At 50.7% G+C, this 115,343-nt stretch carries 96 protein-coding genes and 3 tRNA genes (2 of these 99 running past the window's edge); 83 read left to right on the forward strand and 16 right to left on the reverse strand.

Going from position 1 to position 115,343, the window contains the following annotated elements:
- The 3 genes from ACZ481_RS04605 to ACZ481_RS04615 all read left to right on the forward strand — a co-directional run.
- A protein-coding gene (locus tag ACZ481_RS04605; protein WP_464768989.1) for a hypothetical protein crosses the window boundary here: on the forward strand, positions 1-576 show its 3' portion. It extends 846 nt beyond the left edge of the window; 576 of the gene's 1,422 nt are visible here — the last part of the coding sequence; the start codon falls outside the window, past its left edge; the stop codon is at positions 574-576.
- A 147-nt stretch (positions 577-723) separates the two neighbouring features.
- Positions 724-1,686 (forward strand): 6-phosphofructokinase, encoded by a 963-nt coding sequence (pfkA, locus tag ACZ481_RS04610; RefSeq protein ID WP_464770577.1) that lies wholly within the window; start codon positions 724-726, stop codon positions 1,684-1,686.
- 270 nt (positions 1,687-1,956) lie between these two features.
- A complete protein-coding gene (locus ACZ481_RS04615) occupies positions 1,957-3,438 on the forward strand; it encodes a methyl-accepting chemotaxis protein (protein ID WP_464768990.1) in 1,482 nt (493 codons plus the stop codon).
- A 1-nt stretch (position 3,439) separates the two neighbouring features.
- Here ACZ481_RS04615 and ACZ481_RS04620 read toward each other — a convergent pair whose 3' ends face one another.
- On the reverse strand, positions 3,440-3,775 hold the full coding sequence (locus ACZ481_RS04620; protein ID WP_464768991.1) for a cupin domain-containing protein: 336 nt from the start codon (positions 3,773-3,775) through the stop codon (positions 3,440-3,442).
- A gap of 115 nt (positions 3,776-3,890) precedes the next feature.
- The gene (locus ACZ481_RS04625) at positions 3,891-4,178 is read right to left on the reverse strand and encodes a hypothetical protein (RefSeq protein ID WP_464768992.1); all 288 of its coding nucleotides are present in this window, start codon (positions 4,176-4,178) and stop codon (positions 3,891-3,893) included.
- Between the two features lie 214 nt (positions 4,179-4,392).
- Between ACZ481_RS04625 and asnB the strand changes: the two genes are divergently transcribed.
- From asnB to ACZ481_RS04660, 7 genes are all read left to right on the forward strand, one after another.
- Positions 4,393-6,237 (forward strand): asparagine synthase (glutamine-hydrolyzing), encoded by a 1,845-nt coding sequence (asnB, locus tag ACZ481_RS04630; RefSeq protein ID WP_464768993.1) that lies wholly within the window; start codon positions 4,393-4,395, stop codon positions 6,235-6,237.
- A gap of 332 nt (positions 6,238-6,569) precedes the next feature.
- Positions 6,570-7,493: a hypothetical protein gene (locus ACZ481_RS04635; protein WP_464768994.1), complete on the forward strand. Its 924-nt coding sequence runs from the start codon at positions 6,570-6,572 to the stop codon at positions 7,491-7,493.
- Positions 7,494-7,897: 404 nt separating this feature from the next.
- Positions 7,898-8,734 (forward strand): 3-methyl-2-oxobutanoate hydroxymethyltransferase, encoded by an 837-nt coding sequence (gene panB / locus ACZ481_RS04640; protein ID WP_464768995.1) that lies wholly within the window; start codon positions 7,898-7,900, stop codon positions 8,732-8,734.
- Positions 8,735-8,817: 83 nt separating this feature from the next.
- The gene (locus tag ACZ481_RS04645) at positions 8,818-9,765 is read left to right on the forward strand and encodes a bile acid:sodium symporter family protein (protein ID WP_464768996.1); all 948 of its coding nucleotides are present in this window, start codon (positions 8,818-8,820) and stop codon (positions 9,763-9,765) included.
- 83 nt (positions 9,766-9,848) lie between these two features.
- Entirely contained in the window at positions 9,849-10,781 is a 933-nt protein-coding gene (locus ACZ481_RS04650; protein ID WP_464768997.1) for a ketopantoate reductase family protein, read from the forward strand.
- Positions 10,782-10,791: 10 nt separating this feature from the next.
- Complete coding sequence (locus ACZ481_RS04655) at positions 10,792-11,568, forward strand: IclR family transcriptional regulator (RefSeq protein ID WP_464768998.1); 777 nt, start codon at positions 10,792-10,794, stop codon at positions 11,566-11,568.
- A 145-nt stretch (positions 11,569-11,713) separates the two neighbouring features.
- On the forward strand, positions 11,714-11,914 hold the full coding sequence (locus ACZ481_RS04660) for a small, acid-soluble spore protein, alpha/beta type (protein WP_464768999.1): 201 nt from the start codon (positions 11,714-11,716) through the stop codon (positions 11,912-11,914).
- A 365-nt stretch (positions 11,915-12,279) separates the two neighbouring features.
- Here ACZ481_RS04660 and ACZ481_RS04665 read toward each other — a convergent pair whose 3' ends face one another.
- The 6 genes from ACZ481_RS04665 to ACZ481_RS04690 all read right to left on the reverse strand — a co-directional run bounded on the left by ACZ481_RS04665 (position 12,280) and on the right by ACZ481_RS04690 (position 16,697).
- Positions 12,280-12,948, reverse strand: a complete 669-nt coding sequence (locus ACZ481_RS04665) for an ATP-binding protein (RefSeq protein ID WP_464769000.1) — start codon at positions 12,946-12,948, stop codon at positions 12,280-12,282.
- A gap of 56 nt (positions 12,949-13,004) precedes the next feature.
- Entirely contained in the window at positions 13,005-13,226 is a 222-nt protein-coding gene (locus tag ACZ481_RS04670) for an anti-sigma factor family protein (protein ID WP_464769001.1), read from the reverse strand.
- Entirely contained in the window at positions 13,207-13,503 is a 297-nt protein-coding gene (locus ACZ481_RS04675) for an RNA polymerase sigma factor (RefSeq protein WP_464769002.1), read from the reverse strand. Before ACZ481_RS04675 ends, ACZ481_RS04670 begins: the two co-directional genes overlap by 20 nt.
- Complete coding sequence (locus tag ACZ481_RS04680) at positions 13,418-13,783, reverse strand: RNA polymerase sigma factor (protein ID WP_464769003.1); 366 nt, start codon at positions 13,781-13,783, stop codon at positions 13,418-13,420. Before ACZ481_RS04680 ends, ACZ481_RS04675 begins: the two co-directional genes overlap by 86 nt.
- A 535-nt stretch (positions 13,784-14,318) precedes the next feature.
- On the reverse strand, positions 14,319-15,110 hold the full coding sequence (locus ACZ481_RS04685) for a hypothetical protein (RefSeq protein WP_464769004.1): 792 nt from the start codon (positions 15,108-15,110) through the stop codon (positions 14,319-14,321).
- Between the two features lie 204 nt (positions 15,111-15,314).
- The gene (locus tag ACZ481_RS04690) at positions 15,315-16,697 is read right to left on the reverse strand and encodes a hypothetical protein (protein ID WP_464769005.1); all 1,383 of its coding nucleotides are present in this window, start codon (positions 16,695-16,697) and stop codon (positions 15,315-15,317) included.
- Positions 16,698-16,965: 268 nt separating this feature from the next.
- Between ACZ481_RS04690 and gcvT the strand changes: the two genes are divergently transcribed.
- The 4 genes from gcvT (at position 16,966) to ACZ481_RS04710 (ending at position 22,019) form a co-directional block, all read left to right on the forward strand.
- Positions 16,966-19,608 carry a glycine cleavage system aminomethyltransferase GcvT gene (gcvT, locus tag ACZ481_RS04695; RefSeq protein ID WP_464769006.1) on the forward strand — a complete coding sequence of 881 codons (2,643 nt, stop codon included), beginning with the start codon at positions 16,966-16,968 and terminating at the stop codon, positions 19,606-19,608.
- A 566-nt stretch (positions 19,609-20,174) separates the two neighbouring features.
- On the forward strand, positions 20,175-20,606 hold the full coding sequence (locus tag ACZ481_RS04700) for a hypothetical protein (RefSeq protein ID WP_464769007.1): 432 nt from the start codon (positions 20,175-20,177) through the stop codon (positions 20,604-20,606).
- Positions 20,607-20,950: 344 nt separating this feature from the next.
- Positions 20,951-21,361: a DUF2000 domain-containing protein gene (locus tag ACZ481_RS04705; RefSeq protein ID WP_464769008.1), complete on the forward strand. Its 411-nt coding sequence runs from the start codon at positions 20,951-20,953 to the stop codon at positions 21,359-21,361.
- 298 nt (positions 21,362-21,659) lie between these two features.
- Entirely contained in the window at positions 21,660-22,019 is a 360-nt protein-coding gene (locus ACZ481_RS04710; protein ID WP_464769009.1) for a hypothetical protein, read from the forward strand.
- 36 nt (positions 22,020-22,055) lie between these two features.
- On the opposite strand, the gene ACZ481_RS04715 is transcribed toward ACZ481_RS04710, so the two are convergent.
- The gene (locus ACZ481_RS04715; protein ID WP_464769010.1) at positions 22,056-23,639 is read right to left on the reverse strand and encodes a PucR family transcriptional regulator; all 1,584 of its coding nucleotides are present in this window, start codon (positions 23,637-23,639) and stop codon (positions 22,056-22,058) included.
- Between the two features lie 239 nt (positions 23,640-23,878).
- On the opposite strand from ACZ481_RS04715, the gene ACZ481_RS04720 reads away from it, so the two are divergent.
- The 5 genes from ACZ481_RS04720 (at position 23,879) to ACZ481_RS04740 (ending at position 30,623) form a co-directional block, all read left to right on the forward strand.
- Positions 23,879-25,117 (forward strand): Bcr/CflA family efflux MFS transporter, encoded by a 1,239-nt coding sequence (locus ACZ481_RS04720; protein ID WP_464769011.1) that lies wholly within the window; start codon positions 23,879-23,881, stop codon positions 25,115-25,117.
- A 202-nt stretch (positions 25,118-25,319) separates the two neighbouring features.
- Positions 25,320-26,261, forward strand: a complete 942-nt coding sequence (locus tag ACZ481_RS04725) for an alpha/beta fold hydrolase (RefSeq protein ID WP_464769012.1) — start codon at positions 25,320-25,322, stop codon at positions 26,259-26,261.
- 224 nt (positions 26,262-26,485) lie between these two features.
- Entirely contained in the window at positions 26,486-26,998 is a 513-nt protein-coding gene (locus ACZ481_RS04730) for a MarR family winged helix-turn-helix transcriptional regulator (RefSeq protein ID WP_464769013.1), read from the forward strand.
- A gap of 75 nt (positions 26,999-27,073) precedes the next feature.
- Positions 27,074-28,801, forward strand: coding sequence for an ABC transporter ATP-binding protein (locus tag ACZ481_RS04735; protein WP_464769014.1), 1,728 nt, complete (start codon positions 27,074-27,076; stop codon positions 28,799-28,801).
- Positions 28,794-30,623 (forward strand): ABC transporter ATP-binding protein, encoded by a 1,830-nt coding sequence (locus ACZ481_RS04740; RefSeq protein ID WP_464769015.1) that lies wholly within the window; start codon positions 28,794-28,796, stop codon positions 30,621-30,623. The genes ACZ481_RS04735 and ACZ481_RS04740 overlap by 8 nt, the downstream gene beginning before the upstream one ends.
- Positions 30,624-30,659: 36 nt before the next feature.
- Here ACZ481_RS04740 and ACZ481_RS04745 read toward each other — a convergent pair whose 3' ends face one another.
- Both ACZ481_RS04745 and ACZ481_RS04750 read right to left on the reverse strand, forming a co-directional pair.
- The gene (locus ACZ481_RS04745) at positions 30,660-32,912 is read right to left on the reverse strand and encodes a TonB-dependent receptor (RefSeq protein WP_464769016.1); all 2,253 of its coding nucleotides are present in this window, start codon (positions 32,910-32,912) and stop codon (positions 30,660-30,662) included.
- A 432-nt stretch (positions 32,913-33,344) separates the two neighbouring features.
- Positions 33,345-34,169, reverse strand: a complete 825-nt coding sequence (locus ACZ481_RS04750; RefSeq protein ID WP_464769017.1) for a helix-turn-helix domain-containing protein — start codon at positions 34,167-34,169, stop codon at positions 33,345-33,347.
- Between the two features lie 429 nt (positions 34,170-34,598).
- Between ACZ481_RS04750 and ACZ481_RS04755 the strand changes: the two genes are divergently transcribed.
- The 11 genes from ACZ481_RS04755 (at position 34,599) to ACZ481_RS04805 (ending at position 52,152) form a co-directional block, all read left to right on the forward strand.
- Positions 34,599-36,830, forward strand: coding sequence for a TonB-dependent receptor (locus ACZ481_RS04755; protein WP_464769018.1), 2,232 nt, complete (start codon positions 34,599-34,601; stop codon positions 36,828-36,830).
- A gap of 146 nt (positions 36,831-36,976) precedes the next feature.
- On the forward strand, positions 36,977-38,602 hold the full coding sequence (locus tag ACZ481_RS04760) for a (2,3-dihydroxybenzoyl)adenylate synthase (RefSeq protein WP_464769019.1): 1,626 nt from the start codon (positions 36,977-36,979) through the stop codon (positions 38,600-38,602).
- A gap of 5 nt (positions 38,603-38,607) precedes the next feature.
- Positions 38,608-38,883, forward strand: a complete 276-nt coding sequence (locus tag ACZ481_RS04765) for a phosphopantetheine-binding protein (protein ID WP_464769020.1) — start codon at positions 38,608-38,610, stop codon at positions 38,881-38,883.
- Between the two features lie 40 nt (positions 38,884-38,923).
- The gene (locus ACZ481_RS04770) at positions 38,924-39,094 is read left to right on the forward strand and encodes an MbtH family NRPS accessory protein (protein ID WP_464769021.1); all 171 of its coding nucleotides are present in this window, start codon (positions 38,924-38,926) and stop codon (positions 39,092-39,094) included.
- Positions 39,091-40,515 carry a DHA2 family efflux MFS transporter permease subunit gene (locus tag ACZ481_RS04775; RefSeq protein ID WP_464769022.1) on the forward strand — a complete coding sequence of 475 codons (1,425 nt, stop codon included), beginning with the start codon at positions 39,091-39,093 and terminating at the stop codon, positions 40,513-40,515. Before ACZ481_RS04770 ends, ACZ481_RS04775 begins: the two co-directional genes overlap by 4 nt.
- 34 nt (positions 40,516-40,549) lie before the next feature.
- Positions 40,550-41,257, forward strand: coding sequence for a thioesterase II family protein (locus ACZ481_RS04780; protein ID WP_464769023.1), 708 nt, complete (start codon positions 40,550-40,552; stop codon positions 41,255-41,257).
- A 134-nt stretch (positions 41,258-41,391) separates the two neighbouring features.
- Entirely contained in the window at positions 41,392-42,378 is a 987-nt protein-coding gene (locus ACZ481_RS04785) for an amidohydrolase family protein (RefSeq protein WP_464769024.1), read from the forward strand.
- A 113-nt stretch (positions 42,379-42,491) separates the two neighbouring features.
- Complete coding sequence (locus tag ACZ481_RS04790) at positions 42,492-43,247, forward strand: 4'-phosphopantetheinyl transferase family protein (RefSeq protein WP_464769025.1); 756 nt, start codon at positions 42,492-42,494, stop codon at positions 43,245-43,247.
- Positions 43,248-43,306: 59 nt separating this feature from the next.
- A complete protein-coding gene (locus tag ACZ481_RS04795) occupies positions 43,307-50,485 on the forward strand; it encodes an amino acid adenylation domain-containing protein (RefSeq protein WP_464769026.1) in 7,179 nt (2,392 codons plus the stop codon).
- Positions 50,469-50,681 (forward strand): MbtH family protein, encoded by a 213-nt coding sequence (locus tag ACZ481_RS04800; protein WP_464769027.1) that lies wholly within the window; start codon positions 50,469-50,471, stop codon positions 50,679-50,681. The genes ACZ481_RS04795 and ACZ481_RS04800 overlap by 17 nt, the downstream gene beginning before the upstream one ends.
- A gap of 484 nt (positions 50,682-51,165) precedes the next feature.
- Complete coding sequence (locus ACZ481_RS04805) at positions 51,166-52,152, forward strand: ABC transporter substrate-binding protein (protein ID WP_464769028.1); 987 nt, start codon at positions 51,166-51,168, stop codon at positions 52,150-52,152.
- A 210-nt stretch (positions 52,153-52,362) separates the two neighbouring features.
- Here the strand turns inward: ACZ481_RS04805 and ACZ481_RS04810 are convergent, their stop codons facing one another.
- On the reverse strand, positions 52,363-53,187 hold the full coding sequence (locus ACZ481_RS04810) for a helix-turn-helix domain-containing protein (RefSeq protein ID WP_464769029.1): 825 nt from the start codon (positions 53,185-53,187) through the stop codon (positions 52,363-52,365).
- A 413-nt stretch (positions 53,188-53,600) separates the two neighbouring features.
- Here ACZ481_RS04810 and ACZ481_RS04815 point away from each other — a divergent pair, with 413 nt between their 5' ends.
- The 11 genes from ACZ481_RS04815 to ACZ481_RS04865 all read left to right on the forward strand — a co-directional run bounded on the left by ACZ481_RS04815 (position 53,601) and on the right by ACZ481_RS04865 (position 70,108).
- Positions 53,601-54,602, forward strand: a complete 1,002-nt coding sequence (locus tag ACZ481_RS04815) for an ABC transporter substrate-binding protein (RefSeq protein WP_464769030.1) — start codon at positions 53,601-53,603, stop codon at positions 54,600-54,602.
- 119 nt (positions 54,603-54,721) lie between these two features.
- On the forward strand, positions 54,722-55,774 hold the full coding sequence (locus ACZ481_RS04820) for a FecCD family ABC transporter permease (protein ID WP_464769031.1): 1,053 nt from the start codon (positions 54,722-54,724) through the stop codon (positions 55,772-55,774).
- Positions 55,774-56,814: a FecCD family ABC transporter permease gene (locus ACZ481_RS04825; RefSeq protein ID WP_464769032.1), complete on the forward strand. Its 1,041-nt coding sequence runs from the start codon at positions 55,774-55,776 to the stop codon at positions 56,812-56,814. The genes ACZ481_RS04820 and ACZ481_RS04825 overlap by 1 nt, the downstream gene beginning before the upstream one ends.
- Before the next feature lie 19 nt (positions 56,815-56,833).
- Positions 56,834-57,634, forward strand: coding sequence for an ABC transporter ATP-binding protein (locus ACZ481_RS04830; RefSeq protein ID WP_464769033.1), 801 nt, complete (start codon positions 56,834-56,836; stop codon positions 57,632-57,634).
- A gap of 14 nt (positions 57,635-57,648) precedes the next feature.
- On the forward strand, positions 57,649-58,422 hold the full coding sequence (locus ACZ481_RS04835) for a nucleotide-binding protein (protein ID WP_464770578.1): 774 nt from the start codon (positions 57,649-57,651) through the stop codon (positions 58,420-58,422).
- Complete coding sequence (locus tag ACZ481_RS04840; protein ID WP_464769034.1) at positions 58,410-59,705, forward strand: nitrogenase component 1; 1,296 nt, start codon at positions 58,410-58,412, stop codon at positions 59,703-59,705. Before ACZ481_RS04835 ends, ACZ481_RS04840 begins: the two co-directional genes overlap by 13 nt.
- On the forward strand, positions 59,692-60,921 hold the full coding sequence (locus ACZ481_RS04845) for a nitrogenase component 1 (RefSeq protein ID WP_464769035.1): 1,230 nt from the start codon (positions 59,692-59,694) through the stop codon (positions 60,919-60,921). Before ACZ481_RS04840 ends, ACZ481_RS04845 begins: the two co-directional genes overlap by 14 nt.
- A gap of 96 nt (positions 60,922-61,017) precedes the next feature.
- On the forward strand, positions 61,018-61,752 hold the full coding sequence (locus ACZ481_RS04850; protein WP_464769036.1) for an alpha/beta hydrolase: 735 nt from the start codon (positions 61,018-61,020) through the stop codon (positions 61,750-61,752).
- A 764-nt stretch (positions 61,753-62,516) separates the two neighbouring features.
- Entirely contained in the window at positions 62,517-63,398 is an 882-nt protein-coding gene (locus ACZ481_RS04855; protein WP_464769037.1) for a LysR family transcriptional regulator, read from the forward strand.
- A gap of 172 nt (positions 63,399-63,570) precedes the next feature.
- Positions 63,571-66,924: a UvrD-helicase domain-containing protein gene (locus tag ACZ481_RS04860; protein ID WP_464769038.1), complete on the forward strand. Its 3,354-nt coding sequence runs from the start codon at positions 63,571-63,573 to the stop codon at positions 66,922-66,924.
- 547 nt (positions 66,925-67,471) lie between these two features.
- Complete coding sequence (locus tag ACZ481_RS04865) at positions 67,472-70,108, forward strand: phosphoenolpyruvate synthase (protein ID WP_464769039.1); 2,637 nt, start codon at positions 67,472-67,474, stop codon at positions 70,106-70,108.
- 42 nt (positions 70,109-70,150) lie between these two features.
- Here ACZ481_RS04865 and ACZ481_RS04870 read toward each other — a convergent pair whose 3' ends face one another.
- The gene (locus ACZ481_RS04870) at positions 70,151-71,023 is read right to left on the reverse strand and encodes a LysR family transcriptional regulator (RefSeq protein WP_464769040.1); all 873 of its coding nucleotides are present in this window, start codon (positions 71,021-71,023) and stop codon (positions 70,151-70,153) included.
- 197 nt (positions 71,024-71,220) lie between these two features.
- Between ACZ481_RS04870 and ACZ481_RS04875 the strand changes: the two genes are divergently transcribed.
- The 8 genes from ACZ481_RS04875 (at position 71,221) to ACZ481_RS04910 (ending at position 77,937) form a co-directional block, all read left to right on the forward strand.
- Complete coding sequence (locus ACZ481_RS04875) at positions 71,221-71,676, forward strand: MarR family winged helix-turn-helix transcriptional regulator (protein ID WP_464769041.1); 456 nt, start codon at positions 71,221-71,223, stop codon at positions 71,674-71,676.
- Positions 71,677-71,730: 54 nt separating this feature from the next.
- Positions 71,731-72,567 carry an MBL fold metallo-hydrolase gene (locus tag ACZ481_RS04880; protein WP_464769042.1) on the forward strand — a complete coding sequence of 279 codons (837 nt, stop codon included), beginning with the start codon at positions 71,731-71,733 and terminating at the stop codon, positions 72,565-72,567.
- Between the two features lie 280 nt (positions 72,568-72,847).
- Complete coding sequence (locus ACZ481_RS04885) at positions 72,848-73,141, forward strand: LysM peptidoglycan-binding domain-containing protein (RefSeq protein WP_464769043.1); 294 nt, start codon at positions 72,848-72,850, stop codon at positions 73,139-73,141.
- Between the two features lie 366 nt (positions 73,142-73,507).
- Positions 73,508-73,666 (forward strand): hypothetical protein, encoded by a 159-nt coding sequence (locus ACZ481_RS04890; RefSeq protein WP_464769044.1) that lies wholly within the window; start codon positions 73,508-73,510, stop codon positions 73,664-73,666.
- 288 nt (positions 73,667-73,954) lie between these two features.
- On the forward strand, positions 73,955-74,161 hold the full coding sequence (gene rpoZ, locus ACZ481_RS04895; RefSeq protein WP_464769045.1) for a DNA-directed RNA polymerase subunit omega: 207 nt from the start codon (positions 73,955-73,957) through the stop codon (positions 74,159-74,161).
- Between the two features lie 29 nt (positions 74,162-74,190).
- Positions 74,191-74,266: transfer RNA gene (locus tag ACZ481_RS04900), tRNA-Met, on the forward strand.
- A gap of 1,220 nt (positions 74,267-75,486) precedes the next feature.
- Positions 75,487-77,190 (forward strand): methyl-accepting chemotaxis protein, encoded by a 1,704-nt coding sequence (locus tag ACZ481_RS04905; protein WP_464769046.1) that lies wholly within the window; start codon positions 75,487-75,489, stop codon positions 77,188-77,190.
- Positions 77,191-77,388: 198 nt separating this feature from the next.
- Complete coding sequence (locus ACZ481_RS04910; protein WP_464769047.1) at positions 77,389-77,937, forward strand: DUF6155 family protein; 549 nt, start codon at positions 77,389-77,391, stop codon at positions 77,935-77,937.
- Positions 77,938-77,948: 11 nt separating this feature from the next.
- Here ACZ481_RS04910 and ACZ481_RS04915 read toward each other — a convergent pair whose 3' ends face one another.
- The gene (locus tag ACZ481_RS04915) at positions 77,949-78,644 is read right to left on the reverse strand and encodes an ArsR/SmtB family transcription factor (RefSeq protein WP_464769048.1); all 696 of its coding nucleotides are present in this window, start codon (positions 78,642-78,644) and stop codon (positions 77,949-77,951) included.
- A gap of 115 nt (positions 78,645-78,759) precedes the next feature.
- Between ACZ481_RS04915 and ACZ481_RS04920 the strand changes: the two genes are divergently transcribed.
- Positions 78,760-79,620, forward strand: a complete 861-nt coding sequence (locus ACZ481_RS04920; protein WP_464769049.1) for a 4Fe-4S binding protein — start codon at positions 78,760-78,762, stop codon at positions 79,618-79,620.
- Between the two features lie 38 nt (positions 79,621-79,658).
- Here ACZ481_RS04920 and ACZ481_RS04925 read toward each other — a convergent pair whose 3' ends face one another.
- Both ACZ481_RS04925 and ACZ481_RS04930 read right to left on the reverse strand, forming a co-directional pair.
- Positions 79,659-80,246, reverse strand: coding sequence for a CBO0543 family protein (locus ACZ481_RS04925; protein WP_464769050.1), 588 nt, complete (start codon positions 80,244-80,246; stop codon positions 79,659-79,661).
- Positions 80,247-80,260: 14 nt separating this feature from the next.
- Positions 80,261-80,830, reverse strand: a complete 570-nt coding sequence (locus tag ACZ481_RS04930) for a CBO0543 family protein (protein WP_464769051.1) — start codon at positions 80,828-80,830, stop codon at positions 80,261-80,263.
- 31 nt (positions 80,831-80,861) lie between these two features.
- Here ACZ481_RS04930 and ACZ481_RS04935 point away from each other — a divergent pair, with 31 nt between their 5' ends.
- From ACZ481_RS04935 to ACZ481_RS05095, 33 genes are all read left to right on the forward strand, one after another.
- A complete protein-coding gene (locus ACZ481_RS04935) occupies positions 80,862-80,996 on the forward strand; it encodes a hypothetical protein (RefSeq protein ID WP_464769052.1) in 135 nt (44 codons plus the stop codon).
- Between the two features lie 72 nt (positions 80,997-81,068).
- Positions 81,069-82,364: an ankyrin repeat domain-containing protein gene (locus ACZ481_RS04940; RefSeq protein ID WP_464769053.1), complete on the forward strand. Its 1,296-nt coding sequence runs from the start codon at positions 81,069-81,071 to the stop codon at positions 82,362-82,364.
- 171 nt (positions 82,365-82,535) lie between these two features.
- Positions 82,536-83,822, forward strand: a complete 1,287-nt coding sequence (locus ACZ481_RS04945) for a homocysteine synthase (RefSeq protein ID WP_464769054.1) — start codon at positions 82,536-82,538, stop codon at positions 83,820-83,822.
- 269 nt (positions 83,823-84,091) lie between these two features.
- Entirely contained in the window at positions 84,092-86,041 is a 1,950-nt protein-coding gene (gene cooS / locus ACZ481_RS04950) for an anaerobic carbon-monoxide dehydrogenase catalytic subunit (protein ID WP_464769055.1), read from the forward strand.
- Entirely contained in the window at positions 86,038-87,042 is a 1,005-nt protein-coding gene (locus ACZ481_RS04955; protein WP_464769056.1) for an ABC transporter substrate-binding protein, read from the forward strand. Before cooS ends, ACZ481_RS04955 begins: the two co-directional genes overlap by 4 nt.
- Positions 87,043-87,048: 6 nt before the next feature.
- Entirely contained in the window at positions 87,049-87,810 is a 762-nt protein-coding gene (locus tag ACZ481_RS04960; protein WP_464769057.1) for an ABC transporter permease, read from the forward strand.
- Between the two features lie 13 nt (positions 87,811-87,823).
- Positions 87,824-88,600, forward strand: a complete 777-nt coding sequence (locus tag ACZ481_RS04965; RefSeq protein ID WP_464769058.1) for an ABC transporter ATP-binding protein — start codon at positions 87,824-87,826, stop codon at positions 88,598-88,600.
- 23 nt (positions 88,601-88,623) lie between these two features.
- Positions 88,624-89,451: an ATP-dependent sacrificial sulfur transferase LarE gene (larE, locus tag ACZ481_RS04970; protein WP_464769059.1), complete on the forward strand. Its 828-nt coding sequence runs from the start codon at positions 88,624-88,626 to the stop codon at positions 89,449-89,451.
- 256 nt (positions 89,452-89,707) lie between these two features.
- Positions 89,708-92,182: a (2S)-3-sulfopropanediol dehydratase gene (gene hpsG, locus ACZ481_RS04975; RefSeq protein ID WP_464769060.1), complete on the forward strand. Its 2,475-nt coding sequence runs from the start codon at positions 89,708-89,710 to the stop codon at positions 92,180-92,182.
- A 12-nt stretch (positions 92,183-92,194) separates the two neighbouring features.
- A complete protein-coding gene (gene hpsH / locus ACZ481_RS04980) occupies positions 92,195-93,124 on the forward strand; it encodes a (2S)-3-sulfopropanediol dehydratase activating enzyme (RefSeq protein WP_464769061.1) in 930 nt (309 codons plus the stop codon).
- Between the two features lie 191 nt (positions 93,125-93,315).
- A complete protein-coding gene (locus ACZ481_RS04985; protein WP_464769062.1) occupies positions 93,316-93,672 on the forward strand; it encodes a Na-translocating system protein MpsC family protein in 357 nt (118 codons plus the stop codon).
- A 199-nt stretch (positions 93,673-93,871) separates the two neighbouring features.
- Positions 93,872-94,987, forward strand: a complete 1,116-nt coding sequence (locus ACZ481_RS04990) for an ABC transporter substrate-binding protein (RefSeq protein WP_464769063.1) — start codon at positions 93,872-93,874, stop codon at positions 94,985-94,987.
- A 12-nt stretch (positions 94,988-94,999) separates the two neighbouring features.
- The gene (locus ACZ481_RS04995; protein WP_464769064.1) at positions 95,000-95,794 is read left to right on the forward strand and encodes an ABC transporter permease; all 795 of its coding nucleotides are present in this window, start codon (positions 95,000-95,002) and stop codon (positions 95,792-95,794) included.
- 177 nt (positions 95,795-95,971) lie between these two features.
- Positions 95,972-97,825 (forward strand): fumarate reductase/succinate dehydrogenase flavoprotein subunit, encoded by a 1,854-nt coding sequence (locus ACZ481_RS05000; protein WP_464769065.1) that lies wholly within the window; start codon positions 95,972-95,974, stop codon positions 97,823-97,825.
- The gene (locus ACZ481_RS05005) at positions 97,822-98,046 is read left to right on the forward strand and encodes a 4Fe-4S dicluster domain-containing protein (protein WP_464769066.1); all 225 of its coding nucleotides are present in this window, start codon (positions 97,822-97,824) and stop codon (positions 98,044-98,046) included. The genes ACZ481_RS05000 and ACZ481_RS05005 overlap by 4 nt, the downstream gene beginning before the upstream one ends.
- A 286-nt stretch (positions 98,047-98,332) precedes the next feature.
- Complete coding sequence (locus ACZ481_RS05010) at positions 98,333-99,112, forward strand: ABC transporter permease (RefSeq protein WP_464769067.1); 780 nt, start codon at positions 98,333-98,335, stop codon at positions 99,110-99,112.
- Positions 99,113-99,124: 12 nt separating this feature from the next.
- A complete protein-coding gene (locus ACZ481_RS05015) occupies positions 99,125-99,916 on the forward strand; it encodes an ABC transporter ATP-binding protein (protein WP_464769068.1) in 792 nt (263 codons plus the stop codon).
- Positions 99,917-100,015: 99 nt separating this feature from the next.
- On the forward strand, positions 100,016-101,017 hold the full coding sequence (locus ACZ481_RS05020; RefSeq protein WP_464769069.1) for an ABC transporter substrate-binding protein: 1,002 nt from the start codon (positions 100,016-100,018) through the stop codon (positions 101,015-101,017).
- Positions 101,018-101,070: 53 nt separating this feature from the next.
- On the forward strand, positions 101,071-101,820 hold the full coding sequence (locus ACZ481_RS05025; RefSeq protein WP_464769070.1) for a carcinine hydrolase/isopenicillin-N N-acyltransferase family protein: 750 nt from the start codon (positions 101,071-101,073) through the stop codon (positions 101,818-101,820).
- An 11-nt stretch (positions 101,821-101,831) separates the two neighbouring features.
- A complete protein-coding gene (locus tag ACZ481_RS05030; RefSeq protein WP_464769071.1) occupies positions 101,832-103,382 on the forward strand; it encodes an AMP-binding protein in 1,551 nt (516 codons plus the stop codon).
- Between the two features lie 39 nt (positions 103,383-103,421).
- Entirely contained in the window at positions 103,422-103,685 is a 264-nt protein-coding gene (locus tag ACZ481_RS05035) for a 4Fe-4S dicluster domain-containing protein (protein WP_464769072.1), read from the forward strand.
- Positions 103,669-104,841 carry a 2-oxoacid:acceptor oxidoreductase subunit alpha gene (locus tag ACZ481_RS05040; protein WP_464769073.1) on the forward strand — a complete coding sequence of 391 codons (1,173 nt, stop codon included), beginning with the start codon at positions 103,669-103,671 and terminating at the stop codon, positions 104,839-104,841. The genes ACZ481_RS05035 and ACZ481_RS05040 overlap by 17 nt, the downstream gene beginning before the upstream one ends.
- Position 104,842: 1 nt before the next feature.
- Positions 104,843-105,682, forward strand: a complete 840-nt coding sequence (locus tag ACZ481_RS05045; protein WP_464769074.1) for a thiamine pyrophosphate-dependent enzyme — start codon at positions 104,843-104,845, stop codon at positions 105,680-105,682.
- Positions 105,679-106,203, forward strand: coding sequence for a 2-oxoacid:acceptor oxidoreductase family protein (locus tag ACZ481_RS05050; protein ID WP_464769075.1), 525 nt, complete (start codon positions 105,679-105,681; stop codon positions 106,201-106,203). Before ACZ481_RS05045 ends, ACZ481_RS05050 begins: the two co-directional genes overlap by 4 nt.
- Positions 106,204-106,402: 199 nt before the next feature.
- Complete coding sequence (locus tag ACZ481_RS05055) at positions 106,403-106,564, forward strand: hypothetical protein (RefSeq protein WP_464769076.1); 162 nt, start codon at positions 106,403-106,405, stop codon at positions 106,562-106,564.
- A gap of 102 nt (positions 106,565-106,666) precedes the next feature.
- Positions 106,667-106,742: transfer RNA gene (locus ACZ481_RS05060), tRNA-Gln, on the forward strand.
- 3 nt (positions 106,743-106,745) lie between these two features.
- Positions 106,746-106,821: transfer RNA gene (locus ACZ481_RS05065), tRNA-Lys, on the forward strand.
- A gap of 446 nt (positions 106,822-107,267) precedes the next feature.
- A complete protein-coding gene (locus ACZ481_RS05070; RefSeq protein ID WP_464769077.1) occupies positions 107,268-108,818 on the forward strand; it encodes an acyl CoA:acetate/3-ketoacid CoA transferase in 1,551 nt (516 codons plus the stop codon).
- Between the two features lie 29 nt (positions 108,819-108,847).
- Positions 108,848-109,657: an enoyl-CoA hydratase-related protein gene (locus ACZ481_RS05075; protein WP_464769078.1), complete on the forward strand. Its 810-nt coding sequence runs from the start codon at positions 108,848-108,850 to the stop codon at positions 109,655-109,657.
- 100 nt (positions 109,658-109,757) lie between these two features.
- A complete protein-coding gene (locus tag ACZ481_RS05080; RefSeq protein WP_464769079.1) occupies positions 109,758-110,570 on the forward strand; it encodes a nitroreductase family protein in 813 nt (270 codons plus the stop codon).
- Positions 110,571-110,654: 84 nt separating this feature from the next.
- Positions 110,655-112,103, forward strand: a complete 1,449-nt coding sequence (locus tag ACZ481_RS05085) for a sigma-54 interaction domain-containing protein (protein ID WP_464769080.1) — start codon at positions 110,655-110,657, stop codon at positions 112,101-112,103.
- A gap of 831 nt (positions 112,104-112,934) precedes the next feature.
- Positions 112,935-114,197 carry a CaiB/BaiF CoA transferase family protein gene (locus ACZ481_RS05090; RefSeq protein WP_464769081.1) on the forward strand — a complete coding sequence of 421 codons (1,263 nt, stop codon included), beginning with the start codon at positions 112,935-112,937 and terminating at the stop codon, positions 114,195-114,197.
- Positions 114,198-114,351: 154 nt separating this feature from the next.
- On the forward strand, positions 114,352-115,343 hold the 5' portion of the coding sequence (locus ACZ481_RS05095; RefSeq protein WP_464769082.1) for an acyl-CoA dehydrogenase family protein. Its footprint extends 151 nt past the window's final position; only the first 992 of its 1,143 coding nucleotides appear in the window; its start codon is at positions 114,352-114,354; the stop codon falls past the right edge of the window.

Raw genomic sequence — 115,343 nt, forward strand, 5'->3', positions numbered from 1 at the left:
ATTGGCGGCACAGCCGTATTTATTCTGGTATTAATCACTTTATTGGTGTACCGGAATCAGAGTCTGGAAAAAATAACGGCATATCTCATTGACGGTTTTACTTTCGGCTTTACTATTTTTGGCCCGGTTATCCCGATTGCCGCTTTTTTTTATTTGGGTGATGCCGGCATCAATCAAATTATGGGCCAGGTGCTGCCGCCCGCTTCCCAGGGGATTGTAAATGATATTGGTCTGGCAATCGCCGGCCTGGTACCGCTTAATCCCGGGGTTGGTGCCGCTACGTTGACCATTGTGGGGGCAATAACAGGTTTGGACGGCTCAGGATTTTCCGGCATAGCCTTGGCCGGATCGATTGCCCATTTATTCGCCACGGCCATTGGTTCCGGCATTGCCACCCTGACCGCGTTAGGACAGATTGCCGCTATCTGGGTAGGCGGCGGAACGCTGGTTCCCTGGGCGCTCATTCCGGCGGCAGCGATCTGTGGTGTCAGCCCCTTTGAGCTTGCCAGGCGCAATTTGCTGCCGGTGCTGGCCGGACTGGCGGTGGCAACGGTCGTGGCCATGTTTTTGATTTAACAAGCTATGATAGAGCAGCGCAGCAGCTTGGATTTTCGGTAAACAAGAAATTTTTGGGTTATTAACATTTTCCGGCAGGCAATCGGGCGCAATTGCCGAATATATAGCATATTTTAACACTGGGGTTAAGTAAAGAAAGGCAGGGTTATTATGAACAAGATTGCAGTGATAACCAGCGGCGGCGATTGTCCGGGCATGAATGCGGCCATCAGGGCGGCAGTCCGTGTTGCCCTGGCCCGCGATACTGAGGTGTGGGGGATTAAAAACGGCTATGCCGGCATGATTGCCGGCGATATGAGAGTGCTGGATTCACGGTCGGTAGGCGATATTATTCAAAAAGGCGGTACTTTTTTGGGCACAGCCCGCAGCGAGGAATTCAAGACCCTGGCCGGCCGGCAAAAAGCAGCCGCCAATTTAAAGGATCGCGGCATCGAAGGTCTGATTGTTATTGGCGGTGACGGCTCGCTGACCGGGGCCAAGCATCTTGGTGAACTGGGCATTAAGTTTGTGGGGTTGCCCGGGACCATTGATAACGATATTTGGGGTACTGATTATACCATTGGTTTTGATACCGCAGTCAATACAGCCCTTGATGCGATCAATAAGCTGCGGGATACAGCCTCAGCCCACGGACGGGTCATGCTGGTTGAGGTAATGGGGCGTGCCTGCGGCTGGATTGCCCTTACGGCCGGACTGGCCGGCGGCGCTGAAATTATCCTTATCCCGGAAGAACCTTTTGCGGAAGAGGAGATTTGCAAACAATTATTAGAATCCAGAAGCAAAGGCAAGCAATATAGTATTGTGGTCGTGGCGGAAGGTGCCGGCAGCGCCATTGACCTGGGCAAGTCCATCCGGGCCAAAACCGGCCTGGAGACGCGGGCCTCCGTCCTTGGACACATCCAGCGGGGCGGAGCACCGACCGTATCCGACCGCTTGCTTGCCAGCCGCCTGGCGGAGACTGCAGTCCAGGCCCTGTTGAATGGCAGGACCAGTATCATGATCGGTTATCAGTGCCGCCAGTGTGTTGAAGTGCCAATTGAGGATGCTGTCGGCAAGAAAAAGACGATTGACCCTGAATTGTTCCGGTTGGCGCAGGTTTTATCCCAATAAAGGCAATCCCGCATTATTTCCTGGGAAATGATGCGGGATTTTGTCTAACTCCGGCATATTGGCAACTTTTAACCACCTGCCAGCGTACATAGTGACAAGCAATGGGGGAAGTTGATAAAAAGTGCACTCAGTGCAGATGAAAAGCGCCAATGTCCAACAAAACGCTAAATTACTTGTATTTACCCTTGCCCTGGCAATCTATTTTATAGTATATTTATTTGGAAAAATAAAGAAATGGCAATTGCAGCTCATAGACAGGAGTGGGAGTTTATGTCATTATGGTTGGGGAAAAATAAAGCGGTTGATAAGCTGAGCAAGCTGACTGCCCAATATGCAGACGGCAATATGTCTGCCAGGATTGAGCCGGCGGAATATCCGGCCCAATTACAGCCTTTGGCGAGGAATATCGCCGCCTTAGCAGACATGCTCAGGACTTTCGGACAGGAAACACAAGTGTCGGCAAGCCAGGTTTCCGCAGCAGTAAGCCAGGTTAATGCTGTCATCGGCCAGGCAGCCGGCCTCGCGGAACAGGCCTGCCAGGAGGCCGGCACAGCCGACCGCCTGACCCAGGATATAGCGGCGGCGACCAAACAGGCAGCCTGCCAAATTGATGATATTATGGCTGCAACGCAAACCATTACCGCCGTAGCCGGTAATATTTATCAGGATAGTTTAGCCTCCAAGAATATGGCGGCCCAGGGGTATGAGGCAGCAGCCAAAGTAACGCTGGCTATGGATTCTATCCGTCAGGCCTCAGCCGAAGTGGGGGAACGGATTACCGCCTTGACGCAAATGGCCAGGGATATCGACAGTTTTCTGACTGCAATCCAGGGTATAGCGGCGCAAACCAACCTGCTGGCGCTTAACGCCAGTATTGAAGCAGCCCGGGCCGGGGAGCACGGGCGTGGGTTTGCCGTAGTGGCACAGGAGATTCAAAAGCTTTCCGATGCCAGTGCCGCTGCCGCCAATTCGGCCAATAAACTGCTGGCCGAAATAGACGGCGGGGTGCTGGCAGCGGCAAAAGCAGCGGCAACCGGAACCAACGCCGTGGCCACAGGGGCGCAGGAAATGCGGGAAGCCGATGCCAGCCTGCAGGCTATTTTAGCAGCCAGCTCCCAGGTGGAGGCAAAAATGGCGGAGGCCGGCGCTGCCCGGCAAAACCAGTTTGCCGCCACCCAGAAAGCAGCCGATTTTCTTGCCCGGATTGCCAGCATGGCTGAAGAAGCGGCCAGCCGTATGACGGCAGTAACCAGCTCCATTGGTCAGCAGGATAAGCATCTGGGCGATACCCGCGGCATGGGGGAGGTTTTGGCTAAAGTAGCCGAGCAGCTTGTGGCCACTACCGGCAAGCTGACCCTTATTGATATTGACAGCCGCCGGCAGGCCGAAATTGACGCCAGAATCGCAAAACTGCGCAGCCTGCTTGAACATACCGTAAAAGATCAACAGGTGACAGGTATGGACAGGGATCGCCATAAAGAAATACTGAGCGGCCTCTTAGCCCAGAATCCTGAGCTTGAGGCCGCCTGGACAAACTTACCCGACGGACAGTTTGTTGTTTCCCTGCCTCCGGCCGGCATTGCCAATGCCGCAACCAGGGAATGGTTTAAACAAGCCAGCCAGGGGAAGGTGTACGTATCGCAGGTATATGTTTCGTCCATATCCCATCAGCCCTGTTTAACTATCTCCCTGCCAATCACTGACAGCACAGGGCAGCAGATCGGCATATTCGGGGCAGATCTAACACTGTAAATTACATAACAAGTACCAACAGCATTTTAAAGTTTTCCACCGCATCCAGGCCGTGGGGGATATCGGCCGGCATAACGACGACCTGACCGGCGGTGGCGGTGACTTTTTCACCGCCAATGGTGATCTCGGCCCGGCCGTCAAGAATATATACCAGGGCGTCGCCGGGCGCCGAGTGTGTGCTGATTGCTTCGCCCTGGGCAAAGGCAAACAGGGTCATACTGAGGGCTTGGTTTTGTGACAAAGTAAGGCTTACTACCTTGCCGGGCTGATAATCGACCAGGTTAACCAGATCGTGCGCTTTGCTGAACTCGATATTTTTTATAAATTGCTTTTTCATAATAAACCTCCTCACATTATGATTGTATCTTTAGGCTTATTTTAACAAATTAAAACAGTCTACGCTGTGACAAAAGTCACTGTTTCTAAAAAACAGGCCGGATTCGGCCTGTTTTTTAACGTACATCATCATTTAAATCCAAGGTTCCATCTTCCGCCACGCGCACATTCAGGCTAACCTTTTCTTCATGGCCCCATAACATTCTGGCGACCAGACTATTGGTTGCATGCTTATTGCCCAGTTTGAGCTCCTCGGTCCGGAGGGAATCCTCCGTGGCATCAAGCCCGCTTTCCTGATATACGGCAGCGGCATTGTCAATATCGGCCCCTTCCTGATAAGCAGGATTTGCCTGGGCCTGGGGCGTGGCCAAGTTTGTTTCGGAAGCCTGTTTGCTTTCAGCCATAATCATTTCCTCCCTGCATAAATCGGATGTGCCTGAATTTAGCGTATCCGTTGAACCCCCGTAGCATACATATTTTCTTTGCCGCCTGTGACAATTGTTCGCTAAGACGCATATCTATAAGCATGCAAATATAGTGGGCAAAGGCGCCTGCGGTACGCCGGCATAGCAACCGGGCGTTCACAGGCTATATTCTTTTATGGGAGATGATTAAAACATGTGCGGAATTACTGGTTGGATTGACTGGCAGGAAGACCTAACAGAAAGCAGCCACATCTTATCAGCTATGATTGAAACCCTGGCGGCACGCGGACCAGACGCGCAGGGAGCCTATATCACACCCCGGGCGGCACTGGGGCATCGCCGCCTTAGTGTTATTGATCCTGTGGGCGGGGCCCAGCCTATGATCCGGTTTCGCGGTGAACAGAAATTTATCATCACTTATAATGGTGAGCTGTATAATACATTGGAAATCAAGCAGCAACTGGAAGACCGGGGCTATATATTCAGTACCCGCTGCGATACGGAGGTACTGCTTGTAGCGTTTATCGAGTGGGGGCCCGCCTGTGTTGAACGGTTTAACGGCATCTATGCCTTTGCCATTTGGGACGAGGCCAATCAGAGCCTGTTTCTGGCCCGGGACCGGATTGGGGTTAAGCCTCTGTTTTATACAGAATGCGGCAGCAGTTTTATTTTTGGCTCAGAACTTAAAACCCTGCTCGCTAATCCGCTGGTGCGGCCTGAGCTTGATGGCGAAGGCTTAGCCGAGGTTTTCATGCTCGGGCCGGCCCGGACCCCCGGCCATGGTGTGTTTCGCAATGTCAAAGAACTGAAGCCGGGCCATTGCCTGACTTATAACCGTCAGGGCAAGCGGGTCAGCCAATATTGGAAACTGCAATCGCAGCCGCACCCGGACAGTTTCGACAATACCAAAGCCAAGGTACGGGAATTGCTCATCGATACGGCCGAGCGCCAGCTGGTATCCGATGTGCCCATATGCACACTGCTTTCCGGCGGGCTGGACTCCAGTGCGCTCACGGCCCTGGCCGCCATGGCGCATAAAAGATCGGGCCTAGGGAGTCTGCATACTTATTCAGTGGATTATGTTGATAATGATTTGTATTTTAAGGCCAACAGCTTTCAGCCTAATCCGGACGGGCCTTTTGTTACCCGGGTAGCAGAGTATTTTGACACAATTCACCACAATATACTCTTAGATACGCCGGAATTGGCCGCAAGCCTCAGACCGGCGGCACTTGTCCGCGATTTGCCGGGCATGGCTGATATTGATACCTCGCTCTATTTATTTTGCCGGGAGATCAAAAAAGGGGCCACTGTCGCCTTGTCCGGCGAGTGTGCCGATGAGGTTTTTGGGGGCTACCCCTGGTTTCAAAGAGAAGATATGATCAATGCCACGACCTTCCCCTGGTCGCCGCGGCCGGAAATCCGTATTCCCTGGTTAAAACCGGAAATCCAGGCCCGGATAAAGCCGGCTGAATATGTGGCCCAGCGTTACAGTGATGCCCTGGCCGAAGTGCCGCGCCTGCCGGGTGAAGACGCCCGTTCCGCCAGGATGCGTGAAATTTTTTACCTCAGTCTTACCCGGTTTATGCCAACCCTGCTTGACCGGAAGGACCGCATGAGCATGGCTTTTGGTTTGGAGGTTAGAGTACCTTTTTGTGATCACCGGCTTGTAGATTATGTCTGGAATGTGCCCTGGAGCATGAAAAATGCACACAACAGGGAAAAAGGCCTGCTGCGCTACGCTTTGGAGGGGATCTTGCCGGAAGATGTGTTATGGCGTAAAAAAAGTCCTTATCCGAAAACCCACAATCCGGCCTATACCAAGGTTGTTGTCCAGGAGGCGCTGGCCATTTTCCAGGATCCGGCATCCCCGCTGCGGGCCCTGCTGGACATTGATAAACTCCAAGAGATTGCCCGGGCTGATTTGTCTGCTGCCAATATTCCCTGGTTTGGCCAGTTGATGAGCGGACCGCAGCTGTTCGCCTATCTGATCCAGGCTGATCACTGGCTGCGCGAATATAAAGTCCGGGTGTTATAGGCGACAAAACTGGCGTGCCGCTTCAGTCCGCGGCCCGTCAGTTTTTTCTATTATACCGCTGCGGCCTGTTTTAATGGTATAAATAGTAAAGGCAATAAATACTAAAGGAAAATAATTATTTGACGAATTTTGTTATATGAATTATAATACGGTGTATGAAAAAACTGCTGATCCTATCAGCTTGCTGCGACTGTTAAGGACAAACCCGGTATAAGGCGCAGGGCTTTAGCGGCAAAAGGTCGCGGTAGTTTCCTTCTCCGGGAAAACAAAGGCATTCATTAATCATCCCCAGTTACGGTCAGGAAAAATTTACATTTAGGGGGTAATCAGAATTGAAGACAGTGAGCTTGCGTTTATTACTGGTTCTGAGTCTGCTGCTGGGGCTGGGCACTGCCGCTCCGGCGTGGGCAGCGGCTGCGGCGGCAACACCGCCGGCAGATATAAAAGTCGAAGAATGGCAAGGCCAGGTCTTTACCTTTCTTGCCTTGCCTGCTGATAAGCAGGCAGCCGGCTATGAGCTTTTTCCCGCCGCCCAGGCTGACAAAGGGTTTGGCGGCGACCGCTCGGTCCGCATTCCCTATGCCGGGCATGCTGGCAAACAGGTAATCATCACGGCAGTCGTACCGTTTGCCGCCGGCGATAATCAGCAGGAGTATATGGTTAGCATGACTGTCAGGGATACCGGCGAAAAACTGCTGGGCCGCACGATGCGCGGACAGCTGGAAGGTCTTGTTCTGGCTTCAGACCTGGAAAATGCCCGGAAGCAGTTTCTGGGAAAAACCATTTATCCGAAATTCAGAGAATTGACAGGGCTATATGTTCCTGGCGGGGATATGGTGCCAAAGTCTGTAGCCACTGATATTGGTGCCCCGGTTACCGTGGTTGATGTATATGCCGGCAATCAGTCGCAGGAACCTGTTTGGCTGATTGTTGACATTAAGGGAGAAAAAGCAGTCTTACCCATCGCCTACAGCTGGACTAATATGCCTGCTCAGGCCTGGACCGAATCCCGGCCCTGGCAGAATGGCCTGTTTATGGAAGATCCCAGGGTAAGTCTGGGCGGGTCGTACGAATTATGGGGCAAGATTCAGAACGGGAGTGTCGAAGCCGGCATGACCAAAGGCCAGGTTGAGCTTAGCTGGGGCCAACCGCTCCGTACGGAAGCCAATGATTCCGTTTGGATCTATGATACGAAAAAACTTAGTTTTGACGGTGATGTGCTGCAGTTGGTCGAAACTCTTGGCGAAATCAAATAAATGCTTTACGGCTGCGGCGATAAAATCTACAAGTCGCATATAGCGTAGCTGTGAGTCTGTTACAGAAACAGTCCGCCCACAAAAAAGTGGCGCGGACTGTTTTGGCGTTGCGGCCAAGGCGCCGGGGCCTGCTTTATCGGCCTTATTGGTAAAGAACCAGTAAAGGCTATTGACAGAATATAGCGAAAGCTATAAAATTTACATAAAAGACAAAATAATACATATTTTAACAAACTGCAATATTCCTTTTTCCACTTGGCTAAGCCAGGTCATTTTATAAATTAAAATATCGAAACGGGTGTTCCGAAATAATGAACACTTATCGGGCATATATATTCTTTTAGCAGCGGTGTTTCGCCTAAGCGAGACAAATAATAAATTTATTTTAAGGAGAGGTTTGTATAATGGGCAAGGTAAAAATGACAATTCCCCAATGCCGGGAAATGAAAGGCAAAACCAAGAAGTTTACCATGATTACGGCCTATGATGTTTTACTGGCTTCGGTAATCGAGAAAACACCGATTGAAATGATCCTGGTAGGTGATTCGCTGGGCATGACCGTGTTGGGGTATGACAGTACCGTGCCGGTCACCATGGATGATATTATTCATCACACCAAGCCGGTAGTCAGGGGGGCGCCCAATACTTTTGTTGTCGGGGATATGCCTTTTGGCTCTTACAACACAGGGGTTGAAGATGCCATCCGCAATGCCAACCGGATTATGAAAGAAGGCGGCGCCGATGCCATTAAGCTGGAAGGCGGCAAGAATGTTGCCCCCATCGTGGCCGCAATGGTCAATGGCGGCATTCCGGTAATGGGCCATATTGGTTTAACGCCGCAAACCGCCGGCCAGTTAGGCGGGTTTAAGGTCCAGGGCAAAGATGCCGAAGCGGCCAAACAACTGCTGGAAGATGCCAAAGCGCTTGAACAGGCCGGTGCGTTCGCTATCGTACTGGAGTGCATCCCTGCTCCTGTAGCCAAACTGATTACTGAACAGCTGGCCATTCCTACAATGGGTATCGGGGCCGGACCGCATTGCGATGCCCAGGTGCTGGTTACTCAGGATCTATTGGGCATGTTTGACCGTTTTGTGCCCAAAATGGTCAAGCAATACGCCCAGCTTAACAAACAGATGGTAGAGGCCCTGAACAGTTTTTATCAGGAAACACAGGACGGAGTATTTCCCGGGCCGGAACATTCTTTTGGCATGAAAGAGGAGGATTTGAAGCGTTTGTATTAATAGACAATGTAACCGCTGTTAGGGCGGACTACAGGTGCTGTAACTCTACTCCAGTTGGGTAATGAAAAACGGAGGGATCTTAAATGGCGCTGTTAGAAAAAATTGCTATGGCAATTACCAAGCTGTTTCCTTTATGGCTTATCCTGTTCTCCGGACTGGCGTTTCTGTTTCCTGATTCATTAAAAACACAGGGGTATCTGGTCACTTATTTACTTGGCACGATCATGCTGGGGATGGGGCTGTCGATGTCGGTTGAAGATTTCAAGCTGGTATTGTCCAGGCCCAAAGACGTCATCATTGGTATTGTGCTCAGATACCTCATTATGCCTTTAGTCGGCTTTGGCGTGGCTAAATTGCTGGGGTTGCCGCCGGCTTTGGCGGCCGGCTTGATCCTGGTCGGCTGCTGTCCCAGCGGCACCGCCTCCAATGTAATGAGTTTTTTGGCCAAAGCAGATACGGCCTTATCGGTTACCGTATCCAGCTTTAATACCATTCTGGCGCCGCTGCTGCTGCCCGCAACATTTTTGCTGCTGGCCGGGGCGGAGGTGCAGGTTAATGCCATGGCCATGTTTCTGGATGTCGTCAAGATTGTTTTGCTGCCGGTGATAATCGGTATGGTGCTGCGCGGGCTGTTTAATTCGTTTGTGAACCGGATAATGAAAATCGTGCCTGTTATTTCGGTCATTGCCATTATCTGGGCCATTGCCATCGTGGTTGCCTTAAGTGCCGCCAAGCTGGCTACCGTAGCGGTTATTGCCTTCATTGCCGTTGCCCTGCACAACGGGCTGGGCCTGGCCCTGGGCTATGGGGCCTCCAAGGCTCTCGGCATGGGCGAGCGGCAGGCCAGAGCGATTACTTTTGAAATTGGCATTGAAATGTCCGGGCTTGCCGTAGTATTGGCGCTAGCCCATTTAGAGCCGCTCGCTGCCGTTCCCGGGGCCATATTCAGCGTCTGGCATAATTTTACCGGCTCAATCCTGGCCGGTTATTGGGCGAATAAGCCTGGGCAAGACGGCAATACCGCCGCCTGATTCAGCGGCGGCTGACCCTGGCCGGGGATTTGGTGTGGCGCAGGGGACACAGCAATGATAAAATTGCCGGGGAGGTGCTTATTATGCAGATTGCCGTGGTTGGTTCCGGTGCAATTGGCGGTTTATTCGGGGCATTGCTGCACAAAAGCGGTGAAGAGGTAACCTTTGTTGATATTAATACAGAACACATTGCGGCTATGCAGGCTAATGGCCTGACAATTGTCCGCCAGGGCGGCGTTGAGGTGTTGCCGGTCAGAGCGGTTAACCGTATTGAGGACGCCGGCACACCGGCGCTGGTGCTGTTCGCCGTTAAGGCTTATGATAACGAACAGGCGGCGCGGGACTGCCTGAAAATTATCGGCCAGGACACAATCATACTCACTGTTCAGAATGGGGTAGGCAATGTGGAAACCATTGCCGCCATTTTGGGGGCTAACCGTATCCTGGCCGGTACGACTGCCTTTGGCTGCACGGTAGTAGGACCGGGCATCATTAAACCCAGCCCAACAGGCTCGATCTCCATCGGCGAACTGAATGGGACGCTAACCCCCCGGCTGCAGCAAGTGGTTGACACCTTTGCTAAAGCCGGCGTGGAAATGCATGTCAGCCGGAATGTTGACAGCCTGATCTGGACGAAGCTGTTAGTCAATGTGGGAATAAACGCCCTGGCCGCCATTACGATGCTGACCAATGGCCAGCTGTTGGAATATGAAGAAACAGAGCGCCTCCAGGCGGCGGTGGTACAGGAAGGTGCTGCCGTGGCCAAGGCGAAAGGGATTACCTTTATGGTGGCTGATATTTTGGAGCATGTCAGGGCCATTTGCCGTTCCACTTATGACAATAAGGCTTCTATGAGGCAGGATGTAGAGCGGGGCTTGAGGACTGAGGTGCTTGCCATCAATGGGGCGATTGTGGCCGAAGGCGCAAAACTGGGTATTTCCACCCCGGTTAATGAAACCCTGACTAACCTGGTCAGGGCAATCGAAAAGCGCGGCAAGCGGCAACCCCAGCGCTGAAGTGGGCCTTATGAGCGAAGCTGTTACCGCAGTACATTCAGTAGAAAAAGCATTGAAAATCTTAGAGACCTTAAGCCAGGCGGAAGCAATGGGGATCAGTGAATTAAGCAGAGAGCTCGGCTGGGGCAAAGGTACGGTCCATCGCATTATTACCACCCTGCGCATTCATGGCTATGTAGAGCAGACCGCCAGCGAAAAATATAAACTGAGTTTTAAGCTGTTTGAACTGGGTAACCGCATGGTGAACCATATCGGCATTCGCAAGACGGCCCGTCCCTATTTGGAGCAGCTGGCCGGGGCCACAAAAGAGACGGTAAATCTGGCGGTATTGGATTTTAATCAGGTGATCTACATTGACCGGATTGAGAGCCGTGAGCCGTTGCGGATGGGCCTGGACATCGGGACACGCTTTCCGGCTTACTGCACCGCGTTGGGGTTAGCTATTCTTGCTTATCTGGATACGGAAACCCTGAATGCCTTACTGGCTGAGTCCGGGCGGCAAGGCCAGTTTCTAAAATATACGGATAAAACGGTAGTTGATTTGTCTGTAATCAGGGACCAGCTGGCAGTGGTCAGGAACCGGGGCTATTCTATTGATGATGAATACTATCTCCCGGGCATCCGCGGTGTGGCGGCGCCGGTATTTAATCACTCCCGCGCTGTAAAAGCGGCTATCAGTGTGGCCGGTCCGTCCCTCAGGCTGTCCGATGCGGTGATGGCTGAATTTGTGCCTTTAATTAAAGCAACAGCCAACAGTATTTCCGTACAACTCGGTTATAGCGGTTGATTTTAAGCTGCGACCATAACCATTATCTACCTGACTGGAACTGTCTGCCTGTACTGATGACAGCCTGATTGCAATTGAATAGGTTTTTCCTAACCGCCAATACTAATTACAGGCTTCCTGAATTTAAACATGGAGGTGGCTGGGTATGGGCAAACTTATGTCAGAAGAAACGAAATATAAATTGGCGCATGATCTTGGTTTTGGTGAGAAAGTGGAGGATCATGACTGGAGCGACGTAACCACCGGTGAAGTCGGTTCGATGGTCAGAGAAGCGATTAAACGCGGTGAGCAGGCCATGGCGGAAGAAGCTAAAGCAAATGGCGCAGCACATCAGAATGCAGAATAAGCCGAATGCCCGGAACAGTGATGTTCCGGGCGTTATTTTAAGCCTTTATAACCATACGTTATAGGCTACAGGACGATTATAAAAATACCGAAGAATACGGCGAATTGAGCCGGTGCCGGTCAGGGCATGCAGTGAATTGGAATCAATATTTATGAAGTTTGCCTCCAACGCGGTAGTCAGATTGTTACCGCCTCACGCAATATGCTTTGGCGACAAACCGTAAGCGACAACTAAACTGCTTTTCCAGCTTCGTATGTTTTTAATAGAAGATCTTTATTATTTGCTGCGGTGCTGGAGTCGCTGCCACCCGTTAATAAAATGGTATTTACAACATTCAGGCCAAACATTAAGACCTTTAAATAGCGTTACTTATTTATGCGAAGCTTCATTTTTAAAGCATTCGTCGGGCAGGTGGTAACACACAGTCCACAACCGTAACATTTGTTTTGGTAAAAAATTACTGTTTTTTCGTCGCTTTCCTGCGCACCGAACATACAGCGTTTGACACACTCGCCACACTGAATACAGGTATCGGAGTCTACTTCTACTACGTAGTCAGCATGCGAGATTAAATCGGGCCGTTGATATTTTTTCATGAATTGAATGTCATGGCAACAGCATTCACAGCAACTACACAAGGCATAGACAAACTGATCGGGTTTATAAAAGGTAAGATGTACTAACCTGTGTTCGTTCGCTAATTTTAGCCGTTCCTTGGCTTCGGCTAAGGTAGCTCTCCGCGCTTTCCCCTCAGCAACCATCGAATCGGCAACATCATTTGTATATAGGCAAACTTCCAGTGGATGATTGCAACGCTTGTAACGCGTCCGACATAAACAGTTCGCCAAAGCAAACGATCTGGAATTTCGTAGTATCTCAAGTACCTGTTGGGTTGGCAGTACCCATTGCTGACCGGACAAAGAAGCTCGTGTGGGAATGACTTTTGACGATGTTGGTATCTTCCCTTCTCTTATCCAGCCATCGAATCGTTCCAAGCGTTCTTCCAACCATTCGTCTTTACCATCGAACTTCATAAAATAGCCTCCCTAAATTTGAATATTACAACCCGAGAGATATTAAGTGAATATATTCAAGCGTTTTCTAAACGGATGCGTACCGCCTCCACATAATCTCTTGGCAGTTCAACATCTTCCATTTTACGGATGATCTGCACCGCCGCAGTTAACCTATCCTTTTCTTTTTGGCATGCAGCGCATGTATGAAGATGCTGAGCTAACCTTTTCCTCCTTTTCTGATCTAATCCTCGTTCGATATAATGACTTAACAACAATCTAGCCCATTTGCAGTGCATACTTCCTCGCCCCTTCGCAATAACATGTATAATCTTTTACAAAGCTTATACAGCCCGACTTAAGTAAGTGATTGTAAAAATACAGTCTGCCTCTATGTAAACGGGATTTGACAGCTCCTGTGGAAATGTGCAAAATCTCGGCTATTTCTTTGTAACTATAACCATAAATATCGCGGAGAACTACGACTACTTTATGCGGTTCCGGAAGGTGATGCAGTAAAACACTGCTGAATACACCATTGCAGTTCTTTCCGAACGATAATCCTTTCAGGATCACCGACAGGACATGGTATTATACCAAGATTAATAGACTCGTGTGGTCTTTCCTTGCGTTTCGAATCGAGGAATTTATTTATGGTAATCCTGCTTAGCCATGTCCGAATATTTGCTTCACCACGAAACTGATCGTAGTTCTCTATAGCCTTTAAGAATGTATCTTGAGTTAAATCATCTGCATCTTCACTATTACTACATAAACGAAAGGCTAAATTAAAAATATATTGTTGATGATTTGCAATAATACTCTCAAATTTAAGCATCCTGGAATTATCAGACATTTTTGTTTCTCCTTTCGACCTATAAATTAGACGAATTTATTTCAAAAAAGTTTCGTATAAATTTCCAACAAAATAATTAAAAAACCTTTATTTCCTAGGTTGTGACTTCAAAAAACACTATTGTCCATATTCTTCGGATGGGAGCCCCTTAGAGAGATTTGCCAAAGGGATTTGGTCCTTGGCAGAGCGTTTATACTCGTTTTTATCTCGGCTACTATTTTCTCTACACCCAGTTCGAGTAATAGTGCCGGAAACAGGCAGGATTTCAATAGCACAAAAAGTTATTCACATTCATCTCATTGGAGCGACGTAACCACCGGTGAAGTCGGTGCGATGGTCAGCGAAGCGATTAGGCGGGGTGAGCAAGCCATGGCCGAAGACGTAAGACCAATGGCGCAGTTCATCAAAATGCGAAATAAATGAAAAGATGTCTTGGAGCTTGTATTAAGCTGCAAGACATCTTAATTTATTATAAATGGTAGTTGGAATATGCTGCTAAGGTAGTTTTTACCTTCTAATTGCTTAGCTTTGACAGTTAACTTGCCTCGCTTGCCACATTCGCAGCCTTTACAACAAGGCCTTTATCATCAAATTCTACCGTAGTACCAGCTTCATAAACCTTAATACCGCCGGCTGACAGCAGCTTGGCATTTTTGTTTAATGTGCCCTTGAGTACTTCGCCTTTCTCATTTAGAATAATTGCTTTGCCGGCCTTAAATTCAACAAGCCCCGAGCAAGCCGAGTTATCCGTATAATTTTCAGTTAAAATTTGCAGCCACCCGACCGGTCGCAGATAGGAATCACTGGCCAAATTACACGTTGCTACCATGCCGTTTTTATGAAACCTTATTTCGCCCTTAGATACAAATATTTGATTTGTTTGATTTAGGGTGATACTCTCTTTAGAACTCTTTATTGTACCATTAATAACTTCACCCTTAGCATTGAATGTAACTGTTGTGCCGCCCTTAAATGGAAGAACCCTGTTTGTTGGTTCCTTGGTTGTATAAGAGTAAATATAGAAGGGAACAGGTGGGGCCGCTGTCCCGACCGCAGCCTGAGATGTCCCGGTTTCATAGGGCAGGCTTACATCTTCGGCTAATGTGCCTTCAAAAACCTCACCATACTCGTTAACCGTAACAATGGTTCCTTTCTTAAACTTAGGGATATTAGACCAGGTTGTCACTATAACCCCAGCCGGCGTTATTCTTGTATTCTCCGTTAAAGCTCTGGTATATAGCGCCGCCTCAACACTGGCACTATAACTGAAAAGTAAAAATGCACTAAGTATAACCCCGATTAAACCCTTTAGTAAATTTTTTTGCATATAGATCCCTCCATCATTTTGTGACCATAAATTCCCTTTCTCTAAATACCCGCATTATCCCTTTCACCTTATGCTATAAAGTGAGAATTGAAAACTTCATGACGTTTTTAATGGTGCAAGTCACCCAAATGCAGAATCAATAAAAGGTGTCTCGGAGCTGTAGTGAGCTTCGGGACACCTTGTTATATAACTGGGCTGAGACCTTTATTTGTTATTTGTCAATATGTCCCCTTCCTCGTATACAGAAATAGTACGATTCCTTTCATGATAAGGATAAAAGGGATTTACGATGCCTGGCTGCTTTTGTGAAACCTCCAGCACATATTGGACTACCTCATCTCCCTGCACCGGCTGGCGGGATATCATTATATATTCCTTACCTTTATGCAGATAGATAAACATTAACGTATTTTTCTGATTCATGGTGGCAATTGACGTATCTATCCATTTCTTCGACTCTTCTTTTGGCCAGTCAGGAAATAAAACTTGCAACAGCATATAAAATAAATTCAATTTTTCCTTAGACGGCAAATTAAACTTCTTTGGTGCTTGCTCATAGTTTGGTCCGGGCAGCGCGAATTGCATATGGGCCATCTTTAAATAATCCTTATCATCTCCCGCTACCGAAAGATGAATTTCTTTTTCAATCATTTGGCCACGGAAGCTATAGGGAGATGTGAAAGCAGTATAGTTACTCCCGTTGAAGGCATTATACGTATGGACCTCATCGGGCTGATTTATTTTATAGCCTCTGGCCTCGATCAGATCAAAAAATCCCTGTTTGGTCACAGGCAGATATTTTTCATTAGGAACGGCAAGGGGCTTAATACGCATTTTTGCTATATATTCCTCGGTCTTTTTACACCATACAGCCATTAGCGTCTGATCCTTAATAGCAAAAATCTTTGTTTCCAGCGGTTGGTAGGTATTAATTAGCCTGCCATTTTGGGTATATGATGTGGAACTGCAGAGCTGGGCTGATTTTTTGCCGGCATCTATAATAAAAATTATGCGATAGATGGTGCGTTTTGCCGGCTCATACTGGTTTGTGATAATATTCAGTTCCTGCATTTCCTGCTTATTTTCAGCCAGTAACCAGGTATTATAATAGATTCGGTTGTTTTCATCTTTGGTCACCGTTAATGTTGCCGTCTCCAGATAATAATCGGTTTTGTCTGTTGCGGCCAAGGCGATAAAGCTAAAATAGTCTCTGGCTGGTTGTTGCTCTGCCTTTGTTGCCGGCGGCGGTGAATCCCCGCCCCGGAGTCTTATGATAGTGTCTCTAACGATGTCGGCAAGTGAGGGGCTGTCATCCGTTCGCGTGTACTGCCGGTAAGCAGTCATGGCTTCCTGATTGCGGCCGGAAATCTCTAAGGCAGCCCCTCTACTACCGGCGGCGTTAGCGTGGTTGGGATCTATCGCCATGATTTGGCTGCAGCCGGCGATAACTTGTTCATATGGACTTAACCGTGATGCGGCACTCACCGTGGAAGCGATAGTCAGGAACAGAAAAGTCGCAGCTAGTACAAAAAGTCTAAACGTCTTAGCTGTAAGCTCTATTCCTGAGCGCTGCGGTCTATTAAACATGGATATCCTCCTGGCAGGTATAGTTTTACTGGATTATTTCCCCTGCTTGGTTTTATTTTCCTGCTAGGTAAAAGGTATTCTGAAAAGAATTGGATAGGCTTGAGATAGTGAAGAATTTTGCTTATCCGGATAAAGGATTTTATTTCTTGGAAGGAGAATATTTTCACCTAATACCCCAATATTTACCATGTTTAGCAGTTGTTTGGGTATAAAAAAAACGCGGAGTTCATCGCCGGATTTCTTCAGGAAAATGATGGAGGTTGATAATATGACAGCGTTAAAAAGGACCGTACTGTATGACAATCACCTAAAAGCAGGGGCCAAGCTGGTGGATTTCGGCGGCTGGGAAATGCCGATCAATTATAAAGCGGGGATCATTGAGGAACACCTTTATACCAGAAAAAAGGCCGGCCTATTTGATGTGTCCCACATGGGCAGATTCGTTATCGCCGGTAGGGAAGCCGTACAATTTCTCCAGTATGTTTTAACAAATAATGTGTTGGCCCTTGACCTTAAGCAGGCGCAGTATACCATAATTGCGAACGAGAACGGCGGCGCGGTGGATGATGCGTATCTTTACCGCTTTTATGAGGATGAGTATTTGCTTGTTGTCAATGCGGCCAACGCGGCGAAGGATTGGGAACACCTGCAGCGGGAAATAGCCAATTTTGACGCAACGATTACCGATAAGTCCGGCGCGCTGGCAATGATCTCCCTGCAGGGACCGGATTCAAAGAATATTCTCAGTAACCTGACCGGCAGCATTTCGCTTATGGAACCGGTAAAGAACGCCCTGGAGATTCTAAAAATCGACAGGCAAGAAGTGCTTGTTGCCAGGACGGGTTATACCGGCGAGCCCTTAGGCTTCGAATTGTTTATTAACGCCTCTGCAGCCGCCGCTGTTTGGGAGAAGTTGCTGGCGTACGGGGCCATGCCTATCGGCCTGGGCGCCAGGGATACACTCAGGCTCGAAGCCGGGCTGCCTCTGTATGGACATGAGCTGGGCCTGGGGCCTGACGGCAGGGAAATCCCGGTCTTCGCCTGCCCCTTGGCTAAATTTGCCGTTAGCTTTGCGGCAGTCAAAGGCGATTATAGCGGCAGGGAAGCTTTGGCCAAGCAATATGAAGGTTATAAAAAAATCATGGTGAGAGATTATGCCGGCTTGGCGGCTTTGGCCAGAATTATAAAACCAATTGCTTTGCTTGAGAAAGGGGTGGCCAGGGCCGGCTGCAAGGTTTTCCGGGGGGATAAGGAAATCGGCTATATAACAAGCGCCACCATGGTGCCTTATTTAAAGACCGAAGGCTATGGGCTGGCAAGCAAAATTACCGGGGAGAAAGCAACAAGAGCCATCGGCCTGGCCCTGCTTAACGGCGATGTGGAAGTGAACGACAAGGTGGCGGTAGAGATCAGAGGCAACAGGGTGCAGGCTGTTGTTACGCCCTATCACCTCAAAAGCGATGCTCCGCCCTTGGCCAGGCCGATTATTTATGGCGTGGAGGCCGGCGGCACCTTCGCCAGTCCGGCCGACTACAAGACCAAAGCGTTGCAGCTGATCGAAAAAAGCTGCCGCAATACCCTCTGGCGGCAGCAGGCAACCATTAACCTGATTCCCTCCGAGCAGACCCCTTCGGCCGCTGTCAGACTGTTGTCGGTGCTGGACCCTGCCTGCCGGTATGCCGAGCACAAGAAAACGAAATCGTTCTATGACTATGATGTTTTCTATTATCAAGGCACCGGTTTCATTAACGAGATCGAACAGCTATTAATGGCAGAACTGAGAAAATACCTCAATTGTACAGTGGTGGAAACAAGGGTTGTCAGCGGTCAGATGGCCAACATGGCCGTGTTTAGTGCCCTTATGGATTTTAAAAACCGGGTAAACAGAAAACAGGACCCTTCCCGTCTGGGCTATGTACTGAACAATCACATCATCAGGGGCGGGCACCTGAGTGCCCAGCCGATGGGCGCTTTGCACGACTACATCGCTGTTGATCCTGTCACCGAGAAAAACGCCGTTGTCAGTTTCCCGGTAGAACAGGATAACAGTTTCAAAATCGATGTGGAGGCAACGAAAAAAGTCATCGACAAATATAAGCCGGAACTGATCATTTTCGGCAAGAGCATGGTGTTGCATAAAGAACCGGTGCGGGAAATCCGACAGTTCATCGATGACCAGAACAGCAATGCCGTAATCATGTATGACATGGCTCACGTCCTTGGCCTGGCCGGCGATTACTTCCAGAATCCCTTTGCCGAAGGCGCGGAAATTGTCACAGGTTCCACCCATAAGACCTTCTTCGGCCCCCAAAGGGGCCTTATTGCCGGCAATTACGATAAGGATGAGTATAAATTCGGCTTATGGGAAACCATCGAAACCAGGGTGTTTCCCGGCAGCGTAAGCAACCACCACCTGGGTACTATGCTGGGGCTGTTGATGGCCGCCTATGAAATGAACAGCTTCAAAGATGAATACCAGCAGCATGTAATCCAAAATGCCAAGTATTTTGCCAAATGCCTGAAGCAGGCCGGCCTGGATGTCGCCGGCGACCCTTCCCTGTCTTACACCGAGACGCATCAGGTCATTGTCAGGGTGGGCTATGGCACCGGGCCGGAAATAGCGAACAGGCTGGAGAACAACAATATCATCGTCAACTATCAGGCGGCGCCCGAAGAAGAAGGCTTCTCGGCTGCCGGCGCCATCCGCCTTGGCGTTGCCGAAATGACCAGATTCGGCTTTGGCTACAGCGAATTTGCCCAGACGGCCGAATATATAGCAGACGTCGTGCTGAAGAATAAAAACGTCAAGGAAGAGGTAGCAAAGCTCAGGGGTAATTTCACCGGCCTGAGATACTGCTTTACCGACGCGGAGATTACGAAAAACCTGGAAAAACTGCTGTCTACTTTCTAAGAGCAAGAAAAGGAACAATTTCCCCCAGGCCCTAAATGTCACTTAGAAACTCCCGGCCGGCCTCTCATCTGTACTTGCATTTTGCTGCAGACAGGCTATAATTAGAAATAGGTGGGAATTAAAAAGAGTCGCCGTGACCTGAAAGTGTTACCAGCACTTCCAGGCCCGCGCAAGGTGCCGTGACACCTACACGTAACAGCCAAGCTGTCCACGACGACATATCTATTATACACCGCGCTTCCGCCGCCGCACAAGCGGGGAGCGTCGGGTTAATAGCCGTTGCCGCCGGCGACGCCGGGCTGTGAGTGCGACCGGACGCAGCAAATGATTCGAACTATCCTCAGCCGCTAAGGAGCAGCAGCGGGGCCAACCGGGAATACCGGTTTGCGACCGCCCTTGTTGTTTCGGCCGGATCTGCCGGCTTATTAGCGTTGAGTATTTTAACAGCTATCGCAACAGAACGCATGTGTAGGGGATAAAACCTTTGCCTGCGTTCTTTTTAATTTCCCCCTGTAAAATAAGCTGACGGCCATACCGGCCGCAGCCTGAATATAGGGGGTATAACTATGTCTGATCAATCAACGGCAGCCGGCGCGGCTTTTTGTCCGGGGCTGGCTTCCTTCCTGCCGGCAGAGCGGAACCGGGCGCCGCAGCCGCCCGGGGCCGAGCCGGATGACCGGCTGATGCTGCAAAGCATCTTAACCGAGGCCTTTAATCGGTATATCTTTGTCCGGGTGGACAATATCCTCAAGCTGGCCGGCACCAACGATGCCGACTACAGCAAGACGGTCAGCCAGGTCGGCGCCACCCTGGACCGGCTGCTGGCCCTGGCCGGGGAACTGGCGGACCAGTATCCGGAATTGCTGGAGCTGGTCATGGATTACGAGTCGTTCACCGCCCTGGAGTCGGGCCAGGCGGCGGAAATCGCCTACAAGCAGGGCTTGCGGGACTGCAGCCAGATCCACCAGGAGTTTATGGCCTTCCTGCAGCAGCGCTAGGCGGAAGGGAAGCGGTGTGATTTCCTCTTAAGCAGCTAAAGTATCCATAGCGGGCAGAATAGCCCGCTATTTTCATTACTTAGATCGGGCATTCGTCTCTTAGCCAAATAGAGGGAGCTACCGGGATAGCACTCAGCGTGATAGGGGAAAAAGCTGCCAAAAAAGGAACGTCCCCAAGTGTCGTCCCTCAGTGTCATGGTGGCGTCAATTTTTTACAATACAGCGCAAGGAGTGGTTTGCTATGCTTGTACAAAGGAGGAACAAAAAGAGTGATCTGCAGACTGAATGTTAATAACCGATAGGGTAAAATTGAACCTTAATCAATGAAATTCCGGGAGGAGAACATGCATAAAACCGTAATGATTGTTAATAAGGAACTTCCGTTAGGCTTAATCGCGAATACGACCGCGGTCCTGGGAATCAGCCTGGGCCGATTGTTGCCTGATATTGTGGGGCCTGATATCCTGGATGGGGATGGGCGAATCCACAGGGGGATCACTAATAAAACCGTTCCCATCTTAAGCGGCAGTAAAGAGCAAATCAAAGCCATTCGCGACCAATTGCTTGCTAACCAGGATCGGGAAATAATTACTATTGATTTCAGCGAAATTGCCCAGAAATGCTTGGCTTATTCCGAGTATGTAAGGTATCTTGCCGCTGTGCCGGCTACTGATCTCTATTATTTGGGCATATGTTTATACGGTCCGGCCAAAAAAGTAAACAAACTGTCAGGGAATTTAGGGTTGTTACGGTAATTATTCCTTGGCTGGCCCCCAATTTATTATCGATATTTCCTGGAGCGACGTGACGGCAGGTGAAGTCAGCCCGGTGGCCAGCGCGGCAGAGGCTTAAGCAAACGGAGCGGTTCACCGGCCTGGGGGAATAATAAACTGTCCTGAAGTGGTATACTTCGGGGCAGTTTTTTAGACACCAATTAGTCTGCAAAATAGTAAGAATATAAACACAATAAACATTGACAAAAATAGGATTATTTACTATATTTGTATTAAAATATAGTAAATAATGTATTACAAAAAACGAGGAGAGGATTAAATGCATATAAAATGGGGATTCTTAACGGTTTGCATGGTAAGTATCTTGTTGATTGCCGGAGTCGCTGCGGCGGCAGCGCTCGATCTCGACTTTTTTCCTTCCAGGGTATACTTTGCCGACGATACTACGTTAGTGGTGGAAGGCAACTTCTATAACCGGGGTCCGTTTATTTCCTGGCTGTCCCAGGCAAGTGTCGAGGTCACGCTTACTACCGACAAGGGTCCGCAAACCATTACCGGGTCATTTGCCGACCTGGAGCTGATGTTAAATCAGCAGAGTGTCCGTTCCTGGCAATTTGCAATCAATGCTGCCAGTAAAGTCGATTTTAATTCCTGGAAGGTGAAAACCCGCTTTTTCTAACAGCAGTTTCTTTATACCCAAAATGGAAGCTTGGGCTTACCAAAACTCCACTTCTCTATTTTCCTGGCGGGCTATATACTCCAGTCCTTTAAAAGAAATAAATAATTGGAAAAAAGTCTCGCCGTCCTCTAAGTCTATATTAGCCAGCTCCTGAATTTTATTAATCCGGTATACGAGCGTATTCCTATGGATGCGAAGAATGTCCTTGGTTTTTAGCAATGCCTTAAGATTAATAATATAGTAGTATAAGGTCCTCATAAGCTCGGTATGATTTTTGCTGTCATAGCTTGCCAGACAAAAAACAGCGGGATGAAAATAATCGACAATTTCCGTCGCCTGGCAGCTCAATTTAAACAGGCGATAGATAGCAAGTTGCTGAAAGAGAAAAATTTTCTCTGTTTTCTTTAAGGACAACCCGATATCCAGCGCATCTACCGCTTGCATATAATGCCTCCTAATCTGGCCAAGGTCATGAAAGCACAGACTAATTCCAGCAGTCAGGTCACCGGCAGCAAGACAATGATTCAAATTTTCCCGGATGGTATCCAGTAATACCTGGTCATCGTGATTACAGTGAATTAATGATACTATATGTTCTTTATAGATGGTTGAGATGCTGTTTCTAAAGCTGTTGCCTATTTCCTGCAAGAGCGGCCTGTATTGAAAATCATCTTCTATTTGTTGTTCTAAGCGGATGACGACTATGTACATATTTTTATGCATGGTAAGACCAAGGGCCTGAATCCGGGCTTCAACAAATGATCTTCTTGCTGATAAATCCTCAAGCATATCCCGCAGAAAATGCTCAAGCAGAACGCCTTTGCTATTTCGGTAAAAATGATCATTTCTCATTTCGATGGCTATGATCTTGCAGATTTCATCAGTCAAAACAAGGTCGCTCTTATCCCAAGTGACATGGCTTGGCATTACCACCACAAACCCCACAAGCATTCCCCTGATAAAGATAGGCGCATGGATAATTATCGTTTTTTCCGGCAATATGGGCCGGTCTCTGCCTTCATAAAAACAAGAAGCCCCGCCTTTCCGCAGCAGATCCAAAACCTTGTTCTCAAAAAAAGCAATCATGGTCTGTTCAATCATGTGCTTATCCTGCGTGACTGTTTTGAGCAGTGTACAATCAGGTTGTACGTTTTGCGAAAATGCCAAAATTTTGAAGCTTAAATCATAGATAATGATTGGATTGCCCAATAATAGATAGGCCATATCGGCAATATTCTGGATACCTCCACGGCATACGGCATCTAACAGCTTTTGCGGAATATATTCATCCCCTTCGCAGGTACGGATAATATGTTGAACCTGCTCGCAAAGAGCTTTGCTATTATGCGGATAGGTCAATAAAATAAGATTAAGCCTGGTGTTTGCTGTCAAATCAGCGGGCAGTTCTTCATCAGAAATACACAAAACATTAAGCGGCCCACAACAGGGCAGCAAGTTGTTAAGAGCAGGGGTTTCTAAAATATACAAGACATCGCTGCTATATTCCGGCGTCAATTCCCTCACGGCCACAACCGCCGTTATTTTTTCATTTTCCCTGCTGTTAATAAATAATAGCGGTTTATATTCATTCAATTCGCACGCAATTCTCCGCATATTCATCGGCATGTCCCTGTCACCTCGCAGGCTTTTCTGTCTGTTGGTATGAAAGTACAAAAGGATGAGTGATTTTAATATATATTCTGTATCATGATACATTGTTTTGTCAATTTACAATATGCTACTATAAGAACAATAGTCATTAATGCAGGCAAGAAGCCGGGTTAGCAAGCCAGAACCGGCCGAAGCCGGGTTGCCGGCGTATTGTACTAAAATATGAAACATAAGGAATTACATTAAAAATGCAAAAGGCAGATGCAACAATTAATCACAGCCTACTATTAAAGCCGCAAAATTATCTGGGCTTAAAAGGATTTGTCCTGTTTATTGCCTTAATGGGGATGTTCATCCCGTTATCCATCGATTTATACCTGCCGGCTATGCCGTCTATGACCGAGTACTTTCATACAACAGTAGCGGCGGTAAATTTAACGTTAATCGCCTTTTATATTTCTTTTGCGGTAGGCATCATCGTATTTGGCCCGTTGAGTGATAAATATGGCCGCAAGCCGATCCTTATTTTCGGGTTGATTCTGTATTTAATCGGCAGCATTGCCTGCGCCCTTGCGGCCTCGGTGTATCAGTTGATTTTATTCCGGATTTTACAGGCTCTGGGGGCCGGATCTGTCATGACCATTTCGACGGCACTGGTTAAAGACTGCTTTGCCGGGGCAATGAAAACCAAAGTTCTTGCGGCAGTCCAAGTCATGGGTGTCCTTGCCCCCATGTTGGCGCCTATTGCCGGCGCAGCGATTTTACAAGTGGCCGGATGGCGGGAAACCTTCTGGGTGCTTGCTGTCATCGGTATGTTGACATTAATCGCCGCCTTGATGTTTCAAGAAACATTATCAAAGGCGGAGCGCTATCAGGGGAGCCTGGGAGGCTCTCTGATACGGCTGGCGGTTGTCGGCAAAAACGTGGGCTTCAGCAGTTTCCTCTTCATTGCCGCCACTTTGTCCGCACCGTATATGGCCTACATTGCCATGTCTTCCTATATCTATGAAAACTATTTTGTTTTGGATGCACAGACCTATAGTTACTTTTTTGCTGCGAACTCGGCCTTTGCGGTTCTTGGTCCGGTCATTTACATTCGCTCGATCGGACGGTTGACGCCCCGGCTCTTTTGCTGGTGCTGTTTTGGTGTAGCCTTGGCCAGCGGGTTGGGCGTGCTCTTGCTGGGGGATCAGTCCCCGTGGGTTTTCCTGATTGCCTATCTGCCGTTCACCTTGATTGGCGGGGCCATTCGTCCCTTTAGTACCAATATTCTGCTGGACCAGCAGAAAGAAGACATTGGCTCAGCCTCCTCCCTAATCAACGCAGTCCAAACTATTTTGGGGAGCATCGGCATGGCCTTAGGCTCTCTTGCCTGGCATAATATGATTCACGGCTTGGGCATCATCATGCTTTTATTCGTTGTCATTGGCGCTTTTGTCTGGCTAATCCTGCTGCATAGTAAAGTAACCGTAAAAGGCTTGACTTAACTGATTGCATGACCTCCTGCCCCTCCGGGTTTGGGAGGTTTTTTGCCGTTAAGCCTTGCTTTTGACAAGGCGTTGCCTGGCCACGGAACGTTTAGCGGTCTCCTGTCATAAACTAATATTACTCAGGCATGATGCCTGCAACCAGTAGCATGAGCGGTGCATGCCTGAATTTTATGGGGTTAATAGGAAAGGAGCCAGTTCTATGGCGGCAAGAGCAAAAAAAATTCCCCGCTGGCTGCTAGTCACCGGGGTTATCATCATTGGCTTGGGTCTTAGCCTGTATTATGCCGTTTCCTTAATCATTCCCTCCCAGGCGGCCCAGCGCGAGGCCATTACTGCAGGCGGCGGCAAGACGGTCAATATTGATGGGTTTGACATATGGTATACGCTGTATAATGAAAAATCCGGGGCAACGCCTATTATCGTGGTGGCCGGCGGCGGCGCACTCTCGGCCGACTATATGGAGGAATCCCTGCAGTTTCTGGCCGAGACGCATCCGGTATTATTTTTTGACAATAAAGGCTGCGGCCGTTCCCAAATCAAGCCTGGGCTTGAGCATTACAGCGTACAGATTTTTGCCGAGAGCATTGAAGCCTTAAGAGAGCATTTTTTCCCGGAGCGGGATATAATTGTTGTGGCCCATTCTTTTGGCGGTCTGATCGCTATGGACTATGCTATGAATTATGCGGAGAAGGTGGAAAAACTTATTCTCATATCCACGGTACACGCCGATTACCAACCGGCCATGACCACCGCCTACTTTAAGGCCGGTTTACCGCCCGGCAGCCAATTGGCCGCCAATGAGTGGTACGCGCAGAATATCGATATATTTCTTGGTCCCTATTTTCAAGACAGTTCAGCCAAAACCATATTTGACAAAACAATGGCTTCCTATGCCGTTATGATGCATGTGGGTAAATCAAAACTGGATTTGACACCCAAGGCCAGCAACCTTACCATGCCTGTCTTGCTGCTGGCCGGCGCTGAAAAGGAACATCCGCTTACCACCATAGAGGACGCCCGGAAACTTAAATCGCTGCTGCCCAATGCCCGGCTGGAACAGTTGATGCACAGCGGACACTTCCTGTTTGCCGAGGAAAACGCCGAATTTCAGCAACGGGTAAATCATTTTTTAATTAACTAAACCTGGCATAAGAAAGGACTTGGCTTGTGCCAAGTCCTTTAGGACAACGGTAGAGGCCGCGACAGCGGCTTATGCCAACGAAGATGTTCAGAGCAATAGCCACCTGCGGCAGCAATGCCTGCAGGTGTGTTTTTTTTATTGACATTTGTTTGGTAAAAAGTATAATAAAATTATATTAGGTTCCTAACTAATTGCCGGATAAGAATAAAGGAGGCAGCATGTAAATGGCTGATAGCAGTTCAAATGAGCTTTATAATGCCTTGAAGCGCCTGAACCGGCAGATGTATCGCTATGCCCATCAGGCAATGCCGCCGAAGGCAGGCCTGCATCGCGGCCAGATTCACCTGTTGTTTCTCATTTCACGCAATGATGGGGTCATGCAGCGGGATTTGGCAGATATTATGGATATCCGTCCCTCTTCCTTGACCGAGATGCTCGTTAAGCTGGAACAGGAGGCATTCGTTGTCCGCAAGCAGGATGAAAAGGATCAAAGGATCATGCATATCCATCTGACCGAGAAGGGAAAAGCTGCCGTTAACGGGTTTACTGAGGCCAATGCGAAACTGACGTCTGCCATGTTCAATTGCCTGACAGAAGAAGAAATTGAAAAAATGCTTGCATTGGTCCGTAAAGTAGGTAAAAATCTGGAAATTTTCGATGATCCCGCTAGCGGTACCTGTCATGTAAGCGGCAGGCCGCCTCAGGGGCATCCTCATCGCCGCCGCCATTGGGATTAACGCCTCGAATCATTACAACTGTAAGGGGAAAATAGCCAAATGGGTTATGAAATTTAAGGAAAAGAAGGAACCTTAATGGTTAAGCTGTTGAAATATTTGCAGGGCGCAACGCTGTATGCTGTGTTAGCGCCTTTGATGATGATTCTGGAAGTAGCCATGGACTTGCTGCAGCCTAAACTCATGGCCGATATCATTGACATCGGCATTAGGAATCAGAATGCCGCCTATGTTTTTTCTACAGGGATGAACATGATCCTGGCAGCCCTTCTGGGCTTGATCGGCGGCGTGGGCTGTTCCGTTTTTACCGCCATTGCTGCTATGAATATGGGAGAAACATTGCGGCAGTCTTTGTTCGATAAAATACAAACCCTGGCCTTCCTGGAGATCGATAAATTTAAGACTTCGTCGCTGATTACGCGCCTGACCAATGACGTGTCGCAAGTCCAGAATATGGTAAGTATGGTGCTGAGAACTGCTTTTAGGGCACCTCTTTTATGTTTGGGCGGAATGATTATGGTTATTAGTTTAAGTCCCGAACTGTCCCTGGTTTTTTTAGTGGCAGTGCCGGTGATTCTGATCGCCGTTGTCATCATTCTGCAGCAGTCGTTTCCTCTGTTTACTGCCGTACAGGAAAAGATAGACGGGATTAATACGGTTATGCGGGAAGGAATATTAGGGATCTATGTCATTAAAGCCTTTGCCATCGAAGCAAGGCAAGCGGCAAGGTTTGAGGAAGCAAATGCGGATTTAATGCAGGCGGGCATCACAGCGCAGAACATGAACATGATCCTTTGGCCGGTGGTCATGCTGGTAATGAATGTAAGCATCATCGCCGTGCTGTGGTTTGGGGGCAATATGGTCAACCAGAGTACCCTGCCAATCGGGAAAATTGTGGCCTTTGTAAATTATCTTGTGCAAATTATGAACGCTCTGATCATGGTGGTGATGCTTGTTTTAAACTTTTCGCGGGCCAAAGCTTCTGCGGACAGAGTCAATGATGTATTGGACGCAGTGCCCTCCATTCAGGATCAGGCTTGTTCTGTTGGCATGAACGGCTTTGACATCCAATTCAAAAATGTTTCTTTTAAATACAATGACCACAGTGAAACTGTATTGAACGATCTGTCATTCAGGATCGAGGAGGGCGAAAAGATTGGGATTATTGGCGCTACCGGTTCAGGGAAAAGCTCCCTTGTCAATTTGATTCCCAGGCTGTATGATGCCACAGAAGGACAAGTGCTTATCGGCGGCCTGGATGTCAAAAAGATAAAAGTAAAAGAGCTGAGAGAAAATATCGGCGTAATATTGCAGGACAGTATTTTGTTTTCGGGAACGATTGAAGAAAATCTAAAGTTTGGCAGTTATTCAGCGGATATGGCGGCTGTGGAGGCGGCAGCCCGTGCTGCCCAAGCCCATGATTTTATTCGGGAAAAGGAAAACGCTTATCAAAGCCTTGTGGAGCAAAGAGGAAAGAATTTCTCCGGCGGGCAAAAGCAGCGTATTTCGATTGCCCGAACTTTATTAAGGAATCCTAACATTCTGATCATGGATGATTCTACCAGCGCTCTTGATATGGCAACAGAGGCAAAATTACAAAACACGCTGCAGCAGAGAATGGCCAAAAGCACGGTACTCATGGTCGCCCAGAGAATTTCCGGCGTTATGGATGCAGATAAGATTATCGTATTGGAAAACGGTAAAATAGCCGCTATGGGCACCCATCAGGAATTATTGGGAACAAGTGAGATATACCGCAGCATCGCAGTTTCACAATTGGGCGAGGAGATGCTGGCAAATGGTTGATGGCAGAGTGGCGCCTGCGGTGAGGCCTGGAGATGGGCGGGGCAATCCGCTGGGCCGGTTCAATAAGCGGCCTGAAAAGCTTAAAAATGCCAGGGGCACCATTAAGCGGCTATTGGCGTATCTGGCCGGTAAAAAGCAGCTGATCATCCTGATATTTCTGCTGTGTTTCACCACAACGCTCATCAGCATTATCGGCACCCGGCTGAATGGATACGCCGTCGATCATTTTATCGAAACAGGAGACATGGCCGGGCTGCTTACACTTTGTATCCTGTTAGCGGCCATCTATTGCGTGAGCGTTGTTTCAACCTATTGGCAGAATCGGTTTATGGTGGACATCGCCCAGCGGACTGCCGCAAATATAAGAAGCGATCTATATCGCAATACACAAATGCTGCCTTTGCAGTATTTTGATACCCATTCCAGCGGGGATTTAATGAGCAGGCTAACCAATGATGTCGATAATATTAATATGACTTTATCGCAAAGCATCACCCAGCTTTTTTCCGGCGCTGTAAACATTGTCGGCATGCTTGCGGCCATGCTGCTTTTAAGTCCGGTGCTCACCCTCGTAGGGTTAACAACAATACCGCTGACGTTTTTGCTGACAAAGCTTATTATTAATAAGACCCAGCTATTTTTTATCAGGCAGCAAAAGGAACTGGGCAATTTAAACGGATATATCGAAGAAAGAATATCGGGGCAAAAGCTGATTATACTTTTCGGCCGGGAAGAACGAGCGAAGGAAGAGTTTGCAACCATTAACAAAAGACTTACGAAAAGTGCCATTTTGGCCCAGGCTCTTTCCGGCATTATGGGTCCTGTTAATAATGCCGTTAATAATCTTACGTATTTCATGATTACTGTCAGCGGGGCTTATATGATGTTTTCCGGAATAAATATCACTGTCGGGGTAATATTTACTTTTATCCTGTATATGAGAAACTTTACCCGTCCGCTTAGTGAGCTGTTAAATATCTTCAACACCATACAATCGGCCTTGGCCGGTGCCGAAAGGGTATTTGCAGTGATGGATGAACCAAAGGAGAAAGATGCTGAGCAAGCAAAAGAAGTTTCCCGTTTACATGGCGAAATCGTGCTGCGACAAGTCACTTTTTCCTATACAAAGGAGAAAAGAATACTTACGAATGTGAGCTTAACAGCCCATAAGGGCCAGACAATTGCGATCGTAGGACCCACAGGTTCCGGTAAAACAACCCTGATCAATTTGCTGACCAGGTTCTATGATATTGACAGCGGCGAGATCCTCATCGATGGCGAGAATATAGACAATATGAAAAGAAGCAGCCTGCGAAGATCCATTGCCATGGTTTTGCAGGATACTTATCTTTTCGCGGAAAGCGTCCGGGAGAATATTCGCTATGGACGATTAACCGCCACCGATGAAGAAGTGGAACAGGCTGCAAGGCTGGCCAATGCCCATCGATTCATAAAACAGTTGCCGGCGGGCTATGATACGGTTCTGACCGACAACGGCGGCAATCTGTCTCAGGGGCAGCGGCAGTTGCTGGCCCTGGCGCGGGCAGTAGTGGCGCAAGCGTCTATTCTGATCCTGGATGAGGCGACTTCATCAGTAGATACCAGGACGGAAGCAGCGATCCAAAAGGCAATGCTGGACCTGATGCAAGGGAAAACAGCCTTTGTTATCGCCCATAGATTAAGCACCATAAGAAATGCCGATAAGATACTGGCCGTAAAAGACGGGCAAATCATTGAGCGGGGAACACATCAGGAATTGATGGCAAAGGGGGGATTTTATGCCGGACTTTATAACAGCCAGTTTCGGGAGCTGCAGGGATAGCTTTATTTAGAAGTTCCCCCTGCTGATAACCCTTGTTTAAAACTGCATGGCTGCCGACAGCTTAACGGTGCGGGGGCTGCCTAACGTGGCCAGACTCTTGTCGGAGTAACCTGACCAGTAGTGTTTGTCAAACAGGTTTTCCACGCTGAGCCGGTAGGTGACCGGGGTTTTATTCATCACGGTCTTGTACCGCGCCCCGATGTCATAGCGCACCCAGCTCGGTATTTCGAAGGTGTTGGCATTATTGGCGTATTGGGAACTGGTATATACGGCCCGCAGCGAAAGTGATAAATCCTGATTCCACGGCGTGTCCCACTCGATCCCGGCATTCATCGTCCATTTGGGTACGCCCAACGGCGTGTTGCCGTTATTGGCGACGGTATTGGAGCGGACCAGTTCGCCATCGGTATAGGCAATGCCGCCCATCAGGCGGAGGTTCTTCGCCAGGCTGCCGAAGGTATTCCACTCAATGCCGCGGTTTTTCTGTTCGCCGTCATAGGAATAGATCTTGTTAGTCGTCATATAGCTGGGCATTTCGATTTGGAAAAAGGCCAGTGTATTGGCGAAATCGCCCTTGTCCCACTTGACGCCGACTTCGCGCTGTTTGGTTTTGTACGGCGCCAGTACTTGGCCAACATTGTCGTAGCTTGCTCCCACCACGGTTCCGGGGGAAAGCGCTTCAATATAATTGGCGTAGAGAGACACCGCTTCTCCCCACGGTTTGACAACAAGGCCGACCATCGGCGTGTTGGCGTCGGAGTCGTAGTAGGTTGTCGATTTCACCCCGCCGGTGGTATCGGTGCTGTTGTAGGTGTAGCTTGTCTGGTCCACACTTTGCCGCCGTATCCCCAGCGTTAACTGGACCTTTTCCTCGTTAAAGGAAAGCGTGTCGGCCAGGAGAAAACTGGAAAGCTCAGTGACGGCAGTTTTGTTGCCCTTGCTCACCTTCAGGCTGTTGTAAAGGTCGGCAACTGCAGCCGGGTTGTAGATATTTGTTGCCATATTTAGCGCTGTACTTTTATAAGCATTGGAAAAATCCGTATCCTGGAAGTTGGCCCCCAAAACGACCTGATGCTTTACCGCGCCGGTCTGGTAAGTGCCGCGCAGCCCTAGTTCGGAGGCAGTGGTGTCGGTCCAGAAGTATTGCTTAAAGATACCCTTGATCGTGGCCGAGCCATCTGCCTGCAGGTCCTGCACGTGATTGCCGTTGATGAAGCCGTAGGCTTTGGCGGATAGCTTGCCAATGCCGGCATAGGCGGTTACATTGTCCTGTATGTCATATTCGCCTTTAAACAGAATCCCGTTATTCCGGGTGGTGCCCGACACCCCTTTGAATACGTTGGTCGAGCCGTCGGGAGCTTTCACGTAAGAGCTTAAGTCATACATGGAGATAAGACCGCCGTCGTACTTCTCCTCGGTGCCATAGGCATCCAGGGACAAGCGCCATTTGTCCTTGCGGTAATCCAGGCCCAGGGTGCCCAGCAGCCGTTTCCGGGATTGGTCGTCGGTTGTGGTATCGCCGTCTGAGTAGAGGCCGTTGAAGCGGAGGCCCCACTCCTTATTTTCGCCGAAGCGGCGTCCTATGTCGATATGGCCGCCGAGCTGGGACGAGGAGGCATAGCTGGTGGTAAAATTGGTAATATCCTCCTCGCCGGCCCGTTTGGGCACCAGGTTGACGGCGCCGCCCACCGAGGTGCTCACGCCGCCGTAGAGAAAGGAACTGGGCCCTTTGAGCACTTCCACCCGTTCCAGAAATTCCACAGGCACACGATAGTGCGGCGCCAAACCCGCCATGCCGTTAAAATAGAGATACTGATAATTCACCTCCAGGCCGCGGACTCGGAAGTTTTCGCTGACCTGTCCGCCGGGGGTGGCAAAGCGGACCGAGGGATCATTCATAAGCACGTCAAACAGGGTTTCGGCCTGCTGGTCTTCGATGGTCTGGGCGGTGTAACTGGTGACATTGAAGGGCGTGTCCAGGAAATCCTTGTTGCCCAGTACGCCGAGTCCGGCGCCGCGGGCGACCTGGCCGCCGGCATAGGCCGGGGGCAGAGCGCGGCTGCGTCTGGCGGTCACTTCAATTCTTTCCAGGGTAAATTCAGACTGTTTGGCAGTTGCTTTGCTGGACGCAACTGGTTCTTCGGCTTCTGCGGCAGTTTGTTCGGCCACTGAGGCGGGTTCCGGCGCTTCTTCTGCATAGGCAACTACTGGCGCGTGCCAGAACAGACTGCTGCCAATCAGGGCATACAGGACTTTTTTTCTGATGCGGGACATTTTTTTCTTCTTCATACCGTTCGACTCCTTTGCACATAACTTAACTGTAGACAACAGCTCTAGGCCAGCTTCATTATAACTGCTGAAACTGGTAATGAGGATCATTCTCAGTTTATGTATTGAGTATAACAACAGCCAACATGGGAGTAAATTGACATATTTCTAAACATTGATATATTTCCAAACAGACCTGGATTTTTTCCAAACCCAATATGTCATTCGGCTTATCTGTCGCACGCAACAGGTATAAAGTGTTGACAAAGAGCATTCAAACCCGACTTTGGCCGTTGAAAAAGCAGCCGCAAAGCCCTATGAACAAAGGACTTGCGGCTGCTTTGTGTTTTTCCAAAAAACATAGGCGTAGATTGCTTTTTTAGCTATGAGTTAAAATTTTTTTTATTTCACCAAGGCTTTCGGATTTTCTTGGAAAAATTTTTAAATGATAAATCAACTTTTATTTTTCCTGAATGCCTGCAGCGTACTGGGAGACAACCCCGTTCGCTTCTTAAATAACAGGCTGAAGTAATAAGGATCGGAATAACCCACGTACTCTGCAATTTCGGCGACCGAGCAGGTTGTGGTGCAGAGCAGTTCTTTGGCCCGCCGCATGCGGTATTCAATCAGAAATTTATTCGGACTCATTCCCCTGTGTTTTTGAAACAAATAGGCAAACTGTTTGCTGCTCAGACCGTATTGCCTGGCTAATTCCGGTATGGTGAGCGGTTCCATATAGTGCTGCTTCATATATTCAGCAGCATCTGCCACCAGTTCGCGGCTGCCGTTATGCAACCGATGCTTGTTGAAAGTTAGAATTTCATCCAAAATGATGAAAAACAGGGATTTGATTTTTAGTGCCGGCCGATTACCCGATGTTGCGTAGATATGGTACATCCGGTGCAGCGTGTCGTTTATCCGGGGATTATAGCCTGGGCTGAGTTCATAATGCGACAATGCATAGGGAAACGCCCCCTGGGTATTGCCGTGCACCTGGTAATGGACAACCATAAAATCCCATTTTAACTCTCCCAGAACCTCTTTATCCAATGGCATATTCGGCCCGCCGTGGAATACTTTGCCAGGCTCCATATCATAGGGCACACCATCAAAAAACATTCTTGACCGGCCGTGCAGCGGAAAAATCATACCTGAAAAAGGCGAAGTACTTGCGCCGAAAATTTTTTTCCCCGGCTCGATAACCGCGCGTCTTATATCAACTATGCTAAAGTTTATTTTGGCAAAATAGCCGGATAGATCGTTGATATCCACCTTCATTTTTCGTATCCTCCTAAGCGATAACAAGTCTGTAAAGGCCGCTTTATTTACATAAGGTCGACTAACCTTCTACCGGGGTAAAAACTCCGCCTGAAGGTTAGTTTTTTGATAGAATAATAATGATAATGATTATCATTATTATTCTATCAAAATTACCATTAATTTTCAATTTTATTTATGGTAAATTTTGAAAAATATTAAGGATTATTGGAAAAATCTCTATTTGCCTGTGCTTTGCAGTTTGTTATACTGGTAAAAACAAACCGATGATAATGATTATCATTGGTTCAATGAAAGCTCTTCTATTTACAGTAGAAGCCATGAAGCTTTTCCGCCATTTTCAACAGCACCGGGGTCATTGTTTTGAAGTTCATCAGCTTTCTGGCTGAGACTAAGAAAATAGAACTTATTATACGAGGAGTTGGCAACATGAAGAAAAAATTGTCCTCTGTCAGAAAACGCCTGCTTTATGCCCTGATCGGCAGCAGCCTGTTCTGGCACACGCCGGCCATTGCCTCTGTCGAGGATCCGGCGGAAGCAGCTGCCACTACCGGCCAGACCGATCCCCCAGCGGCCTCTTCCGCTGCAACAACTGCCGGTCAGCGGGAATTCACCCTGGAAAAGATTGAAGTGACCGCCATGCGCAGCCGGGAACTTCCGCCGGTCTATGCCGGCGGTCAGGTGGCTAGAGGAGCGCGGCTTGGCTTGCTGGGCAACGTTGACATTATGAATGCTCCCTTCAGCATTACAAGTTATACGGCGCAAACGATTGAAGATCAGCAAGCCCGCACTATTTCCGAGGTTTTTGCCAATGATGCGTCGGTGCGTGATAGAACTTCCAACGGCCACATGATAGAAAATTTCATAATTCGCGGTTTTACCGTTAATTCCTTCGATTTGGGCTTTGACGGCCTGTTTGGCCTGGCGCCGATGAGCCATGTGCCGACAGAATTCCTTGAACGGGTGGAATTGCTAAAAGGGCCGAGCGCCTTGCTCTATGGCATGCCGCCCAACGGCTCCCTGGGCGGAACGATCAATCTTGTGCCCAAGCGCGCTGGGGAGGAGCCGCTGACCCGTTTCACAACGGATTATACATCAGACTCTCAGCTCGGCGCCCATCTGGATATCGGCCGCCGCTTCGGCCAAAACAACGAGTGGGGCATACGGGTCAACGGCGTCTACCGGGATGGCGATACCGATATCTCCGGGCAGTCAAAGAGACGCGAACTGGGCGCACTGGGGCTGGACTACCGCGGAGAACGCTGGCGCGCTTCGCTTGATGCCTATTACAGTAAAGAAACTTCCGCCGGTGGCATGTTGGCGGACTACTATTTCAACACCGGCATCACTTCCGTTCCCTCAGCCCCCGATCCCAGCACAAACTTATTTGCCGGAACCTGGGGCTGGATAGAAAACAAGGGCGTGGTGGCGCGCGGCGAATATGACATTAATGACAAGCTGACGGCCTATGCCGGTCTGGGAACCGTAAATTACGATTTTTCCGGCTATAATTCGTCGACCCATGCAAAAGGCATAGATGCGCTGGGGAATTATAGCGCCGTCACCACCTATACCCGCGGTTACGCCGACACCGTGTCAGCCGAGGCGGGGTTGCGCGGCCGTTTCCAAACAGGGGCGGTCAGTCACCAGGTAGTTTTAAGCGCGACTTCGCTTACCCTTGAAAGAGGGCAGGCTTTCAAGGAAAGCGCCGCATATCCTTCCAATATTTATAATCCGGCCACTCCCGTTTTTGCCACTGATCCGGGTTCGCCGTCCAAAGTCGCGGAGGCTGCTCTCACTGGTGTGTCGCTGACTGACACATTGTCCTTCAACCAGGATAAATACCGGCTCACGCTGGGGGTGCGCAAACAGCGGGTGGACACCAAAAACTTCAGCAGCAGCACCGGCGCGATAACTTCCCGCTACGACAAAAGCGCCGTTACCCCGGCAATTGCCTTTGTCGTCAAACCGTGGGCCGCGCCGGTGTCTTTATATGCAAACTATATTGAAGGGCTAAGTTCAGGCAGCACCGTTACCGATACGACTGCCAGCAATTATGGTCACGTCTTTGCCCCCTTCAGAACGAAACAGATTGAGACAGGTGTTAAATGGGATGCAGGCGATTATGCCCATACCCTGAGCTTGTTCCAAATTACCAGACCAAGCGTCATCAAGGACAGCAGCACTAATACTTATAACCAGGACGGAGAGCAGCGCAACCGCGGCGTCGAGTGGAACGTATTCGGCCAAATCAACCAGAATTGGCGCGTCCTGGGCGGCGTGAGCTTCCTCCGCGGTGTGACAACGCATACTGTCAACGGCACTTATGACGGCAACACAGCTTTTGGCACACCCAAATGGCAAAGTAATCTGGGCTTCGAATGGGATGCGCCAACTGTTCCCGGCCTGACGTTGTCCACCCGCGCCGTTTATACCGGCCCGCAATATAGCAATTCCGCCAATACACTGCGAATTCCAAGCTGGATCCGCTATGACGTCGGCGCCAGATATGCGACTAAAGTCAACGGCCAACCGGTCACTTTCCGGTTTACTGTAGAAAACGTGCTTGATAAAAATTATTGGTCAGGCTGCTTCTCTGACGGCTATCTCACGCTTGGCAGCGGCCGTGCCTTCAAACTGTCGACGACCTTCGAGCTTTAACAGCGTATGTCGCCGTATAACCACTTTTAGCCCTTAAACGCCCTGACTGCTGTCGCAACGGCCTGTGTGGGGATACTGATTAGGAGCTAAATGCGGGACGCTGTCCCTTGCATAATCAAATATCGTCTACTAAAAGGAGTGAATAGATGATGGTAACAGGTTGCCCTGCTTTTCCGAAAGAGTTTGCAGACCGGTACAGAGAAATGGGTTGCTGGCGCGGTGAAACCTTCGGCAACATGCTGCGGGAACGGGCGGAAAGCCAAGGGGAGCGCATTGCCGTTACAAGCGGGGAAAAAAATATCAGTTACGCCGAACTGGACAATAGGGCCGCTAGCTTAGCCGCTGGCTTTCAGCAGCTGGGGATAAGGAAGGGCGACCGCGTGGTGGTCCAGCTTCCCAATCGGATCGAGTTCTTTGAAGTTTGCTTCGCCTTATTCAGGCTGGGGGCGTTGCCTGTCTTTGCTCTTCCTTCACACCGCAGCAATGAAATCCGCTATTTTTGCGAGTTTGCCGAAGCGGTTGCCTATGTGATCCCCGATACCTACATGGAATTTGACTACCGTTCGCTGGCAAGGGAGATTCAACATACGGTTCCGGGCCTGCAGGTCATTGTGGCCGGTGACGCCGGCGAGTTCCTGGCTTTGCCGGAGTTGTATGCCGCTGCTATCGTCGACCCGCCGGCAGTGAGCCCCTCCGACGTCGCCTTTCTGCAATTGTCCGGCGGGAGCACCGGCTTATCCAAGTTAATTCCCCGCACCCATGACGACTATATCTACTGCTTGCGCCTCAACGGCGAATTTTGCCGGCTGAACCAGGATAGCGTGTACCTTGCGGTTTTGCCTGTTGCCCATAACTTTACGCTTAGCTCGCCCGGCGTACTTGGCGCGTTATACGCAGGCGCCCGGGTAGTTCTTGCCGCTGCGCCCAGTCCGGAGGATGCCTTTCCCCTGATCGAGCAGGAACGGGTCACCATTACTTCGCTGGTGCCGCCGCTTGCCCTGATATGGCTGGAAGCCGTAGCTTCCTGCCGTTACGACTTGTCCAGCCTGAAGGTGCTGCAAGTTGGCGGGGCTAAATTCAGTGAGGAGGCTGCGCGCCGGATCAAACCGGCATTTGGCTGCACGTTGCAGCAAAGCTATGGCATGGCGGAAGGTCTGGTGAATTGCACAAGGCTGGATGACCCGGAAGAAACGATTGTGAGTACGCAGGGGAAACCCGTGTCGCCCTATGATGAAATCCGGGTGGTGGACGAGGACGATATAGAGGTGGCGCCGGGGGAAGTCGGACAATTATTGACAAGGGGGCCTTGCACCATTCGCGGCTATTATAAAGCGGAGGAATATAATGAAAAGGCGTTCACTCCGGACGGTTTTTACCGGACCGGTGATCTGGTCAGCGTGAATGCAGCGGGCTATATCGTTGTGGAAGGCCGCGCGAAGGATCAAATCAATCGCGGCGGCGAAAAAATCGCAGCGGAAGAGGTTGAAAATCACCTTCTTGCGCACCCGGCCGTACTGGACGCAGCAATTGTTGCCATGCCTGACGCGTTTCTCGGCGAACGGTCATGCGCTTTTGTGATACTCCGTCACGGAAATCCTACAGTTGGTGCGCTGAAAAAATTTCTAAAGGAACGCGGCATTGCCGCTTTTAAAATTCCTGACCGGATCGAGTTTATCAACAGCTTTCCTTATACCCCGTTAGGCAAGGTAAGCAAGAAAGAGTTACGGAAAATAATTGCCGAAAAAATTAATGGAAAAAAGCTAAAGGAGTGATTTTAGTGGCTATTCAGCATTCAAATAACGAAGCGGCAGCGGCAGCCGGCTCTCAGTGCCTGACCTTGCCGTTTGTACGCCGGCAAGTCGCAGAACTTCTTGACGAAGGGCCGTCAGATATTGATGACAATGAAGACCTAATTGACAGAGGCTTGGATTCCATCAGAATTATGAGCCTTGTTCAGAAATGGCGCGGCATAGGGGTGGATGTTACTTTCATGCAGCTTGTTAAAAAGCCGACCATTTCTAATTGGTGGAGTTTGATATCTTCTTCCCAATAGGAAGTTCGGCCCAAGAATGCGACCATAAGGGAGGTTTGTAATGATTAATGGTGAAGGCCAGTATTCCGTCTGGCCTGCCTTTCTGGATGTACCCTCCGGCTGGACCGTCCGATATGGGGCGGAAAGCCGTCAGCTAGGTTTAGATTGCATCAATTCCCGCTGGACCGATATGCGGCTCAATCGTTTACAGCCGCAGGTAAAAGCACAATGAGGCTACAGCTTGACCCGAAAGCAGCGGTTCCTATTGTTTATATAACAGCCATGTTTATGACGGTGATGGACGGGACAATTGTCAATGTGGCTCTGCCTGCTATCAGTCATGAATTTCACATTCCTCCTGCGGCTGCCAGCGGTGTCAATGTGGGGTACTTAGTAAGTATTGTCGTATTCATTCCCTTGGCAGGATGGATTGGGGACCGGTTTGGGACCAAACGGACCTTTTTAATCGCTCTGGGTATATTTACCTGTGCATCAGCCTTATGCGGATTTGCCGATAATCTTCAGATGTTGCAGCTGTTCCGGGTATTTCAAGGGGCTGGCGGCGGCTTGATGACTCCTGTGGGAATGGCCATGCTGTTTAGAACCTTTTCGCCGGAAGAACGGCCGAAAGTATCCCGGTCTCTGATATTTCCCATTGCCATTGCGCCTGTTGTTGGTCCGGTCGTTGGGGGCTTTCTGGTAGAACAGTTATCTTGGCAGTGGGTGTTTTATATCAACGTCCCTTTTGGCCTTCTGGCATTGTTGTTTGGTTGGCTGTTTCTCCTTGAACATAAAGAAACTGCAGCCGGTCGCCTGGACCTGCCGGGGTTCTTACTGTCAGCTTCGGGTTTTTCGCTGTTGATGTATGCGCTCATGCAAGGTTCAGCCCAGGGGTGGCGTTCTCCGGTTATTTTGGGTACAGGTTTTTGCAGTTTTGTTCTTATTTGTTTTCTGGTTTTAATCGAGTTGCGGGTGAAAACGCCGATGCTCGATTTGCGTTTATTATCCGGACGGCTATTTCGGACGATGAGCATAATCTCTTTTTTTAATGCTGCCGGTTTAATGGGATTGCTCTTTCTCTTTCCATTAATGTATCAGAATGCACTAAACGCTTCTGCTTTAGAAAGCGGGCTTACCACTTTTCCTGAAGCATTAGGAATGATGCTTGCATCCCGGGTCATGCCTTGGTCGTACCAACGGTTTGGCGCACGGCAAGTGATTTCGGCCGGCTTACTGGGATCTATATTCATCGTTGCCCTGTTAAGTATGACTGGGCCGGCAACAACCCCTTGGTCCTTTAGAGTTTTGTTTTTTTGCTTCGGCTTTTTTTTAGGCCATGTGGGGGTCACCGTGCAGTTCCTGGCTTTTCATGATATTACTTCTGCTTCTATGGGGAGAGCAACAACATTGTTCAACGTTCAAAACCGAATCGGCGCAGCCTTGGGCGTAGTGTCACTGGCCGGTTTTCTGGAAGCATTCAGTAGCGGTTCTGCCGGTGGAAGCGGAGTTGAACAGCCGCATTTAGAAGCTTACCGGGTTGCCTTGCTCGGTTCCGCCGCTTTTTTATTTGCAGCTCTGATTTTTGCGCTGCGTATCCGGCAAGCAGATCCTGCATCAATAGCGCCAAAGCAAGAGAGTAATGCATCTTTGTAAGGTTAGTGATTGCAAGAAAAAGGGAGGGAGCAATATGAGTAACGTAAAACTATTTTGTTTTCCTTATGCAGGCGGTTCGGCAATCATGTATGCCAGATTTAAAAAATATCTGCGGCAATCAATAGCAATAGATCCTGTGGAATTGGCAGGAAGAGGCAAGCGCTTTGAAGAGCCCTTTTACGAGAGCATGGAAGAAGCGGTAAATGATGTCTATGAAATTATTGGCGATGAATTTGAACAGAGCCACTATGCTCTATTGGGCTATAGCATGGGAAGCTGGCTTGCGTATGGCTTATATAAGAAAATTGTACAAAATAATCACCGGCAGCCTGAACATCTGTTTTTGGCGGCAAAAGAACCCCCTCACGTAGCGCTTAATGTACAGATCCTTCACCTATTGGACGATGAAAACTTTATGAAAGAAATCTTTCATATGGGAGGAACCCCCGAAAAGCTGCTGGAGGATAAAGCCTTGTTAGATTCGTTCCTGCCGATTCTGAGGGCTGATTATCGGATGACTGAAAGGTATAAGGAAAGCTCGTTTAAAGAAAAAGTAAATTGTCCAGTGACAGTGTTTGCCGGCGAGAATGATGACATAAGTATAAATGATCTAAAGCGTTGGGATGAAATTGCCAACAATAATTTTTCTTTTTATACTTTTGCAGGCGGCCATCTTTTTATACAAAACAATGTGGAAGTAATTTGTGACATAATTAATGATACCTTATATTCGGGTTCTTAGCCTTATAGAGGAAACCACCCGAGGTGACGCGCCAATAAGACCCACCGCATCAAATATTATCTGTTTTGCCTTTTGGCTAAACAGGCAGTAGCTGTTTAACCTATCAAATAAATTTATCAAAGGAGAATGTTCTCGTGAAAAAGATTGCTTTGGAGGAAGCCTTTGCCGTAAAAGGTGTGGAAAAATTTACCCCCCAGTTGCTTAGTCTGCGGGAGTTCCGGCAAAACGAGGCTAAGCTCATTGACTTGGCAGACATGAGGATCCGCGCTATGGACGAGGGAGAGGTGGATATTGCGGTGGTTTCGGCGACCTCACCGTCCATTCAAGGGCTGGAGAATCATCAAATTGAGGTTGAGACCGCCCGGGCCTGGAACGACTATGTGGCAGAAGCCATCCAGCCCCGCCGGCACCGCCTGCGTGCCTTCGCCTGCCTGCCTATGCGGGAACCCGATGCTGCCATCGCAGAATTGACCCGGGCTGTCAAGGACTTGGGATTGGTAGGAGCGCTGATTAACGGGTATGACAACGCTGGCAACCTGGCCCCCATCTACTACGATGCCCCGGAATATTTAGATTTCTGGAAAGCTGCCGCAGCGCTGGACGTTCCCGTTTACATCCATCCCCGGACAGTGCCGGACGATCGGGAAACAACGTATAAACCGTATCCGGAGCTAAGGGGAGCGGCTTGGGGATTCCATGTGGAGACGGCGGAACATGTACTGCGGATGATCATCAGCGGCTTGTTTGACCAGGTGCCGAATTTGAAAATTATCTTGGGACACGCAGGAGAATTTTTGCCCTTCTGGTGCTATCGGATTGATCACCGCATCCAAAGAGAGGGCTGGGACGGCGAAGTGGCTGCTAAGAACGGGAGACCGAGAAAACTGACCGTGACAGAATATGTAAAGCGCAACACCTACGCCACAACCAGCGGGTTTTTCTACACCCCGGCCTTGGAGCACATCCTGCGGGTACTGGGGCCAGAACACGTTATGTATTCGGCGGATTACCCCTATGAAGACATGACGGAGGCCAACGAATGGTTTAAGACTCTGGATTTCGCCCCGGGTGTGTTGCAGGCTATCGCCTACGATAACGCCAAGAGAATCCTCAAGCTCTAACCTGCGGGCGGAATGGGTACTCCAACCCTAATCATAACTTTTGCCTGAAAAGAAAAAAACTACTTGCGGTGAGCTTGCAAGGTTATGGATCGATTCCCGACAGGAGGCGAAAATTGGCATTGTTTCCACTCCGCATCCGGGCGGTAGACCAGGGGCTGACGCCCGCCGTTTATTCTCTGCCACGAGGGGAATTTCATGTCTGGTTGGCTTTTGTGAAGGAGTTTACAGATAAGCGGACCCAATTAGCACGTTTTCTTGACGCTGCTGAAATCAGCCGGATGGAGCGGTTTCATTTCCTCCGGGATCGTGCGGGCTTTGCTGTAAGTCAGGGGTTATTGCGATGGCTGCTGGGGCGGTACCTGGAGATCCCGCCTCAGCAAGTGCGCTTTCAACGGGGGCCTTGGGGCAAGCCGGCACTGGCGGGGAAGCAGGCCGGTGCGGGGCTGTGCTTTAATTTGTCCCATGCCGGCGGCCTAGCTGCTTTTGCTTTTTCCCGCTGCCGGGCTGTGGGCCTTGACGTCGAGCAGGTCAGGGGAATGGTGGACATAGAGGCCATGGTCAGCGGCTGTTTTCATGAACGGGAAAAAGCACGGTTCGCTGCGCTGGCTCCGTCGCAGCGGCAAAGCCGCTTTTTTGAATGCTGGACAGAAAAGGAGGCCTTTGTGAAGGCGACGGGAGAAGGGTTTTCGCGAAGTCCGGATTCCTTTTATATGACCGGCTTCCGGGAAGGCAAGCTGAATGTTTACCGGCCGGTAGGAGCAGGCATAGACAGCCGGGAGTGGGGGATTATGGCCTTTAAGCCGGCGGCCGGTTTTGCGGGTGCACTTGCTTTTGGAACAATTAAGCCTAATGGCGTTACAGGCCTTTAAAAGAACGCCGCTGCGGGAATTCAATTCTGCACGTTAAAAATACAGAGGAGGCGATTGACATGTCTGTTTGCCTGGACGAGCGGCGCGCTTTGTCGGGCGCGCAGGCCGGCATCTGGTTTGCTCAGCAGCTGGCGCCGGACAATCCGATTTACAATACGGGCGAATATGTGGAAATCAACGGCCGGCTGGACTGCCGGCGGTTTCAAGAGGCGATCGCTCAGGCGGTGAAAGAGGCTGAGGCCCTCCATGTACAGTTCGGGGTGGCCGACAGCGGCCCGTGGCAGCGGCTTCGGCCGCCCGCCGATTTTTCGCTGCCGGTGATGGATGTTAGTGGGGAAAGCAATCCGCAGCAGGCGGCTGAGGCCTGGATGCGGGAGGATCTGGCCCGGCCGATTGATCTGAGCCGCGACCGGCTTTTTGGCCAGGCGCTGTTTCGCTTGGCATCTGATCGCTATTTCTGGTATCAGCGCATTCATCATATCGCCAGCGACGGCTTTAGTGCTTCACTGCTGACAGGACGAGTCGCCGAGATTTACACGGCACTCTTGCAAAACCGGGATTACCGGGAAGGCGCTTTTGATCCGTTTCATTTGGTTTTGGAGGAGGATGACGCTTACCGGCGCTCGAGCCGCTTCCAGCGCGACCGGCAGTTCTGGCTGGAGCGTTTTCAGGATCAGCCGGAAGCGGTGAGCCTTACGAACGGCGCGCCGGGGATGCCCCGGCGGGTGCTGAGGGAGAGCGGCTTGTTGCCGGCGGCGCTGGTGCGGCGATTGCAGGCCGAAGCGCAAAAAGCCCAGGGCAACGCCGCTGATTTGCTGGTGGCAGCGGTCGCCGCTTATGTACACCGGCTGACGGGGGCTGAGGATATCATTCTCAGCCTGCCGCTGATGGGCCGGCTGGGCTCGGCGGCCCTCAATACGCCGGGAATGGTGATGAATCTGCTGCCCCTTCGCTTGCGGGTGGAACCGGCGATGACGCTGGCAGCGCTGGTGAGGCAGACTGCGAAGGAAATCCGCGTTCTCAAACAGCATCAGTTTTATCGCCATGAGGAGTTGCGGCGCGAGTTGAAGCTGGTTGGCGACAAGCAGCGGATGACCGGCCCGCGCGTGAACGTTATGCCGTTCCAATACGAACTGGACTTTGCCGGCAGCCAGGGAATTACGCATAAGCTAACCACCGGCCCTGTCGATGATCTGGCCGTCAATCTGTATGAACAGGAGGGCGGCCAGGGGCTGCGGCTTGATTTGGAGGCCAACCCGGAAATTTACAGCCAGGAGGAACTGGCGTTTCACCAGCGCCGCTTTGCGCATTTTTTGGAAGTCTTGGCAGCGGCCGGACAAACCGGCTGCATCGGCCAACTGGACATTCTTCTGCCTGAGGAACGGGAACTGGTGCTGGCCAGGTGGAATCAGACCGCGCAAGCGTTGCCTTCGGCCAGCGTGTCCGCGTGGTTTGAGCGGCAGGCGGCCCAAAGCGCGGCGCGGACGGCCCTGGTCTGCGCCGGTCAGGAACTGAGCTACGCCGAAGCGAACCGTAGGGTCAACCGCCTGGCGCACCTGCTGCGGGCGCGGGGAGCCGGGCCTGAAAAATTTGTTGCGCTGGCCCTGCCGCGTTCACTGGATATGGTGATCGCCGTGCTGGCGGTGCTGAAAACTGGCGCGGCCTTTTTACCCATCGATCCTGATTATCCGGCCGACCGGATCGGCTTGATGCTCCAGAACGCCCGCCCGGCCTGCCTGCTTACCGTCAAGTCGGCCGCAGACAAGGCGGTGGGCCTAGGGGGGGAGCTTTCGTTGCTGCTGGACTCCGCGGAGACGGCCGCCGCGTTGGCTTCTTGCCCGGACGGCAACGACGGCCTGGCGCGGGAAGGGGAGGTCTTGCGCCAGGCCCCGGCCTATTTGCTTTTTACCTCGGGCTCGACCGGTGCGCCTAAGGGCGTGGTTATTCCCCGGGAGGCACTCTGGAATCTGCTGGCGGCCATGGAGCGCCGCTTTGCGTTGACGGAAGCGGACCGGCTGCTGGCGGTGACGACCATTTCCTTTGATATTTCGGTGGTGGAGATGCTCCTGCCGCTGATCAGCGGCGCGCGTTGCGTTATTGCCGAGAAGGAGGACATTCAGGACCCCAGGAGCTTAACCCGGCTGCTGGAGCGGCAAGGGATTACGATTATGCAGGCCACGCCGACGCTGTGGCACTCGCTGGTGACGCATTATCCGGAAAAACTGCGGGGCCTGAGGGTGATGACGGCCGGGGAGGCGCTGCCCGTTTCGCTGGCCGGCGCTCTTCAGCAACTGGACTGCGAAGTGACCAATTTGTACGGCCCTACTGAGACGACCATCTATTCGACAGCGATTGCGCTGGACCCCGTAGGGGACGGCGCGCCGTCGATCGGCTGGCCGGTGGCCAATACCCAGGCCTATGTGCTGGACGCCGGTTTGCAGCCGGTGCCGCCGGGGGTGGAGGGGGAGCTGTATCTGGCGGGCGCAGGCTTGGCCCGTGGCTATCTGGGACGCCCGGATCTGACGGCGGAGCGGTTCGTGGCCAATCCGTACGGGCCGGCAGGCAGCCGGATGTACCGGACCGGCGACTTGGTCCGCTGGCGTTCCGACGGGACCCTGGCTTATAGCGGCCGGGTGGACCATCAGGTAAAAATTCGCGGCTTCCGGATTGAGCCCGCTGAGATTGAGGCGGTGCTTGCCAGGCATGAAGAGGTTGAGCAGGCTCGGGTGATTGTTCGGGAAGACCAGCCGGGCGAGAAGCGGCTGGTGGCTTATGTTGTGCCCGCGGGGCAGGGGCGGCCGGAGGCGGCTGAACTGCGTCGGCATGCGGGCGGCTATTTGCCTGATTATATGGTGCCGTCGGCTTTTGTGCTGCTGCCGGAGCTGCCGCTGACGCCCAACGGCAAGCTCAACCGCAAGGCGCTGCCTGCGCCTTCGCTGGCGGCAGGCGCGGACGGACGCAGATCCCGAACGCCGGAGGAAGAGGTGCTGTGTCAGTTGTTCGCCGAGGTGTTCGGGCTACCGGCGGTGGGCATTGACGACAGCTTTTTTGACTTGGGCGGTCATTCGCTGCTGGCGTCCAATCTGGTGATCCGTATTCGCAACCGGCTGGGGGTTGAACTGGGCATCGGCCAGGTCTTCGATACGCCGACCGTCGCCGGTCTGGCCGGACGGCTGAAGGTCGGCAGGCAAAGCCGGCTGCCGCTGGTCAAGGCCCGGAGAAGCGGCGATGTGCCGCTTTCTTACGCTCAGCAGCGCTTGTGGTTTCTTTACCGGCTGGAAGGCCCGGGCCCGGCCTACAACATTCCGTTGGCGGCCCGTCTGGCCGGCCGGCTGAATATCGAAGCGCTGGCGGCGGCGCTGAATGATGTCATTAGCCGCCACGAAGCCCTGCGGACGATTTTCCTGGAACGGGCGGGCTCTCCTTATCAAGCGGTTTTGCCTGAGTTTCGGCTGGAGCTTGAGGTTGTGGACAGCAGCGAGGCGCAGCTGGCGGCCGCGCTGGCGGCTGCGGCGCGCTACGGGTTCGAGCTGGCTTCCGAGCCGGCGCTCAAGGCGTGGTTGTTCCGGCTGCAAGAGGACCGCTACGTGCTGCTGCTGCTGCTGCACCATATTGCAGGCGACGGTTGGTCATTTCTGCCGCTTGCCCAGGATCTGGCCGCGGCTTATGGGGCGCGCTGCCGCGGGATCGCGCCGGAGTGGATGCCCCTGCCGGTGCAGTACGCCGACTACGCGCTCTGGCAGGAAGCGTTGCTCAATCACCGCTCTGAGGGAGAATCCCTGCAGGAAAAGCAGCTTGCTTTTTGGCGGGAGGCGCTGGCCGGCCTGCCGGAAGAGCTGGAGCTGCCCTATGATTACAAACGCCCGGAGCAGACGGCCTACCGGGGCGATACGCTGGAGTTTTGGCTGGACCGCGGGGAGCACCGGCAACTGCTGGCGCTGGCCAGGGAGAGTCAGGTCAGTCTGTTCATGGTCTTGCAGGCTGGGCTTGCGGCTCTCCTGACCCGGCTGGGGGCGGGCGTGGACATTCCGCTTGGCGCCCCGGTCGCCGGCCGCAACGACGAGGCGTTGTGGAATCTGATAGGGCTGTTTGTCAACACATTGGTGCTGAGAACCAACACGGGCGGCAATCCCAGTTTCCGCGAGCTGCTGGCCCGGGTCCGGGAAGTGAATGTCCAGGCGTATGAGCATCAGGAACTGCCTTTTGAACGGCTGGTGGAGGCGCTCAATCCGGTCCGCTCCCGCTCCCGGCACCCGTTGTTCCAGATCATGCTGACGCTGCAGAATATGCAGGAGCCCAAGCTGGATCTGCCTGAGCTGGATGGTTCACTTAGCCTGCTGCGGACAGGTACGGCCAAATTTGACCTTTCGCTGGAGTTCCGGGAAACCTATACCCGTGAGGGGGAACCGGACGGACTTCAGGGTTTTCTGGAATACAGCGCCGAACTGTTTGCCGGCGGCACCGCCCGGATGCTGGCCGACCGCCTTAAGCTTTTGCTGGCGGCCGCTGCCGCCAATCCCGCCCAACCCATTGACCGCCTGCCCATTCTTACCCAGCAAGAGCGGCAACAGATTGTAAGCGAGTGGAATGCCAAGATTGAGCCGATCAGGCCAGCCAGTCTGCCGGCCTTGTTTGAGGCGCAGGTGGAAAAAACGCCTGAGCGGATCGCCGTTACCTTTGCTTCGACCGCGTGGACTTATGCGCAGTTGAACGCGCACGCCAATCAACTGGCGCATCGCCTGATCGCCAGGGGGATCGGTCCTGAACAGCTCGTGGCGGTGGCGCTGCCGCGATCACTGGCGCTGGTGGCGGGCCTGCTGGCCGTGCTCAAGGCCGGCGCGGCCTATCTGCCGCTGGATTTGCAATATCCGCGGGACCGGCTCGCTTGGATGCTGGAGGATGCCCGGCCGGCCTGCCTGCTGACAGACGCGGAGGGAGCCGCCAGCTTGGCGGGGCTGCTGGAACCGTCCCGCCAACTGGTGCTGGCGGAGGACTGGACAGAGGCGCAACTGGCCGGTCAGCCGGCCGCCGATCCGCAGGACGCCGACCGGGTGCGGCCGCTCCGGCCGTTGCACCCGGCGTATGTGATCTATACGTCGGGATCGACCGGCAGGCCGAAAGGCGTGGTGGTGGCCCACCAGAATGTAGTCCGGCTTTTTGGCGCGACCCGGCGCTGGTTCCAGTTCGGACCCGACGACGTATGGACGCTGTTTCATTCCTATGCCTTTGATTTTTCGGTATGGGAACTGTGGGGGCCGCTTTTATATGGAGGACGTTTGGTTGTCGTGCCTTATACGGTCAGCCGCTCGCCGGCCGAGTTTCTCCGTCTGTTGGCCGAGGAGCAGGTGACGGTGCTCAATCAGACCCCGTCCGCCTTTTATCAGTTGATGCAGGCCGATCGCGAGCGGCCGGAGCTGGGGCGGCGGCTGGCCCTCCGGTTCGTAATTTTTGGCGGCGAAGCCCTCGAACTTGGCCGTCTGAAGGAGTGGTATGAGCGCCATGCGGACGATGCGCCGGTGCTGATCAATATGTACGGCATTACCGAGACGACGGTGCACGTCAGTTATCTGGCTCTCAGCCAGAGCCTGGCGGCGAGAAAGGGCAACAGCCTGATTGGCTGCGGCATCCCGGATCTACAGGTCTATGTCCTGGATTCCCAGCTGCAGCCGTCGCCGCCGGGCGTGGTGGGTGAGCTTTATGTCGGCGGGGCCGGGCTGGCCCGGGGCTATCTGGGACAGCCCGGCCTGACGGCGAGCCGGTTTGTGGCCAATCCGTTTTCGGCGGCAGGCGAGCGGATGTATCGCACCGGCGATCTGGCCCGCTGGCAGGCCGCTGGCACGCTGGACTATATGGGCCGTGCCGACAAGCAGGTGAAGATCCGCGGCTTCCGGATTGAACCGGGCGAAATCGAAGCGGTGCTCGCCCGGCACGAGGCGGTGACGCAGGTGGCCGTGGTGGCGCGTGAGGACCGGCCTGGCGACAAGCGCTTAGCGGCCTATGTCGTAGCCGGGCCGGAGTTTGACGCGGCGGCTCTTCGCCGGTACGCCGCCGGTTTTCTGCCCGACTATATGGTGCCGGCCGCTTTTGTGAAGCTGGAGGCGCTGCCGCTGACGCCCAACGGCAAGCTGGACGCCAGGGCTTTGCCCGCGCCCGACCCGGGTGGGATAATGCGGGGGCGCGGGCCTCGGACGCCGCAGGAAGAGATTCTGCGCGATCTGTTTATGGAAGTGCTCGGGACGCCGCAGGTCAGCATTGATGACGGGTTCTTCGAGCTAGGCGGGCATTCGCTGCTGGCGGTTCGCTTGATGAGCCGGATTCGCGAGGCGCTGGGGGTTCAATTGGGAATTGGCCATTTATTTGAAGCGCCGACGGTCGCCGGGTTAGCCGAGCGCCTCCATATCGGCTCGGGTGAGAGCGCGCTGGGGGTGCTGCTGCCGCTGCGGCGGCAGGGCGGCCAGCTGCCCTTGTTTTGCCTGCATCCGGCCGGCGGGCTGAGCTGGTGCTATGCGGGGCTGCTGATGTCCCTGGACGCCGATACGCCTATTTACGGACTGCAGGCGCGTGGTATCGCCCGGCTGGAGGCCTTGCCGCAAACGTTGGACGAAATGGCGGCTGATTACATCGGACACATCAAGAGCGTTCAGCCGTCCGGTCCATACCGGCTGCTGGGCTGGTCGCTCGGCGGCAATATTGCTCAGGCCATGGCCAGCCAGCTGGAGGCGGCCGGCGAAACGCTGGAGCTGGTGGCGTTGCTCGACGCCTACCCCAGTCCCTTGCTGCCGATTAAAAGTACGCCGGACGAAGAAGAGGCTTTGATTGCCCTCTTGGCTTTGGGCGGCTATAATCATGAGGAAGTGGGCAGGCAGCCGCTGGACCTGGCGAGAGTCATCGACATGCTGCGCCGTGACGGCAGCGCGCTGGCCAGTCTGGAAGAAGAAACCATTTTGAAATTGAAGGAGACTTTTGCCAACTCCGCCCGGCTCTTAAGTGCGCATCAACCCCGGCCGTTTCACGGCGATATCCTGTTTTTCCGTTCGACCTTGCTGCCGGAATGGTTTGAGCCCATTGAGCCCCAAACCTGGCGTCCTTATATCAAGGGGCGGATTGAACAGCATGATATTTACTGCCGTCATAAGGACATGTGCCAACCTGGCCCGCTGGCCGAGATCGGCTGCATTCTGGCCGGAAAACTACACACGTTACATGAAAGGAGACGGGAGCATGAACAATCCCTTTGAAAATGCTAACGGTTCTTACTGCGTATTGATGAACCGGGAAGGCCAGTATTCTCTCTGGCCTTCCTTCCTGGATATACCGGGAGGCTGGTCGGTGGCCTATAAGGAAGGGGGCCGGGAGCAATGCCTGGATTATATCAATGCGCATTGGACGGACCTTGCACCTCATTCCTTAAAGGAAAAGCGGCAGGAGGAGTAACGCAAGTCCAAGGTCTTATTTATGAACCTGATGGAAGAAATGCTTGTTTCGGCCAAACGGCAGCTTTGCGACAGCAGCACGTTATACACACAAGAAAAACAGATGAACCGACACGATGTTAAAACAGCAGGTAGAAAATTTTGCAAAAATCGGCCGGGTTGTAGCTATGTCCATTCCCATATCCGCTGAGTTTTGATATACTGATAATGAATATCAACTGTATTTCAATATTGAATGAGTTTTATTAAAGAAACCTAATTCGCTGTCTTGCTCTTTAATCGGCCGGGCTTCATTGCCAGGGCTTCTCTGGTCTCACCCGATAATTGGTATGGCTTTTCATCCATGCAAATCACCGGACAGGATGCCATAGGGGCGCTGACTTCGGCCCGGAGGAGGTTCCGAGCAGGCCAGAGCAATGATCTCAGAGGTTTTTACTCCACTGGATTTAGCCGGATTAAACAAAAGGAGGGAATTACAAATTACAATGAAAAAGCTTATAAGGCTGATTGTCTCTCTCTCCTTATTGACGGCTGTACTGGCTGGCTGCGCCGGGGCACCTGCGGACAGCGGGGTGACAACCGCACTGGAAGCTGCCGGAAAAACGGCCTGGCCGCGAACCATGAAAGATGCTTTAGGCAGACAGATCACCCTGGAGAAAAAACCTGAACGGGTGGCGATTCTTGATTTTGGTTTTATGGAAAGTATGTTGGCCTTGGAGATTACTCCCATTGCGTCTACTTATGCCGAACGGTCGTTAAACGGGTTTGGAACCCTGCAGCCTTACACTGCCAGTGCACGAATCGAGGAACTGGGGGCAGGCAAGGCGCCAAACCTTGAAAAGCTGGCGGAACTGGCGCCTGACCTTATTCTCCAGACCGCTGAGGCCGATCATCTGGATATGAAGTTATACGAAAGGGCCTCTCAGATTGCTCCCGTGGCGATGTTCAACAGCCCCGACTGGAAGGAACAACTGCGGAATTTTGCCGAATGCCTCGGTGAAGAAGATAAGGCGGAGGCCTACATTGCGGATATCGAAGCGCTGATTGCGGAGTCCAGGAGCAAGCTTTCCCGCTATAGCGATAAAACTGTGGCGTTACTATTGGCGAGCAGCGGCAATAAAGGCAGCTTTTTCATAACAGGCTCTGCAGAAAACCCTGTGTGGTTCGATAAAGAGAACGGCCTTGGGCTGACGCCTCCGGATGGTTATCCTCAAAAGGGGGCAGCGGTTTCTTTAGAGGGTATAGCGGCGCTGAATCCGGATTATATCTTCTTGTTCGGCGCAATAGAGTCGAAGGCGAACGGATATAAACAACGCTATCTGTTGGAAGAAACGCAGGCTTCCTCCGTATGGCAGTCGTTAACCGCCGTAAAAAACGGGCATGTTTATTACCTGGACGGGGCGGTACGGGCCGCCGGCCCCCTGGGTATCAAGCTGGGAATTGAAACCATTGTCAAGAGCATGACCCAGTAAGGTTCTCCTCTTCTACAAGCAAAAAAAAACGGGCGCATTTTTCAGCATAGCCTGCGCCCGGTTTTTTTTCTGTTCCAGCAACAATCGGCCAACCGTCCAGTGCGTGACCGTGACATGGAGGAGAAATTATTTCCGCTGCCGGCAGCTAGATTTCCTCGATACCGCACTCAACATCAGCGCATAGGACAGAAGGGATTTTTTCATTGGCAATCAACTTTTATTTTTCCTAAATACCTGCAGCGTACTGGGAGACAGGCCTGTTCGCTTCTTGAATAACAGGCTGAAGTAATAAGGATCGGAATAACCCACGTGCTCTGCAATTTCCGCGACCGAGCAGGTTGTGGTGCAGAGCAGTTCTTTGGCCCGCCGCATTCGGTACTCAATCAGAAATTTATTCGGACTCATGCCGGTATGCTTTTGAAACAAATAGGCAAACTGTTTGCTGCTCAGACCATATTGCCTGGCTAATTCCGGTACGGTGAGCGGCTCCATATAATGATGCTTTATATATTCAGCCGCTTCTGCCACCAGTTCGCGGCTGCCGCTATGTAACCGGCAATTGGCGCAAGTTAGGATTTCATCCAAGATGATGAAAAACAAGGATTTGATTTTCAGCGCCGACAGATTACCCGGTGTTGCGTAGATATGGTACATCTGGTGCAGCGTGTCGTTGATCCCGGAATTATAGCCTGGGCTGAGTTCATAATGCGACAATGCATAGGGAAACGTCCCCTGGGTATTGCCGTGCACCTGGTAATGTATGACCATAAAATCCCATTCTGACTGTCCCAGAACCTCTTTATCCAATGGCATATTTGGCCCGCCGTGGAATACTTTGCCAGGCTCCATGTCATAGGGCACGCCGTCAAAAAACATTCTCGACCGGCCGTGCAACGGAAAAATCATACCTGAAAATGGCGAAGTAACTGTGCCGAAACGTTTTCTTCCCGGTTCGATAACCGCGCGTCTTATATCAACTACGCTAAAGTTTATTTTGGCAAAATAGCCGGATAGATCGTTGATATCCACCTTCATTTTTTGCATCCTCCTAAGCGACAACAAGTCTGTAATGGCCGCTCTTTAATGATAATAATAATCATTATCATTAATATTTTAGCAACATTTGCTTAAATTTGCATTTTAATTATAGCTATATTTCGATAAAATTTGAAAAAAATCAAGGATTTGGGAAAATCTCTATTTGCCTGTGCTTTGCGGTTTGTTATACTGGTGATACAAACAGATCAGTGATAATGATTGTCATTAACAAAACAGCAGTTCCAAAAACTTCCCGCAACAGTGGCAGTGGCCGCCGGTTCATTTCGTGGCGATAGATCGACAGGAGCGGTAAATTTTCTGGGTTGAGCGCCATAGATATATTTTATGCTATAAGCAATCTGGCAATATGTCAAGCCTATAAAAAATAACGGAGGAAATTGCAAATTACAATGAAAAAACATATAGGGCTGCTTGTCTCTCTCGTCCTATTGACAGGCGTACTGGCCGGATGCGCGGGGACACCCGCGGCTGGCGGCGCAGCAGCCACGCCGGCGGCTAACGCTGAAACCGGTGCACCAGTGGCGGCCTGGCCGCGAACAATTAAGGATGCGCTAGGCAAACAGATCGTGCTGAAGAAAAAACCCGAACGGGTGGCGATTCTTGATTTTGGTTTTATGGAAAGTATGTTGGCCTTGGAGATTTCACCCCTTGCGTCTACCTATGCCGAACGGTCGTTAAACGGGTTTGGAACCCTGCAGCCTTACGCTGCCAGTGCACAAATTGAGGAACTGGGGGAAGGCAAGGCGCCAAACCTTGAAAAACTGGCGGAGCTGGCGCCTGACCTTATTCTCCAGACGGCGGAGGCAGAGCATCTGGATAGGAAGCTATACGAGAGAGCCTCGCAGATCGCTCCTGTGGCGACATTTAACAGCCGCGACTGGAAGGAACAGTTACAGGATTTTGCCGTATGCCTCGGTGAAGAAAAAAAAGCGGCGGCCTACATTGCGGATATCGAAGCATTGATTGCTGAATCCAGAATCAAGCTTTCCAGGTATAGCGATAAAACTGTGGCGTTAATATTTGAGAGCAGCGGCAGTAAAGGCAGCTTCGTCGTAGTCGGCTCTGTAGAAACTCCTGTGTGGTTTGACAAAGAGAACGGCCTGGGGCTTAAGCCTCCGGCCGGTTATCCCGGGAAGGTGGCAGCGGTTTCTTTGGAGGGCATAGCGGCGATGAACCCGGATTATATCTTCCTGTTCGGCGCATTAGGGTCAGAAGCGAACGGGTACAAGCAACGCTATCTGTCGGAAGCAACGCAGGCTTCCTCCGTATGGCAGTCGTTAACCGCCGTAAAAAACGGGCATGTTTATCACCTGGACGGGGCGGTGCGGACAGCCGGCCCCCTGGGTATCAAGCTTGGAATTGAGACCATCGTCAAGAGCATGACCAAGTAAGGTTCTTCCTTCCGGGTGCAGCTTTCAGCCAAAGCCTGCGCCCGGCTTTTTGCTGTTCCAGCAATCATAGGCCAACGGTTCAGCGCATGACAGCGCGTGACATGGAGGAGACATAAGCAATGGATCGATCAAATGCCCCGGCCGAGCCGGTTCAAATAAAGCAAATAAAAAAGCAAAGCCGCCCCTGGGCGGCAGGGCTGATCATCGCCGGCGGCACAGGGCTGATGGCGGTGATCATGGCCTTTTCCATTACCAGGGGAGCGGCGGAAATCCCGCTGTCCTCAGTATGGAACGCCTTGTTTCACTTTAACGCGGCCGATACGCAGCACTTGATCGTGGTGGATCTGCGCCTGCCCCGTGTGCTGGCCAGCGCCCTGGTGGGCGCGTCCCTGGCAGTGGCAGGAGCCGTTATGCAGGGGGTGACCCGCAATCCGATGGCCGATTCCGGTTTAATGGGTCTCAACGCCGGGGCGGGTTTTTCCCTGGCCCTCTGCTTCGCGTTTTTTCCCGGACTGGCCTACCTGCAGGTCATCCTGTTTTCCTTTATCGGCGCAGCAATCGGCGCGGGGCTGACGTATGGCATCGCGTCCCTGCGGCGCGGCGGGGCGACCCCCATGCGGCTGGTGCTCGCGGGGGCTGCGGTCAGCGCGCTGCTGGCTGCGCTCAGCCAGGGCGTCGCCTTGTATTTCGACGTGGCGCAGAACATCATGTTCTGGACGGCGGGCGGCGTGGCCGGCTCGAACTGGGAGCAGATCAGGATTATGACCCCCTTGATTGCCGGCGCTCTCCTGGGCTCAATCGCCCTGGCCCGTTCCATTTCCCTCATGAGCCTGGGCGAAGATGTGGCAACAGGATTGGGACTGAATACCATGCTTGTCAAGCTTCTCTGCGCCGCCGTCGTGCTGCTGCTCGCCGGCGCTGCCGTGGCGGTGGTCGGCGCGGTGGGGTTTGTGGGGCTGATCGTACCGCACCTGGCGCGGTTCCTGGTCGGCATGGATTATAGCCTCATTATCCCGTCCTCGGCCGTGACGGGCAGCCTGTTGGTGGTATTGGCGGATTTGGGGGCAAGGACGCTCAACCCGCCCTTTGAAACGCCCATCGGCGCGCTCGTCGCCCTGATCGGCGTTCCCTTCTTCCTGTACCTGGCCCGCAAGGAAAGGAGGGCGCTGTGATGAACGCGCAGCAGGAGAAACTCCAAGCCTATAAACGGAAAATTGCCATCAGGAATACCGGTATTGTCCTCGCCTTTTCAGGATTGCTTATATTGTCATTCATCGTGAGCATGAACACCGGCTACGCGAAGCTCTCGCCCCTGGATACGCTGCGTACGCTGTTCGGCGGCGGCAGCGACATGGAGAACCTGATCCTCTTCGGCTTCCGGCTGCCCCGCATTGTGATTGCCATTCTGGTGGGCGCGGGGCTTGCCTTGTCCGGCTGCATTATTCAGGGCGTGTCCCGCAATGCGCTGGCGGACCCCGGCCTTTTAGGCATCAACGCCGGCGCAGGGCTGACAGTCATTTTATTTGTGCTGTTTTTTCACTCCCAGTCCATCCTGTCGGTCTTTACCCTGCCGTTCCTGGCCCTCATCGGCGCCGGGATCACGGCAATTCTGATTTATGGTCTGGCTTACAAGCGGCAGGCCGGCATTGCGCCGATTCGCTTGATTTTAACCGGTGTGGCGGTGCAGGCCGGCATTTCCGCCCTGACCACGGTGCTGGTGGTCAAGCTGGACGATACGCAGTTTGATTTTGTGGCAGCCTGGCAGGCCGGCAGCATCTGGGGCTCCAACTGGAAGTTTGTCCTGGCGCTGCTGCCCTGGCTGTTGCTGCTGATTCCCTATGTGCTGTCCAAGGCCCGTGTGCTGGACGTGCTGAGTCTGGGGGATGATATCGCCTGCGGCTTAGGGGCTGCGGTGGAAAAGGAGCGCCGGCGCCTGCTTGCTGCCGCTGTGGCGCTGGCGGCCTCCTGTGTGGCGGTCAGCGGCAGCATCAGCTTCGTGGGGCTGATTGCGCCCCATCTGGCGCGGCGGCTGGTGGGGCCGGGCCACCGGGTTTTGTTTCCCGCCTGTGCCCTGGCCGGAGCGGTACTGGTGTCGGTTGCGGATACGATCGCGCGGGTGATCGTCCAGCCCTTTGAAATTCCCACCGGCATTATGGTTGCGATCGTAGGTGCACCGTACTTTTTGTACCTGCTCACCAGGAGCAAACAGTAAACAAAGGCAGGGATAGAATATGAACAGCATTGCAACGGAAAATCTGGCCGTCGCCTATGATGACAATCTCATTGTCGATGATTTGGCGCTGCAAATTCCCCGGGGGAAAATCACCGCCATCATCGGACCGAACGGCTGCGGGAAATCCACGGTGCTCAAAGCAGTGGGGCGTATATTGAGGCCGAAAAACGGCAGGGTGTACTTGAACGGTGCGGATATCCGCAGCCTTTCCACCCGCGAAATTGCGCAGAAGATGGCGATCCTGCCCCAGTCGCCGCAGGCGCCGGCAGGGTTGACTGTGGGTGAACTGGTGGCTTATGGCCGCTTTCCCCACCAGCGGGGTTTCGGCAAGCTCAAACCGGAGGACAAGCAAATCATCGCCTGGGCACTGGCGGTCACGAAGCTTACGGAGCTTGAAACCTCGGCGGTGGATAATCTCTCGGGCGGACAAAAACAGCGGGTATGGATTGCCATGGCGCTGGCGCAGCAAACTGACCTCATTCTGCTGGATGAACCGACAACCTATCTGGACCTATCCTATCAACTGGAGGTTCTGGAGCTTTTATTCCGGCTCAACCGGGAGCAGAACTGCACGATTGTCATGGTGCTGCATGATCTGAACCTGGCGGCGCGTTTCGCCGATTATATGGTTGCCATCCGCAGCGGGGCTATCATCCGTCACGGCCCGCCGGATGAGGTCGTGACGGCTGCGGTGCTCCGTGAAGCTTTCCATATCGACGCTAACATCGTCGCAGAACCCCGAACCGGTCGTCCCGCCTGCATTTCCTACGAGCTGATCAAGGGGCAGGAAAACAAATGAAAGCAGGTGCCGGCATGAAAAAAATAGCCATTTACGGCAAGGGTGGTATTGGCAAATCCACCACAGTGTCCAACGTAGCGGCGGCGATCGCCGCCATGGGTCTGACGGTTATGCAAATCGGCTGTGATCCCAAAGCCGATTCCACCCGCAACCTGACGGGCGGCGTACCTATTCCCACAGTGCTTGACACTTTGCGGGAAAAAGGGGATGCCGAGCTTTCCGATCTTGTGGTGAAGGGAGCCGGCGGCGTTTTATGTGTGGAAGCAGGAGGCCCGGTGCCAGGGACGGGCTGCGCGGGGAGAGGCATCATCACTGCCTTCGAAAAGCTGGCGGAACTTAACGCCTATAAAATATTCAAGCCTGATGTGGTGCTGTACGACGTGTTGGGGGACGTGGTCTGTGGCGGCTTTGCCATGCCCATCCGGGGCGGCTATGCGGATGAGGTGTGCATCGTAACCTCCGGCGAAATGATGTCGCTCTATGCCGCCGCCAATATTGCCCAGGCGGTTAAAAGCTTCGGGCAACGCGGTTACGCGACGCTGCGGGGGTTGATCCTCAACGCCAAGAATTTTGCTAACGAGCAGGAATTGGTAGCCAAAGCCGCCGCGGAAATAGGAGCGCCGGTGCTGTACCGCCTGCCGCGGGATCCGCTTATCCAGCAGGCCGAGGCGTTGGGGAAAACTGTGGTGGAGGCTTTTCCCGACAGTCCCATGACTGCGCATTACCGGCAATTGGCGCGGCTTTGGGCCAAGGACCTGGACGGAGGTAAATGTGCATGCCCGCTGTAAGCCATTTAAAGCGACTCTCCGCCGTTAAATCCAATGTAGGGGTAAAATTCCTAACGCCCGCCGCCTTTCCGGGCAGCCATTGCCCCCTGCATCCGGCCTTGGCGCTGGCGGGAAATATCAAAGGCTTGTCGTCGCTGGTGGTCGGAACGCCGGAATGCACCACTTACAGCCGTATTGTCCTGCAAAATACGCAGGTCAGGCAGGGAGAGCAGCACTGGTCGTATGTACTCGACGCCAGCGAGGTGATATTTGGCTGCCGCCAGGGGCTGATGGACGCGCTGCAAAAAATGGATCAGGCCGGGGCCAAAGCCATTCTGCTGCTGGCCACCTGTGTGCCTGATCTGACTGGCGAGGATATTGAGGGCCTTGTCCGGGAAATGCAGCCTAAGCTGTCGGCCCGTTTAATCTCCGTAATGCTGGGGCATTTCAAGTGCAACAGCTTCCCCGCCGGCTCGTGGAAAACGCTGCAGGCCATCGGCACCCTGATGGCACCAAGAACGATGCGGCCGCAGGTCATCAATGTGCTGGGCCGTTCACCAGGTGAAAAACATATCCCTATGCCGCCTGTTCTGAGCGCGCTGCAGCAGCAGGGCTTTTTCCTGCGCTGTCTTTCGCCGGGGGCTTCGCTGGAGGATTTTTTAGCAGCCCCTGATGCGGTGCTGAATTTGGTGCTGTCGCCGTTTGCAGACCCCTTGGCCACAGCCCTGGAGCAGTCCTGCGGCATTCCCGCTTTTCGCCTGCACACTGTCTATGCGGCGGCAGAGATTGATGCACTCTATGCGGCAATTGCTGACAAGCTGGGGCTTCAATGGGGAAATGAATTTAACCGTCAACGCCTGGAAGCCCTGTCCCTGCAGGAGCAGGCGAGAAAACGCCTGCATGGCTGCCGTTATATTTGCGCTCCTATTGGCCCCGTGAGGACGCTGCCGCTGGCCTCCTATCTGGCGACTCTGGGCATGGAGCCGCTGCTGCTGCATCTGGAGGAATTCTGGCCGGATGATAAACAGTGGGCCGCAGCATTACATACCCTCGGGTATGACCCTTTGGTCTGCCATATGGTCAACAGCAGTGCGGACGCGCCGCTGCTGGCAAGCCTTGCTCCCGATTTATGCCTGGGGGATTTGAAGGAAGCAAAAATCGGGCTTCCCTGCGTGCCATACCTGGCCGAATTATACGGTCTGTCCGGCTATGAGCGGACCAACAGCCTGCTCCGGCAGTTATTGCACGTGCTGGAGCAGCCTTCGGTGGTCAAGGCAGGAGGTGCGCGGCATGGGCTTGCATAGATTTAAGCCGCTTCCCTCCGGCCGTATGGGAATGTTGTGGACGCTGGCTTCCATCCGTAATGCCGCTTTACTGGAATTCGGTTGCATGGGCCATATGCTCTACGGCCGGGTATTTTTGAACCAGGCCGGCGTTGTGGACGCCTGCAAACTTTATTCCACCCATCTGGACGAAACCGATGTTGCCCTTGGCGGCACCGGGCGACTAAGCCGTGCTGTTGCGGATATCGCCATCAGAGACAAACCGCGCGTCCTGTTTCTCTTGCCCTCAGCTGTGCCGGAAATTATTGGCACCGATATTCCCGCCCTTTGCCAGGAACTGCAGCCGGATTACCCGGCTATGCGCCTGCTTCCCTTTCGTAATGTTGGTTTTGATAGCGACCAGCACCGGGGGATACAGGAAACGCTGCTGCAGCTTGTCCAAGTGCTGCCTCAAAATGTGCCCAAGACGCCGTTGCCGACTTTTAATCTGATCGGTTCCTGCGCCGATTTGTTCCGCTTTCAGGCGGACGCAGGCGAGATCGCCCGTATCCTGGCGGGGACCTTCCGGCTAAAGCCGTTGTGCGTCCTGACTTCGGATACGTCGGTGGAGCAAATCGAGCAGCTGGGCGGGGCGCATGTCAACCTGGTGTTCCGGCAGGAGGGAGTGCCGGCAGCGGAGCAGCTGCAACAGCGGTTCGGCACGCCGTATTTGCTGGCCCGGCCTTACGGCATACAGGGAACGTGCGAATGGCTTGAGCAATTGGCGCAAATCACCGGTATAACGCCTGACCGCAGCTACGTGAACGGGCAGCGGAACGAAGCCCGGCGGCTGATTTCGCCGGCGCTGCCCTTATTCAGGCAGGTTAGGGAGCAGCCGGAGAACAGGTGTTTATCCGTGGGCGGCCATGCCGACGTGGTAAAAGGCATCCTTTCCTTTGCCTGCCATGAGCTTTCCCTTCCCCGGGGCAGGTGCTGGTGTGACAGCCCCGCTATGGCCACTGAGGGCATCCCTTATTTTACCGAGGAACAGTGGACGCAAGCGGTGCAAAGTCAGGGAAATGGAATGCTTATGGCCAGTGGCGAGGTTTTGCAGTGGGCCGGGCGTAATAGGGAGCTGCAAATTGCGAATCCGGATACAGGATGGCGTTTGAATCCTTATGAACCGCCTTTTGTGGGGTTTCGCGGTGCGATCCATCTGGTATCCCTCTGGATTAATGAGGCGCTGCGGCGGCAGTAGCTGGAGCAGATAAACGGTGCTATTGGCTGTTTTGATAAAATTGCTGTTGTCAGAAATTCACCATTAAGTTATGGAAGAAAAGGACGGGATGTTTGTTTGAATCTTGTAATCCACAAAAACAAATTCGCGGACCGGGATTATTTTGTCTGCCTGCCTGCGTCATACCTCCACGGCGATAAGCGTTACCCCGTTGTCTATGTGCAGGACGGCGACCGGATTCTCCCTGTTTTGGAAGGGCTGTTTGACAGTTTGAACGGCACAATAGAGGAACGTGCCCGCGAACATATTATAGTAGGCGTTATTCCCCGGAATCGCTTGGATGATTATACGCCCTGGCCTGCGCCGGCGTTGACGGCCGGTGTACCTCCGTTCGGCGGGTTGGGGGAGCAATATCTTGATTTTCTGGCCAATGATCTCAAGCCTTATATCGATGACGTTTACCGAACCTTACCCGATCCTGTAAATACCTGTATCCTGGGGGTGTCGCTCGGCGGGCTGATCTCATTGTATGCGCTATACAAACAGGTCTGCTTCGGACGTGCGGTCAGTGTATCCGGCTCCCTGTGGTATCCGCGTCTCATTGATTTCATGCAGAACCATGCGCCGTGCAGCACCGCCAGCCGCGTTCTTTTACTTTCAGGACGCAGGGAAGGAGCCTGTGAGCCTCCCCCTTTGGATCAGTCTGTTCAATGCGTGCAGCAGGCCCGGCTTATCTTGGCGCAGCAATTATTTGAGCGTGACATACCGCTAATCTGGGACGACGGCAACCACATGGACAATCTCCACTTGCGCTTAAAAAAGGCATTGCAATGGATTGGCGAAGTTAATTGAAGCTCGTTGCCGCTGTTTGCCGGAGCTGAGCCGAATGAGGTGAGTAAAACTAGTAGCGTTCAACCTTAAAACGGTAGGATAATAGCGCGGAGATTTTCGTAAGACAAGGCGGCGGAAGGAGGCATACCGTACGTATGCCGATTGACGACAACGCAGGCTTACGGAAAATCTCCCGTCAGTATCCACAGGCTTAGGGTTGTCACGCTACTGGCTTTTTCAGGTTCGTGGTGAATGCCAGTCTGTCCGAGAGAAAGCGCATAGCAAATTGTACACGGCAGGCTAAAAATCCGGGAGAGAATCGTTAACGATTCTTTCTTTTTTTTATACGATTGTGCTAAAAGTGAGTTTTGGGCAACAGTCGTCTAGACAGCGAATAAATTATCTAGGGGAGGGAACTCGTGGCTGAGGAAGGAAATAAGTAAAGTATTTTTTTATGTGATACTCAGCTTTAATATCAACAATTGATTGTTTCAGCAGTATAAAAGCAGGATTAGAGAAAAATTAAAAGAAAACTTCAACTATGCCTTATTCAGAAGTAATTTTTGCAGACCTGAAAAAGTCGGTTATAAGGATTTATAGAAGCTCTGGTATTTTTGTTTCAACATGTATAGCCTGGAAGCCAGGTGATATGGCTAGTTCATCAACTCACCACCTTATTTTATATGGTATTTTCTTGTATCTTAGCTTATCATAGAAGCAGCAAATAATAAAATTGAATAATCGAAACGTAACGTTCGGTTATATTGAAGCGGAGAAGATAATTCATGGAATTTCGTCACCTGAAAACATTCGTGACCATCGCCAAGCTGGGAAGCTTTGTGCAGGCGGCGGTTGCGCAGGGATATGCCCAGTCCAGCATAACAAACCATATTCACACGCTGGAAACCGAACTGGGAGTGAGACTGTTTGAACGGCTCGGGCACCGGGTGGTACTGACTGCCCAGGGAAAATCATTGCTGTCTTATGCCGAACAGATGCTCAGACTTTCTACTGAGGCAGCTAAATCGATAGCAAATTCCGATATCCTGCATGGTACTTTGACTATCGGGACCAATGAATCGTTAGGCGCCTACCGCTTGCCGCCCTTGCTGCAGGCCTATCGCAAGGCGTATCCGCAAGTCGAGCTGATTCTCAAGTTTGCCAACTGTGACGTGATTTGCGACGACATCCGGAAAAATACAATGGATGTCGGTGTGATCATTAATAATCAGGTTAAGGAGCATGATCTTGTTGTCGAGGAGATTTCCCGGGAACAAATGCTTTTTCTGGCTGACCCCAACCATTGGCTGGCGCAGAAAGAAGCGGTCAGGCCCTGGGACTTAGCGGAAACATGCGTAATTCTAACTGCGCCAGGTTGCAGTTACCGTTTGACGCTGGAAAAAATTTTTAAGGATTCTGGGCTAAAGCCCCAATCCATCCTGGAAGCCGGCAGTATTGAAACCATCAAGCAGCTTGTCATGATCGGGCTGGGAATAGCGATGCTGCCCCGTTTTACGGTTGAGAAAGAATTGGCTGAGGGACGAATGCATGCTATCTGCTGGGCTGGGCCTATCCCCGATTACGCCATACAGCTGGTGCATCACAAAGATAAATGGCTATCGCCGACACTCCAGGCCTTCTTTCAGGCAGTACGGCAGCATAGTTAAATATAGGCCATATTGGAATTTTCCTGTCGAATTGTATTGATTTGGCAGGAATTTTGCATTTTGTTTGAGAATGTAAAATTTAGCTTATTAATAAGACGGAGCAATGACAGACACAAAGCGGGCGACAAGGCACTGCGCGGCTGCAAAAATTCAAAAAACAGGTGGATGAATTATGTTTATCGCTGATTTTCATATACATTCGAAATACTCCCGGGCTACAAGCAAGGATTGTGTTGCCGAGGTCCTCGACTTGTGGGCGCGGCGTAAAGGGATTCACGTAGTAGGCACAGGTGATTTCACTCATCCGGCCTGGCGTGAGGAATTGAAAGAAAAACTTGTGCCCGCCGGCGAAGGGCTTTATGCCCTTAAAAAGGAGTTTTGTCAACAGGATAAAGTGGCGGGCCCCGATTTCAAGCCTCAGTTTATTGTATCCGGTGAGATCAGTTCCATCTATAAAAAAAATGGCAGGGTGCGCAAGGTCCATAACCTGGTACTCCTGCCCGGTCTGGAACAGGCAGAATTAATAGCACGCAAACTGGAGGCGATCGGTAATCTGCGGTCAGACGGCAGGCCGATACTGGGGCTTGACAGCAGGGATTTGCTGGAGATCGTGCTTGACAGCTGCCCTGAGGCTATTTTTATACCTGCCCATATCTGGACGCCTCATTTCTCCCTGTATGGCGCCTATTCCGGCTTTGATGATATCGCAGAGTGTTTTGAAGACCTCACCGGTTACATTTATGCCCTCGAAACAGGCCTGTCTTCCGATCCAGCCATGAATTGGCGCATTTCGGCGCTGGATCAGTTTACCCTTGTGTCCAATTCTGATGCCCATTCGCCGGCGAACCTGGCCAGAGAAGCCAATATTTTCAACACCGGGCTTTCCTATTCAGCTATGCTGCAGGCCTTAAAAAACCGCAGCACAAACGAGTTCTACGGTACAATTGAGTTTTTTCCCGAGGAAGGCAAATATCATTATGACGGGCACCGGGCCTGCAAGGTGTGCTGGAAACCGGCGACGACAAAAGCTGCCGGCGGCCTGTGCCCGGTATGCGGCGGCAAAATTACCGTCGGTGTGCTGCACCGGGTAGAGGCGCTTGCCGACAGGGAAGAAGGCTTCAGGCCGCCGGCGGCCAAACCTTTTGCAAGCATGGTTCCGCTTACTGAGATCATCGCTTCCGCCATCGGTTCGACCGTCAGCAGTATAAAGGTGAGGAAAAAATATGATCATCTCCTGCAGAACCTCGGCCCGGAGTTATTTATTCTCCGCGAGGCATCGCTGCCTGATATTGAGGTGGCGGCAGGTCCCTGCGTCGCGGAAGGAATTCGCAGGCTGAGAGACGGCAAGGTCGACATACAGCCCGGGTTTGACGGTGAATACGGTAAGGTTAAGGTTATAGATAAAAGTGAAATAGAACAGCTGTCAGGTCAATTATGTTTTATCAGTGATGAGCTATTGTCTGAGCTGGCTGCTTGTAGTCAAGAGGTAGCAGTGTCTGAGGAAGTACGAGTACCCGTTCAGGCCGCGGCAGCGGTGCGGGAAGTGGATGAAGCCGGCTGGCCGGGAAAAAGTGAGAATGACCTAGAGGCTGTCCCGGCAAGCTTCCCCTATGGTTTGAATAAAGAACAGTGGGAAGCCGTTGCCGCCTGTGAACCGGCGATCTCGGTTATTGCCGGGCCCGGCACCGGGAAAACCAAAACACTGGTATGCCGGATTGCCTATCTTGTTGAACAATGCGGCGTACAGCCCCATCAGATTACAGCCGTTACGTTTACCAATAAAGCGGCGCAGGAGATGCGCAGCCGCCTGGAGCAGCATTTCGGCGACAGGCGGACCGCCGGCGCTATGACCATCGGCACCTTCCACTCTATCTGCCTGCAAATGTTGTCCCAATGGCGGGGCAAAAATAATATAACAATTATTGATGAATACAATGTTCGCTCTATTGTCAGTGAAATCATAAAGACCATGAAGCTGGAACTCTCTCTCCGGGACGCCCTCAAAGGGATATCGTCGCTAAAAAACGGTGTGCCGCCGACGGAGGGGACAAAGCAAGCGGCAGACACAGCCCTGTTATTTGCTGCTTACTGCGCCCAACTCAAGCGTTATGGCGTGATGGACTATGATGACATCCTGCTCGAAGTGCTGCGGCAGTTTGCCTGTGGCGATGCCGGCGACCTGCCTGGCGGGAACCGGGAAAGCGGCTCATACCTCCTGGTGGACGAGTTTCAGGATATCAATGAGATTCAATACCGCTTAATCAGGGAATGGGGCAAAAACAGTGCGAGTATTTTTATCATCGGTGACCCTGACCAGTCAATCTATGGTTTCAGGGGTTCTGATTTCCGGTATTTTGCCAGATTTACCGAAGAGTTTCCCGGTATCCGGCCAGTCCGGCTGACGCAGAATTATCGTTCGACGCCTGAGATTATTGCCGCCGCCCAAGCGGTGATCACCAACAAGGCTGCCGGGGCGCAGGGCCGGATTCTCAACCCAACCAGGGAAAGCGGCCTGAAAGTGCGTCTGGTAGAAAGCAAGGATGAGTTTGCCGAGGCAATTTTTGTGGCCAAAGAAATAAACCGGATGGTTGGCGGTATCGATATGCTTGCTGCGCACAGCCGGCCGGCAGCTCACAAAACGGGGCGCACAGCCGGGCAGACCAGAGGTTTTGCCGATATTGCCGTATTGTACCGTACCAATCACCAGGCGGAAGTTTTGGAACAATGCTTTTTAAAAGAAGGTATTCCTTACTCGGTGACAGGGCGGGATGACTTTCTTGCCGATAAGCCGGTACGCGAGGCGCTGGCGTTTTTTAAGTTTTTGCTGAACCCCGGGGATATCCTTTCTCTTGTAGAATGCTTGCAGGCAAACGGCATGTATTCGGCGGAACTTAACCGAAAAGTTATAGAGACTTATGCTGCCGGCGGGCCAAGCGTCACGATTCTGGAAAAGCTTTTGGCAGAAACACCGTTGCCGCTCAGGCAGCCCGGCATTTTTGCGGATTTTATCGGATTGCTGGGCAAGTATAAACAGGTTATCCATAAAGAAAAGCCGGGCAAAATTATTGACTCCTGGATGAGCGACAATAATTTGGCAGGCATAAAAAGCCTGGAGCTGCTTTTGCACACGGCAATTACCCATAAGGATATGCCGTCCTTTATCCGGAACGTTATACTGGGCAAGGAAAGCGATATTGTCCGCAGCGGCAGCAAGGTTTATTCGCCTGATGCGGTGTCGTTAATGACGGTGCATGGCGCCAAAGGCCTGGAATTTCCGGTAGCGTTCATTTGCGGTGTGAATGATGGTCTGATTCCTTTGAAAAACAACGTCCTTACTTTTGACATTGATGAAGAGCGGCGGTTGTTCTATGTCGGGGTGACAAGGGCCAGGGACGAGCTTGTCCTGATAACGTCCCGGACCCCGTCGCCTTTTGTTGCCGGCCTGCCGGCCGGGCTGCTAAGCGTAGAAGCTGCATATAAGCAAAAGCCGGTACCCCACTATAAACAGGACTGTCTATTCGATTAGGATGGTATTCTCACCTTCTTATAATAAATATTTAGTTTACACAGAGGGCAGGTTCGCTGGAACCGGCCCTCTCGTATTTTCCCTCAAAATCCATGACGATGGTGACATTCTATGACGATGGGGACGTTCCTTTTTTGGCACAAAAATATTTCTGTTGCATCGTTTTAATGGAGAAAAGCGGGACGTTAATCTGCAGACCTTTGCAGGCAGTCAATGGAAAGTTAAGCTTGCTATTGTTCGGCAAAGATGAATACGAAATAAATGCTGAGCATAAAAACTGGCTGAACCAATATACCTGTGTACTTTGTCTCAGAATCGTGCAGTCGGAGCACAAACAGCGAGTGGAATATAAGTGTGCAATTGGAGGGGAAGGTATTATATGAATCAACAGAATGCTGGCAAAAAAAAGTGACAGAAAAGGAACGTCCCCTATTGTCCTATTGTCGATGGGCGCCAAGCAAGGCGATGTTGCACCATTTATAAAACTAACATTTTCGTAGCACAATAGGAGGAGCTATTACCATTTATTCGTGAGGTGGAGTTGTAAATGCAGGAGTATGTCCTCTTTTTTGATCAAATTAACCGGTCAAGTCTTGCTCTAGCGGGGGGGAAGGGCGCCAACTTGGGTGAAATGACGCAAGCCGGTTTGCCTGTGCCTGGTGGATTTTGCGTTACAACCTGGGCGTACCAGGATTTTATTGCTACTAGTGCAAAAATGGAGGATTTTTTTGCGGAATTAAACGCCCTTGACCTGTCCGCTTTACACCAGCTGCGGGAGCTGGGGCAACGTATACGTGATCATTTGCTGCAATTAAGCATCCCGCCTGCAATTACCAGGCAAATTATAAAGGCCTGGGAAAAGGCAGGGGTGGAACATTCTTATGCCGTCCGTTCCAGTGCAACCGCTGAAGATTTGCCAAACGCTTCCTTTGCCGGGCAGCAGGATACCTATCTAAACATTAGGGGGCAAGAGGAACTATTGCACCATATCCGTAAAGGCTGGGCATCCCTGTTTACGGACCGTGCCATTGCTTACCGGGTGAAAAACGGCTTTGATCACCGGGCGGTTTATTTAGCTGTTGTGGTTCAAAAAATGGTGATTGCGGACATTGCCGGGATCATGTTTACCGCTGATCCGGCAACCGGCAATCGCACCGTTGTTTCCATTGACGCAAGTTTCGGGTTAGGCGAAGCGTTAGTGTCCGGGTTAGTGTCTGCCGATCTATATAAGGTCAAGAATCTCGCTATCCTTAGCAAAAAAATATCCCAGAAGAAATTAGCCATTTATTCTGTACCTGCAGGCGGCACCATCACCCAGGAACTCCCGCTCGCACTGCAAGCGCAGCAGGTCCTAACCGACCACCAGATCATTGAACTGGCTGCTTTGGGCAAGAAAATTGAGCAGCATTATGGCCAGCCGCAGGACATAGAATTTTGTGTGATGAATAACGAATTGTTTGTAGTGCAAAGCCGGCCCATTACCACCCTATATCCTTTGCCGGCTATGCCAATGACGCCGGTGCGTGTACTCCTGTCGTTCGGGCATGTTCAAATGATGACCGATGCCATGAAGCCCTTGGGCCTGACAGCCTGGAAAAAAATCTTTTCGGACAGCTTGTTCAGAGAGGCCGGAGGCAGACTGTTTATCGACCTGTCAGATATTCTTCAGCATAAATTAGCGCGCATACTTATCCCGAAAATACTGACGATAGCCGATGAGCCCATGAGCCGTGCCCTGGATGCCATTGTCAATCGCCCTGAATTTATTAAGCGCCCCCGAGCCGCGGAGCCGGTTACTTTTGCGGCGGTTCGCAAACTGGCAGCACCCATTATCAGAAAGATGTGGGCCAATCTTCGTCATAAGAATCCGGAACTTGCCCGGGCCCAGGTGGAAGCATATATGGAGGAACGCACCAGGAAGACCCGGCAGGCTCTACGCGGAGTTCGGGGCGCTGAGCGAATAAAGGCTGTGCAACAACAGTTAGACACGCTGTTATTAGATATTGCCGACAATATCCTTCCCTATGTTGCTGCCGGCGTGATCGCCTATAACTCACTAAAAAGAATAATCCGCCGCGAATTTGGCGATGTAGAGCAGCTTAATAAATTAAACAAGTCTCTTCCCGGCAATATAACCAGCGAGATGGGATTGGCGCTGGGGGATTTAGCTGATAAGGCGCGGGATTGGCCTGAGGTGCAAGAGTATCTTAAAAAAGCCAGTGATCAAAATTTCTATCTGGAGCTTGAGCAGGTGCCGGGCGGAAAACCCTTCAGCCGGGACTTTGCAGAGTTTATTCATAAATATGGAGTGAGATGTCCCGGGGAAATTGATATAACAGCCCCCCGCTGGCAGGAAGCGCCAACACGTTTGGTGTCCGCGATTCTCAGTAATATACGCAGCCTGAAGCCCGGGGAGCACAGACAGCGATTTGCCGCGGGGGAAAAAGAAGCGGCAGCAGCGGCAGCGCAAGTGTTGCAGGCGGTAAAAGGGAGTTACAAAAGTAAGCTGGCCTCCCGCTTAATTCACGTATATCGTCATTTAGGCGGCTTGCGGGAACACCACAAGTTTCTAATCGTCACCGTTTTTGGGGCCTGTAAGCAGGCAATTATGGCTGAGGCCGACTGGCTGGTAGAAACCGGTGTTTTAGAAGCAGCGACAGATGTCTATTTTTTGCGGCTGGAAGAATTGTACCAGCTTTTGCAAGGTAGTTTTGACGGGAATGTGATTGCTTTGCTTGCCGAACGCAAGGCCCAGTACCAGCGGTACCAACAGCTAAAGCCGCCGCGGGTCATGACAAGTGAAGGTGAAATCGTTGTTATTCCTGCCAGGAAAGATTATGTGCCTGCAGGCACGCTGCCGGGCAGTCCAGTGTCGGCAGGCGTTGCCGAGGGGACGGCCCGTGTCCTGCTCCGGCCGGAAGACGCGGTGCTTAATGAAGGTGAGATCCTGGTTGCGCCCCATACTGATCCCGGCTGGACCCCTTTATTTCAATCAGCTATTGCTATTGTTACGGAAGTTGGCGGGCTGATGACCCATGGGGCCGTGGTCGCCCGTGAATACGGCATTCCGGCCGTAGTGGGAGTCGATGACGCAACAAGGCTTATTAACGATGGAGACAGAATTCGCGTCGATGGCGTGCAGGGATTTGTAGAGATTGTAGCCCGTAAGCAAAAGAAAATATAGGCGGCGGAAAAGGGACCAGAATGACGTTCGCCGCTCATTATTTTAAAGTAATGTTTTTCTATGATGCAAATAATCCAAAAACCGTTTGACGGCAGGGGCGGCATGGCGGGTATCTTTCAATACAATACCTAGCTTACGGTAGGCGGGGGTGTCCAATTCCTTCTTGACGATTTTGTAAGGTGTACGGTGCAGTACCAGCTCCGGCAATATGCTGATACCTAATCCGCTTTCGACCATTGAGATAATAGCATAATCATCCCTGGCCGTGAAGCGCACATGGGGCTGAATACGATTAGCCGCAAAAATCTCTGTTATTTCATTGTCCGAGCCCACTGCTAATAAAATAAACGGCTCATCCGCTAACTTGCTGATTGGGAAATATTCGCATCCGGCAAGCGGGTGCTGCTCCGGCAATATCACCAGCAGCCGGTCCTGTTCCAGAAAAATGCTCTCCAAATTGGCCTGTGTGGGCAGGCGGAGGAAGCCGCAGTCCGCCCGCCCTTCGATAATCCAGTTTTCAATCTCGGTATAATCGCCATGCAACAGTTCAAAATCGATTTTCGGGTATTCGTCCTGAAAGGTCTTTATCAGCTTGGGCAGCCAGTGTACAGATACACTTGTAAACGTGCCGATTCTAATGATGCCGGCTTCCAGACCATGCAATTCTTCGAGCTTGGCGATAACCTCTTGGTTGGCGTTGCAGACACTGCGGATAAGCGGCAAAAGCTGTAAGCCCCCGGAGGTAATGCAAACGCCGGAGCGGTCCCGGGTGAGCAGGGTAACACCCCACTCGCTTTCCAAAGCATTCAGCATATGACTGATCGCCGATTGCGTATAGCCAAGTACCTGCGCTGCTTTCGTAAGGCTCCCGTATTCTACTGTTTTCAGAAAGGCTTCGTACTTTTGAATATTCATCAAAACCATCCTTATTAAATAATGTCATTATAATAGATAAAAAGATGAATTTTTATAATTATTTTTTATAGTATACTACATTTTGGCAGAAGGCAAGCCGGATCGTAGCTGTCTGCAAGCTAAAGGCGGATTTGCTGCTGGCATTAGTGGTGCGGCGCCGTTTTGACAAAAATTGATTTAGATGCTAAACTAAATTTATGAAAAATAACAATAGCGATCAGGACAACCGGCAGAGCTCGCTTAGTCTTAGTATTGGCCGGTTGATTATGCAGCTCAGACGCCTTGAGCGCGTTCCGCGCCGCTTTGGTGCCGCTGGTCCTTTAACCCCTGGCGAAATTCACACTATTGCTGCCATTGGCGGTGAAGACGGTATTTTCATGAGCGAATTGGCGGCCCGTTTAGGTGTGACTAAGGGCGCGGTCACTCAGCTTGCGGGCCGTCTGGAGCAGAAGGGTTTGATCCGGCGGCGGTCCGATTCGGTTGATGCCCGGGCGACAATCATTTTTTTGACGGCAGCCGGCGTACTTGCTTATCAGGCCCATGAGGAAATGCATCTAAAGTTTTACCAAAAACTCAGTGGTCAGCTGACTGCGCAGGAAATCAAAGTATTTGTAAACTGCATTGAAAAATTATGTGATGCTTTGGCGGAATAAATTTTTTAAAAAATTAGTTTAGTATATAAACTATTGGGAAAAGGGGGCAGAAAAATGCAGGTAAAAGCGACAGTCTTATGTGAAAACACGGTGTTCAGCAACATCGGTGCGATCGCCGAGCACGGCTGGTCTGTCTTTCTGCAAACCGGACAGGGCAATTTTTTGTTTGATACCGGGCAAGGAAAGGCGCTGATAAATAATGCAAAATACTTTAAGCAGGACCTTGCCGCAATAGATGGTATTATCTTAAGCCATAACCATGTTGATCATACCGGGGGGTTATTGGCTGCTGTTACTATGGCGGCTAAAAAACCGGTCAATGTATATGCCCATCCTAATTTATTTGCTCCGGCCTATCTTAGGCGCGGGGGCGCCAGCAAATATATTGGCGTTCCGTTTGCCCGTGACGAACTGGAAAGTCATGGTGCCTGCTTTACATTCAATACCGAGTTTGCCGAAATCGCCCCGCAGATGTATTTAACCGGTGAGGTTCCCCGCGTAACGGACTTTGAGCAAGGCGACGACGATATCGTATTACAGACGGCAGCAGGCTATGTTAAAGACCCCGTTATCGATGATCAGTCCGTCATTATCAGGACAGACCAGGGGCTTTTTATTATCCTTGGCTGCTCTCACGCCGGTATTATCAATATTCTTGCCTATGCCTGTGAAAAAACCGGCGAGGAACGGATACACACGGTTATTGGCGGCACTCATCTTTGGTCTGGGAGCGAAAAACAAAAAGAAAAGACTATTCAGGCCCTGCAGCGAATGAAAATTGAACGGCTTGGAGTCTCTCACTGCACTGGCTTTGAAATCAGTATGCGCCTGGCCGGCACCTTCGGGTCAAAGTTTTTTTACTGCAACGTAGGCACTGTGATCGAAGGGTAGATTCCCGGGACTGCGGTCCTTTGATCCCGGTTTATGGCAACACTGCAAGGAACTTAGGAAAAGAGTAAAGTGGCTGGTTTGATGCTGCTTGCCAGTGGCATTGCCTCCCGCCGGCCAATAAACCTTCGCCTTTACCGGGCGAAGGTTTATTTGTTGACAGCCACTGTTCAATGTCGTTTTGAGAATTAACAACAGCGCACGTCGGGGCATGTTTCGTAAATTCCAGTCATAGAATGTACAAGCAGCCTTAACTGGCAATACATCTACTGGAGGGTTCAATTTGATGAAACAATTCCTGATCATTATCTTACTGGTTGCACTGTTAGCCAGCTGCGGCAATGGCAGTTATGAGGGGGCGGGGACTTTGGTTACTGAAACCTATGTTGTGCAGACAGGCGATACGCTATGGGCAATATCGGAGCAATTTATGCAGAAGAATACCTACGGACCGCGGGATATCCGCGAATTCTATCATGGGGTGATTGAGCTTAATTATGACACGGTATTCAAGAACCGGCAGCCGGGGGAGATTCGCCCGGGGGACCGTTTGCAGATTAATTATTGGACCAAATAAAAAAAGACCCGCAATGGCGGGCCTAAGAAAAATTTTACTTGCATCAATTCAAACGCCTTAGGAATACTCGCTTGCTTTTAAAACACTATCCGCTGCTTAAAGAGCACTGTGAAAAATCGGTTTATACGGAAAGCGACAATGCCAACGCTGATTTTGAATTTTAAGGCAAAGTATTTTGAGGGTATTGAATGATATTGTGAAATAAATGTATATTTTTCAGCCGCTCTCAATTCCTGCATGACTTACCCTATTAATGATTACTGCCGCCCTTCAGGAGCGGCTATTTTTCATAAAATATTAATATACTGCAAACGCATGTTCCGTGTTATAATAAATTAATAGCTTTTATAAAAGGCAGGGAGCAGTGTGCAAGAGCAAAAAGAATCATGGAAAGAAGTAGAACGTTTACAAGAGATACTTCATGAAACAATTAGCAAGAAGGGTGTTAGTTCGCCCGAAGCCAAACGAGCAATTGAAGCGTTTAGAAACAAGATGCAAGAATATAATAATTCGGTAAAACCTTAGCGTCCTTCGGGCGCTATTCTTATGCTAACCCAGGCGGTGAACCATGTCCCGCTTGCCAGTCGGATATTAAGGAGCACGGGAAAGCCATTGTTAAGGTTAGCGTTTAGATTATTTTAGCCCAGCTCTGACCAAATACAGAGACGAACCTTTTTTATTTTTATAACATGAGATATTTATCAGCGATGTGTGCTATAATAATTATATCACTTGATGTTGATATAAAAACTTAACAATAATGTAAGAGGTGCAATGGTTATCGAGGTGAACCAATGAAAAGAGGTAAAGAAAATGATTAATCCATCATTAGAGGTTTTGTTAGACAAAGTTGATGATAAATATACTCTGTGTGTTGTAGCGGCTAAACGCGCTCGTGAACTCTTAAGCCGTGGCGAAATTTTGGTAGATGGTAAGCCTCAAAAGCCAGTTAGTGTTGCCTTAGCGGAAATTGCTTCGGGGAAAATAACCTATCAGCGAACCAAAGTAGGAATTAAGTAGCTATAAACAAGGGTAATAATATTATATATCGCGGGGTGGAGCAGTTGGCAGCTCGTCGGGCTCATAACCCGAAGGTCACAGGTTCAAGTCCTGTCCCCGCAACCACGAAAGGTAGCCGCCTGGTAGATTTTATTTTTAGCAGGCGGCTTTTTTATTATTCCAATATGATATTTTGTATTTACGGATAATCAAAAATATGGTATAATTAAATCATAGAAGGGAGGTGCAAAGTGGACGCTAAACCATGTTTAACGTTCACAGTCAATTATGACAAAATGGGGTAAACTGACTCTGCTATCTACGGCCATACTTGCTACCGGCATGGTATTGAGAATGGCATGGAATCTGGATAACATTCTTATCCTCCTGACCGGCATTTTAATTGGCGTCTGCTTTGTTGGGGCGATGGTGTGGTGGAGGGATCGGAATTGGTAACGAAAAAGCGTGGCGGAGTGCGCCCGGGAGCTGGCCGGCCAGCAAAACAGCCAGAGGACGTTTTACAGCGTAGGCAGCGCCAGCTCCGGGCCTTTGATGATGAGTGGATAATTATAAATCAGTTTGCGGACCTGGTAAAACACTGGGATAAAGAGAAGTGTAAAGCGGCATTGGATAAGCTGATGAGCGAACGTGACCAGGGTTAAGCCGTCCGAGCAGGGCGGCTTTTACTGTTCTGAAATGGCTGGTATAATTAATGCTTATTTAACCTTTCTTATATAACATAGGAAGGGTTTTTTTATTAAATAAAAACCATGCAGATCTTTTAAACAGTTAATTTAGTAGCTCAATAGTAACAAAAAGTGCAAAACCCCCGCAATATAAGGAAAATATCTTAATCCAATTTTAATTATAATATAACAATACATTCTTGTTTATTTGTTATGATTACATTAGCAACTACATAATTGTTCACCCGCCCCGGCAAGCGGGAAAACGATATTGAACGGCGAGGTGCTAGCTGATGTCACAAGTTAGGTTTAGGGATGTTTTAATACTGCTGCTTCAGTCTTTTATTGTTAGTGGCTTGTTATTGCTATTGTTTTGGCCGAGAAATTAAATCAGGCGGAAGTTTGCAACACAATAGGCCGGCAGAAAACACTGTTGACTGATGTGAGGACATACCATGGCTTTCAGGCATTTACTATTGGAAAGCCATTTTTAAATAAATTGAGGCGAGCTAGTTGAAAAAAGAGGTGCAAAGCCGTGAGTCGGAAGGAGAGGGCTGTCTGCGACTGCCTGGTTGCTCTTGTGAAAGAATTTTTGCAAGATGTTTAACCGGGTTTTTTAGTGCCTTAATTACAATTCATATTTGACAGGAGATGCTAACAATGAAGGTTAGACGATATCCATTTATTGTGCAGTTAATCAGTATGTTTGCCGGCACCATTCTGCTTTTTCTTGCGGTATTGGGATATGCGTTATACAGCTACACAAATATTACGGCTTTGACTGTGGGGTATAGTAACAGCGTCAATCATAGCACAACTGAATTAGTAATGCTTAAAGACGGACATACGAATTTTACCCGGGCGCTTTTAAATATGCGTGGCTTTCTATTTTATCCGGATGGTGCCGTTCAATATGAACAAGGTTACCGGGACTATTTTAAAAGCAGCTATGATATGATAAAAAGCTATAATGTAAAAGCACAGCCGCCGAACCCGGAAGCTCAGCAACTGGAAGCATGGCTGGCAGAATATCAGGAAATCGGCAATAAGGTGATAGCTGCCAAAAAAAATAATGATCCGAATCTGAATCAGATCGTGAGTGCCGGGAGGCAGCTTGTCGATAAAATTGATACCCAGTTCGTTGCTGTTGCCAAAAACCAAAGCAGTGTGATCAATGCTGATAGTGAACAATTAATTGACCAGTCCCAAAAGCAAAATAAAATCATAATTATAGTTAGTATAGGCGTGACCCTTCTTGTCATGCTTCTGGCCGTGCGGTACAGCAGAAGCATTGCCATGCGCCTGAAGAACCTCAGACAGGAATTGTCGGCCATCAGTTCTTTGGACTTAACCCATAAGGATGTTCATGCGACCCGCAACGATGAAATCGGGGACATGGCGGAAGCTATAATAGCCATGAAACAATCTTTACGCGAGATCGTGAGCCGGCTAGACAATAGTGCGACCACACTGGCCACTTCCAGTGAAGAGTTGGCCGCCAGTTCCGGCCAGGCGGCGCAGGGAGCCAATCAGGTCGCTGCGTCCATTACCGAAATTTCAGCCGGGGCCGCTGCGCAATCGTCGGCAGCCAATGAAGCTGCCGCAAAAGTGGAGCAGTTGTCGGACGGAATGCAACGGGTTGCTGTTAACATCAACCAGGTGGCTGCGCAGTCGTCACAGACTGCCGACCAAGCGCAAAGCGGTGATGTCGTCATTGTCACCGCAGTCGGGCAAATGAATTCCGTGGAGGAGCTGACCCAGCTTACCGCGACCGCTATTGGCAAACTAAACGAAAAATCGAACGCAATCAGTCAAATAGTTGATACCATTGCCGGTATTGCCGGTCAGACCAATTTACTGGCTCTGAATGCCGCCATCGAAGCGGCCCGGGCCGGAGCAGCGGGGCGAGGGTTTGCCGTTGTGGCGGAGGAGGTGCGTAAACTGGCTGAACAAGCGCACGCAGCCGCCCAAAAAATTACGGACCTGATTCACGAAATCCAGGGTGACACGGCAAATGTGGTTCAGATTACGGAACAAGGCGCGCAGGAAATCCAAAAAGGAGCGGCAATGGTTGATACTGCGGGTCAGGCTTTTCGGGAAATAAGGTCTTTGATTACGGCGGTTTCCCAACAGGTACAGGAAGTCTCCCTGGAGATGCAGCAGATATCTGCCGGCAGCCAGGACATTGTTGCTTCAGTAAAGACAATGGATGAGCATAACAAAAAATCAGCGGCTGAATCACAGAACGTTTCGGCAGCAACGCAGGAGCAACTGGCCTCGATGGAGGAAATGGCGGCTGCCGGTAAGACCCTGGCTCATTTAGCGCAGGATTTACAGGTGATAGTTGGCAGTTTTCAAAAATAAAAATGCGAACATAACAAGACAACAAAGATCCGAAGCCTTTTACTGAAGGCCCCGGATTTTTTTTGCGGATGGCAAGAATACAAAATAGTATCACTTTTATAAATTGTCCTAACAATATGATAAAATATAAATAATAGAACTATTTTATAACTAAGGGTCTTGGTTCCGGAATTAAAATATGTGTAAGGGTGTGAAAATATGCAACAGTTAAAAGTAACTGACCTAAAAAAGCACTTGATGAGTAAGACGCAACCGGATTTAATGAAAGAAATACTGCATTTATGCAAAGTGTTCCCTGAGGTAACAGAATATTATACGCTAAAACTTGCGCCGGCTACGGAACCCCAAATTTTAGCAAAATATAAAAAAATAATCAAAAATGAATTTTTCCCGGTCAGGGGATTGGGCAAACTGCGGTTCTCGATTATAAATAAGGCGATCAGCAATTTTAAGAAGATTTCCGGCAATCCGGGCCATATCGCCGAATTGCTGGTGGGGTGCGTCGAGTACGGGGTTGAATTTACCAATACATACGGCAGCATAGACGAGCGGTTTTATATTAGAATGGCCGCGATGTACGAGGATGCGGCTGCTTATGTAGCAGAAAAGAATTTAGAGGCGGCATTTCAGCAGCGTTTGCGAGACTTGGTCGATGCGAGTGCGGGAACAGGCTGGGGTTTTTATGAGGAGTTGACGGAATTATATTATTCCTATTTTACAGATGAGGACGAGGCGGAAGAAGAATAGCCAGAGGAGGGTTAATCGGAATCAAATGTTAGGCCAAACTGTTCCGCTAAACCTTTGACTCCGGCTGCAGTTACCCGTACCGCCCGGCCGTCGGGCAAGTTTTCAATCCATTTAAGCTCAAATAAGCGTTTGGCAAGGGCGGCTCCTAAGCTGCCGGCCAGGTGATGGCGCCGTTCGCTCCAGTCTAAGCATTGACGGGCAAAATAACGGCGGCTCTTTGGGTTTATTGCGGTTTCCACGCCAAATTTCTGTAGCCAGGTTTTACCGGCGGCACTGACGATAAAATCCTGACCCGCTTTCTCTAATAACCCCATTGCCAGCAGCCGGTCTGTTAAGGCAACGCCGATTTTGCCGGCCAGATGGTCATAGCAGGTCCGGGCAAACTGCAAGGCGAGCAATTGATCCGACTCCCGGAGAGACCGCACCGGTTTGGCCGGGGAAATAGTCTGCAGTGCTTCCAAGGCCTGGCCAACCTCGCTGCTGGCGAGGCGGAAATACTTATGGCGCCCATACGTTTCCTGGATAAGCAGGCCGCCTTGCACCAGTTTGGCGAGATGGGCGCTGGCCGTTTGCGGCGATATCCGGGCGGCCCGGGCCAAATCGCCGGCCGGTAAAGCTTTTCCTCCCAGTAAGCTGACAAGCATAGCTGCCCGTGACTGATCCCCGATCAGCGCGGCCACCTCCGCCAGATTAGGATTTGCATGCATTGGGATCCACCTCCACACATAACAATCATACTTCGATAATAACCGAATTGTTGATATGTTACAATAGCGCAAAGAGAAAAATTTAGGTGGCGGTTGGCGCGAGGGAGAGGACAGTATGATTGAACTAGAACATTTTATTACAAAACATGGCCGGATTGAACAGCGGCAAACAGGCTTTGTCGCCGTGCGCATCCGGACTATTGCCGGTAATCTGACAAGCAGCCAGCTGCGTCAGGTAGCAGAGCTGTGCGACAGATATGGCCGGGGGCAACTCCATATTACAACCCGGCAGTCGGTGGAAATACACTGGGTGCAGGCCCACCGGCTGCCTATTCTTTTCCGGGAGATACATGATCTGGGGTTGCTGCTGGCCGTGCGGGGGCCCCGGCTGTTAACTGTTATTGGTTGTCCGGGCCGGGGGCTTTGCCGGCGGGGAATCAGCGATACCGCCCTGTTGGCTGCTCAATTGGATGAGTTAATGGTGGGCCGTGCATTGCCTGGCAAAACCAAAGTCGCCCTTAGCGGCTGCCCCAATTCGTGCGCAAAACCGCAAATCAATGATATTGGCCTTCATGGCGTTACCATCCCGGCCGTGGCTGCGGGGTGCACCGGCTGTAATGATTGTGTACAGGGGTGCAATGCGGCGGCGATTACGGTTCAGCAATGTACACCATATATTGACAGCACCAAGTGTGTCGGCTGCGGACTATGTATAAAAAATTGCCCCCGGCAGGCGGTGGTTGCCGGGCAGCAGGGATATGCGGTATATGTCGGGGGGAAAATTGGCAGGGCACCCATGGTGGGAACGAAAATTTTTCCAGCTATTCCTGAACAGGAGGCCGTTGCTTATATTCAGGTTATATTAGACGTCTATAACCGGCTGAGCCTTAAGGGCGAACGAATCGGCACGCTGATCAAGCGGATTGGGGTGGAACCCTTCCGGCAGGAAATCCTTATGCAGAGGGATATGCTTTAACAAAATGCCTGGGAACATTAATGTTCCCAGGCATTTTGCTACTCTGAGCCTGACACCGGGTTTAGATTGCGTTTGGCGTTGTCCGCAATCTGATAGATTTTAATCACCAGCCATCTGTTGAATACTGCCATCATAATATAGATGGGAAAGCCGTAATAATACTTCCATTTTAGCACCTGGTAGAACCCTCCCCAGACCAGGAGCGGCTCAAAAACAAAGCAAAATACAGTAGCCATAATTACTGTTGCCCGTACAAAACTGTTCCAGGTTTTAAAATACTGGTAAATCAGAGAATAGATGACAGGCAGACTGGCTAAGTCAACCGCTGTCAAGGGAGGGAAGATTGGGATTATGTCAACTGGATAATCCCATAAGGTTAATTCCTCGCCAAATTCATCCAGGACAAGGGTGATTATGGTGGTTAATCCCGCATAGAGGGTGATTTCGGGCAGCCGCTTTTTATCCACCAGCTTACACCAGGCCAACAAAGAACAGGCAAATACCCCCAGCTGAAAATACCATCTAAAGTCGAATAGATCTTTGTGCAGCCAGTCATCAATGCGCAGGCCTGTTAATAGCTTCTGCAGCTCCACGGCGGTCAGTACGCCTGTTTCGGGAGAAAGCAAGGGATGATACCTCCTTAATTTTGGCGTTCCTGAGCCCTGGCGGCAATGTCAAGCAGCGTAAGCACTGACCACCGGATGAATAACGCTACCGTAAAATATAACAGGAAACTATAGTAATATTGCCAGGCAAGCAATTGATAAAGATGGAACCAGGCCAAAAGGGGCTCCAGGACAAAAGCAAGCACGGCCGCAATAACTAAACTGGCACAGCAAAAACTTTTCCCGGCTGGGAAGTGTTGATACGCAATGGAAAAACAGGCAGGCAAGGCAATTAAGTTTATGGCTGTGATCACCGGAAATATGGGAAAAAGGCAGACCGGATAAGTCCATAGTGTCAACTCTATACCATATTCATCAATACCCATGGTGATAATTGTTGTCAAAACCGCATATAAAACAACCTCCGGCAACCGCTGCTTATTGAGCAGTTTCCACCAGGCAGCTACAGTCAGGCTATATAAACCCAGCAGGAACCACCATTCGAGCTGAAACAGCCCTCTCTGCAGCCACGTATCCAGGTGAGCCGCCGTAAGCAGCTGTTGCAGCCTCATTTCAGCCGCTATTCCTGACACGGTAAGTAACATCGGCATTCTCCCCCGGCAGTAAACATTTGGCATGGATTATTATGCCACAAGGCTTGTTGTAATATCCGGCATGATCCTGCCGGCCGGAGCCGATTTGATTAAAATCGCAGCCCCTGCTATTATTGAACAGGCCGATATGCCCGATATTACTATTGTGGAGCGCTAACTATTGGTTGCTGGCAGTAAAGCGGCAGCCCCTGTAGCATTAATCTAAAAAATATGTGTGGAGAGTAGACCTATGTTGCTTGATATTAAGGGTAAGCTGAAGGCAATAATAAATAACGTTAAAATTCCCAAGCGGCCTGCTGTGGTTATACCGGCCTTGGCCGGTGTCCTGGCCCGGGCAAAACTAACGGCTGCGGCCGACAAAATCCAGGCCAGGCATCTGATTTATTTAGGGTTGATTTTGCTGCCGGCTGTAGTCAGTCTGGGGGCTTATTACGGTATTATCCACAGTATGGATCAGCTGGCGGCCGCTGACCGGCCTGAGAACCGGCTTAGGCGTATGGGGGTGCATTTTACGGCCGAGGATTTTGTGAAGTATGCCGGCCGGGGGGAAAAAGAGATTACTGCGTTGTTTATTGAGGCCGGAATGGCGCCGGATACATACCGGCAAAACGACGGCTTTACGCCCCTGCATGCCGCCGCTGCCTACGGCCGGAATCCGGTTGTGCGCCTGCTGGCAAACAAAGGTGCCGACCTAAACGTACGTGATAAGGACGGCCAGACCCCGCTGATGAAAGCTGTCGGCAACAGCCAGGCAGATGTGGTTGCGGCCCTGCTGGAAAAGGGGGTGGATATTGGCGGCGCTGATTTGCAGGGTAATACGGTGGCTGCTTTGGCTAAGGCCCGCAATGACCGGAAAGTGCTTGATATATTTGTACAAGCCGGTGTGACGGCGGTTAAAGAGGATAAAGCCGCGTCTGCCGGCAACGCAACAAATAAAAATCAGGACCAAGCCAATGGGAATCAGCGGGTTCAACTGGTCAAGTCTGCGGCTGCCGCCGGCAGGCCCGGTGCCGGGGCGGCCATCGCCGCCGCAACCCCGCCGGGGGAATTTACACTGGCGGCCGGTTACGCCGGTAATATTAAGGTAGGCGATTCGGCGGAAAGCCTGTATCAACGCTTTGGCACGCAGGCTGTCCGGGCGGGCGAAGCCTATGTTGGCGGCAGAATGTATAAGGTGCTGCGGGTTTATGATCAGGACGGCGAGCTGCCGTCGCTGACAGCTTTCGTTGCCCAGGCTAATAACAAAGACGCGCCGGATCAGATCATTACGGCTATACGCCTTTTTGACAAGCGCTATAGAACCGCTGACGGTATTGGCGTGGAGGCTACGTTGGGCGACCTGAGGCAGGCTGGCGGTATCAGTTCAATCGAGTATACGGATTCGCTGTACGCGGTAGCCTATGGCAGCAGAATGCACTATGAACTCGATATCAGCCCCGAAAATTTGCCGGTAGACTGGTTAAATGGCGGCAGTACAAGCTCCCTGCCGGATAATATGAAAATCAGGAGTGTTTTTCTGTTCTAGTTCGTTTTTTATTGACAATATTGTATGCAATATGTTACTATCTTGTTACAACATTACAGGTTTCATCCAGGCTGATTAGACAGACTAAAGGCCCAGGAATTGCTCTAATAAGCAGTTCCTTGGGCTTTTTATAATGCTCAGAAACTTTTAAACATATAGGAGGTCAACAAAATGGCGTTACCTGAGAACCTGAAATTTAACACCCTGGCTGTTCACGGTGGGCAAGAACCTGATCCGGTTACCGGCTCCCGGGCGGTTCCAATCTATCAAACGACGTCCTACAATTTCCGTGATGCCGACCACGCCGCCAACCTGTTTGGTCTGAAAGAATTCGGCAATATTTATACCCGGCTGATGAATCCGACCACCGATGTATTTGAAAAAAGAATTGCCGCCCTGGAAGGCGGTGTAGGCGCACTGGCTTTTTCGTCAGGCCATGCGGCTATCAGTGCGGCTATTTTCAATATTGCCCAGGCCGGCGATGAAATTGTCAGTTCGTCCACATTGTATGGCGGAACCTATAATATGTTTGCTTATACCCTGCCGCGGCTGGGCATTAAGGTAACGTTTGTTGATCCCAGTGACCCTGAGAACTTTGCCAAGGCAATCACCCCTAAAACCAAGGCTCTTTATGCTGAGACGATTGGCAATCCCAAAATTGACGTTCTGGATATCGAAAGTGTGGCTGCGATCGCTCACAATCATGGGATACCGCTCCTTATTGACAGTACCTTTGCCACCCCGTACCTTTGCCGGCCAATCGACTTTGGCGCTGATATCGTAATTCACTCGACAACCAAATTCATTGGCGGTCATGGCACGTCGATGGGCGGCGTTGTTGTCGACAGCGGCAAATTCAACTGGGCTAACGGCAAATTCCCGCTCCTGTCCGAGCCTGACCCCAGCTATCATGATTTAAGCTATACTGCCGCCTTAGGTCCACAGGCGTATATTATTCGCCTCCGTGTTCAGGTTTTGCGGGATTTAGGCGGCTGCGCCAGTCCGTTCAATAGTTTTTCCTTCCTGCAGGGGCTGGAGACGCTGCACCTGCGCCTGGAGCGCCACAGCCAAAATGCCCAAGCCGTTGCTGAGTACCTTGCCCGGCATGAGCTTGTTGCCTGGGTCAGCTATCCCGGCCTGGAAAACCACCCTGATCATAAACTGGCGAAAAAATATCTGCCCAAAGGCGCCGGCGCTATCCTGACATTTGGCATCAAAGGCGGCTTAGAGGCGGGCCGGACATTTATTAACAGCCTTAAGTTGTTCTCTTTGTTAGCGAATGTAGGTGATTCCAAGTCGCTGGTTATTCATCCGGCCAGTACCACCCACTCGCAGCTGACGGCTGAGCAGCTGGCAGCTGCCGGTGTTACCGATGATATGGTGCGGCTGTCTGTTGGCATTGAGGATGTGCAGGATATTATCGGTGATCTTGAGCAGGCTTTTTCAGCAGTTAAATAATGATTCGTAATGGCAAGAGTCGAACTAGTTATCCATTAGCTTGTCAGTAAGTCTGAAGGCTAAGTTCGCTTCCAGAGCGTCCTTGGCCTTTTTTCTTTACAATGCCAATATAGATAATATATTGAATAATTATTGACAGGCTATATAACTAATGCTAGTATTTGTACTGACAAACACATAGCGACTGCTTATCTGTCATAATCGGGCTCCTTTCTTTATTGAAGGAGCTTTTCTGCTAACAATAATCGACATAATTTGAGGGGGTACAAATGAGCTTCGAGGCTATTAACGAGTATCGCAAAACCTTTCCGTCCAAACAGCAAGTAATGGAACAAACGCCTGACCCCGGTGTCAGGGCGATGCTTACGCATCTGGAGGAGGCCGGCATTCCCACGGCCTTTGACCGGTTTGATGCCCAAAAGCCACATTGTTCCTTTGGTTTGGCCGGCATTTGCTGCCGGATTTGTAATATGGGGCCGTGCCGGATTACTGACAAAAGTCCCAAAGGTGTGTGCGGCGCCGACGCCCATGTCATTGTGGCCCGTAATATTTTGCGCTGGGTGGCGGCCGGGGTGGCAGCCCATGGGGCGCGGGGACGGGAAGTCCTGTTAACCCTCAAAAAAGCGGCCAGCGGCGAATTGCCGATACCGCTGCTGGGGCCGGAAAAGGTCCTGGCGACAGCGAAAGCGTTCGGGATTTATCAGGAAGACAAATCAATTGCCGAGCTGGCGGAAAGCCTGGCCGACCTGCTGCTTGAAGACATGTCCCGCGCCGTGCCGGCACCGCACCGGACGATTACGGCCATGGCGCCGCCGGAACGGGTCGAGACCTGGTCCAGGCTTGATATTATCCCCATTAGTTCTTATCATGAGGTATTCGAAGCCTTGCACCGGACCGGAACAGGCACCGATGGTGACTGGGAGAACCTGATGAAACAACTGCTGCGCTGTGGACTGGCTTTTTCCTGGAACAGTGTGGTTGGACCATCCATTGCTGCCGACTGTCTTTATGGGCCGCCCAAACGCAGCCAGATTGAAACCAATTTTTCTTCTATCAAAAAAGAGTATGTCAATATTGCCTTGCACGGGCATTCGCCGGTGCTGCCGTCGGCTTTGGTACAGGCCGCCCGGGACCCGGAGCTTATTGAACTGGCCAAAGCCCAGGGGGCTGCCGGCATCCGGCTGTATGGCATTTGCTGCTCCGGCCTGTCTTCCTTGTACCGCTACGGCGAGGTCCATCCCCTGAGCAATGCGCTCGGGGCCGAGCTGATTATGGGGACAGGCGCCCTTGATGCCTGGGTAGCTGATTTGCAGGATATTTATCCGGGGATTATGGATGTAGCGGCCTGCTTTCATACCAAAGTCGTTACGACCAGTGACTCCTGCCGCCTGCCGGGGGCGATTCATATGGCTTTTGATCATCACCATGGCAATATGTCGGCGGCGCTCGGACAGGCTAAGGAAATTGTCAGACTGGCTATCGGCAATTACCCCGCCCGTCAGCAGGAGAATGTCTATATTCCTGAAGTCGGCTTAGAAGCTGAAGTCGGATTTTCGGTTGAAAACATAACGCAGGCCTTTGGCAGTCTGGATGAGCTGGCCGGACTGATTAAAAGCGGCAGGATCAAAGGCATTGTCAACCTTGTTGGCTGCAACAACCCGAAGGTTGTTTATGAACAGGCGATTCTGCAGGTGGCTGATATCCTGCTTGCCAACGATATTATTGTCCTAACTAATGGCTGTGCCTCATTTCCGCTCTTAAAAATGGGGTATTGCAGCCCCAAGGCGTTGGCGAAAGCCGGACCGGGGCTGCAGGAAGTGTTAGGGGCCAAAAGCCTGCCCCCCGTATGGCATATGGGGGAATGTCTGGATAATGCCAGGGCTTCCGGCCTGTTTAGGGCGCTGGCCGACAAGAGCGGGCAGCCGCTGACCCGTATGCCTGTTGCCTTTGCCAGCCCCGAATGGTCTAATGAGAAAGGGGTGGGTGCCGCCCTGAGCTTCCGGTTGATGGGGCTGAACTCGTACCATTGCATTCCGGCGCCGGTACAGGGCTCTGATAAAGTAGCCGGCTTTTTTGCCAGCGACACTCAGGCCCTGCTTGGTTCGGTCATGGTAGTGGTGACAGATCCTAAGGGCTTAGGCGAGAGAATTGTCGCCGATCTGGAGCAAAGACGCAAGCAAATAGGCTGGACGTCAAATATTAAGGGGGTAAACGAATGAACCGGAGAGAATTTATCAAGAAAAGTGTTTATATGGCAGTCGGCCTGGCCGGCGGCCTGAGCCTGGCCGGGTGCGGCACCAGTACCCGGACAGGTACCAGTTCAAGTCAGCCTAAGGCTAAACAAACTATAAAAGTCGGTTACCTGCCGATTACCGATCATCTGACCATGATTGCCCATGGCCAGACTGAATTCCGCCAATTTGTACTGGAGCCGGTTAAATTTTCCGGCTGGGCCGAGCTGGCTGAGGCGCTTAAAGGCGGGGCCATCCAGGGAGCGTTTGCTTTAACTCCCATTGGCATGAGCCTGCGGCAAAAGGCAGTGCCGGTTAAGGCTGTCTTTCTGGGCCACCGTAACGGCTCGGTCCTGACGGCCAAAAATGTGCCTGAGCTTACCGGAATTGAGGATTTGCGAGGTAAGACTATTGCCATTCCCAGCAAGTTCTCCACTCACAATATTCTCATCCAGAAATTGCTGACCGAAAAAGGCATTAATCCTAATAGTGACGTGAAATTTATCGATATGTCGCCGCCGGAGATGGTGAATGCCCTGGCTACCGGCAAAATTGACGCTTTTATCGTGGCCGAGCCTTTTGGCGGTCAGGCCGAGATGCAAAAAGTCGGTAAAGTCCTGGTGCTGAGCAAGGATATCTGGCATGATCATATCTGCTGCGTCCTGAATGTGCAGGAGGAGTTAATTCAGAAAAACCCTGAGGCTGTTGAGGAACTGGTCGGCGGTCTGGCCCAGGCAGCTAAGTTCATTGATGGCAACCCGCAGGAAGCGGCTAAACTGTCATTGAAATATCTGGGACAAAAGCAGGAAGTGATTGAGCATGTGCTGACAAACCCCAAAGGCCGGATTACCTTTGACAATCTGGTACCTAATCTGCAGGATTTTACCGCTACCCAGGATTATCTGCTGCAATTTGGTATTACCAAAGATAAAATTGATCTGGCTCAATATATTGATGACCGGTTTGCCAAAAAGGCTTTCGGGGCGTGACCCGCTATGCAGACTAAGACCCTGAACAGAAGTGCCGTTTTGCCGTGGCTGGCTATTGCCGCCTTCATCGGCCTCTGGCAGGCTGCCGCCGGCTTTTATACGCCTGAACAGTTGCCAGGGCCGGCGAAAGTGTGGGCCGGTTTACTGGAACTGGCTGATACCGGTGTGTTATGGGAGCACATCCAGGTCAGCTTAATCCGCTTTACCATCTCCTATAGTCTGGCCTTGCTGGTTGCCATCCCCCTGGGACTGTTCCTCGGCTGGCATACCTATTCGCTGCAGGCCCTTGGCCCGATATTGCAGATCCTGCGGCCCATTTCGCCGATCGCCTGGTTTCCGCTGGCTGTATTGTGGTTTGGTGTCGGCAATGCGCCGGCGATCTTTATCATTTTCTTATCGGCCTTTTTTCCGGTTTTATTGTCAACAATTAGTGCCGTAAGGAAAGTGGACCCTGTGTATATTAAGGTAGCCCGGAATTTTGGTGTTGGCAAAACCATGCTGTTTACCAAGATTGTTATCCCGGCGGCCTTTCCCTATATTATGATCGGGCTTAACATTGCTATTGGCGTGGCCTGGATTCATCTGGTGGCCGGTGAAATGCTGGGAGCCCAGTCCGGGCTGGGCTACCTGATCGTTGATTCCCGTAATTTTTTACGGACAGACTGGATTATGGGCGGCATGCTGGTTGTTGGTTTGCTGGGCTTGCTTATTAATACGATAATTGGTTGGGCCGAAAAAGAAATTAACCGCAAATGGGGAGTAGGCTAAAAGAGGTGATCGCTTGGCAAAGATTGAAATAAATAATTTATGTAAAAGCTATCAGGATACGCAGGGAAATTTGCTTAATGTGCTTGTTGATGTTAATCTAAAGATTGAGGCCGGTGAGTTTTTATGCCTGCTGGGTCCAAGCGGCTGCGGGAAGACGACCCTGATGAACCTGATGGCAGGCTTTGAAAAACCAACCGGCGGGACGTTGACGATTGACGGTCTGGCTGTCAGCCGGCCTGACCCCAAGCATATTACCATATTTCAGGATTACGGGCTGTTTCCCTGGCGGAATGTCCTGGGCAATGTGATGTTTGGCCTGGAAGCCAAGGGGATCAGCAAGCAAGCAGCCCAGGCCAAGGCGGAAGAGTACCTGGAACTGGTTGGTCTAGCCCAGTTCGCCAAAAGTTTTCCCGGTCAGCTTTCCGGCGGCATGAAGCAGCGGGTGGCTATTGCCAGGGCCCTGGCGGTTGAGCCTGATATTATTTTTATGGATGAGCCTTTTGCTGCGCTGGATGCGTTTACCCGCTACCGGCTGCAGGATGAGGTGCTGAGGATTTGGACGGAAAAGCAACCAACGATTATATTTGTTACCCATGATATTGATGAGGCTGTATATCTGGCCCAGCGGCTGGCGATCATGACCCCTAACCCGGGCCGGATCCAGCGGCTTATTGATATCAAGCTGCCCCGGCCGTGCAACCGGGGGGATGCGGGCCTTGTCGCCTACCGGCAGCAGGTTTTTCAGGAATTTGAGTTGGTGCATGCCGTCAGTAATGACTATAGTATTTGATTATTAGTTATACAGGAGGGGCTATGGTGCAGCTTAAAGAAAAATTGGACAATCTCACGCTAATGTTAAAAGAAATGGGTACAGTGATTGTTGCCTTTTCCGGAGGTGTTGACAGCAGCTTCCTGGCGGCGGCAGCTCAGCGGGCCCTGGGCGATAAAGCGGTGGCTGTTACCGCTTATTCCGAGACCTTACCCGAGTCCGAGCGCCAGGAGGCGATCACCATTGCCCAGCAGATCGGCATTCGCCATGTACTTTTGCATATTAGCGAGCTGGTCAGCGAGGACTTTGTGGCCAATACCCCCGACCGTTGCTATTATTGTAAGAAAGAACGGTTTGACGCCCTGCGGCAGTGGGCGGACGAGCAGGCGATCGCCTGGGTGCTGGAAGGCTCGAATGCCGATGATCAATCAGATTACCGTCCGGGAATGCGGGCGGTTGATGAACTGGCCGGTGTCCGCAGCCCTTTGCTGGAGGCCGGCCTGACCAAGGCCGATATCCGGGAATTATCCCGCGCGTGGGGTGTGCCTACCTGGAATAAGCCCAGTGCCGCCTGTCTGTCTTCACGGGTCGCTTACGGCTTGCCGATTACTGCCGAACGGCTGAAACAGATTGAGCTGGCGGAGGCATTTATAAAACAATTCTGTAGCGGGCAGATCCGGGTCAGACATCATGACAACCTGGCCCGCATTGAGGTGTCGCCTGCCGATATTCCAATATTGGCTGATCCGGAGAAAGCCACATTAATCAACGAAGAACTGCGGAAACTGGGCTTTACCTATGTTACCCTGGATTTATCCGGCTACCGTACGGGCAGCATGAATGCGGTTTTGCACTTGCGGGCCAAGCAATAAGGGGCAATTACGCAGATTGCGGCGCAGACCGCCGCTAATTTTACTATTTACCGGGCTTTCGCCGCAGGCAAGTATTGACGGCAGGCAGACCGGGTGCTAAAATTGACAGAAACGGGGCTGGCAAACCCAGCAGCACAATACTATCCAGTTACGTAATGAATAGCTGATCAGAAAGCTGAAGGCTAAGGGCGGTGTTACACCCGCGCTTAGCCTTTTTCTTTTTTAAGCCCTATTGTGAAACGAGGAGGCGGAATTTATGGCAGTAGCTACTGTTTTATCACCCCAGGAACAAAGGCTGAGTGAGGAGCGTACCGGTAAGGCGAAAGCCCATGAGCGGCCAAGGCCGTATCAGATCTTCAATTCCTTTAAAGGCGGCCAACCTAAGATTGACATCGAGCGGGCCCGGTTTTTTACCGAGTCCTTTAAAGAAACCGAGGGGCAGCCGTTAATCCTGCGCTGGGCCAAGGCGCTCAAGCATATTGCCGAGAATATCACCGTGTATATTGATGATGATCAGTTGCTGGCCGGCCGGGCCGGGTGCCCGGGCCGGTATGGCGTTATTTATCCGGAACTGGACGGCTGCTTTTTGGATAAAATCACGGACCTGGCCAGCCGCATCGAATCGCCGTTTCAAATTTCCGCGGCTGACAGCAAATATATTGCCGAGGAGCTGGCGCCTTACTGGCAGGGTAAAACCTTCTATGACAGTCTTGCCGGCTCCCTGCCGCCTGATGTGCTGCAGGTTACCTATGACCCTGCCGATTTATCCAAGTCCAGGTATATTGTGAATGAAACAGCAACCATGCGGTCGGCCTTGCAGTGGGTCCATGACTATGAGCAGGTCCTGAAAAAAGGCTTTAAGGCTATTAAGCAGGAGGCCGCAAGCCGGCTGGCGGCGCTGGACCTGTCTGACCCCAGGGATGCTCTGGAAAAGGCGCCTTTCCTGGAAGCCATTATTGTGGTTGCCGATGCTATTGTTATCTGGGCGAAGCGCCACGGCAGGCTGGCCGCCGGGCTGGCGGAACAAGCAACAGATGCAAGGCGAAAAGCCGAGCTGCGGCACATAGCCCAAATTTGCGAGTGGGTGCCGGAGCATCCGCCGCGTACCTTTTATGAAGCCGTTCAGGCCCAATGGTTTGTGCAGATGTTTTCCCGGCTGGAGCAAAAAACCGGCGCCACCATCTCTAACGGCAGAATGGATCAATATCTCTACCCGTTTTACAGCCGCGATGTAAGCCAGGGCAGGCTGGACCGCGAAGGGGCCAAGGAACTGCTGGAGTGTATGTGGGTAGGCATGGCGCAGTATATTGATCTCTATGTCAGCCCGGCCGGCGCCTGCTTTAACGAGGCTTATGCCCACTGGGAAGCGGTCACGATCGGCGGGCAGGATGAGAATGGCGACGATGCCACCAACGAACTGACCTACTTGTTCCTGGAATCAAAACGGGAATTCCCGATCAACTATCCTGATCTGGCCGCCCGGGTTCACGCCCGTTCCCCCGAGCGTTATCTCTGGGAAATCGCGGAGACGGTCAAAGAGGGCTCCGGTTTTCCGAAGCTGATCAATGATGAAGAGGTTATTCCGCTGCTTGTCGCCAAAGGCGCTGATTTCAGCGAGGCCAACACTTACGCGGTCTCAGGCTGCACCGAGGTTAGAATGCCGAACCGGGACACCTATACCAGCCCGTGCGCCTACGTTAATATCGCCGCCGCCCTGGAACTGGTGCTGAACAATGGCAAAATGAGACTGTACGGTGATGAATTGTTGACTGTGGCCACAGGCGCGCCAGAGAGTTTTGCGAGCTGGGAGGAGTTCTGGCAGGCCTATATTACCCAACAGACCTACTTGCTCAAACAGGCTTTTAAACAGCAGTATATTGTTAATAGGCTGCGGGAAAAGCATTTTGCCGCCCCGCTGGGCTCCGCGCTGCATGAGCAGTGCCTGAAAAACTACAAAGACCTTCATTCAGCAACTATTGAAGGCGGCATTGATCTGGGCTACTTTGATATTATCGGCTACGGTACGGTGGTCGATTCGCTGGCCGCGATTAAGAAGCTGGTGTATGAAGATAAGCGACTACCCCTGGCCGAGCTGCTGGCGGCCCTGGCCAATGACTTTCAGGGCTATGAGGCTACCAGGCAAATGCTGTTAAACGCCCCCCGGTACGGCAATAATGATCCTTATGCCGACTCAATAGCCAAGAGTATCGATTTAGCCGCCCTGGCGTTTACCCACAAATATTCCCGGGCTATTGGCGCCAGCCTTGATGTACGGTATGTGCCGGTTACCTCCCATGTACCCTTTGGCAAGGTGGTCGGGGCCACGGCCAACGGCAGAAAAGCCGGAGCGGCTCTTTCTGACGGCTCTTCGGCCTCCCATGGCGCCGATACCAAAGGGCCGACGGCAGTGCTGATGTCCAATGCGCGCTCCAAGAATCTGGGCTTTAAAGAACGGGCCTCAAGGCTGCTGAATATCAAATTAAGTCCGGCCTGCGTGCAGGGCGAAGCCGGCACAAGCAAAATTACGTCTTTTATCCGCAGCTGGTGCGACCTGAAGCTCTGGCATCTGCAGTTTAATATTATCAATAAGGAAACCTTGCTGGCCGCGCAAAAAGAGCCGGAGAAATACCGGAACCTGCTGGTGCGGGTTGCGGGCTACAGCGCTTATTTTACCGATCTCTCGCCTGATCTGCAGCATGATGTGATTGCCAGAACCGAGCACAGCTTGTAGGGGGGGACCGGGATGCAGCCTCAGAACAAACCGGCCGGCTATGTTTTTAATATCCAGCAATTCTCGGTACATGACGGCCCGGGAATCAGAACAACCGTGTTTCTTAAAGGCTGCCCGCTGCGGTGCCGCTGGTGCAGCAACCCCGAATCACAGCAGCGGCAGCCGGAGCTTGCTCACAACCGGAGCAAGTGCATTGGTCTTGCCGCCTGCGGGCGGTGTCTCCAGGCTTGTCCCCACAACGCGCTGCAGGCGGCAAAGGACGGTAAGCCGGTGATTGTCAGGGAGGCCTGCCAACAATGCTTTCGCTGTGCTGCCGTATGTCCCACCACGGCGATACATATTTTCGGCGAGCGAATGAGTGTGGAGGCTGTTTTAGCAGCGGTAGAACAGGATAACGCATTTTATTCCCGCTCCGGCGGGGGCTTGACAATTAGCGGCGGCGAGCCTTTACTGCAGCCTGATTTTACGGTTTCCCTCCTGCAGGAAGCCAGGCGCCGGCGGATCAATACTGCGCTGGAAACCAGCGGTTATGGTGAGTGGCCGGCGCTGGAACAGGCAAGTAATCATTTAAACACGCTTATCTATGATATAAAATGTCTGGATTCAGATCAGCACCGTGAGCAAACCGGGCTGGCCAACGCTATCATCCTGGAGAATTTCCTCAAGGTGACAGAGGCTTTTCCCAACTTGCCGATTCTTGTCAGAACTCCTGTCATTCCCGGCTTTAATGATACTGAGGCAGAGATTGCGGCCATAACAAATTTTATTAAGCGCAGGCGGGCCAATCTTAGTTATGAGTTGCTGCCTTATCACCGTTTAGGCCGGCAAAAATACGAATATCTGGAACGCAGCTATCCGCTGGGGGATATAAGCTTAACCACAGATCAGCTGGCCTGGCTGAACAGGGTTAAAAATGTTTATGATAATCCACTCACATCCTGATATTACCATTGACACTGCTGCTGCTGTATGGTAATATTAGGGCAATATTTAGCTAGGCTGATTAGAAAAAACTGAAGGCCGAAGCAGTTGGTAGTTTAGTACCGACTCTTCCGGCCTTTTTATTTTGCAACAGGTATACTAATCTATAAGGCTGTGCCTGCGTCCCTGCGGGATTGAGAGGTGTACACAGAGTGAATGTCCCAAAACAGCTTGAACTAACAATTAATCAAAAAGAACAAGTGCTGGAGCGAGAGATCGCCAAGTTTGCTAAAGAGAGAATTGGTAAAGGGCCAAGCAAAACCGAAGTGCGCATTACTGAGGGTATTCTTATTTGTGTGCAATACGGTTTCCTGACAAAAGCGGAGGAGTTAATAATTCAGTCAGGCCATTGGGATAAGGTTATTGACTATCGCCGGGTATATATCCTGCAATGTGTTAAGGATATTGAGGAGATTATTTACCGGGTACTAAAGCGGCGGATAAAGTATTTCTTCCCCAGTTGGCTTTCGGAAGAAAACTTGTCATGCTGGACAATTTATCTGGATTAAAAGCCTGATAAAGGCAAAAATCCTTTAATAAATAGTTATGCTTCTTAACAAAGAACAGATAACTACCTGTTGGTAGCTGTCTGTTCTTTTTTATATTTTGCTGCGAAGGAGGTGAGTCTGACTGCAGTGGGTAGTCTGTCAGGGGGTGAAGGAGCCAGAAAGACATTGTACTACTAAGTAATTTTTGAGGAGGGATTGTATGTTTGGGAAAAAGATGTATATGGAATGCCTGCTGATTATGTTCATTACCGTAACCCTTATAATCGCAGGGTGCTCGGGCCAAAACCAGGGCAGTACAGCAGGAAGTGCCGCCGGGACGCCGCAATCCTCAAAGGAGGTTGTGAAAATCGGAATCGGGTATCAGGCCCCAACCGCTCAAACCTGGGGCGCGTTAATTATTAAAAACAAAAAGCTCTATGAAAAGTATCTGCAGGAAAAGTATCCGGATAAGATTTTTGAGATTGAATGGTTCAATTCACCCTCCGGCCCCCCGCTGACGAATAATATGATTGCCGGTAAATTGCAGCTGGCACTCATGGGCGATATGCCGATATTAATTAATGGCGAGCAAGGACAGACATCGCGCAATTACAAATCAGTGTTCCTTGCTTTTGACGGCAAAGGTGCGGGCGGCAAGAACCAGGCCATCTTAATCCCTAAGGGCAGCAGCACTAAAGTAGCAGACCTCAAAGGCAAAACGATATCGACAATTCTTGGCTCCAGTGCGCACCGGATGCTGCTGGCCGCTCTGGATAGATATGGCTTAACTAACGATGTAACAATTGTTAATCAGGACGTAACCGTGGGCATGAGCAATATCGAACAAAACAAAATCACAGCCCATGCTACCTGGGAGCCCTACCCCAGCCTGATGCAAACGAAAGGGTTCGGTGATGTTTTGCTTGATGGCAGTGAAACCAATGTGGACTATCTGGACGGGGTTGTGGCTGACCGCACCTGGGTGGAAAATAATCAGGGCTATGCGGTTGCTTTTTTAAAGGCATTGATAGCTTCGCACAAATTCATTAGAGAGAATCCAGCGGAAGCGGCGCAAATTTTTCATGAGGAAACTCAGTATCCGCTTGCTGTAACCCAAAAAGTTGTGCAAAATATCAGATTTGATGCCGCCATCTATAAAAAAGATATAACAACGCTGGCGGGCAGCCGGGATTTCCTAAAAAAGCTGGAAAAACTCAAGCATATCGATTTGAACAAGTTTGTCGACGATCAGTATGTAAAAGCCGCTTTTAAGGAGTTAGGCTACCAGTATCCTACCGATTCTGAACTGAATAGTGATTGGATTCCGTTAAAATAGGGGTGGTGATATATGGAAGATTCGACCACTTTTCAATACAAAATGGTCAGGACAAGCAGAAGGATAATAGCTGTTACTGTTTTTATCGGCCTATGGCAGGTTCTGGTTAGCAATAATGTCATGTCGCCGCTAATGTTTGGCAATCTCCCTTCGCCGGCGGAGATTCTGGAAACCTTCATTACAGTTTCTCAGAAACCGGTTTATTATTATCATATCCTGGTGAGTTTCGGGAGAATCATCGCCGGCAGCTTGCTGGCCCTGCCGCTGGCTGTGTTTTTCGGGCTGCTGATTGGATTATCCAGGCTTGCTGAGGACGTATTGCTGTCAATCTTTGACCTGCTGCGCCCCATTCCCCAAATCTCCTGGATACCGGTGGCCATATTAGTTTTTCCTTCGGTGGAAGGCAGTATCCTCTTTATTACTTTTCTTGGTGCCTTTTTTCCCATTCTCGTCAATACAATTGCCGGTGTGGCCAGTGTCAACCCATCCTTAATCATTGCGGCCAAGAGTATGAATGCTACCAGGCTGCAGCTTTTAAGGTATATTTACTTACCGGGGATCACCCCTAATATATTCACTGGTTTCACAATCGGCATCGGCGTATCCTGGATGAGTGTAATTGCCGCCGAAATGATTTCTGGGAAATACGGAATAGGTTATTATACCTGGACTTCCTATACGCTGATGGCGTATGCGGAGACCATTATCGGGATGATTACCATAGGGGCAATGGGGACAGCCTGTTTTGCACTAACTAAAATAATTGAGAAAAGCTTGTTAAAATGGCGGGAAGAGATTGGGGGTTAGACCATAGCAGTCCTGGTACACGGTAGTAAACTCTGTCGTTACCGTTCAGTTGCCCAAACCCCGCACCAGGACAGACTATGATTTTAACAAAATCCGTGATCATGTTTTTCGGGAATTTTCACTAGTTACGGAAACTTCTTTGGAATATGCCATATAAGAAAAATGGGAGGAATAGGAATGGCAATACATTTTATCTCGGCTGACGTAAGTATTATTGGCGGTGGCAGTGCCGGCACTATGGCGGCGATCAAAGCCAAAAGTAAAAACCCTGAGGCCAAAGTCCTCATTCTCGACAAAGGCCCGCTAGAGACTTCCGGCGCGATTGGCAGGGGGATGGATGCTCTGAATATTGTAGCTGTTCCCGGCTATGGAACACCTGAAAATGTAGTGGAGGCTCTGACGAAGGTCACAGAGGGGATATTAGACCAGGAATGTGCTTATGTGCTTGGGGAAAAGAGCCTGCAGGTGATTAAGGATCTTGAGGAATATACCGAGCGCGCGCCTGGTGATTTGTTCCCGCTTGATGAAAATGGTAATTATAAAGCCAGCTTCTTACACCCCACTGAACATCCCTTGTATCTGGCCATGGATGGGGAGGATATCAAGCGGGCGTTAGCAAAACGGGTCCGGGATCTGGGGGTACAGGTACTTGACTTTACGCCTGCCGTGCGTTTGCTGACTACTGACGGCCGGGTGTCGGCCCTGATTGCCTTTAATATTCGTACCGGTGACTTTTATGTAGTTAATACACCGACAGTCATCTTGACTGCCGGTGCTGTGGGTAAGTTTGGTCTGCCACGGGATGGCTATCTCAGCGGCTTGTACGAATTCCCCGGTAATACCGGCGAGGGCTATGCCATGGCCTACCATGCCGGGGCCAATCTGGTAAATCTGGAATGCTTCCAGACCAACCTGTTGATGAAAGACTATAACGGCCCTGCATGCGGCTATGTTGTTATACCAAGAGGCGGCTATGGTGTAAATGCGCTAGGAGAGAAATACTGGACCCATGGCTACTGGTCAGGCGATATGTTCCTGGCAGTCTGGCGGGAATTCCAGGAGGGAAGAGGACCGGTTTATCTGAAAATGGATCATTTGCCTGAAGAAACGATTCAAGGCTTGGAGAAAATTCTCTGGGGGACTGAACGCACCTCACGGGGGCTGTTCCATATTCAGCGCGGCGAAAACTACCGGCGGTGGGACTCGGTTGAGCAAGGTATGGAAGAAATAACACTGTGCAGTGGCCATAGCATGTCAGGTATACAGGTAAATAAGCATACGGAGACTACCGTGCCCGGCCTGTATGCCGCCGGTGACTGCGCGGCAGTTCCGCATCAGTACCTTACAGGGGCTTTCGTTTTTGGCAGTATTGCGGGCGAGCAGGCCGCCGAATTTGCGAAAACGTACACGGCGCCACCGGTGGATATAGACGTAGAGCAGCTGATAGCAGCGATTGTACGGCCGCTGGAACTGGCGGACGGCATCCCGGTGGAGCAAGTTGAATATAAGATTCGTTCTAAGATAAGCCAATATCTAACGCCCCCTAAGAGTGACCCGCTGATGACCAAGCTGTTATGGTGGATTGAGCGAATCCGCCAGGAGGACCTGCCGCGCATAAAGGTCAATGATTATCATGATTTAATCAAAGTAACCGAGGTGCAGAGCATTATCGATTGTGCAGAAATGGCGGCAAGAGCCTCACTGTATCGGACTGAAAGCAGATGGGGGCTGGGTCATTACCGCCTGGCCTATCCCCAGCGGGATCCGGATTGGGATAATAAGTGGGTAGTATTAAATAAAGATAAAAGCTCTGGGAAAATGACGCCCTCCCAGCAAGCAGTACCCAGCCCCCGCTGGACTTTTCCGGCCAGGCTGGATTATGAATATCCGGCTTTACAGCTTAATATTGGTACCGGGTATGAGCACCCGCCTAATAAAGTCAGAGATCCGTGGATTGAGGCCAAGGTGCAAAGCGAGGGTTTGGCAATTCCGCCCCGGTTTGTTCCTGGAAGAGGAGGCGTAAACGCATGAGTTGCAAAGGAAAACAGTATCAATGGCTTGACTTTAGTGGCGAAAAATGCAGCAGCTGTGGACTGTGCATTGATTATTGCCCCCGTGACGTTTTGCGAAAGGGCGATGAGGGCGTGCCGTTTATGAAATATCGGGATGACTGCTGGTATTGTGATATTTGCGCGTTTGTTTGCCCGCAGAAAGCGATTACCCTGAAGGAGGTCCCCTATCTTATTAAATAGTGTTTTCTGATAAATTTCCTCCCTTTTTGCTGGTAATAATTCACATTGACAGGCATGAAAAGGTAATATATACTTAATCTAAATTATGGCTGATCAGAGAACTGAAGGCTAAGAATTCGCGGGAATTCTTAGCCTTCGTTTTTTTTGTCTACCAGAATTTTTAAAAAAATTCTGTGGACATAAGAACGACTCAGGCTTTTGCCGGCGTCCTGAAGGACTTGGCACAAGCCAAGTCTTTTCTTATTTTCAAAAATACAGCTTAATGAGAAAGGGGGAGGGAGCACCAATGAAAAAGTTTACTCTTTGGCTGCAAGAGAATTATCTTGCCTTAGTAGCGCCGGTAATTCTTTTGGCAGTCTGGGAAGCTGCCGGCCAATTCGGTTTGATTCGGGCCACCCTGTTGCCGCAGCCTTCCGCCATTGCCGTTATGCTGGTCGAGTTGCTGGCTTCAGGCGAACTAATCATTCATTTAGGGGTCAGCATCCTGCGGGTTGCCCAAGGCTTTATCATTGGGGCCCTGCTTGGCGTACTGGTGGGTGTGCAGGTAGCACTGGTAAAGAAACTGCGGATCGCGGTCAGCCTTATTTTTGGGGTCCTCAGGCCGATTCCGGTCATTGCCTGGATTCCGGTCCTGATTCTGTGGATGGGGATTGATGAAGGCTCTAAGATAACGGTGATTGCCATCGGCAGCTTCTGGACTGTATTGGTAAGCGTGGTCCAGGGTATTCGCAATGTTGATAAAAAATATTTAGAAGTGGCCACGATCCTGGAGAAAGATCAGGTGACCCTGTTAACCAAGGTTATTTTACCGGCAGCGCTGCCGGCGATTTTTACCGGGGTCCGGGTCGGCATCGATGTGGCGTGGCGCAGTGTGGTGGCGGCTGAGCTGATTGCCGCGTCCTCCGGGATTGGGTATATGATTATGTACGCCCGGGAATTATCGCAGATTGATGTTGTGTTGGTCGGGGTGCTTTCCATTGGCTTTACCGGCATTATTATTGACCAGCTGCTGCGATTGCTGGAGCAGCGGCTGCTGAGCTGGAATGTCAATATGCACGAATCATAGGAGGTGAGAGGTATGAGTTTATCTGAGGCAGCGCCGCAGCCGCTTACCATTGCTAATCTGAATAAAACCTTTGCTATTGCCGGTAAACAGGTGCCTGTTTTAAAAGACATTAATCTGGCAGTAAAACCGGGTGAGTTTATCAGTATTATCGGCCCCAGCGGCTGCGGAAAAAGTACGCTGCTCAGGCTGGTGGTCGGGCTGGAGCAGGGATTCTCCGGCGAAATACGCCTGGGTGAGGATTTGATTAAGGGGCCGGGCGTCAACCGGGGCATGGTGTTCCAGGAGTCCCGGCTGTATCCCTGGCTGACTGTTGAGGAAAACATCGCTTTTGGCTTGCGGCGCGGCTACAACACAGCGGAGAAAAAGCGCATTGTCCGGGAGCATCTCGAACTGGTGGGCTTAACCGGCTTTGTGAACGCCTATCCGCACCAGTTATCAGGCGGCATGCAGCAGCGGGTGAGTATCGCCCGGGCTTTGGTCAACCGTCCGCAGGTCCTGCTCCTGGATGAACCGTTTGGTGCTTTGGATGCCATGACCCGGATTAATATGCAGCAGGAGATTATCCGGATATGGCAAGCGGAAAAAACGACTATTCTGTTGGTCACCCATGATATTGATGAAGCCATCTTTCTGGGCGACAGGGTTGTGGTAATGTCTAAGCTGCCGGCGACCGCCAAATCAATCGTGCCGGTCGATTTGCCCCGGCCCCGCGACCGCAACAGCTTTGAGTTTGTGAGAATCCGCAAGGCAATCTATTCTGAATTTTTTTCCGATGTTGAAGTGCCCTTTGCTTATAGCATCTAACCACTCATTGATTTACAGGTAAGGAGGGTTAGGCTTATAGCTACATACGCGAGGCTGCAGGTCCGGGTTAGAAATGATAAGAAATAAGGAGTCGATAGTATGGGGAAGAAAAATATAATTGTTGCACTGCTAATGATATTTGTAATTGGCATCTTGGCGGCCGGGTGCGGCGGCAATGATACCAAGACGGCCGAAGTAGCGAAAAATACGGAAAAACCCCAAGAAATTCACGTTGCTTACCAAAACTCCAGCATAATCATTCTGCTGGCTAAAGCCAAAGGCCTGTATGAAGAAGAGTTTGCCAAAGACGGGATTGATGTAAAATATGATCTTTACCTGTCCGGGCCCCCTATGATTGAAGCCTTTGCCGGCGGCCGGGCCGATTTTGCCCACACCGGTGATATGCCGCCGGTATCAGCCCGGGCAGCCGGTGTGGATATCAAGGTAATCAGCCGGGCCGGCTATACACCGGGCGGGAATGCGCTTTTGACTCGCCCCGATTCCCCCGTTAAGTCTGTTACCGATTTAAAAGGCAAAAAAATCGCCGTGCAGGTTGGTTCAAGTGCCCACCATTTCCTCATTTTGCTGCTGCAAAAGAACGGACTTAGCGCGAATGATGTCAATATCGTGAACCTGCCGGCAAGTGATCACCAGGCCGCTCTGGAAACCCAAAACGTTGAGGCTGTTGCAACCTGGGAACCCTGGTCGTCTGTTTTAGAGAATGCGAAAGCCGGCAAGATCCTGGAGGATTCCTCCAGCGGGGTCAAACGGTATATTGGCGTATTCCTGGCCCGCAATGACTTTGCCAAACAGTATCCGGACTATACCGTGCGCATCCTTAGAGCGAACGAAAAAGCCGCTGCATTTATGAAAAGCAATCCCGATGAGGCCCTGGAGCTGATTGCCAAAGAGAGCAAGCTGCCGGTATCGGCGATTGCCAGAATCGTAAAAACCTCGGATTGGGATTCCAAGATTATTCCGGAAGATATTGCCGCCCTTCAGCAGGTAAAAGACTTCCTGAAGGAAACCAAGGTCCTCAAGAAAGACTTTGATATCAATGAATTGTTTGATGACCGCTACTATCAAAAGCTTAAGCAATAAATAGCAGCAGCGGGCACCGGCAAGGGCTTGTCCGGGGCAGGAGATGAAAATATATGTGCACGTTAGGGGCTATATACGGTAAATACTTGTTTAAAAACCGGGACATGGAGCCAGGCGCCGGTTTGGCTGAAGATTTGCTGCGTGGTCATGGCCGCTACCGCTATATCGGGGTGGCCGGCCACGCAAGCCCGCTGGAACGTGGGTTAAACAGCGGCATGAATCAGGCCGGGGTAGCTGTTGCTATGACCTTCGCGGATTATACGCCACTCACTGAGGCAATTAAGAACCGGACTCCGCGCGGGGTGCTTGTTGAAGACATCCTGCGCAGTGCCGGCAACCTGGCGGACGCGTTGCGGATCGCTGGCGACTGCTTGTTAACTACGCCGTTAGTGGGCGGAAATATTGTTATTATGACTCCTGACGGCGGTGCGGTAATTGAGCAGCTTTATCCTAATTATGCGGTTCAGCTTGTCACGCAGCCTGTTACTGTGCGCACCAACCATTTTCTTAACCTGGCGGTGCCGGGGAAGCTGGCGGTAAACGGAGAAAATAGCAGAATTCGTTTCGCCCGGTGTACGCGGCTGCTGACGGCAGCCGCATTACCGGCACAACCCCTGGCTGAAGGTTTTTCCGTTGGGAGCATAAGCCGGGTACTGGCTAACCATGAAGAACCGCATCCTATCTGCCGGCATGGCGGTGACGCCCAGACCGTATCCACCGCCATCTATGATCTTGACAACCGGGCAATGCATTACGTTTATGGCAATCCATGCGATCAGCCATTAGCCCATTATACCGTATAGGGGAGAGGACTATGAGTTTTGAATCCTTGGCGCAGCTGATGGAATATCGGGCTTTACATGACCGGGAGCGTCTGTTTGCATCATCGCCGGAACAACAGACTGACTTAACCTACGGTGCGTTTTACCAGTCTGCCCGCGAATTTGCGCGGTACTTAGCCCGGCAAGGCCTGCACAATGGCGGGCGCGTAGCCGTGATACTGGATAACGGGCTGGACTGGGTACTGGCGTTTTGGGGCATTCTGTTGGCGGGCGGGGTGGCCGTTCCGCTCAATCCCCGCTTCAAACCCTCGGAAAGCGCGGGCTTGCTGGGTCAGGCCGCTGCCCAATTGATTATTGCAGACAGCGAGGGGGCAAAGGCATTGCCCCCTGAACTGTTTGCCGGTCCGGTCAGTCGTTATCAGTCAGGTCATGCTGGCCGGCAGGAACTGCTGATTGTTGCCCTGACTCAGCCGCCGCAAGCTGTTGGGGCAGCGGCGGCTGGATCAGGGCCTGAGGCGGAGGCGCTCCTGCTGTTTACATCCGGATCAACCGGCGTGCCTAAGGGTGTTGTCCTAACCCACGGCAATTTACTGGCCGAGGCCGGCTTTATCCAGCAGGGGCACAGGCTGACTGCTCAGGATATCACTTTGTGCATCCTGCCGTTTTTCCATATCAACGGCTTGATTATAACGCTGCTTACGCCTGTGTTTACCGGCGGGCGGGCGATTATACCGCGCCGGTTCAGCGCCGGCAGCTTCTGGGGCTGGGTGAAGCAGTACCAGGTAACCTGGTTTAGTGCGGTGCCGACCATTTTGTCAATCCTGCTTTCCCGGACCGAAGCATGCCCTGGGCAGGCACCGAGTCTGCGGTTTGCCAGGTCGGCATCCTCCTCGCTGCCTGTGGCTATTCTGCAGGAATTTGAGAAACGGTACCAGGTGCCGGTCATCGAAGCCTATGGGCTGTCCGAAGCCGGCAGTCAGGTGGCAACCAATCCGCTGCCGCCCGCAAGCAGAAAGGCCGGTTCAGTCGGGTTGCCTGCGGGGAATGAGATGCGGGTGGTGGATGAGAACGGCCAGGACGTTGCTGCCGGGGTAGCCGGCGAGGTTATTCTCCGGGGGCCTAATGTTACGTCAGGGTATCTTAACAACCCGGCGGCAAATCAGGAAAGCTTCAAACAGGGCTGGTTCTATACCGGTGATTTGGGCTATTTTGATGAAGACGGCTATCTCTTTCTGACCGGCAGGAAAAAAGAATTAATCAACCGGGCGGGGGAAAAAATTTCACCCCGGGAGGTGGATGAGGTTCTCTACCAGTTGCCGGAGATTGAGGTGGCTGCTGCAGTCGGCGTACCTGACAGCTTGCTGGGCGAGGAGATTGTCGCGTTTGTGCAGCTGCGGCCGGGGGCCGAGTTAAGCACCGAAACCGTGCTCGCTCATTGCAAGTCGTATCTGGCCGATTTCAAAGTGCCTAAAGCTATTTTCTGTATTGATGATTTTCCCAAAGGCGCCAACGGCAAAATCCAGCGGCGCAGGTTAGCCGAGCTGCACAGCCGGCTGACTGCCGCCAGGGCCGTGGAGTGCTGATTGTATAAGCGCTAGAAAAGAAAGGAGCTGCCGGCTGTTATGGTAGCTAAATTACAAACAGGAAAATATAATGTCCAGGTTGACGGTCAAGGCTGTAAGGCTTGTGGCTATTGCCTGGAGGTTTGTCCTAAGGATGTTTTTGACCAGGCTGATTATTTTAATGCAAAAGGCTATCGTCCTGTCCGGGTGAAAGCCGCAGCGGCCTGTATCGGCTGTCGGCGCTGCTTTTTTGCGTGTCCCGATTTTGCGATTGATGTAAATAAAAAAACCGCCGAGGAGGATTGTCGTGAAAAGAATATTTGACACAGGCAATGCGGCAATTACCGAAGCAGCTATTTTTGCCGGCTGCAAGGTTTTCGCCGGCTATCCGATTACGCCGGCAACCGAAATTGCCGAGAACATGTCGCGGCGGCTGCCTCAGGTAGACGGTTATTATGTTCAGGCCGAAGACGAGTTATCAGCAATGCATATCTGTATTGGCGCCTCCCTGGGGGGGCTTAAGGCCATGACTTCGACCTCCGGCCCGGGCTATATCCTGTTCGCAGATCCCTATGGCTGGGCTTTAGGCAGCGAGATTCCGGTTGTCGTAGTCAATGCCCAGCGGGTAGGGCCGGTCAGCGGCATTACCGGAGCACCCGGGCAGGGGGAATTTTATCTCAGCCGCTATCCGACCCACGGGGGTAATTTCGAGAGTATTGTTCTGGCGCCAAACAGCGTACAGGAAGCTTTTACCCTGACGGTAGAGGCCTTTTATCTCGCGGAGCGGTTTAGGATGCCTGTTACTGTTCTGGCTGATCAAATTGTAACCGATGGCTGGGAAACACTGCTGATTCCCGAGACCCCGGCCGAGATAGAGGCAATGGGACTGCGGGTTTATCCCCGGAAAATTAATTATGGTCCGGAATTTTATCCGGCAACCGATGAGATTGACGTGCCGCCGGTTGTATTAGGGCATAACACGGGGGCTGCCTGCTCGGACTGGACGCCTACGGCCGAAGGGTTTGACACCGAAGAGGTTGAATGGCAGCATAAGCATGCCTATCGTTTGATTTATAAGGTGAGAAACCACAGGGAGCTTATTACCCGTTATGAAGAGATCGCGACAGAGGACAACCCGGATGTTATTCTAGTGGCCTATGGCAGTCCGTCGCGCGTATTAAAAAGCGCGGTAAAAGCGGCCCGGGAGCAGGGGCTAAAGGTAGGCGGCATTCGTCTGGTTTCTATCTGGCCCTTCCCGGATGAAGTGTTCAGCCGCAGCGCCAAGTACCTGTCTGTAGAACTAAACTATGACGGCCAGTTGGTCCGGGAAGTGCAGCGGGCGGCGCCGAAAGACAGTGAAATACATTTTCTGGGCCGCTGCGGTGAATTGCCCAAGGTTGCGGAATTAGTGGCTGCGGCCCGTAATTTAATCAACGGCCAGCCGCTGGAAAGCGTAAAATGGCAGCGGGAGGCTTGGTAGGATGGACTATTTGGCAACAAGATACCTAAAGGCGAAAAAAATTCCCAGCACCGCCTGCAGTGGCTGCGGTTTGGGACAAGTGCATAAAAAGGTTCTACTGGCGATTGATGAGCTGGGACTTGCTACCGGCGATATTGTATGGGGAACCGGGATCGGCTGTTCCGGCCGGCAGACGTTTAATACCTGGAAGGGGGATAATTTTGCCGGCACCCATGGGCGTGTTTACGCCATCGCCACCGGTTTGCGCCTGGCGCTTCCCCCGGAGAAAAAAATAGTGCTTACCGTGGGGGATGGCGATGCGTTCGGTATCGGCCTGCTGCACCTGCTGCACTCGGTGCGCAGAAATGTGGATATGACTGTAATTGTGGCCGACAACTTCGGCTATCAGTCTACCGGCGGCCAGTATGGGTACACAACCCCCAACGGTTCAGTGACCGACAGCAGCCCCTATGGCATGCAGGATCCCAACTGGGTACAGGACGGCCGGGATATCCTGGCTGTGTTAAGGGCAGCCGGGGCCGGGTTCTTAGCCAGACATACCAGTGTGGAAGGCCAGAATGCCGTCGAGAGTATTAAACAGGCGATTCAATTCAAAGGGTTTTCGCTGGTGCATGTAGTTTATCCCTGTATAACCAACTTTGCCGGCAAAGCCCTGGGGTCACGCAAGCCGGTGGTGGCTTACCGCTGGCTTACAGAGCGGACCAATCCGGAGCCGGCCGCGGCTATTGACGGCATTACTTTTCAGACTGGAATCTATTATCAGGCCGCAGCCGGCAGACCGGAGTTTTCCGAGCAAATGAGGAATTTTACAGCGGCTGTGCGTAAGGGAGGGGCAAAATGAAGCGAACGGAAATCTTGGTTAGCGGCTTTGGCGGCCAGGGTGTTGTCCGGCTGGGACAGATTTTCAGCACGGCGGCAGTTTATGAAGGACTGTTTACTACCATGCTGGTGAGCCACGGGACGGAAACCCGGGGCGGTTATGTCCGCAGTCAGATCGTGTTGTCCGGTTCGCCGATTGACAGCCCGGTAGTCGAGAGCCCGGATTATTTTTGCGCCATGTCCACGGCTGCCTACAGTAAATTTGGTGCTTTGGTTACGGCGGGGACAATTATTTTTGATCCCGGCTATATCGAACCTGATTCCGCATTGGCGGCCCAGCATATTGCGCTGCCGGCCAGAGAGCTGGCCGTGAAAGAACTGGGGCGGGATATTTTTGCCAATATTATTTTTCTGGGTATGCTGGGGCAGCAATTAAAAACAGCAATCAGCAAAGAGAACTTATTAAAAGCGCTGGCAGCGAGAGTGCCTAAATTTATCGAGGAGAATCAGCAGGCCTTTGAGTTTGGTTATAAGTTTGCTTAATTGCTGGTATTTATATTACCGCGAAGGTAGCGATACACTCCTTTGCGGTTTTAACTCCTTTGTTTCATTAGCAAAAAACGCTTCTAAAACTAATAGAAGCGTTTTTTGTATAATTATTTATTTTCTAGGGCAGGAATAATATATATTATATGGAAATAAAAGGTAAACAGACAAGCTGGCCAGGAAAGAGGGGGTTATAATGAATAATCAAGCGCAGCCGCTATTAGTTCCCTTTATATGTGATAAGTGCGGCAAAGTATTGGCCTGGGCATTGCCTGAAGCCACCGTTTGCTGCAAACAGTGCGGTAAATGGGTTAATCATGCCGGTGTCAAAAGTCAGGAGAAGGCAATTACCGCGTAACCCCGGCCGGAAATATAGAATTTGTATGTGTTTCCATTTGACAAAAGCCGGCTAAGTATGTATAATATCATTTGTAACGTTTTTGTTAATGGCATTTTTTATTGGGGCGTAGCCAAGCTGGTAAGGCACGGGACTCTGACTCCCGCATTCGTAGGTTCAAGTCCTGCCGCCCTAGCCATTTGACTCACTAGCTCAACTGGCAGAGCAACTGACTCTTAATCAGTAGGTTGTAGGTTCGATTCCTACGTGGGTCACCAGAAGCAACTCAGGGCTTTCCGGACTTGGTCTGGAAAGCCTTTTTGTTTTACGACAACCGTCATAACAACGGAAGCGAGAAGATCTGTGAATATCGTCTCCCAAAAGGTGACATTCACGGGCTTTTTTATTTTTGATTGCCGGTTGGTCTTGGCTCTAACTTTCGCATTTTTGCGCCAACCACAGGCTCCTTTACAATTATTCCAGTTTACCTTCGTTCATGTGCGTTTTTGCACGTTGCGTATGCTAAATTGCATATTAAATATTTTTCAATATTTCGGTTTTATTTATAAGGTTCTGGAATTTCATATGCGAAATTGCACGTGAAAATAAAATATAAAGTACACTAGAGATACTACTAACTATACGTAACGTATGCTACATAGTATTTGGCATAGATAATGCATATGTAAGATTGCATATGCATTTCTTTGGGTAGGTGAAGATCGTGAATAAAGTAATAAATAAAAGCGAAGCAATAGAGCTAATAAAGGATGGTGATACTGTTGGTATTGCTGGCTTTGTCGGCAGTGGGCATCCAGAAACGCTTTCTGCAGCCATTGAGGAATCATTCTTGACCAATAGACATCCTTGCGACTTAACTATTATATTTAGTGCTGGAATTGGTGATGGAAAAAATCGCGGTACAAACCATTTCGGCATTGAGGGCCTGATTAAGAGAGCAATTGGTGGCCACTATGGGCTAGCGCCCAAACTAGGTAAATTGATCGCTGAAAATAAGATTGAGGCTTACAATTTACCACAGGGGGTGGTTGCCCACTTATTTCGCGAAGCTGCCGGCAAAAAAGCTGGGCTACTAACAAAAGTAGGATTGGGTACGTATATTGATCCAAGACTGGAGGGGGGACGGCTAAATTCTTTAACTAAGGACGATATTGTCAGTGTTATGGAGATTGACGGGCAAGAATGGCTGTTTTATCGGACAATACCTATCAAAGTCGCATTGATAAGGGGGAGCACTGCCGACGAAGATGGGAATCTCTCTATGGAACGAGAAGCGGTTTATACCGAGGCAATTTCAATTGCGCAAGCAGCAAAGGCTAATAAAGGGATAGTAATTGCCGAAGTGGAAAGGATAGCCGCTAAAGGAACTCTTGACCCCAGATTGGTAAAAGTGCCAGGCGTGCTGGTAGATAAAGTCGTAGTTGGTGATAAGGATAAATTCTGGCAAACGTATTCCGAATTTTATAACCCTGCTTATGCCGCCGAGTTACGTATTCCCGAATACTCTATAAAAGCTATGGCTTTGAATGAACGCAAAATTATCGCGCGGCGAGCTGCAATGGAACTTAGGGCAAATAGTCTGATCAACCTGGGCATAGGTGTGCCTGCAGGCGTATCTGCTATAGCGGCTGAGGAGGGCTTAATTCATAAGATTACGTTGACTGTGGAAGGAGGGGCTATCGGTGGAATACCGGCCGGTGGGCTAAATTTCGGAGCTGCGGTCAATGTTGCAGCCTTGATTGACCATGCATACCAATTTGATTTATATGATGGCGGGAACTTGGACGTTGCGTGTCTGGGCATGGCTCAGGTCGATACTACAGGGAATGTCAACGTTAGTAAATTCGGCCCCAAGGTTGTTGGGTGCGGCGGGTTCATTAACATTTCACAAAATGCCCCAAAAGTAGTTTTTTGTGGATCATTCAATGCTAATGGGTTGGAAGTAGTTTGCCGTGAAGGTCAGTTAGTCATTCTCAAGGAAGGTTTAGAAAAGAAATTCGTAGGTAAGGTAGATCAAATTACTTTTAGCGGTAGCTATGCGAAATCAGTTAACCAGGCTGTAATTTATGTGACGGAGCGTGCCGTGTTCGAGCTGACTGATGAGGGACTCGTACTGACGGAGATAGCTCCGGGCATTGACTTACAAAAGCATATCTTGGACCAGGTGGATTGTGCGGTTAAGGTTTCACCCTGTTTAAAATGGATGGATTCCGCAATTTTTTGCATGGAACCAATGGGTATAGTATTTAGATAATAATTTGGGTATAAAATGGAGGGAAATAAATGAAATCCTTGACAAATCTGTTATTTGAAGTTAATGATGGTATAGGCGTCATCAAATTCAATCGGCCGCAAGTTCTTAACGCATTAAATGTAGAGGTATTACAGGAATTGTCCTTTCTGCTTAATTATCTGAGAGGAAAAGAAGAAGTTCAGGTTGTGATATTGACAGGCAATGGGGATAAAGCATTTGTAGCAGGGGCCGATATTCCCGCAATGCTGCCCTTGAATGTTCAGCAGGGAAAAGAATTCGCTTTTCTTGGACAAGAACTATTACATATGATTGAAGAATTTGAAAAACCAATTATTGCAGCTATAAATGGATTTGCTCTTGGCGGCGGGACTGAAATTGCAATGGCTTGTGACATTAGAATCGCTTCCGCTCGGGCAAAATTTGGACAACCGGAGGTCAAACTTGGAATTATTCCTGGTTTTGGCGGTACGCAACGCTTACCGCGGCTGGTAGGCAAAGGTATGGCAAAGATGCTGATCTTTACTGGACAAATGATTAATGCCCAGGAAGCACTACGCATCGGGCTAGTTGAAAAAGTAGTGCCTCATGATCAGCTAATGACCGAGGCTCTGGCTGTAGCTGCGGCTATAAGCGCCGTAAGCCAACCGGCTGTACGCTTGGCGAAATCCGCTATTAACCATGGCTTGGATGTGGATATAAAGAACGGCAATAAGATTGAAGCATTAGCTTTCGGTCATTGCTTTGCCTTGGAAGATCAGGTTGAGGGAATGACGGCTTTTATTGAAAAACGACAACCCATTTTCCCAAAAGATTATAGAGAAAAACCGAAACAAATCTAAGTGCCCGGACTTGTTTTTTGGTCTGCGCTCGTATGTACTATATAGCATGAATTGAATGTGAAACTTGAGTTGCTCAATCATAGTAGAAAAGGTGGTTTAAATGGGGAGTTTAACTGTTGATCAAGAGCGCTGTGTGAAGTGTGGGATATGTGCCGAGGTTTGTCCTGCAGGCATAATTCGCATTGTGAAAGGCCAACCGCAGAGTATTCTCGATAAAGCGTGTATGGCTTGCGGTCATTGTGTTGCTATTTGTCCCCGGGAAGCTCTGGATAATACTAAGACTCCTTTTGTAAATCAAATAAGTTTAGAAAGCGTTTCTAATCTGGATGAGGCAACTGCGTCTCGTTTTATTAGGGCCCGCAGATCTATTCGCTGTTACAGACCTGAATTGGTTCCAAGGGAAAAGCTTAACCAACTACTCGATCTTGCCCGGTTTGCTCCTTCGGGCAGTAATGCCCAAGGGATATCCTTTATAGTTGTCGAAAACCGGGAAATATTGAAAAAGATTGTTGCGGTGACAGTCGACTGGTTAGAGGAACAAATAAATCTGGGATTAGATTGGACTAAACGATATACCGGGGTAGCCAAGGTTTACCGTCGAACCGGTCAGGATGTTATTCTGCGGGATGCTCCACATCTTATTGTTGCAGTGGCTGCGGGGGATGATGTCTTTGGACGGGACAATGCAATTCTTGCGCTGGCTTATGCTGAATTATACGCGCCTACAATAGGTGTCGGTACTTGCTGGAGTGGTTTCATCGAGATGTGTGCCTTTGCGGAGTATTCTCCGCTAATTCAACTTTTGCAGGTTCCCGAGAGCCAAAAGGTAACAGGTGCAATTATGGCCGGTTATCCCAAATACACCTTCCGCCGATTAGTAGACAGAAATCCGTTGCACGTAACTTGGCTGTGAAACAGAAGCAGTAGCTTATTAAAAAACTATTAGGTGAACGACAATGGAAGATAGCATTTGTAATCAGGTATAGGGAGGGTAATAATGGAAAAGGATTTGATAGCGGACTCTGCTGATATGGCTGAAATATTCGACGCACTAGATGTAGGTGTTTTCGTAACAGATAAAAATTGTAAGATAGTCGCAATTAATGAATTCTTCGGGAATGTAACAACCATAGCCCGGGAAGAATTAGTCGGTTTACCTGTGCAGTACATGTTGGATAAAGGTTATATTTCCGAATCGGTGTGCCAAAAAGTTGCAAAAGACCGCAGGCCTACTACTTGTATATTGCGCTACAAAAATATTGACAGGGAAGTAATAGTCACAGGAAAACCTGTTTTTGACGATAAAGGTGAACTAAATTATATCGTTTGTACCTTGAAGGACTGGGACCTTCTGACGGAACTTTATAAAGAACTTCACAAAATTAAAAAGCAGTCCGAACACTACCGGGCCCAACTGCATAATATAGCTATTCAGCAGATGGAAGATGCGGAATATATTGCAAAAGATGAGAAAACCAAAAAAATGCTGCAGTTAGCAACACGTATTGCTAAGGGGGATTCCGCCGTCCTTATACTTGGGGAATCGGGTGTGGGTAAAGACATGTTAGCAAAATTCATTCATAGATATAGCCCACGTTATTCAGAACAAGGAAGCTTTGTACACGTTAATTGCGGCGCAATCCCTGAATCGCTATTTGAGGCGGAGTTTTTCGGATATTCCCCCGGAGCTTTCACGGGTGCGAATAAAAATGGCAAGCCTGGACTCCTTGAAATCGCCGACAAAGGAACGTTGTTTTTAGATGAAATAGCCGAACTCCCATTATTCATGCAGGCTAAGTTACTAAAGGTATTGCAGGTAAGAAGCATTACGCGGGTTGGTGATACCCGTGAGAAAAATGTTGATGTTAAAATTATCGCTGCGACCAATAAAGATTTAAAAAAGCTAGTAGACACCGGTCAGTTTCGAGAAGACCTGTATTATAGACTTAACGTATTTCAAGTTAATATCCCAAGCTTACGACAAAGAAGAGATGATATCCCACCGTTGATCTCTCACTTTCTAATTAAATTCAATGAAAAATATAAACAAAATAAGACTATAAAACCTGAAGTTGTTGATGCATTTATGAGCTATAGCTGGCCTGGTAATGTAAGGGAATTGATGCATACTATCGAACGGCTTGTAGTGTTATGTCCGGAAGATATTATCGATATCAGCCATCTGCCCGAAAGTTTTTCGGAAAACCTGCTAGTAACAGAGGCTGTTAAACTATCGAGTACCTTATCTCTAAAAAGCATTATAGAAAGGGTCGAAAAGGCCGTTATTTTAAATGCTATTACTAAAACCGAGAGGCTCCAGGATACTGCCAGTCAGTTAGGTCTTGATCTTTCAACATTGACTAGAAAAAAGCAGAAATATGGGATATTCAAAAAGGGTGCTGCGATGCACCAAAAAGATGCTGAAGCGCACATTGATGAATCGTGAAATAATAACTATTGTCAGGTAGTGTGTTTTCATATTCAGGTGCAAATCTTCACATCTGATTGAGGTATATATTTGAAGAACTGCTAAGGTTATTGATTTTTAAATGTTAAGTATATGTGCTAACAAGCCACTTGTTTATTATTTGAACAAGTGGCTGCTTGTTTGTTGGCACGAAAATTGCTTTACATTACAATGTACCTGAGAATAGGAGTGCCATGGGGACGGCAATGGCAAATTGCCCTTAGTTGGGTGTAATTATTAGTGCTTACGTTGTCAAGTGAATACAGCAAGATAGTTTACAAGCCCATTTTCCAGATTACTTTTGCTCCGGAGTCCTGCACCAGTACGTCGAAGAAATTTGGCCAGCCAGATTAAGCTCTGGATTTCTCCGTGGGTTTTCGGTGTAAGCCTCCATTGTCAGGCAGAACTGATGGTGGAGGCTTAAGTTATTATATGGGCCTAATTCAGTGTGGCCGACAATTCGGGAGAAGGTAACAAAGCTTAGACAAATGTGACTTTGACTAGGAAAACGCGGAAAGACAGGTAGTGAAGAAGGGTGCAATGATGCACGGCAGATATGCTGAAATGCATATTGAATAATTGCAGGAATATGCTATGGTCAGGTAATGAAACTACATAATTAAGTGCAAAACTGCATATTGGAGCGTAAATTTTGGCAACTGCAGAGGTTTTTTTAAACCAAAACTACCTCTGATAATTCAATTAATAGTAGCTATATAGAGCACTTGTACTTTTTGGAACAAGCGCCTCTATTGTTGGCATGGGAATTGCGTAACATTATAGCGTAACTTGAGTAAAAGGAGGAAAAAAATGAATAAGAGAAAAGCGGTTATTCCAGAATTCGGCCCACTGGCCGGGGTACGGGTAATCAGTGCCGGCTCAATCATTGCCATGCCGCACGCGGCTAATATGTTGGCTGACTTTGGGGCTGAGGTCATTCACATCGAACGGCCGGGTGTCGGCGATACCTATAGGGGGTTAGGACCATTTGCAGAATACAATGGTAAGAGAGTAAGTACCAGCTGGGCCCAAGACGCACGGAATCGCTTGAGTATGGGCCTGGAGCTCAATTTAGCCATTCCGGAAGTCAAAGAATTATTCCTGGATTTAATCAAAGAATCCGATATTTTTATGGAAAACCTGGTGTGGCTGGATAAATATGGTATATCGGATGAGCTGCTTTTGGCAACAAATCCAAAGCTTGTAATCGTTCATGTGAGCGGCTACGGGCGGCCCGAATTTGGTGGTATACCGGAGGTTTGTGATAGAGCCTCTTATGATATGATTGGCCAGGCAGCAAGCTGCTTTATGTATCTAAATGGCGATAATGATCGTCCACCTGCTATTTCCAAGCCTTGGCTGAATGACTATCAGGCTGCTCTTACTACCGTGTTTGGTGCTCTGGTTGGGTACATCAGTACGCAAAAAACAGGTAAAGGACAGTCAGTAGATGTTGCCCAATTCGAAGCCGCTGCCCGCTTGTTGGCAGATACATTTGTATCATATACCGAGGCTAATGTGACTCGGGCAAGAACACAAGCTTCAAAAGCGGATGCTTTTCAGCCTTATGGCCTGTTTAAGGACAGGAACGGAGATTATATAGTAGTGGGCGCGTTTGGTGCAGGTGTGTATAACCGTTTTATTAAAGCAATAGGTCTGGACCTTGAGTATTATAATTTCAAGGATTGCGCATCATCCGCTGCAGCAGTGTCTTCCGAAAAAGGTCAAGACTTACAACAGAAAACAGTAGAGTGGATAGCTGCGCGAACAGCGGATGAAGTAGTTGAAGTTATGGCGAAAGCAAAAGTTGGTTGTAATAAGGTTTACAACGCCGCCGATGCCGTCAAAGATCCGCATTGGCTTGATCGGGATGACTTTATCGAGTACGAAGACCAGACTCTGAAAAAGCAGATCAAGGCATTCGGTGTTGTGCCTAAATTCAGTGAAACCCCTGGCAAGGTTTGGCGTGGGGCCCCGACAGTAGGCCAAGATACAAAAGATATTTTAACAACAATTTTGGGATATTCTGAGGAAAAAATTAAAGCACTCAAAGATAAAAATTGCATTGGTTAAAAAAAATATGGCAGTGTTTCTAGATGGGCTTCGCATGTAGAATGCTGTCATGTGAACATAACTAAAATTGGCTCATGGCTCATGGCTCATGGTAGCAAAGTATGTTCTCTCTAAAACCAAGATGATTTACTAAAACAATTACGGAGGAATCTTAATGTCACATTTTTTATTATCTGAAGAACATGAATTAATGCGCAACGTTGCCCGGGACTTTGCCAAAAACGAAGTGGCTCCTGTTGCAAAACAATTGGATGCCACCGGTGAATTTCCTCACGAATGGGTTAAGAAATGCGCAGAACTTGGTTTTCTGGGCATTCCCATTCCTGAACAATACGGTGGCGTTGGGGCAGATGCTCTTTCTGAATGCCTGGTAATTGAAGAAATTGCCAGAGAAAGTGGCTCGTTGGCTCTGATTATCGATGCCCACACTTCTCTGGGCTGCATGCCGCTTCTGCTTGAAGGCACTGAGGAGCAAAAAATCAAATATTTGGTTCCCGCTGCAAAGGGGGAAAAAATAATGTCGTTCGGTCTTACTGAGCCAGGGGCTGGCTCCGATGCCGGCGGCTCTAAGACTACTGCTGTTCTCGACGGTGATGAGTGGGTCATTAATGGCTCCAAGAGCTGGATAACCAATATCGGCGTGGCCGGGACCTATATAATCACGGCTAAGACGGATCCTGACAAGGGCAATCGCGGCATTAGCGCCTTCATTGTTGAAGCTGGAACTCCCGGATTCGAGGTTGGTAAGTGGGAAAAGAAAATGGGCCTAAACAATTCGGCAACAGGTGAACTTTTTTTCCGTAACTGCAGAATACCGAAAGAAAACCTTCTCGGCACTCTTAACAAAGGATTTCCGCTGTTCCTGAAAGGTCTTGACGAAGGTCGGGTCGCTATTTCAGCGATGGCCGTCGGTATGGCCCAGGGTGCTCTTGACCGGGCAGTCGCCTATGCTAAAGAACGGGTACAGTTTGGTCGCCCGATTGCTCAGTTTCAAGCTATATCTTTTTATCTGGCAGAAATGGCAACTAAGATCGAACTGGCCCGGACGTTACTATACCGTGTAGCTAAGATGCGGGACGAGCACCTGCCCTATACTAAAGAAGCCGCCATGTTGAAACTTTTCGCATCAGAAATGTGCTGCTGGGT

It is taken from the genome of Sporomusa intestinalis (assembly GCF_055383785.1).

Coding starts and splice junctions, on each gene's coding strand:
- ACZ481_RS04745 (WP_464769016.1), bottom strand. CDS start 32,912: ATGAAGAAGAAAAAAATGTCCCGCATCAGAAAAAAAGTCCTGTATGCC.
- ACZ481_RS04855 (WP_464769037.1), top strand. CDS start 62,517: ATGGAATTTCGTCACCTGAAAACATTCGTGACCATCGCCAAGCTGGGA.
- ACZ481_RS04720 (WP_464769011.1), top strand. CDS start 23,879: ATGCAAAAGGCAGATGCAACAATTAATCACAGCCTACTATTAAAGCCG.
- ACZ481_RS04880 (WP_464769042.1), top strand. CDS start 71,731: ATGCAGGTAAAAGCGACAGTCTTATGTGAAAACACGGTGTTCAGCAAC.
- ACZ481_RS04615 (WP_464768990.1), top strand. CDS start 1,957: ATGTCATTATGGTTGGGGAAAAATAAAGCGGTTGATAAGCTGAGCAAG.
- ACZ481_RS04920 (WP_464769049.1), top strand. CDS start 78,760: ATGATTGAACTAGAACATTTTATTACAAAACATGGCCGGATTGAACAG.
- ACZ481_RS04735 (WP_464769014.1), top strand. CDS start 27,074: ATGGTTAAGCTGTTGAAATATTTGCAGGGCGCAACGCTGTATGCTGTG.
- ACZ481_RS04835 (WP_464770578.1), top strand. CDS start 57,649: ATGAAAAAAATAGCCATTTACGGCAAGGGTGGTATTGGCAAATCCACC.
- ACZ481_RS04860 (WP_464769038.1), top strand. CDS start 63,571: ATGTTTATCGCTGATTTTCATATACATTCGAAATACTCCCGGGCTACA.
- ACZ481_RS05035 (WP_464769072.1), top strand. CDS start 103,422: ATGGTAGCTAAATTACAAACAGGAAAATATAATGTCCAGGTTGACGGT.
- ACZ481_RS04700 (WP_464769007.1), top strand. CDS start 20,175: ATGTCTGATCAATCAACGGCAGCCGGCGCGGCTTTTTGTCCGGGGCTG.
- ACZ481_RS04800 (WP_464769027.1), top strand. CDS start 50,469: ATGAACAATCCCTTTGAAAATGCTAACGGTTCTTACTGCGTATTGATG.
- ACZ481_RS04650 (WP_464768997.1), top strand. CDS start 9,849: ATGCAGATTGCCGTGGTTGGTTCCGGTGCAATTGGCGGTTTATTCGGG.
- ACZ481_RS04655 (WP_464768998.1), top strand. CDS start 10,792: ATGAGCGAAGCTGTTACCGCAGTACATTCAGTAGAAAAAGCATTGAAA.
- ACZ481_RS05010 (WP_464769067.1), top strand. CDS start 98,333: ATGAAAAAGTTTACTCTTTGGCTGCAAGAGAATTATCTTGCCTTAGTA.
- ACZ481_RS04715 (WP_464769010.1), bottom strand. CDS start 23,639: ATGAATATGCGGAGAATTGCGTGCGAATTGAATGAATATAAACCGCTA.
- ACZ481_RS04740 (WP_464769015.1), top strand. CDS start 28,794: ATGGTTGATGGCAGAGTGGCGCCTGCGGTGAGGCCTGGAGATGGGCGG.
- ACZ481_RS04845 (WP_464769035.1), top strand. CDS start 59,692: ATGGGCTTGCATAGATTTAAGCCGCTTCCCTCCGGCCGTATGGGAATG.
- gcvT (WP_464769006.1), top strand. CDS start 16,966: ATGACAGCGTTAAAAAGGACCGTACTGTATGACAATCACCTAAAAGCA.
- rpoZ (WP_464769045.1), top strand. CDS start 73,955: ATGATTAATCCATCATTAGAGGTTTTGTTAGACAAAGTTGATGATAAA.
- ACZ481_RS04865 (WP_464769039.1), top strand. CDS start 67,472: ATGCAGGAGTATGTCCTCTTTTTTGATCAAATTAACCGGTCAAGTCTT.
- ACZ481_RS04685 (WP_464769004.1), bottom strand. CDS start 15,110: ATGCAAAAAAATTTACTAAAGGGTTTAATCGGGGTTATACTTAGTGCA.
- ACZ481_RS04770 (WP_464769021.1), top strand. CDS start 38,924: ATGATTAATGGTGAAGGCCAGTATTCCGTCTGGCCTGCCTTTCTGGAT.
- ACZ481_RS05030 (WP_464769071.1), top strand. CDS start 101,832: ATGAGTTTTGAATCCTTGGCGCAGCTGATGGAATATCGGGCTTTACAT.
- ACZ481_RS05020 (WP_464769069.1), top strand. CDS start 100,016: ATGGGGAAGAAAAATATAATTGTTGCACTGCTAATGATATTTGTAATT.
- ACZ481_RS04830 (WP_464769033.1), top strand. CDS start 56,834: ATGAACAGCATTGCAACGGAAAATCTGGCCGTCGCCTATGATGACAAT.
- ACZ481_RS04680 (WP_464769003.1), bottom strand. CDS start 13,783: ATGTCTGATAATTCCAGGATGCTTAAATTTGAGAGTATTATTGCAAAT.
- ACZ481_RS04930 (WP_464769051.1), bottom strand. CDS start 80,830: ATGTTACTTACCGTGTCAGGAATAGCGGCTGAAATGAGGCTGCAACAG.
- ACZ481_RS04955 (WP_464769056.1), top strand. CDS start 86,038: ATGAACCGGAGAGAATTTATCAAGAAAAGTGTTTATATGGCAGTCGGC.
- ACZ481_RS05025 (WP_464769070.1), top strand. CDS start 101,071: ATGTGCACGTTAGGGGCTATATACGGTAAATACTTGTTTAAAAACCGG.
- ACZ481_RS04875 (WP_464769041.1), top strand. CDS start 71,221: ATGAAAAATAACAATAGCGATCAGGACAACCGGCAGAGCTCGCTTAGT.
- ACZ481_RS04780 (WP_464769023.1), top strand. CDS start 40,550: ATGAGTAACGTAAAACTATTTTGTTTTCCTTATGCAGGCGGTTCGGCA.
- ACZ481_RS04705 (WP_464769008.1), top strand. CDS start 20,951: ATGCATAAAACCGTAATGATTGTTAATAAGGAACTTCCGTTAGGCTTA.
- ACZ481_RS04710 (WP_464769009.1), top strand. CDS start 21,660: ATGCATATAAAATGGGGATTCTTAACGGTTTGCATGGTAAGTATCTTG.
- ACZ481_RS04670 (WP_464769001.1), bottom strand. CDS start 13,226: ATGCACTGCAAATGGGCTAGATTGTTGTTAAGTCATTATATCGAACGA.
- ACZ481_RS05085 (WP_464769080.1), top strand. CDS start 110,655: ATGGAAAAGGATTTGATAGCGGACTCTGCTGATATGGCTGAAATATTC.
- hpsG (WP_464769060.1), top strand. CDS start 89,708: ATGGCAGTAGCTACTGTTTTATCACCCCAGGAACAAAGGCTGAGTGAG.
- ACZ481_RS04815 (WP_464769030.1), top strand. CDS start 53,601: ATGAAAAAACATATAGGGCTGCTTGTCTCTCTCGTCCTATTGACAGGC.
- ACZ481_RS04840 (WP_464769034.1), top strand. CDS start 58,410: ATGCCCGCTGTAAGCCATTTAAAGCGACTCTCCGCCGTTAAATCCAAT.
- ACZ481_RS04935 (WP_464769052.1), top strand. CDS start 80,862: ATGGATTATTATGCCACAAGGCTTGTTGTAATATCCGGCATGATCCTG.
- ACZ481_RS04960 (WP_464769057.1), top strand. CDS start 87,049: ATGCAGACTAAGACCCTGAACAGAAGTGCCGTTTTGCCGTGGCTGGCT.
- ACZ481_RS04825 (WP_464769032.1), top strand. CDS start 55,774: ATGAACGCGCAGCAGGAGAAACTCCAAGCCTATAAACGGAAAATTGCC.
- cooS (WP_464769055.1), top strand. CDS start 84,092: ATGAGCTTCGAGGCTATTAACGAGTATCGCAAAACCTTTCCGTCCAAA.
- ACZ481_RS04645 (WP_464768996.1), top strand. CDS start 8,818: ATGGCGCTGTTAGAAAAAATTGCTATGGCAATTACCAAGCTGTTTCCT.
- ACZ481_RS05015 (WP_464769068.1), top strand. CDS start 99,125: ATGAGTTTATCTGAGGCAGCGCCGCAGCCGCTTACCATTGCTAATCTG.
- larE (WP_464769059.1), top strand. CDS start 88,624: ATGGTGCAGCTTAAAGAAAAATTGGACAATCTCACGCTAATGTTAAAA.
- ACZ481_RS04755 (WP_464769018.1), top strand. CDS start 34,599: ATGAAGAAAAAATTGTCCTCTGTCAGAAAACGCCTGCTTTATGCCCTG.
- ACZ481_RS04990 (WP_464769063.1), top strand. CDS start 93,872: ATGTTTGGGAAAAAGATGTATATGGAATGCCTGCTGATTATGTTCATT.
- ACZ481_RS04905 (WP_464769046.1), top strand. CDS start 75,487: ATGAAGGTTAGACGATATCCATTTATTGTGCAGTTAATCAGTATGTTT.
- ACZ481_RS04665 (WP_464769000.1), bottom strand. CDS start 12,948: ATGAAGTTCGATGGTAAAGACGAATGGTTGGAAGAACGCTTGGAACGA.
- ACZ481_RS05045 (WP_464769074.1), top strand. CDS start 104,843: ATGGACTATTTGGCAACAAGATACCTAAAGGCGAAAAAAATTCCCAGC.
- ACZ481_RS05055 (WP_464769076.1), top strand. CDS start 106,403: ATGAATAATCAAGCGCAGCCGCTATTAGTTCCCTTTATATGTGATAAG.
- panB (WP_464768995.1), top strand. CDS start 7,898: ATGGGCAAGGTAAAAATGACAATTCCCCAATGCCGGGAAATGAAAGGC.
- ACZ481_RS04660 (WP_464768999.1), top strand. CDS start 11,714: ATGGGCAAACTTATGTCAGAAGAAACGAAATATAAATTGGCGCATGAT.
- ACZ481_RS04870 (WP_464769040.1), bottom strand. CDS start 71,023: ATGAATATTCAAAAGTACGAAGCCTTTCTGAAAACAGTAGAATACGGG.
- ACZ481_RS04805 (WP_464769028.1), top strand. CDS start 51,166: ATGAAAAAGCTTATAAGGCTGATTGTCTCTCTCTCCTTATTGACGGCT.
- ACZ481_RS04775 (WP_464769022.1), top strand. CDS start 39,091: ATGAGGCTACAGCTTGACCCGAAAGCAGCGGTTCCTATTGTTTATATA.
- ACZ481_RS04730 (WP_464769013.1), top strand. CDS start 26,486: ATGGCTGATAGCAGTTCAAATGAGCTTTATAATGCCTTGAAGCGCCTG.
- ACZ481_RS04795 (WP_464769026.1), top strand. CDS start 43,307: ATGTCTGTTTGCCTGGACGAGCGGCGCGCTTTGTCGGGCGCGCAGGCC.
- ACZ481_RS04810 (WP_464769029.1), bottom strand. CDS start 53,187: ATGAAGGTGGATATCAACGATCTATCCGGCTATTTTGCCAAAATAAAC.
- ACZ481_RS05005 (WP_464769066.1), top strand. CDS start 97,822: ATGAGTTGCAAAGGAAAACAGTATCAATGGCTTGACTTTAGTGGCGAA.
- ACZ481_RS04915 (WP_464769048.1), bottom strand. CDS start 78,644: ATGCATGCAAATCCTAATCTGGCGGAGGTGGCCGCGCTGATCGGGGAT.
- ACZ481_RS04750 (WP_464769017.1), bottom strand. CDS start 34,169: ATGAAGGTGGATATCAACGATCTATCCGGCTATTTTGCCAAAATAAAC.
- ACZ481_RS04760 (WP_464769019.1), top strand. CDS start 36,977: ATGATGGTAACAGGTTGCCCTGCTTTTCCGAAAGAGTTTGCAGACCGG.
- ACZ481_RS04940 (WP_464769053.1), top strand. CDS start 81,069: ATGTTGCTTGATATTAAGGGTAAGCTGAAGGCAATAATAAATAACGTT.
- ACZ481_RS05000 (WP_464769065.1), top strand. CDS start 95,972: ATGGCAATACATTTTATCTCGGCTGACGTAAGTATTATTGGCGGTGGC.
- ACZ481_RS04910 (WP_464769047.1), top strand. CDS start 77,389: ATGCAACAGTTAAAAGTAACTGACCTAAAAAAGCACTTGATGAGTAAG.
- ACZ481_RS05080 (WP_464769079.1), top strand. CDS start 109,758: ATGGGGAGTTTAACTGTTGATCAAGAGCGCTGTGTGAAGTGTGGGATA.
- hpsH (WP_464769061.1), top strand. CDS start 92,195: ATGCAGCCTCAGAACAAACCGGCCGGCTATGTTTTTAATATCCAGCAA.
- ACZ481_RS04945 (WP_464769054.1), top strand. CDS start 82,536: ATGGCGTTACCTGAGAACCTGAAATTTAACACCCTGGCTGTTCACGGT.
- ACZ481_RS04725 (WP_464769012.1), top strand. CDS start 25,320: ATGGCGGCAAGAGCAAAAAAAATTCCCCGCTGGCTGCTAGTCACCGGG.
- ACZ481_RS05050 (WP_464769075.1), top strand. CDS start 105,679: ATGAAGCGAACGGAAATCTTGGTTAGCGGCTTTGGCGGCCAGGGTGTT.
- ACZ481_RS04620 (WP_464768991.1), bottom strand. CDS start 3,775: ATGAAAAAGCAATTTATAAAAAATATCGAGTTCAGCAAAGCGCACGAT.
- ACZ481_RS05075 (WP_464769078.1), top strand. CDS start 108,848: ATGAAATCCTTGACAAATCTGTTATTTGAAGTTAATGATGGTATAGGC.
- ACZ481_RS04995 (WP_464769064.1), top strand. CDS start 95,000: ATGGAAGATTCGACCACTTTTCAATACAAAATGGTCAGGACAAGCAGA.
- asnB (WP_464768993.1), top strand. CDS start 4,393: ATGTGCGGAATTACTGGTTGGATTGACTGGCAGGAAGACCTAACAGAA.
- ACZ481_RS05090 (WP_464769081.1), top strand. CDS start 112,935: ATGAATAAGAGAAAAGCGGTTATTCCAGAATTCGGCCCACTGGCCGGG.
- ACZ481_RS04625 (WP_464768992.1), bottom strand. CDS start 4,178: ATGGCTGAAAGCAAACAGGCTTCCGAAACAAACTTGGCCACGCCCCAG.
- ACZ481_RS04820 (WP_464769031.1), top strand. CDS start 54,722: ATGGATCGATCAAATGCCCCGGCCGAGCCGGTTCAAATAAAGCAAATA.
- ACZ481_RS04690 (WP_464769005.1), bottom strand. CDS start 16,697: ATGTTTAATAGACCGCAGCGCTCAGGAATAGAGCTTACAGCTAAGACG.